This is a genomic window from Ramlibacter pallidus (assembly GCF_015070875.1).
GTDB classification, from domain to species: Bacteria; Pseudomonadota; Gammaproteobacteria; order Burkholderiales; family Burkholderiaceae_C; genus Ramlibacter; species Ramlibacter pallidus.
The window spans coordinates 674,176-786,081 of the sequence record NZ_JADDIV010000003.1; the positions used below are offsets into that span (position 1 = coordinate 674,176).

Sequence of the window (111,906 nt, forward strand, 5' to 3'; positions counted from 1 at the left end):
CGGCGTGCTGGCCGTCTCGATCTCCCAGGTGCACCGGCACGTCGTGCTCTGGTTCCGGCCCGAACTGGTGCAGACCATCCGGTGGGCGGGCGATCCGCGCAAGACGCTGCCGGCGCAGGGGCGCATCCACCCCCGCCAGAGCTTCGACAGCTGGCAGGAACGCGTCCGCGGCCGCAGCGCGCCCTGGCAACCGGCGCAGCAGGCCGCGGTCGGCGAACTGCGGCAGGCCCTGCTGTCGCTCGTGCTGCGCCGGGCGGAGGAACTTGCGGGCCACGCCATCGAACTCGGGCGCGTGAACAAGGAGCTCGAGGCCTTCAGCTACACCGTCTCGCACGACCTGCGTGCGCCCATGCGCCACATCGCCGGCTACGTCGACCTGGTGATGGAGGACAACCGCGACAAGCTGGACGACCGCGCGCGCCGCTACCTGCGTCACGTGAAGGACGCCGCCTCGTACGCGGGCCAGCTGGTCGACGCCTTGCTCGACTTCTCGCGGCTCGGGCGCTCCGGCCTCAAGCCGGGATGGATCGATGCCTCCGCGCTGGTGGAGGACCTGGTCGACGAGACGCGGCAGCAGGAACGGGGCCGGTCGATCGAATGGCACGTGGAACCGGGACTGCCACGGCTCTGGGCCGACCCGCTGCTGCTGCAGGTGGCCTTGCGCAACCTGCTCGGGAACGCCGCGAAGTACACGCGCGGCCGCGACCCCGCCCGCATCCGCGTCACGCCGGTGCAACTGCCGGAGGGCGTGGGCCTGGAGGTCACCGACAATGGCGTCGGTTTCCCGATGAAGTACGTCGGCAAGCTGTTCGGCGTGTTCCAGCGGCTGCACCGCACGGAAGACTTCGACGGCACGGGCATCGGCCTGGCCAACGTGAAACGGATCGTCGAACGCCATGGCGGCACCGTCTGGGCCCGCGGCGAGCCCGACAAGGGCGCGACCTTCGGCTTCGTGCTGCCGCCGCCCGCCCCCAAGAACAACGACGCCGTCACCGGCACACGCTCAGAGGAGTCTTCCTGATGCTCAAGCCCATCCTGCTGGTCGAAGACGACCCGCGCGACCTCGAACTCACCCTGGTCGCGCTGGAGCGCAGCCAGCTGGCCAACGAGGTCATCATCGTGCGGGACGGCGAAGCCGCCCTCGAATACCTGACGCGCACGGGCGAGTACGCCTCGCGCGCCGAGGGCAATCCCGCCGTGGTGCTGCTGGACCTGAAGCTGCCGAAGGTGAACGGCCTCGAGGTCCTGCAGACCGTCCGCGCCACCGAACCGCTGCGCAGCGTGCCGGTGGTGATGCTCACCTCCTCGCACGAGGAGACCGACGTGCTGCGCAGCTACCAGCTGGGCGTGAACGCCTACGTGGTCAAGCCCGTGGAGTTCAAGCAGTTCGTCGAGGCCATCGCCGACCTGGGCATCTTCTGGGCCGTGCTGAACGAACCGCCGCCGGGCTCCCTGCGCACGAGGCGCAGGCATGACTGAGCTGGCGGAGGCCGACGCGCGGCCCCTGCGCGCCCTGCTCGTCGAGGATTCGCGGCTGGACGAGGAGCTGCTGCGGGTGCAGCTGGAGCGCGCCTATCCCAACGTCGCACTGCACGTCGAGCGCGACGAAACGGGGTTCCTGGCCGCGCTGCGCGGAGGTCCCTGGGACCTGGTGCTGTCCGACTACGAGTTGCCGGGGTTCACGGGCGCCGACCTGCTGGAACACCGCAACCAGATCGCGCCCGGCGTTCCCTTCGTGTTCGTCTCCGGCGTGATCGGCGAGGACAATGCCGTGGAACTGCTCAAGCGCGGTGCCACCGACTACGTGAGCAAGTCGCGGCTGGCCCGCCTGGCCCCGGTCCTGCGCCGGGCGCTGCGCGAAGTGGACGACCGGCGCGGGCGCGAGCTGGCGGAGCGGCAGCTGCGGCAGGCGGACCTCACGTTCGCGCGGGTCGTCGACGCCCTGCACGACTATGCGGTGATCCTGCTCGACGAGGAAGGCCTGGTGCGCTCCTGGAACCGCGCCGCGCGGGACGTCTTCGGCTACGAGACCGCGGAGGTGGTGGGTCGCTCCGCCGCCGTGATCTTCCCGGCGGACGACCAGCCGGAGGCGGCGCTGCGCGAGGAGATGCGGCGGGCGCGGCTGCAGGGCAAGGCCAGCGACAACCGGTGGCTGGTCGCCCGCGGCGGACGCCGGCTCTGGGCGGAAGGCGTGCTGACGGCTCTCGAGTCGGAGGACGGACGTCCCGGCGGCTACTGCAAGGTGGTGCACGACGGGACCGAGGACCACCTGGCGGCCGAAGCGCTGCGCGCCGCGAAGGACGAGGCGGACCGCGCCAATCGCGCGAAAGACCGCTTCCTGGCCGTGCTCTCGCACGAACTCCGGACGCCGCTCGCCCCCATCACCACGGCGGTGCACGTGCTGGAGAAGACGGCCCGCCTGGACGACCGGCACCGCGACCTGTTGCCCATGATCCGCCGCAACGTGGCGCTGGAAGCGCGTCTGATCGACGATCTGCTGGACCTCACCGCGATCGGCGCCGGCAAGGTGAGCCTGCACCGCGAGCGCGTCGACATGCACCAGCTCACGGCGGCGGTCCTCTCGATGGTGGCCGAGAGCCTGGAACAGAAGCGGGTGACGCTGGAGCTGGACCTGGATGCGCGCCACCCCTACGTGGACGGTGACCAGGCGCGCCTGCAGCAGGTGCTGTGGAACATCCTCCGCAACGCCGTGAAGTTCACGCCCGAGGGCGGGCGCATCCTGATCCGCAGCACGGACGAAGGCGGCGAGTTCACCTGGAGCTGCAGCGACTCCGGCATCGGGATCTCGCAGGAAGCGCTGCCGCGCATCTTCAGCCCGTTCGAGCAGGCCGATGCCGACGTGGCGCGCAGCTACGGCGGCCTGGGCCTCGGCCTGGCCATCGCGCAGGGCCTGGTGCAGCAGCACGGTGGCCGCATCGCCGCGAACAGTGCGGGGCGCGACCAGGGTTGCACGTTCACGCTCGCCCTGCCGCTCGCGCAGGAAGGGCCCGCCGCCGAGCCGGCGCGCATCGAGGCTCCCGCCGCGGACGCCGCCCGCAAGCGCCTGCTGCTGGTGGAGGACAACGTCGATGCGGCCCAGGCGCTCGCGCTGTGCCTGGAGGAGTACGGCTACCTCGTGCACCACGCGGCCACGTGCGCCGACGCGCTGCAGGCCGCGCGGGAACAGGAGTTCGACGCCGTCCTCACCGATCTCGGGTTGCCCGACGGCAGCGGCATCGACATCGGGCACGCGCTGTCCAAGGACCTCCCGGTGCTGGCGCTCAGCGGCTACGGCGCGTTGCAGGACCGGGAGCGCTCGGCCGCGGCCGGCATCGTCGCGCACCTGGTCAAGCCGGCGGACCCTGCGGTGGTCCACGCGAAACTGACCGAGGTGCTGTCGGGCCAGGCCCTCGGCGCGTAGGCTGGGGCGAAGCCCGGCCGGGGGCGGACGGCGGACGGTGCTTGCAGCCCGGGTCTTACAGCCGGGCTTTGCGGCGGCTCCCACAATGCACGCATCAACAACCCAAAGGGAGTCTAGCCATGCGTCAAACCGCTTTCATCCTCGCCGGCATCACCGCCGCCTCCTTCGCCCTGGTGGGCTGCGACGTGCAGAAGACCGCCGACGGCAACGTCGACGTCCCGAAGTACGAAGTCTCCAAGAGCAAGGAAGGCGACGTGACCCTGCCGAAGTACGACGTGACCACGCCCGACGTGAACGTCACGACGGAAAAGAAGGAAGTGGACGTCCCGAAGGTCGGCGTGTACACCGAGAAGGAAACGCTGTCGGTGCCGAAGATCGACGTGACCACCGCCGACGAGAAGAAGGGCCAGAGCAACTAAGCTCCCCTCTTCGGGTGAAAGGGCCGGCTTGCCGGCCCTTTTTCATTGGCGCGCCTGCTCGCGACGCCGGCCGCGTAGGACGGCGCCCTGCGGCGGGCGGCACGCTTTCCGGCGCCGGCGTGGGACAGGTCCTCCACCTGATCCGCAGCAACCTCCGGCCGCTGGCGAAGCCTTAGACTCCGGCTGCCCCGCACCTTGTTCGGGGCCATTCCAGTCCGTGCCACATTCGCCCATCGTTGCCAGCGTCCTGCTCGTGGACGACAAGCCCGCCAACCTCCTCGCGCTCGAGGCGGCACTGGACACCCTCGGGGTGAACATGGTGCGCGCGGTTTCCGGCCCGCAGGCGCTGGCCGCCCTGGAGCGGCAGGACTTCGCCGCGGTGCTGCTGGACGTGCGCATGCCGGGCATGGACGGCTTCGAAGTGGCGCGCGAGATCCGCGCCCGCCCGCGCTCGCGCTTCACGCCCATCCTCTTCGTCACCGCCGGCGACGACCCCGACGAAGCCATGATGTCGGCTTACGCCCTCGGCGCCGTCGATTTCCTGGCCAAGCCGCTGCGCAGCGAAGTGCTGAAGGCCAAGGTCGGCGTGTTCGTCGAGCTGTATCGCAGCAAGGAAGAACTGCGCGCGCGCGACCGCCGCGACTTCGAGCAGCGGCTGGAAGCCAAGGACGCGCGCTACCGGGCCCTGTTCGAATCCATCGACGAAGGCTTCTGCGTGATCCAGCTGCTGCGGGACGCGAGCGGCAAGGTGCGCGACTACCGGATCGACGAAGCCAACGAGGCCTTCAGCATGCACACCGGCGTGCAGGACCCCGTGGGCCGCAACATCAGCGACCTCGTGCCGGAGAGCCAGGGGCGGTGGCTCGACATCTACGACCGGGTCGCGCGCACCGGCGAGGCCACCCGCTTCGTCGAAGAGGAAAAGGCGATGCACCGCTGGTTCGACGTCTATGCCTTGCGGCTGGGCCCGGACGGCAGCGACCTGCTGGCCCTGGTGTTCTCGGACATCACCCAGCGCCTCACCGCCGAGAACGACATGCGCCGGCTCAACGAGGAACTGGCGCAGGCCAACCGGCGCAAGACGGAGTTCCTGGCGACGCTCGCGCACGAACTGCGCAACCCGCTGGCGCCGCTTTCCAACGGGCTGCACCTGATGCGGCTCGCGGGCGGCAAGCCCGAGATGCTGGAGCGCACCCGCCAGATGATGGAGCGCCAGGTGCAGCACATGGTGCACCTGGTCGACGACCTGCTGGACGTGGCGCGCATCAGCACCGGCAAGGTCGAACTGCGGCGCCGGCGGATGGACCTCAAGGAAGCCGTCGCCACGGCCGTCGAGACCAGCGCCTCGCTGATCGACGCCGGCGGGCACAAGCTGCACGTGGAGCTGCCGGCGCAGCCGCTGCCCATGGATGCCGACCCGACCCGCATCACGCAGGTGGTGAGCAACCTGCTGAACAACGCGGCAAAGTACACGCCGGAAGCCGGCCGGATCGACCTGCGTGTCGCGGTGCACGACGGCGAAGCCGTCCTGACGGTGACCGACACGGGCATCGGCCTCGCCCCGGACGCGCTGTCGAAGGTGTTCGAAATGTTCGCGCAGGTTCCCAACAGCACCGGCAAGCCGCAGGGCGGGCTGGGCATCGGGTTGTCGCTGGTGCAGAGCCTGGTGGCGATGCACGGCGGCAGTGTGTCGGCCTCGAGTGCCGGGATCGGCCAGGGCAGCACGTTCACCGTGCGTTTGCCGCTGGCGAAGGGAGACGAGATGACGACGGAAACGAACGCCGCGCAAGCGGCAGGCAAGCCGGGCCAGCTGCAAGTGCTGGTGGTGGACGACAACACGGACGCAGCCGAGAGCCTGGGGGTGCTCCTCGACATCGAGGGCCACGCGGCGCACATCGCGCACACCGGCGCCGCCGCCTTGCAGGTGGCGCAGTCGCACCCGCTCGACGTGGTGTTCCTGGACATCGGGCTCCCGGACATGACCGGCTACGACGTGGCCAAGCGGCTGCGCATGCTGCCGGGCATGCAGAAGACGATGCTGGTGGCGCTGACCGGATGGGGCACCCAGGACGACCGGCAGCGCGCGCGCGATGCGGGGTTCGACCGCCACCTGACGAAACCGGCGGAACTGCCCGCGGTCGAAGAACTGCTGCGCCTGGCCGCGGAGGCGAAAGCCGCGGCCTAGAGCCGCGCGAGCAGTCCGCGCGCGACCGCCTCGAGCTCGCGCGCCACCGCCGCCACGGAGGCCGCGGGATCGGCCGCCTGCCGCGCCTGCTGCCAGGTGGCGGCGAGTTCGTTACGGCGCGCCGCCACCGACGCGACCACTTCGCTGCGCCACGCGGCGGGCCCCTGCGCATCGCCCTCGGGGACGCGGCGGTGCGCGACGGACAGGTAGGCCAGCAGCAGGTTCTCGGTCACCGTTTCCAGCAGCTCGTCACCGAGCTGCACCAGCGGCTGCCCGGACGGGGTGCTGCGGTTCTTCCAGGCGGCCGCGACATAGGCCGCCCCGCCGCCGATCATGGCGCCCAGCGCGGTGGCGGCGCCGAGGGTCAGCCCGCCGGTGATCAGGTCGATTCCCGCGCCCATGGCCGCGCCCGTCGCGGCGCCCGCCATGCCGGCTTGCGGCGTGTCCACCACCTGCTGCTCCTCGAAGCCGCCCTGCACGCGCGCCGCGGGCAGCGGCGCCACCGGCGTGCCGCTGCGGTGCAGCTGCACGAGCTCGGCCACCACCGCCGCCTCGCCGTCGCGCAGCCGCTGCAGCAAGGCGACGCGGGCGCCGTCCCGCGCGCGCTGCGCCGCGTCGCGCTCGGCGGCGTTCACCAGGTGGCGCAGTCCCACGGCGCTGCTCCCGACCTCCTCCACATCGCGCGCGGCGCGCACCAGCTCCGCCGCCAGCAGCCGCATGGCCTCGCCGAAGCGCACGGCATGGCGGTCGCTCCACGTGGCGGACAGCCGCTCGAAGCCCGCGCGCTTGCTGGGCGGCAGCCGCGCCGCCACCGCCTCGAGCAGGCGTGCGTCGCGCATCCAGTGCGCCGTGCAGTCCGCCAGCGGCAACACGTCCGCCGCCAGGGCGAGGCGCTGCGCGGCCGAACGGTGGTGCTCCTCGTCCCCCGGCGCCAGCACCAGGGTCGGCTGCGCCACCCAGTGGAGCAGCCGCGCCGACGCCTGGAGGTCGCCGATCGATGCGGGCAGCAGGAGCATCAGGTCGGTCTCGGCCAGCGTGGACTGCACCGCGTCGCGCTCCTGCGGCCGCGGCGCGGCGCGGAAGCGCCCGAGCAGGTCCTGCAGCCAGGCCTGGGCCGCCCCCGGTCCGCCCGCCTGCGCCGTGACGGCTGGTGCAGGGGGGTGGAATCCCGGCGGCACCTGGAACAGGCGCAGCACGTCCCCCTTGGCGGTCGCGAGAACGGTCCACGCGCTGCCGTCCCGCGGCCGCGGATGGTCCGCCACCTCGTGCAGCAGGCGCAGCAGCACATCCCTCGCGGGGCCCTCCCCCACCATGCCCAGCGTGATGCGCGCCGGGCTCACGCGCGCGAGCACCTGCACGTAGTACGCATCGCGCAGGTCGATGCGCACGGCACGCGCGAGCCGGCGCCTCCGCCATGCGGACCACGCCGCCAGCAGGACCCGCGGCAGGACGACCACCAGCGCCAGCAGCGCGACGTACATCCACACCCAGCGCGCCGCCTCGCCGGCGGCGACGGCCGCACCGGAGCGGAACGCCATGCGCTGCAGGTCGGCGGCCGAGAAGGCCTCGAACGGCAGCAGCAGGACCACGGGCGCGAACAGGACGGAGAGGAAGGCATGCACCTGCCCCAGGTCCAGCAGCGTGCTTTCCCAGCCGACGCGGTACTCGCGCACGACGCCCCCGAGCACGATGGAGAACGCCAGCCCCAGCGCCCAGCCCGCCGCGCTCAGGTGCAGCAGTTGCTTCCACCACAGGGCCTCCTGCGCACCGGCAACCTGCGTCCAGTGCCCATGGAAGCGGGCGAGGACGTCGGTGCGCAGGCGGCCGGTGCGGCGACCATGGCCCGGGATCCCGGCCATCCAGCGCTGGGCGGCGGCCAGTGGCGCGCGCGTCCCCCACCGGGTGGGCACCAGGGTGCCCACGAGCAGCAGGACGTAGACGGCGAGGTTCCAGGCGAGCACCCCCAGCAGGGGCGGCGACAGCATGTTGACTTGCTGCGGGTTGTCGATGCGGTCGATGGCGGCGCCGAGCAGGCACGCGGCGACGGGAAGAGCGGCCAGCACCCAGCCTCGCCAGGGATCGGGGTCTTGCAGGGCCGCGATGCGCGGGTTGCGGTTCTCGACCGCCGCGAGCATGCGGCGGGCGCGCTGCTGCAGGTACCGCGCGAAGTCGATGCCGCCGTTGGCGGTGGGGTGGCTGGAGGCCAGCGCCTCGCGTTCCAGCTGCTCGCGCTCCACGGCGCTCAGCAGCTTGCCTTGGGGATCGGCATCCTCGATGGCACGGACCAGGACCAGCTGCCGGGCACTGGCTTCGTCGAGGTGCAGGATGCCGTCTTCCACTTTCGCAGGAGTCTAGGGCGCGCCCGCCCGGCCCGCGGGCACCGTCACAAGCGGTAACCGTTGGCGGTCAGCGCGCCTGGCGCAGGAATCGGCGCACGTTGTCCGGGTCGTGGCCGACGTAGGTGACGGCGTGTTCCAGCTCGTCCTCGCTGCAGCCGAGCCAGTTGCACCAGTTGCGGCGCTCCCAGTCCGGCTCCAGGTGGATCAGCAGTTGATCGGATCCCATCTTGTTCAGGTCTTCGGACATGGTCAGTTCCTCCTAGCCGATGTCTCCAGACTAGGCGGGCGGCCCGGCTGCCGCGGCAGGAAAAGGCTGCGCCACGCCGTGCGCCCACGGTCCCGCCAGTTGTAGGACTGCCGATGGGCCGTCGTCCGCCGTCCTGCCCGCGCGCTGGCCGTGCGACTACAAGCCGCGGCCTGCCCATGCCCGAGCATGGCCCCATCACAAGGAGCAGGACATGCTGGTGCGCAAGCTGATCGCCTTCGCCATCACCTCCGGCCTCGCCAAGAAGGCCTGGGACCATTACCGCGACCCGAAGCGGCGCCTGCCGGGCGACCCGGTCGACATCACCGAGGTGGTGGCCCGCCCCGTTTCTTCCGCGGACCCGCTGGAGCGCCGCACCCCCCGCCGCGGCGCGCGCCGCCGCCGCGAAGGCCCGAGCTCGTAACCGAAGGGTTACTCGGGGCCGTTAAACTGCCCCGATGAAAAAGACACTGCTGATCCTCGCCCTCGCCGCTGCCGCCTCCGCTTCGGTGCAGGCCCAATCCACGCCCGCGAAGAAGGAACTCGTCGCCCGCATCCTGAAGATCCAGCAACCCGCCATCGACAACATGGCGCGCGGGCTGGTGACCGAGCCGCTCGGCCCGCTGATGGAAAGCGCGGAGTTCGCGCTGCAGCAGCGCGTGGCCGCCGACAAGCGCGAGACGGTCGCGAAGGAAATCCAGGCCGACGCCAAGAAGTACGCCGACGAGACCACCGCGATCGTCCGCGACCGCGCCAACAAGCTGGCGCCGACCACCATCGGCCCGATGCTGGAAGAGAAGTTCACCGAGGACGAACTGAAGCAGGTCGTCACGATGCTGGAATCGCCCGTGCTGGCCAAGTTCCAGGCCGCGGGCGGCGACATCCAGCGCGCCCTCGTCGAGAAGGTCGTCGCCGAAACGCGCAGCCAGGTGGAGCCGCGCCTGAAGGCACTCGAAGCGTCCATGGCCAAGCGCCTGGGCGTGCCGCCGCCCAATGCCGCCGGCAGCGCACCGGCCGCCGGCGCCAAGCCCGCGCCCAAGAAGTAAAAAAAAGGGCGCCCCCGCAGGGGCGCCCGTCCCACTCCTCGCAAATCCTGTCTACGCGGCCGCGTCCGGCGTGGCCTGCGCGTTCGGTGCGCCGTTGAGGCCCACCTTCGCGTCGAACGTGAAGCACGCCGCCTCGAAGGCGCGGATCTCGTGCAGCGCCTCCTTGAGGCTCATCTCGCCCGCATCCATCAGCTTGCCCGCGAGGTGCTCGGTCAGCGGCTTCAGGCGCGCCAGCGTCGCCTTCGTCTCGCCGTAGAGGCGCTCGCTCTGCATCTCCATGATCGTGCGCGTCTCTTCGTCGACCGTGCGGTTGTTGCCGTCGTTCAGCGCGCCGAAGTTCAGGCGCGTCTTGCGGTACATGCCCATCTCGGCCACCGCGTGGTGCAGCAGCTTGGTCACGCGCGTGATGTCGTTGTGCGCGCCGTTGGTGGTGCCCTCCTCGCCGAAGAACAGCTCCTCGTTGGCCATGCCGCCCAGCAGGACGCGCACGTCGTGCTCGATGTCGGCCTTGGTCTTGAGCAGGTTCGAGCCCTGCTTGTGGAACACGAAGCCCAGCGCGTTGTTGCGCGGGTTCGCCTTCAGCGAGATCTTGATGGTCTTCATCTCCGACTGGAGCTTCTCCCAGTCGCTGCCGGCGCGCTTGCGCTCCAGCTCGAAGTCCACCAGGAAGTGGCCCCATTCGTGGATCGCGATGATGCGGCGGTCGCGCTCGCGCTCCTTCGTCGTGTTGGTGTTGACGTTGCCCACCATCACGCGCTCGGCGGCGCGCATCAGCGTCTCGGCGTCGATCAGCTCGCCCGCCTGCACGGCGCTGATGCCGGCCTGGTTGACGATCGTCTCCAGGTCGGCCGGGCTGCGGCCCTCGGTGATCTCGACGAAGTGGCGCAGGTCCATGCTGTCGGCGACCTTGTCGGAACGCTGCGACAGGTAGTGCTGGATGATGGCCAGGCGCTCTTCCTTGTTCGGCAGGCGGAAGTCCACCTTCATCTGGAAGCGGCGCAGCATGGCCTCGTCCATCGGCATGGACTCGCTGTTGAAGTTGGAGGCGACGATCCAGATGATCTCGGCATCGTTCTTCGTGCGCACGCCGTCCAGGATGGCCAGCAGCGAGTTCTGCGTGTCGTCGTCGAACTTGCGGTGGCCGCCGCGCTTCATGAACAGGTCCTGCGCCTCGTCCAGGAAGACGATGCAGCGCTTGCGGCGCTTGGCGATCGACAGGATGCGCGCCAGCGTGTTCGAGCCGCCCGCCACGTAGCCGGTTTCCAGGTTCGCGGCGGAATGGAACAGGATCGGCAGGCCGAGTTCCTTGGCCAGGTAGCTCGCCAGCTTGGTCTTGCCGGTGCCGGCCGGGCCGCTGAACATCACGTTGAACGGCTTGTTGATGCCGTATTCGGCGTAGGCGGCGCGGCGCTCGTACTGGTCCTTGATCTGGCGGACTTCGGACTTGATGTCGTCCATGCCGACCAGGTCCTCGATGGAGCCGTGCACCTGGTTCGGCTCGATGAAGCGCAGCGACTTGAACTGCCCCTTCAGGTGGAAGGCCAGGAAGCCCAGCAGGCCGATCGTGAGGGCCGCCGACAGGGCGCCGCTGACGCCGGCCTTCCAGCCGTCCTTCTCGGACTGCGGCCGGGCCCCGGCGAAGCGCTCGTCCAGGCGCTCGAGCATCTGCATGCTGCTGGCGGTCAGCTCGGCGCGCGGGATGAACACCATCTTGCTGCCCCAGGCGGCGTGGACGGCCTTGTCCGCGAAGATCTTGGTCTCCATGTCGCTGGGGTAGTAGGCGTACTGCTTGCCCTGCGATTCGATCAGGATGATCCGCTCGGACACGTTCCACATCAGCGGCTTGTAGATGACCGTGATGCGCTCGACGGCGTTGGCTTCCAGGAAGCCCAGCACGGAGCCGGTGCCGAACACCACCGGCAGCTTCTCGTCGAGGGTCCAGAGCGCATCCGCGCCGGACTGGCCGGCCATGGCCTTGACCTGCTCCGCCACGGCGGCCTGGCGCTGCCAGACGACCAGGGAGTACGTGGCGGTCACCGGGATCAGGATCGCCACGGCGATGACCAGCAGCTTGACGGCGGTGGTCTGGATGGCGAACCAGTCGGAAAGCCGCCCTCCCCACTTGCGCACGCTGAGCCAGGGGCTCGGCGTGGGCGCATCGTCGGGCGCCTCCACGTTGTCTTTGTTGGCGGACAGATCGGACATGGTCTTCCTGCGAGGAAAAGGCCGCCGCGCACGCGCGCGTCAACCGTGGAAATGCTGGCGAAGGGGCCGGACTGGGGAGCCCTCTTCTGTCAGAGTCATCCTACAGAAAGGGTTCCGGAGAGGCGAGTTCAAAAAATGCCTAGTGGCGGAGCTGCCATGGGCCACGTGACAAATTCACGAAAGCCTGTGTTGGCATTTCGCTGCACGGGCAGCACGAATGCGGCATCCGGGAACCCGGCATGCGGTTTGCAAGTCGTAGTCAGGGAGCCGGGTTCTTTTTCAAGTTTCTTTCCCGGCTACTTATCCCTCGGAGCCCCAAGGCCCCGGGGGATTTTTTATTGTGCCCGCGCGGCCCGGCGCCGGCTGGCCGGCGACCGATCGCCCCTGCATGGTGCAGTGCCAAACTACGGCTCCATGGCCAAGCTCGAAAAACTCCGCAGCCAGCGCTGGCTGGACCGTGACGACTTCCGCTCGTTCAACCATCGATCGCGCGTCATGCAGATGGGGTACGACCCCCGGGACTGGGAGGGCAAGCCGGTCATCGCCATCCTGAACAACTGGTCCGACTACAACCCCTGCCACCAGCACTTCAAGCACCGCGTGGAGGAGGTCAAGCGCGGCGTGCTGCAGTCGGGCGGCTTTCCCCTCGAACTGCCGACCGTGTCGCTGGGCGAGAACCTGATCAAGCCGTCCGCCCTGCTCTATCGCAACATGCTGGCGATGGAGGTGGAGGAGATGATCCGCGCCTATCCGGTGGATGGCGTGGTCCTGATGGGCGGCTGCGACAAGACGACGCCCGCCATGCTGCTGGGCGCGACCAGCGCCGACCTGCCGGCGATCTTCCTGCCCGCCGGCCCCATGCTGCGCGGCATGTCGCGCGGCCAGACGCTCGGCTCGGGTTCCGACGCCTTCAAGTACTGGGACGAACGCCGCGCCGGCACCATCACCGAGCCGCAGTGGCAGTCCATCATCGGCGGCATCGCCCGCAGCGCCGGCACCTGCATGACGATGGGCACGGCAAGCACGATGACCTCCATCGCCGAAGCGATCGGCATGGCGCTGCCGGGCTCCGCCTCCATCCCGGCGGTCGACGCCGGCCACCAGCGCATGGCGGCGCAGTGCGGCCGCCGCATCGTGGAGATGGTGCGCGAGGACCTGCGGCCGTCGGCCGTGCAGACGCGCGAGGCCTTCCTGAACGGCATCACCGTCGCCATGGCGCTGGGCTGCTCCACCAACGCCATCATCCACGTGATCGCGCAGGCGCGCCGCGCCGGCCAGGACATCTCGCTGGCCGATTTCGACCGCATCAGCCGCGACGTCCCGGTGCTGGCCAACATCCGCCCGAACGGCACCAGCCAGTACCTGATGGAGGACTTCCACTACGCCGGCGGCCTGCCGGCGCTGATGCAGCGCCTGCGCCCGCACCTGCGCCTGGACCAGGTGACGGTGACGGGCCGGACCGTCGCCGAGAACATCGAAGGCGCCGAATGCTTCAACGACGACGTGATCCGCCCGCTGGCGAATCCCGTCTACCGGGAAGGCGCCCTGGCGGTGCTGCGGGGCAATTTGGCACCCGACGGCTGCGTGATCAAGCCTTCCGCCATGAGCGAGAAGTTCCTGCGGCACACCGGCACGGCGCTGGTCTTCGACGACTACCCGAGCATGAAGAAACTGATCGACGACGAGCAGGCCGACGTGACGGACGACCACGTGATCGTCTTGCGCAACGCCGGACCCAAGGGCGGCCCGGGCATGCCGGAATGGGGAATGATCCCGATGCCCGTGAAGCTGCTCAAGGAAGGCAAGCGCGACATGCTGCGCATCAGCGACGCGCGCATGAGCGGCACCAGCTACGGCGCGTGCGTGCTGCACGTGGCGCCCGAGGCCTTCATCGGCGGCAACCTGGCGCTGGTGAAAACCGGCGACCGCATCTCGGTCGACATCCCGGCGCGGCGCATCCACGTGGAAGTCTCCGACGAGGAACTCGCCCGGCGGCGCGCGGCCTGGGTTGCGCCGCCGCCGCGGTTCGCCCGCGGCTACGGGTGGATGTTCACCCAGCACATCCTGCAGGCCGACCAGGGCTGCGACATGGATTTCCTGCAGGCCTCGTTCGGCGAGAACGCCGGGGAGCCCGACATCTTCTAGCGCGCGGCGGCCCCCGCCGCCTGCCAGAACGCCTCGGCCCGCGGCCCCAACGGGGCGGGGTCGCGGTACAGGCGGATCTCGATGGGGATGCGCCAGTGGGCCGGCCCGGCCACCTGCAACCGGTCCTGCCCCAGTTCCTCGCGCACGAGCGATTCGGGCAGCCAGGCCAGGCCGCGCGCGTCGAGCGCCATGCTTTTCAGCACCGATGCGAGGTGGGCGGTGAAGACCGGCTGCAGTCCCGCGGCGGCGAGTTCCGCACCGAGCGCCCGGCGCACGATGCGCCCCAGGCCGGATTCGTCGCTGAAGCCGAGCAGCGCGCGGTCCGGCGCGCCGCGGGCCTGCACCGGCAGCAGCATGTCGTGCCCGATCGGGATGGAAGGGAAATCGCGTGCGACCGCCGCTGCGCCTTCACGCGCCGGAGCATGCGCGACGACGAACTGCACGTCGCCCTGCGCGAGCAGGTCCTCGCAGCGTTGCAGCACGTCGGACACCAGCCGGACCGGCCCGCCCCCCGCGTCACGCTCCAGCGACTGCAGCCAGCGCGGGACGAAGCTGAACGACAGGGCATGCGTCGCCGCCAGGCGCAGCGTCGCGGCACCGGCCTGCGCCACCGTGCGCGCCTCGCCCGGCAGGCGCGCCACCCGCGCCAGCACTTCCACGGCTTGCGGACGGAACCACTCGCCGGCGGCGGTCAGCCGGGCCGGCTGGCTGCTGCGGTCGAACAGTTCGGCGCCCAGCCACTCCTCCAGCGCCCGGATGCGGCGGCCGAACGCGGGCTGCGTCATGTGCCGCTCCTCGGCGGCGCGGGAAAAGTGGCCGCTGGCGGCCAGCGCCAGGAAATCCTCGAGCCAGGACAGGTTCATGGGCAGTGCCTTGGCGGCATCAAGCGGTAGAAAACGGGCATTGGCGCGCGGGCGCCGCCCTGGCGATGATGCGCGGCTGCCAAAGGAGTCCCCATGAAGATCGTCGACATCCGCGAGAAGACCGTCCCCATCAGTTCGCCCATCCGCAACGCCTACATCGACTTTAGCAAGATGACGCTGAGCCTCGTCGCCGTGATCACGGACGTGGTGCGCGACGGCCAGCCGGTGGTGGGCTACGGGTTCAATTCCAATGGCCGCTATGGCCAGGGCCAGCTGATGCGCGAGCGCTTCCTGCCGCGCATCCGGGAAGCCGAAGCCGACACGCTGCTGGACGCACGCGGTGTCCTCGACCCGCACAAGGTGTGGGCCACGATGTTCCGCAACGAGAAGCCGGGCGGCCACGGCGAACGCTCGGTCGCGATGGGCACCATCGACATGGCGCTGTGGGATGCGGTGGCGAAGATCGAGGAGAAGCCGCTGTTCCGGCTGCTGGCCGAGCGCTACGGCGACGGCACGGTCAACCGCAGGGTGTTTGTGTATGCCGCCGGCGGCTACTACTACCCCGGCAAGGACGACGCGCAGCTGAAGGACGAGATGCGCAGCTACCTGGACCGCGGCTACTCGGTGGTGAAGATGAAGATCGGCGGCGCCTCGCTGGACGAGGACCTGCGCCGGATCGACTCCGTGCTGTCCATCCTGCAGGACGGGCAGCGCCTGTGCGTGGACGCCAACGGCCGGTTCGACCTGGACACCGCGATCGCCTACGCCAAGGCGCTCTCCCACTACGACCTGTTCTGGTACGAGGAAGCCGGCGACCCGCTCGACTTCGAACTGCAGGCCACGCTGCGCAGCTACTACCGCAACCCGATGGCGACCGGCGAGAACCTGTTCTCCATGCAGGACGCCCGCAACCTGGTGCGCTACGGCGGCATGCGGCCGGACCGCGACTTCCTCCAGTTCGACTGCGCGCTGTCGTACGGCCTCGTCGAGTACCTGCGCACGCTGGAGATGCTGAAGGAACACGGCTGGTCGGCCAGCCGCTGCGTGCCGCACGGCGGCCACCAGATGTCGCTGAACATCGCTGCCGGACTGGGACTGGGTGGCAACGAGTCGTACCCCGACCTGTTCCAGCCCTACGGCGGCTTCCCCGACGGGGTCCAGGTCGAGGACAGCCACGTGGTGCTGCCGGAACTGGCGGGCATCGGCTTCGAGGGCAAGGCGGACCTGATCCGCGAGATGCGAGCACTGTCGCGCTGAACTTGCCGGCAGGCCGGCTCCCGCTGTAGGACCATGCCGCTTCCTTGTAAACCGTTGCCACAGCAGCGGACTTGCGTCGCACACTCCCGGCGCAGGGAAGCAGTACAGGGAGAGCGACATGGAAAGGATCTCGGGCCCCGTCAACGGGTTCTATCTCGCGGCCTACGCGGCACCGAACGCCGACGGCGACGCGTTCTGCAGCTACGCGAAGGTCTGCTGGACGAAGCCGGAGAGCTACTGGGACGCCGACTGCGCCTTCAAGATCTTCGGCGGCGAGCACCACCACGACGCGGAAAGCGCCCTGGCCGCCGTGGCCCATGACGCGCGCAACGAGATCACCTGCCTGCCGCGGCATGCGCGCTCCCTCGCCGAACAGCGCCAGCGCGACCAGATCCCGATCCCGCGGCTGTTCGTCACGTCCTTCTTCCGGCACCGGCTCACCTGAGCCGCCGCTGCTGATTTCGTAGCACCGAACCCACACCGGCCGCCCGCATGGACGCTTTTGCTGGACGCGACGCGGACGAAGCTATGAAAATCGTAGCGATGGCCGCGCCCATGCCCACCTACTACGACGTGCTGCAGGTCGCGCGCGACGCGAGCGCGGCCGAAGTCCGCACGGCCTACCGCAAGCTCGCGCAGAAGTATCACCCCGACAAGATGCCGGACAACGCGAACGCCGTGCGGGCGATGACCGCCATCAACGCCGCGTACGAGGTGCTCTCCGACCCGCACCGCCGCGCCGAACACGACCTCTGGATCCGCCGCGCCGAGCGCACGCGCCAGCCGCTGCCGCCCGTCCCGCAGGGACCGCAGAGCCTGTGGGCCATCCTCCATCCCGCCACCAGCTGGCCGTGGTACCTGCTGTCCGCCACGGTGCTCGGCGCTTTCGGCACGGTCGCCACGGCGGTGTACCTCACCGCCATGCCGGCGCGCGCTGCACCGCTGCCCGCCGCCACCACGCCCACCGCGGCGGCGTGCCAGGCGGCCCCCGCACCCAAGCACTGCGCCCCCCGCTCCTGATCCATGGCAGAGGCGCACGGCGCAGGCCGGACGCCACTGACGGGCAGATACGCAGCGCGCCGATGCCGCGCCGGCCCGCGAGGCCGCACCTTGTCTTCATCCCAAGGACAAGGAGCGACACATGCAACGCAAGACTCTGCTGGCCGCCGCCCTCGCCGGTGGCGCACTGATGGGCCTTTCCTCCGTGGCCAGCGCCGCGCCGGCCATCGTGGCGTCGGCTTCGGCACCCAGCCACATCATCGTGCAGGCGCCGCCGCCGCCGGTGTTCGAGAACGCACCCGCGCCGCGGGCAGGCTGGGTCTGGGCGCCCGGTCACTACGAGTGGCGCGACGGCCGCTACGTGTGGATGAGCGGCCGCTGGATCGAGGACCGCCCGGGCTGGGAGTGGCAGGAAGCGCGCTGGATGCAGCGCCCCGACGGCTCCTGGTCGCTGGTGGGCGGCCAGTGGATCCGCAGCGACAACGTGACCTACGACGACCGCGACCGGCGCGGGCCCAACGGCGACATGGACCGTGACGGCGTGCGCAACGCGGACGACCGGGACCGCGACGGGGACGGCGTCGCCAACCGCGACGACGACTTCCCCAACAACCCGAACCGCAGCTGACGCCCGGTGCGCCGCGTCAGGGGTTGATCTCCGGCCGGCGCATCCACGCGTCCAGTTTCTCGAAGGTCAGCGTCCAGCCATGGGCGTGGCCTTCGCGCGCGGCGCGGTCGAAGAAGCGCTCGTGCCGGAAGTCGAGGCGCGTGCCGCCGCCGTCGGGGTGCAGTTCCACCGTGACGAGCGACACGCGGTCCGGCGTGCTCTGCCAGGCCCAGGTGAACACGAGGCGCCCGTGGGGCACGACCTCCTGGTATTCGCCGGCGACCTCGTGCTCCTCGCCGTCGGGCGTGCGGAAGCGGATGCGGTAGCTTCCGCCGCGCCGCACGTCCATGTCCGCCCGCAGCACCGAGTCCGGTTCGCCCGGACCGAACCAGGCGCTCAGCGCTTGCGGGTCCGTCCAGGCGCGCCAGACCCGCTCCGGGGCGGCGGGGTAGCGGCGGGTGATGCGGAGTTCGGGCCTTTCCTCGAGCCGGCCGGTTTCCATGGCTGCACTTCCTCCTCGTGGTACAGGTAGCGCCCCAGCGCATCGAGCCGGGCATTCCAGAACTTCTCGTAGTGGGCCAGCCACATGGCGGCATCCTCCAGCGCACCCGGCGCGAGTTCGCAGCGCACGGTCCGGCCCTCCTTCGCACGCACCAGCAGCCCGGCATCCTCCAGCACGCGCAGGTGCTTCATGAAGCCGGGCAGCGACATGCCGTGCGGCTGCGCGAGCTCGGTGACGCTCGCCGGTCCCCGCGTCAGCGTGTCGATCACGCCGCGCCGCGTGGCGTCGGAGAGGGCCCAGAAGACCTGGTCCAGGACGGCGTCGTCGGCCATCGCAGCGGCCCGCTCAGGCCTGTGGCCGCGGCAGGGGCTGCAGCAGGCTCAGGCGGTTGCCCTCGGTGTCGATGAATGCGACGTACTGGCCGATGCCGGGGATCTCCATGGGCGTGCCCAGGACCTCCCCGCCCGCCTTGTCCACCGCCTGCATCGAACGGCGGATGTCCGCCACGCCGATGACCACCGACGGATGCTGCCCGGGCATGTCCGGGGAACGAGGGAAGAAGCCGCCGTTGATGGCGCCGCGCGGCGCATCCGGCACCGCGTCGGCCTCCGCGGTGGTGGCCAGCACGTAGCGGCCCATGTCCTCGCCGAGCCTCTGCAGCTTCCAGCCGAACACGGCCTCGTAGAAGCGCGCGATGCGCCCCGCGTCGTCGTACGGCATCTCGAAATGAACCACGGGATCCATGGGTGGCCTCCTCACTTGCCTTCGTGCGCCCGCTTCAGGGCGGCGATGTCCAGCTTCTTCATCTGCAGCATGGCGGCGAAGGAGCGCTCCACTTTCGCGGGGTCGGGGTCCACGAGGTACTGGAGCATTTCCTGCGGCACCACTTGCCAGGACACGCCGAACCTGTCCTTCAGCCAGCCGCATTGCTGCGCCCGCGGGTCGCCGCCTTCGCCGAGGCGGCTCCAGAAATGATCGATCTCCTGCTGGTCCTCGCACATCACCTGCAGCGAAAGCGCCTCGTTGAACGTGAAGACGGGCCCGCCGTTCAGCGCGGTGAAGCGCTGGCCGGCCAGCTCGAACTCCACGGTCAGCACCGAGCCCGCCTCGCGGCCGTGGATCTCGCGCCCGGCCTTCGGGTAGCGCGTCACGAGGTGGATGCGCCCGCCGGGAAACACCCCGGTGTAGAAGCGCGCGGCCTCCTCCGCCTGGTGGTCGAACCAGAGGCACGGGACGATCTTGGAAACGATCTGCATGGGATCTCCTGTCATGGCAGCCGCCTCGCGGCGGCCCCTTTAGTTAACCGACAGGTTTAGTTTAAGCGCACGCGTCCGGCTGTCAAGCGAGGGACGTAACGGACCGTGAGCCCGGCCGTCAGGGCGCGCCGAGGCCCGTCGCCTGCCTGGCGTGGAGCTTGGCGGCGATGTATTCGCCGTGGGTGACGTGCAGCAGGCCGGCCACCTTGGAGATCACGTGGTTCTCGTTCTCGCCGAGCGCGCCGTCGGCATAGGCCACCAGCCACATGAACTCGATGATGCGCACCTTCTGCGGCTGGCTGAAGCGCTCGTTGAGGGTGGAGGTGAAGGCGAAGAAGTCGTTGGCGGCGCGCGCCTTCTCCTCCGCGATCTCCATCAGCCGCGCCAGCTCGTCGGGACTGAGCGTGAACTTGCGCCGCAGCGCGGCCAGCACCGCTTCGCGTTCGGCGGGTGCGACATCGGGCTCGGCCCGCATCACCTCCACCAGCAGCACGGCGGTGGCGAGTTGCAGGGCGTGTTCCTCCTCGGCCGCGCTGGCGGGCGTGGCGGGAACGAGCGAATCGAAAAGGTCCTTCAGGGCGCGCAGCATCGCCCTATTTTGCGCCCAGCCCCATGGCCCGCGTGATCACTTCCTTCATGATCTCGTTGGTGCCCCCATAGATGCGCTGGACCCGGGCGTCGGCGTATGCGCGCGTGATGGGGTATTCCCACATGAAGCCGTAGCCGCCGTGCAGCTGGACGCATTCGTCCATCACCTTGCACTGCAGGTCGGTCGTCCAATACTTCGCCATGCTCGCGGTCGCGGTGTCCAGCCTGTCCTGCAGCACCAGTTCCAGGCACTTGTCGACGAACACGCGCGCGACCTGCACTTCGGTCTGCATCTCGGCCAGCTTGTAGCGGGTGTTCTGGAAGGCGGCCACCGGCTGGCCGAACACCCGCCGGTCCTTCACGTACTGCACGGTCCAGTCGATCGCCGCCTGGGCCGAGGCGACCGCCGTGACGGCGATCTGGATGCGCTCCCAGGGCAGCTGCTCCATCAGGCAGATGAAGCCGCGGTTGCGCATGGCCTCGCCCCCCAGCAGGTTCTCCGCGGGCACGCGCACGTTGTCGAAGAACAGCTCCGACGTGTCCTGCGCCTTCAGGCCCAGCTTCTTCAGCCGCTTGCCCTTGCTGAAACCCGGCATCCCCTGCTCCACCAGCAGCAGGCTGGTGCCCTTGGCGCCCGCGGCCGGGTCCGTCTTGGCGACCACGACCACCAGGTCGGCATGCCAGCCGTTGGTGATGAAGGTCTTGCTGCCGTTCAGGAGGTAGCTGCCGTCGGCCTGCAGGAGCGCCGTGGACCGAATGCCCTGCAGGTCGCTGCCCGCCGCGGGTTCGCTCATGGCGATGGCACCGACCATCTCGCCGCTGGCGAGTTTCGGCAGGTAGCGCTGCTTCTGCGCTTCCGTACCGTAGTGCAGGACGTACGGCGCCACGATCTCGCTGTGGAGGCCGAAGCCGACGCCGCTGAAACCGCCGCGTGCCAGTTCCTCCATCTGGAGCACGGAATAGAGCTTGTCGACACCGGCGCCGCCGTAGGCCTCCGGCATCGTGGGACAGAGGTAGCCGTTGGCCCCTGCCTTGCGCCAGAGCTCGCGATCCACGTAGCCGGCCTCCTCCCACGCCTCGTGGAAGGGCGCGACTTCCTTGTCGACGAACTTGCGGAAGGCGTCGCGGAACGCCTCGTGGTCGGGAGAGAAGAGCGTGCGGTCGATCATGGGAGGTCCGGATGCGTGGGAGCGGCCGCGACGGCGGCGCGTGCGCGACGGACTTTAGCGGATGTTCCCGCACGGTCGAGCTGCGGAGCTTCGCCCGCGTGCACGCCACCCGCGTGCGATCGGCGCAGGCCCGCAGCTACCGGGGCAAACCCTGAGTGGCGTTTGCCACCAAGGCGTCACTGCGACGAGAAATGAACTGCTACAACGTCGATCCGCATTACCCAAACAGGAGACAAGACAGATGAAGCTCGCGACCCGTCCGTTGGTTCCCTTTCTTCTGACCGCCTTCACGGCCGCCGTGCTGACCGCCTGCGGCGGCGGCGGCGACGACGGCGCCACCCCGATCGCGCAACCGGAGGCGACGCGCGCGCAGGACACCCGCACGAGCTTCGCGGTCGTCCCGTTCGACAACACCACGGCCTATCCGGACTACGAAGCCGGTGCCGGCGGCAAGGCGAGCTTCACGGCCCTGGCCGGGACCGACACCGACCGCTGGACGGGCACGCTGGGCGGCGCCGGCTACCGGGTCGAGGTGCCGCGCAACTGGAACGGCAAGCTGGTGATGTATGCCCACGGCTATCGCGGCACGGGCGACGCCCTCACGGTGTCCAACCCCAGCGTGCGCAAGTACCTCATCGACAACGGCTACGCCTGGGCGGCCTCCAGCTATTCGAAGAACTACTACGACGTGCGCGCCGGCGTGGAGGACACCAACGCGCTGGCGAACGCCTTCCAGCAGATCGCGCGGAACAACGGCCGCCTGCTGGCGACGCCGACGAAGGTCTACATCACCGGCCACTCGATGGGCGGGCATATCGCCGCCGCGGCGGTCGAGGCGGAGACCATCGCCACGGCCAACAACGTGGTGCGCTATGCCGGCGCGGTCCCGATGTGCGGCGTGACCGGCGACATGGCGCTGTTCGACACCTTCACCGCGATGCAGGTGGCGGCCCAGGCGGTCGCAGGCGTGCCGAACCATCCGCTGACGCGATGGAACGAGATCGCCGCGGACGTGAACGCGAAGCTGTGGCTGACGGCGCCCGGCGCGGGATCGCCGATCGTGCCGACCCCTGTGGAAGGCGAGCGCTTCGTCAGCATCGTCAAGAACCTTACCGGCGGCGAGCGGCCGCTGTTCCGCCTGGCGCTGCAGCGTGGCGGCTCCTTCCCGTCGGCCTACGGCACCTTCGGCGGCGACGGCACGGTGACGGGCATCCTGAACTCCTGGGGAACGGACACGAGGGCGTTCACCTACACGATCGACGGCGACACGGTCAACACCAGCGCCATCAATGCCGCGGCGCAGAAGGTCTCCGAGACGCCCGACGCGAACCGCCTGCGGCGCGACGGCCTGCGCTGGGTGCCGCAGGTCAACGGCGAGTTCAGCGTGCCGGTGGTGGCGATCCACACGCTGGGCGACCTGTTCGTGCCGTTCAGCATGATCCAGGCCTACCGCCAGCGCGCCGAGGCCGAGGGCAACGGGGGCCGCCTGGTCACGCGTGCGATCCGCGGCATCAGCCACTGCGACTTCACGGTCAGCGAACAGGTCGAGGCGGTGGACGCGATGCTCAAGTGGGAAGGCGGCGGCGCCAAGCCCACGGGTGACGACGTGACCACCGCTGCCACGGTCGCGGCCCCCACGTATGGCTGCACGCACACCCGCGCGGCCGTGGGCGGCACCGACACCGGCACGACGGTCGCCCTGCGCAACCTGATCGGCCTGGCCGGCGGCGCCTGCCCCGCCCCCTGAGCGCCAGCGAGAGGAGGCACGAGGGCCCGGCCGGACAGCTGTCCGGCCGGGCCCTTGTCCTTCCGGGGCCGGGCCGCGTGCACGCGCGCCCCCTGTCCCTATACTGGCCGTGACCCTCGAGGAGATGACATGGAAGCTTTCGTATACGACGCGATCCGCACGCCGCGCGGCAAGGGCAAGAAGGACGGCAGCCTGCACGAGGTGAAGCCCGTCAACCTGCTGGCCGGCGTGCTGGCCGAACTGCAGCGGCGCAACGACTTCGACACGGGCCAGGTGGACGACGTCGTGATGGGCGTGGTCTCGCCGATCGGCGAACAGGGCTCGGTGATCGCCAAGGTCGCGGCGCTCAAGGCCGGCTGGGACTGGCGCTGCTCCGGGGTGCAGCTCAATCGCTTCTGCGCTTCCGGCCTCGAGGCCGTCAACATGGCGGCGCAGAAGGTGCGCTCCGGCTGGGAGGACCTGGTCGTGGCCGGCGGCGTCGAGAGCATGAGCCGCGTGCCGATCGGCTCCGACGGCGGCGCCTGGGCGCAGGACCCCGAGACGAATTCGGCCACGGCGTTCGTGCCGCAGGGCATCGGCGCCGACCTGATCGCGACGCTGGAAGGCTTCCGCCGCGAGGACGTCGACGCATTCGCGCTGGAATCGCAGAAGCGCGCCGCTCGGGCGCGCGAAGGCGGCTTCTTCGCCGGGTCGGTGGTGCCCGTCAAGGACTTCCTGGACCAGACGATCCTGGCCGAGGACGAGTTCATCAAGCCGCACACGACGATGGAAGGGCTGGCCTCGCTCAAGCCGGCGTTCGAACAGCTGGGCGCCATGGGTTTCGACCAGGTGGCGATCGGCCGCTACCCCCAGGTGGAGCGCATCGCTCACGTCCACCATGCGGGCAATTCCTCCGGCATCGTCGACGGCGCCGCCGCCGTCCTCATCGGCAGCGAGTCCGCGGGCAAGACGCACGGTTTCACGCCGCGCGCGCGCATCGTGGCGGCGGCGCTGTCCGGCGCCGACCCGACGATCATGCTCACGGGCCCGATGCCCGCCGCCCGCAAGGCACTGGCCAAGGCCGGCCTGACCATCGACCAGATCGACCTGTTCGAGGTGAACGAGGCGTTCGCCGCGGTGCCGATGAAGTTCATGCGCGAGATGGGCGTGCCGCACGAGAAGGTCAACGTGAACGGCGGCGCGATCGCCATGGGCCACCCGCTGGGCGCCACGGGCGCCATGCTCCTGAACACGCTGATCGACGAACTGCACCGGCGGCAGCTGCGCTATGGCCTCGCCACGCTGTGCGTGGGCGGCGGCATGGGCATCGCGACCATCGTCGAACGCGTCTGAGGCCGCCATGAAGACCATCCGCTACGAACTCGCCGACGGCATCGCCACCCTCACCTTCGACGAGCCCGGCTCGCCGGTCAACACCATGTGCGCGCAGTGGCAGGAGGACCTGACCGCCGCCGTGCAGCAGGTGCTGGCGGACAGGGAGGCGATCCGCGGCATCGTGCTGGCCTCGGCCAAGTCCACCTTCTTCGCCGGCGCCGACCTCAAGGGCACGATGCGGCTGCAGCCGCAGGATGCGCAACAGGTGTTCCGCGAGATCGAGCAGACCAAGAAGAACTTCCGCACGCTGGAGACCCTGGGCAAGCCGGTGGTCGCCTGCCTGAACGGCGCGGCGCTGGGCGGCGGCTGGGAGGTCGCGCTGGTCGCGCACCACCGTGTGGCGGTCGACCACCCCAAGATCCAGTTCGGCTTGCCGGAGATCACGCTCGGCCTCATCCCCGGCGCCTCGGGCATCACCAAGATGACGCGGCTGCTGGGCCTGCTCGGCGCCCAGCCCTACATCCTGGAAAGCCAGCTGTTCTCGCCGCGCGAGGCGCTCGACCTGGGCCTGGTGCACGAACTCGTGCCCGACGCGGAAGCGCTGCGCCCTGCCGCGCTCGCGTGGATCGCGGGCCACCCGCAGGCGCAGCAGCCCTGGGACGCCAGGGACTACCGCATGCCGGGCGGCACGCCCAGCCATCCGAAGATCGCCGGCATGCTGGCGGTCGCGCCCGCGGCGCTGAAGCAGAAGACCCGCGGCCTCTACCCGGCGCCGGAATACGCGCTGGCCTGCATGGTGGAAGGGGCGCAGGTGGATTTCGACACCGCGCTGCGCATCGAGAGCCGGTATCTCGCCAAGCTGATCGTGTCGCCGGTGGCGAAGAACATGATCAACACCTTCTTCTTCCACATGAACGCGATCAAGTCCGGGCAGTCGCGTCCGAAGTGGGAAGGCCGGTACCAGCCGCAGAAGGTGGGCATCCTGGGCGCCGGGATGATGGGTGCGGGCATCGCCTATGCGCAGGCCAGCCGCGGCATCGCCACCGTGCTGAAGGACGTCTCGCTGGACAAGGCGGAAGCCGGCAAGGCCTACAGCGCCAGGCTCACGCAGGCGCGCGTCGACAAGGGCCGCCTGGGCCCGCACGACCAGCAGGCGCTGCTGGCGCGCATCACGCCGACCGAATCGGTGCGCGACCTGGAGGGCTGCGAACTGATCGTGGAGGCGGTGTTCGAGAACCGCGAACTGAAGGCGCGCGTGACGAAGGAGGCGGAGGCGCTGCTGGCCCCCGGCGGCTTCTTCGCCAGCAACACTTCCACCCTGCCGATCACCGGGCTGGCCAGGGCCAGCGCGCGGCCGGAGAAATTCGTCGGCATCCACTTCTTCAGCCCGGTCGACAAGATGAAGCTGGTGGAGATCATCCGCGGCCAGGCGACCGACGACGAGACGGTGGCCCGTGCCTACGATTACGTGCAGGCCCTCGGCAAGCTGCCGATCGTGGTGAACGACAGCCGCGGCTTCTTCACCAGCCGCGTGTTCGGCACCTTCGTGATGGAGGGCGCCGCGATGGTGGGCGAAGGCATCCCCGCGGCGGTCGTGGAGCAGGCGGGCGTGCAGGCCGGCATGCCGGTCGGGCCGCTGGCGGTGCTGGACGAGACCGCCCTCTCGCTGTCCGTCCACGTGCTGGACCAGACCCGGGCGGACATCCGCGCCGAAGGCGGGACGTACATCGCCACGCCCGGCGAGCTGCTGGTCGAGCGGATGGTCAAGGAGTTCGACCGCAACGGCCGCGCGGCGGGCGGCGGCTTCTACGAATACCCGCAGGAGAAAGGCGCCAGGAAGTTCCTGTGGCCGGAACTCAAGGCGCTGTTCGAGCGGCCCAGCGTCGCCTGGGACCTGCAGGAGCTGAAGGACAGGCTGCTGTACCGGCAGGCGATCGAGACGGCGCGCTGCCTGTCTGAAGGCGTGCTCACCAGCCTGCACGACGCCAACATCGGCTCGATCTTCGGCATCGGCTTCCCGGCCTGGACCGGCGGTGCGATGCAGTTCATCTACGGGACGGGCATCGATGCCTTCCTGCACCGCGCGGAGGTCCTCGCGGGCAAGTACGGCCCCGGCTTCGCCGTCTCGCCCCAGGTCAAGGACACCCTCCGGCGCCACGCGCCGCGGTACTGACCATGGACCGCGCTCCCGGACTCCCCGCCTTGTTCGCGGGACAGCGCGAGGCCTTCGCCCGCGAGCCCTACCCTTCGCTCGCCGTGCGGCTCGACCGGCTGGCCCGGCTGCGCACGCTGCTGGAAAGGCATGGCGATCACCTCGCCCAGGCCATCTCCGCGGATTTCGGCAACCGTTCCCTGCACGAGACGGCCATCGCGGAAACGTTCATCGTGCTGGCGGCCATCGCGCACACCCGCCGGCACCTGAAGCGCTGGATGAAGGCGCGGCGCGTGCCGACCTCGTTCCACTCCCTGCCGGGAACGAGCCGCATCCTGCCCCAGCCCGTCGGCGTGGTGGGCGTCGTGAGTCCCTGGAACTACCCGCTGCAGCTGGCATTGGCCCCGATGGTGGCGGCCCTGGCCGCGGGCAACCGCGTGCTGGTGAAGCCCAGCGAACTCACGCCCGGGTTCGCGGGCCTGCTGGCGGAACTCGTCTCCGGCGCCTTCGCCCCCGACGAGGCGGCGGTCGTCCTCGGTGACGCCGACGTCGGCAAGGCGTTCGTGGCCCAACCTTTCGACCACCTGTTCTTCACCGGCTCCACGGCGGTCGGGCGCCAGGTCGCCCTCGCGGCGGCGGCACACCTCACGCCGGTGACACTGGAGCTGGGGGGCAAGTCTCCGGCCCTCGTGGACACCGGGGCGGACCTGCAGGAAGCGGCGGCACGGATCGCCGCGGGCAAGCTTTTCAACGCGGGCCAGACCTGCATCGCGCCCGACTACGTGCTGTTGCCGCGCGGGCAGGAGGAGGCCTTCGCACGCGCCTACCGGCAGGCGGTCCTGCGCATGTATCCGCGGCTGGAGGAGAACCCGGACTACACCAGCATCGTCAATGCGCGCCACTACCAGCGGCTCGAAGGCCTGGTGCAGGACGCGCAGCAGCGCGGCGCCCGCGTGCTGCCGATCGCGCCCGAAGGAGAGTCCGCCGACCCCGCGCGGCGCAAGCTGCGTCCGGCCGTGCTGCTGGAGGTCGCCCCGGACATGGCGGTCATGCAGGAGGAAATCTTCGGCCCGCTGCTGCCCGTGCTGCCCTACGACAGGCTCGACGACGCGATCGCCTTCGTGAACGCCCGTCCGCGGCCGCTGGCGCTCTACTGGTTCGGCCACGACGCCGCCCGCCGGCAGGCCGTGCTGACCCGCACCGTCTCCGGCGGCGTCACGGTGAACGACGTTCTCCTGCACATCGCGCAGGAGAACCTGCCGTTCGGCGGCGCCGGCGAAAGCGGCATCGGCGCCTACCACGGCGAGCACGGATTCCGGCTCTTCTCCAAGGAGAAGCCAGTCTTCATCCAGTCCCGCCTGGCCGGCAACGCCTTGCTGCGCCCTCCGTACGGCCCGGCGACGGAACGGGTGCTCCGGCTGCTGCGCAAGCTGGTCTAGGGACGCACAGGCCGCAGCCGGCCGCGGAATCGTTGACTCCGGCAAGTATCTGGCCGACACTCGCCGCATGCCCGCCCAGACCGTCGCCCCGTCCGACGTGCGCGCCGTGCGCGCCTTCAACCGCTTCTACACGCAGCGCATCGGCATCCTCAAGCGCTACCTCGACACCGATTTCACGCTAACCGAAGTGCGGGTGCTCTACGAGCTGGCGCACCGCCCGCCGCTCACCGCGCGGGAACTGGTGCGCGACCTGGAACTCGACGCCGGCTACCTGAGCCGCATCCTGCGGCGCTTCGAGGACAAGGGCTGGCTCGCCCGCGAGCGCAACGCCGAGGACGCGCGGCAGCACCTCCTGCGGCTGACCGAAGCCGGCTACGCCACCTTCGCCCCGCTGCAGCAGAAGTCGCGCGACGAAGCGGCCGACCTGTTGCGCACGGTGGCGCCGCCTGCGCGTCCCCGCCTGATCCAGGCGCTGGACACCGTGCACCGGCTGCTGGAGCCGCCGGCGGCGGATGCCCGCCGCATCGTGCTGCGGGACCCGCGCCCCGGCGACATGGGCTGGGTGGTGCAGATGCACGCGGAGCTCTACGCGCGGGAATACGGGTGGAACTCGGAGTTCGAAGCGCTCGTGGCGGAGATCGCCGCCCGCTTCCTCCGCGACTTCGATCCCGCCTGCGAGAAAGGCTGGATCGCCGAAGTGGACGGCGAGCGCGCCGGATGCGTGTTCCTGGTGCGCAAGTCGGCCACCGTGGCACAACTGCGCCTGCTGGCGCTGCAGCCGGAGGCGCGGGGCCTCGGCCTCGGCGGGCGGCTCACGGACGCCTGCATCGCCTTCGCCCGCGACAAGGGCTACCGCAGGATGGTGCTGTGGACGCAGGCCAACCTGGCGGCCGCGCGTGCCATCTATGCCTCGCGCGGCTTCGTGCTGAAGGAAAGCGTGCCCAACGAGGCGTTCGGGAAGAAGCTGGTGAGCGAGACCTGGGAGCTGCGGCTCTGAACCTGGCCCTGCTCGCGGCCGCCGCCACCGGCGTGCAGGTCGGCGCCGCCATCGTCGCCTCTCGCTTCGTGGTGGCGGACGTGCCGCCGCTCACGCTGGCCATGCTGCGCTACGCGATCGGCTTGGCCTGCCTGCTGCCGTTCGCGCTGCCGGCGCTGCGCACGCTGCCCCGTGGGCTGCCACTGCGCGACCTCGCGGCGATGGCCGCCCTGGGCACCGGCCAGTTCGGGATCCTCATCGCGCTGCTGAACTGGGGCCTGCAGAGCGTGGCGGCCGCGCCCGCGGCGCTGGTCTTCAGCCTGTTCCCCCTGATCACGCTGCTGCTCGGGGCCGCCCTCGGCCGCGAACGGGTGACGGGCGCCCTGCTGGGCGGCGTGCTGCTGTCCATCGCGGGGGTCGGGCTGGCCCTCTCTTCCAGGCTGCAAGGCGCGGGCGGCGGCAGCTGGTGGGGCGAGCTGGCGGTGTTCGCCGCGGCCTGCGTCGGCGCGCTGTGCAGCGTGCTGTACCGGCCCTACCTGCGGCGCTACCCGACGCTGCCGGTCTCCGCGTTCGCCATGCTCGCCTCGGTGCTGTTCCTGTCCCTCGCCGCGGCGACCGAGAGCTGGCCGGCGCGCGTGGTGGCGATGGATGCGCGCGCATGGGGCGTGGTGGCGTTCATCGGCGTGTCCAGCGGCATCGGCTATTTCTGGTGGCTCTACGCACTGAAGCACGAGTCGCCCACCCGGGTCACCGTGTTCCTGGCGCTCAACCCGGTGACGGCCGCCCTGCTCGGCTGGCCGCTGCTGGGTGAGCGGCTGCCGCCCACGACCTTCGCCGCCCTCGGCTGCATCGCGGCGGGGCTTTGGCTCGCCACCCGGCGCACGGCGTCGGCGAACCGACAGCCTGCCCCGGGATAATCGCGCCATGCCTGCTTCGACCGATGCCGACGGGGCGCCGCTCGCGCGGCCCCGCTCCTGCCGCGACCTCTTCGTCTCCTTATCGGTGCTGGCGCTGCAGGGCTTCGGCGGCGTGCTGGCCGTGGTCCAGCGGGAGATGGTCGAACGCAAGCGCTGGATGACGCGCGAGGAGTTCGTCGAGGAATGGGCCGTGGCGCAGATCATGCCGGGCCCGAACGTCGTCAACCTCTCGATCATGCTGGGCGCGCGCTACTTCGGCTGGCGCGGTTCGCTTGCCGCCGTGGCGGGCATGCTCACGTTCCCGCTGCTGGTGGTGCTCGCGCTGGCGCTGGTGTACGCGGAGTTCTCCGCCAATCCCCAGGTGGCCGGCGCGCTGCGCGGCATGGGCGCCGTGGCCGCCGGGCTGATCACCGCGACCGGCCTGAAGCTGCTGCCCGCGCTGCGCAGGAACGCCCTCGGGGTGCCCCTGTCGGCGCTGTTCGGCGTGCTGGTGTTCGTCGCGGTGGCCTGGCTGAAGCTGCCGCTGCTGGCCGTGCTCCTGGTGCTGGGCGGCATCGCCTGCGTGCTGGCGTACCGGAGGCTCGCATGAACCCGATCGTGATGCAGGGCCCCGACTGGCTCGCGCTGCTGGCGCACTACCTCTCGCTGTCGATGCTGTGCGTGGGCGGCGCGATCGCCACGGCGCCGGACATGCACCGCTTCCTGGTGCAGGAGAAGGCCTGGTTGACGGACCCGCAGTTCAGCGCCTCGATCGCAATCGCGCAGGCGGCGCCGGGGCCGAACGTGCTCTTCACCGCGCTCATGGGCTGGAACGTCGGCCTCAATGCCGGCGGCCTCTGGCCCGCCTTGCTCGGGATGGTGCTGACCCTGGGCGGCATCATGCTCCCGAGCTCGCTGGTGGTGTACTTCACCTCGCAATGGAGCCATCGCAACCGCGACCTGCGCGCGGTGCGTGCGTTCAAGCAAGGCATGGCGCCGCTGGTGGTGGCACTGCTGATCGCCACCGGGTTCATCCTCGCCACCGCGCAGGGCTACGCGTGGAGCCACTGGCCCGCGTGGCTGCTGGCCGCCGTCACCACGGTCATCGTGTGGCGCACCCGCGTCCACCTCTTGTGGCTGCTGGGCGCGGGTGCGGTGCTCGGCTGGTTCGGCTTCGTCTGAACTCAGGACGCCACGTCGGGCAGCAGTTGCGGGAGCGCGCCCGCGGCCGTCTCGCGCAAGACCGCATCGGCAGCGTCGTCCAGTTCGCTGGGATGCGGATTGACGATGACGACCCGGCCGTGCGTGGCGCGCGCGAGGCCCGCGGCGGGATGGACGACGCCGGAGGTGCCCACCACCAGCATCAGGTCGCAACCGGCCGCGGCCTCCGCCGCCGCCGCCAGTTCGGCCCGGGGCAGCATCTCGCCGAACCAGACCACCGCCGGCCGGCGCAGGTTGCCGCAGGCTGCGCAGCGCGGCGGAGCACCCGCCACCGTGTTCGCGGGCGTGCAGCAGGCGCGGGGCGCGTCCAGCCAGCGGTCCTCGGCGATGTTGCCGTGCAGGGCCAGCACCTCCGGGGAGCCCGCCCGCTGGTGCAGCCCGTCCACATTCTGCGTGACGACCGTGAGCCGCCCGGGATGCCGCTGCTGGAAGGCGGCGATCGCAAGATGGCCCGCGTTCGGCTGCACCCGGGCGATCATGGCGCGACGGGATGCGTACCACTCCCACACCAGCTTCGGGTCGGCGCGGAACGCCTGCTCCGTCGCCAGGTCTTCCGGCCTGAACTTCGCCCACAGGCCCGTCTGCGCATCGCGGAAGGTGGGCACGCCGGACTCCGCGCTCATCCCGGCGCCGCTCAGCACGACGATGCGCCGGGCGGCGCGGACCCAGTCCGCGACCTGCTGCATCACAGGCGCTGGCGCACGGCCTCGTACAGGCAAATGCCGCTGGCCACCGACACGTTGAGGCTCTCCACGGCACCCAGCATCGGGATGGAGACGAGCGCGTCGCAGGTCTTCTTCGTCAGCTGGCGCAGGCCCGCGCCTTCGGCGCCGAGCACCAGGGCCGTCGGGCCCTTCAGGTCCGACTGGTACAGCGTCTGCGTGCCCTCCTCCGACAGCCCCAGGCACCAGATGTTGCGCTCCTTCAGCTCGCCCAGCGTGCGCGCCAGGTTGGTCACCATGAAGTAAGGCACCGTCTCGGCGGCGCCGCTCGCCACCTTGGCGACGGTGGCATTGAGGCCGACGGCGTGGTCCTTGGGCGCGATGACCGCATGCGCGCCGGCGCCGTCCGCCACCCGCAGGCACGCGCCCAAGTTGTGCGGGTCGGTCACGCCGTCCAGCACCAGCAGCAGGGGCGGCACCGCGATGCCGTCCAGCAGGTCGTCCAGGGAGTTCGTCACCGGCAGCGCCTCGACGCGCGCCACCACGCCCTGGTGGCCGGCGCTGCCCGCCAGCCGCGACAGGCGCAAGGCGTCGGCCTCGATCGTCTTGAGCCCGGCCTCCTGCACCTTCTGCAGGAACTGGCGCATGCGCGCGTCCCGGCGCGCCGTCTCGACGTAGATCTCCAGGATGGATTGCGGCGCGGTGCGCAGGCGCACGCCGACCGCGTGGAAGCCGAACAGGACTTTGGGGGAGGACATCGGCGGGATTATCCCGCCTGCCCCGTCCGCCTTAGGTGGCCTCGGCCACCCGTCCCGCTTCGATGGTGATGCGGCGGCGGCAGCGTTCGGCGATGCCGCGGTCGTGCGTGACCAGCACCAGCGTCGTGCCCAGTTCCTGGTTCAGGTCGAACATCAGCTGCATCACCGTCTCGCCGGTGGCGAAATCCAGGCTGCCGGTCGGCTCGTCGGCCAGCAACACGGCCGGCTGCACCACGAAGGCACGCGCCAGCGCCACGCGCTGCTGCTCGCCGCCCGAGAGGACCTTGGGGTAATGGCCCAGGCGCTCGCCCAGGCCGACGCGACCCAGCATCTCGGTGGCGGCCTTGCGGGCGTCCTTGCGGCCGGCCAGCTCGAGCGGGAGCATCACGTTCTCCAGCGCCGTCAGGTTCCCCATGAGCTGGAAGCTCTGGAAGACGAAGCCCACCTGCCGCGCCCGCAGCTCGGCCCGGGCGTCCTCGTCCAGCGCGAACAGGTCCTGTCCGGCCAGCCGCACCGTGCCGCGGGTGGGCGTGTCGAGGCCCGCGATGATCGACAGCAGCGTGCTCTTGCCGGAACCGGACGCGCCCACGATGGCGGCGGTCTCCCTCCGGGACAGCGAGAAATCGATATCGCGGAGAATGTCGAGGGTACCGGTCGAGTCGGTGACCGACTTGTGGACGTGTTCGACGGAGATGATGGGTTCTGACATGCGTGGTGGTTCGTGGAAGCGGCGTGACTTTATCGCCGCCGGCTTAGCTGTGCCTTATGGGGCCGTCCTGCCGGCGATGGCGGCGGGCACGCCGGTGATCCTCGTCGTCGGGGATTCGCTGAGCGCCGAGTATGGCCTGAAGCGCGGCACCGGGTGGGTCGCCCTGCTGGAGCAACGCCTCGCCCGCGAGAAGATCCCGGGGAAGGTGGTCAACGCCAGCATCAGCGGCGACACCACCTCGGGCGGCCGGTCGCGCCTGCCCGCCCTGCTTCAGCAGCACCGGCCGACCCACGTCGTGCTGGAACTCGGGGGCAACGACGCGCTGCGCGGCCTGCCGCTGGCGATGACGGAGGACAACCTCTCGCAGATGGCGCAGGCAGCGCGCAAGGCCGGCGCGCGCGTGCTGGTGGTCGGGATGCAGGTTCCACCCAACTACGGCAGCGACTACGCCAACCGTTTCTCCGGCCTCTTCGCCAAGGTGGCGAAGGAGCAGCAGGCCGGCCTCGTGCCCTTCCTGCTGGCGGGCGTGGCCGACGGGGCCGACCCGACCAGGCTGTTCCAGGCCGACCGCATCCATCCCCGCGAGGAAGCGCACCCGAAGATGCTGGACAACGTCTGGCCGGAACTGAAGAAGTTGCTGAAATGAGCGTGCGGCCGATCGCCGCGGCGGATGCGATCGCGCGGCTGGCGGAGTTCGACGCCGTCGTCGATGCCCGCAGCGAGGGCGAGTTCGCGGAGGACCACCTGCCGGCGGCGGTCAACTGGCCGTCGCTCAACGACGCCGAGCGGCACGAAGTCGGCACCACGTACAAGCAGGTCAACCCCTTCGAGGCGCGCAAGCGCGGCGCCGCGCTGGTCGCGGCCAACATCGCCCGCCACATTGAACGCGAAGTGATGGACAAGCCCAAGGGCTGGAAGCCGCTGGTCTACTGCTGGCGCGGCGGCCAGCGCAGCGGATCGCTGTCGCTGGTGCTGGGCCAGATCGGGTTCCAGGTGCACGTGATCGAGGGCGGCTACAAGGCCTTCCGCGGCGCCCTGCTGGAGCAACTGCCGGTCCTGGCGCGGTCGCTGCAGTACCGCGTGGTGTGCGGACCGACCGGCTCGGGCAAGACGCGCCTGCTGCAGGCGCTGGAAGCGGCGGGCGCCCAGGTTCTCGACCTGGAAGGACTCGCGAGCCACCGCAGCTCCGTGCTGGGGCTGATCCCCGGCCAGCCGCAACCGACGCAGAAGCGCTTCGACACGCTCGTCTGGGAGAAGCTGCGCGGCTTCGACCCGGCGCGGCCCGTGTACGTCGAAAGCGAAAGCAAGAAGGTCGGCAACGTGGCGGTGCCCGAGGCGCTGATGGCGGCCATGCGGGCCAGCCCCTGCCTGCGCCTGGACCTCGCCGACGACGAGCGCGTGCAGCTGCTGCTGGAGGACTACGCCTTCTTCAGCCGGGATACCGACCTGTTCTGCCGCCGCCTCGACGCGCTGGTGCAGTTGCGCGGGCGCGAGCAGGTCAAGGCGTGGCAGGACCAGGTGCGCGCCGGCGCGATCGAGCCGGTCGTGCGCGAGCTCCTGTTCAAGCACTACGACCCCGGCTATGCGAGCTCGACGCTGCGCAACTTCAAGGCCTTCGCCGACGCGCGTCCCCTGGCGCCGCGGGACCGCACGCCCGAAGCCATGCAGGCGCTGGCGCGCGAGATCGTCGCCGCCGGCTAGGCTGCTGCCGGCTCCGGCCAGGCCACGGCGTCCCGGTAGGCATGCCACGTGGCGTGCCCCAGCCACGGGCCGACGAACAACAGCCCGAGCGACCCGGGCCAGAGCGCCAGCAGCGTCAGGCCGGCCACGACCAGGCCCCAGGCCACCATCACCGGCAGGTTGTCGAGCACCACGCGGAAGCTCGTGAGGCCGGCGGTGACGGCGTCCGTGTCGCGGTCGAGGATCATCGGCACCGAGACCACCGTGGTGCAGAACACCAGGGCCGCGAAGATGCCGCCCACGGCCAGGTACACCGCGACGAACTTCCAGTTGCGCGGGTTGAACACGGCCTCCAGCACGCCCGCGGTCGACGGCATGCCGGTGTCGAAGAACACGGCGAACACGACGAGGGAGGCGCGGCCCCAGAGGAGCTCCAGCACCGTGAGCACCAGGACCAGCAGGCCCATGCTGCCCAGGCGGCGGTCCCAGCAGGTCAGCGATGCCCCCAGGCTGGCGGGCTCCCCCTGCTCCGCGCGCCGGCTCGCTTCGTACAGGCCCATCGCGAGGAAGGGGCCGACCAGCAGGCAGCCGGAGATGATGGTCATCGTGTACTCGGGCTTGTGCCGGAAGACCGCGGCCAGCGCGATGGCCATCGCCCAGAAACACACGCCGTAGAACAAGGCGATGCCGGGCGCGGCCCGCAGGTCCCGCGCGCCGCGCGCCAGCCAGCGCAGCGGCGCGGACGGATGCAGGCGGCGGACCACCGGCCGCGGCGGCGCGGCGGTCGGCGCGGCCGGTTCGGTGCTCGAGAGTGTCATGACGGTCAGGTCCCCCCGCCGCAGGGTAGCGGGCCGGCGGCCGCCGGCCCATCGGGGATCACCCGGGGCCGTGCAGCGCTCCCAGCGCCTGGGCGAGATCCGCCTGCAGGTCCTCGACGTCCTCCAGGCCGACGGAGAACCGCACGAGCACGCCCTTGTGCTTCCAGGTGCCCAGCGCGGCGCTGCGCATGGACGGAATGTCGTAGGGCACCGCCAGGCTGACCGGGCCGCCCCAGGAATAACCGAGCTTGAACAGCTTCAGTGCGTCGCAGAACGCTTCGACGCGCTCCGGCGCGTGGCGCTCGTCGAACACCACGGAGAACAGGCCGGCGGCAAGTCCGTCCGCGCCGCACATCGCCTTCCAGTGCGCGTGGCCGGGCGAGCCCTCCAGCGCCGGATGCAGCACCTGCACAATCTCTGCGCGGGCCTGCAGCCAACGGGCGAGTTGCCGGGCGGCGCGGTCGTGCGCCCGGTAGCGGACGTCCAGGCTGGGCAGCGAACGCAGCAGGAGTTCGGCGTCGTTGCCGGCCACGCCCCAGCCCAGGCGCATGTGCGCCAGCTTCATCTTCTGGTGCAGGGCCTCGTCGCGCGTGACGATGCTGCCCATGAGGACGTCGCCGCCGCCGCTGGGGTACTTGGTCAGGGCGTGCACGACGATGTCGGCGCCGCTGCCGGGCACCGAACGATCACCCTGGCCGAAATCGAAGCCATTGAAGGCGAGGCCGGCGCCCCAGGTGTTGTCCAGGGCGACGGTGACGCCGCGGCTGCGGCAGATGTGCGCGAAGTGCGCCACCGGCCCGAACTCCATCGTGACCGAGCCCGGCGCCTCGATCCACACGAGCTTCGTCTTCGGCCCGATGCGGCGCTCGAGGTCGGCGGGATCCATCGGGTCGTAGAGCTGGTGCGTGATGCCCCAGTTCTTCAGCTCCCCTTCGGCCAGCGCCTTGCTGGGCCCGTACACGTTGTCCGGCAGCAGGATCTCGTCGCCCGCGGACAGCAGCGCCAGGTTCACGTGCGCGATGGCGGCCAGGCCGCTGGGCACCAGGATGCAGTGCCGGCCGCCTTCGAGGGCGGCGATGCGCTCTTCCAGCACGAAGGTGGTGGGCGTGCCGTGCAGGCCGTAGGTGTAGCCCTTCTTCTGCCGCCAGTCGCGCGAACGGATCGCGGCCACGTTCGGGAAGATCACGGTGGACGCCTTGTGGACGCCCGGCTGCGGCGCGGCGAACCCGGCGGGCGGCTGGTAGGGATGGTGGATGAGGTCGGTGACCGGCTTCGGCATGCGTCCATCTTAGCGGCGGGTGCTACATTGGCCCGATGCTCGCTTCGCGGCCTCCCGTCCCGCAGCTGCGGTCGTTCGTGCGGCTGCTGTGGGCGACCGCGCCCGCCGGCGCCACGGGGAGCGGCGCCTTCCGGGAGCACGTCCTGCCCACGGGCTGCATGCACCTGGCGCTGCGATGGTCCGGCCCGCCGTTGCGCGTGTACGCCGGCGATGCGGGCCCCGAAGGCCGGGTGCTCGGGCATGCCGTGGTCGGCGGCGTCCGCACCAGCTTCTACGCCCGGGAAGCCGGGGTCGCCGCCGCGTCGGCCGGCGCCTTGCTGGAGCCCGGCGCGGCACGCGCGCTGTTCGGCGCGGGAGCGCAGGAGTTCACCGGCCGCCACGAAGCGCTGGACAACCTGTGGGGCCGGGACGCCGGGTTCTGCATGGAGCGGCTGCAGGCCGCGACCGATCCCGCGCACGCCCTGGCCCTGATGGAAGCCTTCCTGCTGGAGCGCCTCGCGCCCGGTACCGGACTCCACCCGGGCGTGGCGGCGGGCCTCGCCTCGCTGCGGCACGGCGGCCGCGTGGAGGACGCAGCGCGCGCCAGCGGCTTCAGCCACCGCCACTTCGTCGCGCGCTTCCGGGACGCGACGGGCCTCGCGCCCAAGGCCCATGCGCGGGTGCTGCGGATGCAGTCCGCCCTCGGCGGCCTCGCGCGTCCGGGCACGGCCCTCGCCGACGTGGCACTCGCGGCCGGATTCGCGGACCAGGCCCACTTCAGCCGGGAGTTCAGGGCGTTCGCCGGGGTGACGCCGACGCAATGGCTGCTGGCGCGGCCGCTGCACCCCAACCATGTGCCGGTGGCTGCCGCCGCCTGAGGTCAGTTTTGTTCAAGACGGCCCGCCCGGCGTTGCCTAGACTGGCGCGAACAAGGAGACCCACGATGGCCAAGCGCGAACTGTTCGCCTACCTGCACGTGCGCGATGCGGCGCGTGCGCTGCGCTTCTATGCCGAGGCATTCGGCGCCAAGGAGTTGTTCCGGCTGACGGAGCCGGGCGGGCGCATCGGCCATGCGGAACTCGATTTCGGCGGGCCGGTGCTGATGGTCAGCGACGAGTATCCGGAGATGGGAATCCAGGGTCCGGCACCCGGCGCACCGACCTCCGTCTCGCTCCACCTGCACGTCGAGGACGCCGATGCCACCATCGCCCGGGCCGTGGCCGCGGGCGCGACACTGGAGCGCCCCGCGCAGGACGAGTTCTACGGCGAAAGGTCCGGCGTGGTCCGCGACCCCTTCGGCCACCGCTGGAACGTTGGGCATGCCATCGAGGACGTCACCCCCGGGGAGATGCAGCGCCGCTATGACGCGTTGATGAAGGGCTGAGTGCCGCCGCGCGTCGGCGCGCGCGTTCCTCCTGTCCGGCGCGGAGCAGCGCGGGCGTTTGTCCTACGACAAGAAGATAAGGACTGTGTACGATGTAACCACATGTGCACAGATCTCCTTAGCCCCCGGACGGGCCTTCCCGCATGAGCGCCTGGAAATTGGGTGTCCACGGGCTTCCATCCGCCGAGGCCGGCCTGGTCCGTGCCCTCCTCAGCCTGGTCGGCAGCGGCGATCCGGGCTGGCGTTGGACCTTCGCCGCCGCCGGTCCGTGTGACGTCCTGCTGGCGGACGCCGCCGTCCCCTCGCCGGGCGAGGCGCAATCCGAACGACAGGCACGTGCCCTGTTGCTGCTGGGGCCCGCCGGGTCGCCGGCTTCCCAGGAGCACCTTCAGCGACCGCTCCGGCCGAACGAACTCGAATCGGCGCTTCGCCGCCTGGCGTCGGTCCTGGGAATGGAAACCGACGCGCCCGCAGCCCCGGCGGGCGCCAACGAGCCGCCCACGCTGGCCAACGCGCGCTTCAAGCTGCTTCGCTGGCCCCCGGCCGCCTTGCTGCGCGGCGAAGTGGCCCGCCTGCGCATGGCCACCCAGCTCTCGCGGCGCTTCCTGTCCGTCGCGGAGCTGGCGACGCTGACCAACCAGGAGCCAGGCCGGTGCCTGGTGTTCCTGCAACTGCTGCAAGGCTTCCAGCTCCTGCAGGCCGAGCCGGCCACCGCACTTCCCGCGTCCGGCACCGCCGCGACCGCGCCGCCCGGGGGCTGGGCGCTCGTGCGCAGCATCCGCCGGCGCCTGGGCCTCTGACATGCGGGAACACAAGATCCTTTTCACCGGCACGATGGGCGCCGGCAAGACCACCGCGATCGGCGCGGTGAGCGAAGTCCCGCCCGTGGTGACCGAAGTCGCGAACAACGATGCTTCCGTGGCGAAAGCGACCACCACCGTCGGCTTCGATTTCGGCCTGCTCACGCTCGACAACGGCGACCGCTTGCGCCTGTTCGGCACGCCGGGACAACTGCGGTTCGACTTCCTCTGGAAGATCCTCGCCACGAACGCGCTCGGCATCGTCGTCCTGGTGGACAACTCGCGGCCGGCGCCGCTCGAGGACCTGCAGGCCTACGTGGACGGTTTCGCCGAGCAGTTGCGGCGCCTTCCCTGCGTCGTCGGCGTCGGACGGCTCTCCACGCACCCCTCTCCCGGGCTGGACGCCTACGCGGAGCACCTGGGACGGCAGGGCCTGGCCGTGCCGCTGCTGGATGTGGACGTCCGCCGGCGCGACGACGTGGTGCTGCTGCTCGACACGCTGCTGGCCCAGGTCGAAGCCGACCTGATGGGGATGGACGAATGACCGGTGTTGCGAGCATGGGCGTGACGGAAGCCCTCCGGGCGCTGGCGCGCCAGGAAGCGGAGGCCATCGCCCAGGACATCTCGGGCGTGCGCGCCGTCGTGATCGCCACGGGCGACGGCTTCGACATCGCGTCGGCCGGACGCGGCGCGGTCGATCCGCAACGGATCGCGGCGCTGGCGAGTTCCATGTCCGCCATCGGCGCCGTGGTGTCCGCGGAGGCCGGCCTGGGCCGCAGCACCAGCGTCACGGTCGGCACCGACGACGGCTTCGCGGTCGTGCACGCGGCGACGCACCGCGGGATGGACCTCGTGATCAACGTGATCGCCGGCCCCGATGCACTGCTCGGGCAGGTGAACTACCGGACCGCCGCGGCCGCGCGGTCGCTTTCGAGCGCATGAGGCCCGAAGTCCGTGAATCGCTGCGGGCCATCGCCGCGCAGCCCGGCATCCGCGGTTGCGCGCTGGTCGACCTCGCCACCGGCATGGTCCTGCACGGCGAGGGTGCGCCGGAACTGGTGCCCATCGCCGAGGCGTCGTCGGACTACTGGCGGCTCTGCGCCCGTCAGGAGGGCGTTTTCGGCGTGCTCGGCGCGCCGCGCGCCCAGGTGGTGATCCATGCGCTCGGCCGCGTGACCATCGTGCGCTGCGGCGACGGGCTGCTGCTGGTGACCTTGTCGCGCGAGGCCGAAGCGGTCGACTGGAACCGCTGGAAGCGCGCGGCTCAGGAACTGGCCCCCCTGGCGGCGGGCCTGTGAATTCCCGGGCGCCGGCCGATTGCGTTGAGGCCGCGCCCATCCCTTCATACGCAGACGACACAAGGAAAACGAAATGGCGACGATCAAGCAAACCCTGGACGAACTGCTGACCCTCGATGGCGCGCTGTGCGCGGCGATCGTGGACTCCTCCAGCGGCATGATGCTGGGCTCCGCGGGCACCGGCGTGGACCTCGAAGTGGCCGCAGCGGGCAACACCGAAGTGGTGCGCGCAAAGCTGAAGACGATGCGCGCGCTCGGCCTGAACGACGTGATCGAGGACATCCTCATCACCCTCGGCAAGCAGTACCACATCATCCGCCTGTCCTCGCGCAAGGAAGGCGTGTTCCTCTACTACGTGCTGGACAAGCAGCGTGCCAACCTCGCCATGGCCCGGCGCAAGACGGCGGACGTCGACAAGGACCTGAACTTCTGAGCGGTTCGACGCGCGGCCGGCACACCGGGGGACGTGGCGAACGCCGTCGCGGGAAGCGTGACTTCCTGCCGCCCGCCGCCGTAGCGACAGGCCGCCGCACGCCCCCGCGCGCCGCCTGGCCGCTATCCTTGCGCCGGTTCCAACCACGGGTCGCGCATGCTGCTGGATTACTCCCCCGACGACATCGACGTGCGGATCGCCGACCTGCTGGTCGCGACCGCCGATGCCTCCGACGACGCCCTCGATGCCCGCGTGCAGGAGGTCCTGCGCCTGCTGCGGGACCGGCTCGCGATGGACGTGGTGTTCGTGTCGCGCTTCGAGAACGGCCGCCGCACGTTCACGCACGTCGAACAGGCCGCGAACGCGACGCCGATCGCGCCGGGCCAGTCCGATCCGCTGGAGGAGAGCTGGTGCCAGCGCGTGGTGGACGGCCGGCTGCCGGAACTCGTCGCCGACGCCCGTCCCTACGTGGAGCGGCGTGCCGTGCCGCCCGCGCCGTTCCCGATCGGATCGCACCTGAGCACCCCGGTGCCGGCCGGCGATGGCCAGCCGCTCGGGACGCTCTGCTGCTTCAGCTTCACGCCGCGCGAAGGCGTCGGCACCGCCGACATCAAGCGCCTGAAGTACGCCGCCGAACTGCTGTCGGCCAAGCTGGCGCCGAAGCGGCGCCTCACGGCCGACGACATGGAACTGCAGCCGATCGAACGCGCGGACGCACCCCGCCGGGCGTGAGCCGCCGCGGCCGCCGCCGTCAGACCTTCCACTTCTCCAGCAGCTTCTCCGGCCGCATGTTGTCGTAGCTCTCGAAGGGCTGGTGGATCCAGGGGTTCGTCGGCAGGAATTCCACCGAGTAGTCGGCGGTGAACTTCGACAGGCCCTTGGTCCACAGGACCGCCGTGCGCAGCTCGGTCACCTTGGTGTACTTGGTGCGGAGCATCTCGACGACGCGGTTCAGCGTGTGGCCCGAGTCCGCGAGGTCGTCGACCAGCAGCACGCGGCCGGCGATCTCGCCGCGCGGCGTGGTGATGTAGTGCGCGATGTCCAGGTGGCCCTGCACCGTGCCGGCCTCGGCGCGGTAGGAGCTCGTCGACATGATCGCCAGCGGCTTGTCGAAGATCCGCGAGAGGATGTCGCCGGGCCGCATGCCGCCGCGCGCCAGGCACAGGATGGTGTCGAACTCCCAGCCGGACTGGTGGATGCGGATCGCGAGCTTTTCGCAGAGGTTGTGGTACTCGTCGTAGCTCACGTACAGGTGCTTGCCGTCTTCCGTCAACATCGTCGGGTTCCTCTGCGTCTCAATCGGCCAGGTAGGGGTGGCGCATCATGATCGTGTGGTCGCGATCCGGGCTGGTCGAGATGATATCGACCGGCACGCCGGTCACCTGCTGGATCCGCTGCAGGTACAGGCGCGCGTTCAGCGGCAGCTTGTCGTACTGGGTCACGCCCACCGTCGACTCGCTCCAGCCTTCCATGGTTTCGTAGACCGGCTTGCAGCGCGAGATCTCGTCGGCGCCCAGCGGGAGGATGTCGGTGTGCTCGCCATCCAGCTCGTAGCCGGTGCACAGCTGCAGTTCCTTGATGCCGTCCAGCACGTCCAGCTTGGTGATGCACAGGCCGGACAGGCCGTTGACCTGCGCACTGCGCTTGAGCAGCGCGGCGTCGAACCAGCCGCAGCGGCGTGAACGGCCCGTGGTCACGCCCTTCTCGGCGCCCACCGTGGAGAGGTGGTGGCCCACGGTGCCGGGGGTTTGCCAGTCGAGTTCCGTGGGGAACGGGCCGCCGCCCACGCGGGTGCAGTAGGCCTTGGTGATGCCCAGGATGTAGTGCAGCATGCCCGGCCCGACGCCGGCGCCCGCCGCCGCATTGCCCGCCACGCAGTTGCTCGAGGTGACGTACGGATAGGTGCCGTGGTCCACGTCCAGCAGCGTCCCCTGCGCGCCCTCGAACAGCAGGTTGTCGCCGTGCAGGTGGGCCTCGTTCAGCTCGCGCGACACGTCGGCCATCATCGGGCGGATCTGCTCGCCCTGGCGCAGCGCCTCGTCCAGCACCTGCTGGAAGTCCAGCGCCTGGCTGCCCAGGTATTGGGTCAGCACGAAGTTGTGCAGGTCCAGCAGTTCCTTCAGCTTGACGGCGAAGCGGCCGGGGTCCTTCAGGTCCTGCACGCGCAGCGCGCGGCGGGCGATCTTGTCCTCGTACGCCGGCCCGATGCCGCGGCCGGTGGTGCCGATCTTCTCGGTGCCGCCCTGCTCCCGCCGCGACTCGCGCGCGATGTCCAGCGCGGCGTGGAAGGGCAGGATCAGCGGGCAGGCCTCGCTGATGCGCAGGCGCGAACGCACCTCCACGCCCGCCTTTTCCAGGCCCTCGATCTCCTCCAGCAGCTTGGCCGGCGACAGCACCACGCCGTTGCCGATGTAGCACTTGACGCCCGGGCGCATGATGCCGCTGGGGATCAGGTGCAGCGCCGTCTTCACGCCGTTGATCACCAGCGTGTGGCCGGCGTTGTGGCCGCCCTGGAAGCGCACCACGCCCTGCGCCATCTCGGTCAGCCAGTCGACCAGCTTGCCCTTGCCTTCGTCGCCCCACTGGGTGCCGACCACGACCACGTTGCGGCCCTTCGTCTTCGTCATGACTTCGCTCTTCTCGGGGAAATGGAATGGGATCAGAGGGCGCGCACGACCCAGCGGCCGGCGGCCTGCACCAGCTCGCGGTCGCAGTCGAACTCGTCGACCTCGCTCTCGTGGCCCGGCAGCACGCAGACCACCGTCTCGCCTTCGCGGCGCAGGCCGGCGATGGCCGTGCGCAGTTCGGCGGCGTCCGGCCCGGCATCGAGCCAGGGCGCGCGGATGGCGGCCTTCAGCGGCCGCTTCGCCACCACGCCCAGCAGCTCCTTCACGTCGAGGCTGAAGCCGACGGCCGGACGGTTGCGGCCGAACACGGCGCCGACCTCGTCGTAGCGGCCGCCGCGCGCGAGTGCGTCGCTGGCGCCGGGCGTGTAGATGCCGAAGCGCACGCCGCTGTAGTAGGCGTAGCCGCGCAGGTCCGCCAGGTCGAAGCGGATGCGCGCGCCCTCCACGTGCCGGGCCAGCCACTGGAGGTGTTCGACGGCCTGCCGCACCAGCGGCGAATCCGGCAGCACGCGCAGCGCTTCGTCCAGCACCCTCGCATCGCCATACAGGCCGATCAGGGCTTGCAGGCCGGCCCGCTGGGTCGCAGGGAAATCCTTCGTGAGCAGGGCGAGCTCGGTCGCGTCCTTGGTGGCCAGCGCGGCATGCACCGCGGCCAGCTGCTCCGGGGCCTGGTCGACGCCGGTGAGCAGCGCGCGGACGACGCGCGCATCGGCCATGTCCACCGTCAGCGGCCCGACCTGCGCGGCCCGCAGGCAGTCCAGCGCGAGCAGCAGCACCTCGAGGTCGGCTTCGAGCCCCGCGTGGCCGTAGATCTCGGCGCCGAACTGCAGCGGCTCGCGGGTGGCGTGCGGGCGGTCGGGCCGCGTGTGCAGCACCGGGCCGCAGTAGCAGAGGCGCGTCACGCCGCGGCGGTTCAGCAGGTGCGCGTCGATGCGGGCGACCTGCGGGGTCGTGTCGGCGCGCAGGCCGAGCGTGCGGCCGGAAAGCTGGTCGACCAGCTTGAAGGTCTGCAGCCCCAGCGCCTCGCCGGTCCCCGTGAGCAGCGATTCCAGGTGCTCCAGCAGCGGAGGCATGACCAGCTCGTAGCCGTAGCCTCGCGCGGTGTCCAGCAGCTCGCGGCGCAGTTCTTCGATGTGCCGGGCCTCGGAGGGCAACACATCGGCGATGTGATCCGGCAGGAGCCAGGCGGACATGGGAAAGCGTGGGCTGTTAAAACCGTGATTCTACCGGGCCGTTCCGGCCCGCCGCCCGGCCGCCCCGCCGCGGCCCGCCCGGTCAGTCGCCGGGCGCGGCGCGGCGCAGCACCACCAGCGGCCGCCGGCGGCGAAGGCGCAGCCAGGACACCAGCCCGCCGGCCACCGTGCCGAGCAGGTGGTTGCGGCGCACCGACCACGGTGCATCGCGCAGCGGCAGCGGCGCGAAGGCGAAATCCGCGAAGCGGGCCGCCAGCCGTGGCGAGGTGATGACGTGCACGGGATGCGGCGCGTCGTGGAGGACGGCCTCGACCAGCCTCCACGCGAGCCCCGCGCCGCGCGCCTGCGGCCCGACCACCAGCGAGCCGAGCTCCGCCGCGCCGTCACCGTGCAAGCGGACCTGCACGGCGCCCAGCAGCTGGCCGGCGCGCTCCGCGACGTGGAAGCGTGGCCAGTCCAGCCCGTGGGGGTTCATGTGTTCGGCGTGGACGAGGGCCCGGATGGCGGGCTGGTCGTCCTCGCGCGCGCGGCGCAGGCGGATAGCGGAATTGGCGTCCATGCCCGGCATGCTCCGGGCCGCGCCGCCGGCCGTCTTGCAATTCCGCGACCGCACGCAGGCGGGATCGCGAACTACAGCACGAAGTAGAGCGTGACGAGCCCGAGCAGGATGCTCGTGAGGCCGAAGAAGCGCAGCTGCCCGTCGCGCAGCTGCAGCAGCCGCAGGAAGGTCTGCCGCCAGCCGCCCGGCGAGAGGAAGGGGAACAGCCCTTCCAGCACCAGCATCAGGGCCAGCGCCGCCCAGAAGACGTCGCTGTCCACTGCATCAACGGCGCGGTGCGGCCGGCGCGGGCGCGGCGGCGGCACCGCCACCGGAGAGGCCGCCGCGGTAGGTGCGGAAGAACTCCACGCCCGCCGGGTCGAGCACCATCACGTCGCCCTTCTTGTTGAAGCTCTTCTTGTAGGCCTCGAGGCTGCGGTAGAACTGCGCGAACTGCGGATCGCGCCCGAAGGCCTCGCCGTAGATCGCCGCGGCCTGCGCGTCGCCCTGCCCCATCACGGTTTGCGCATCGCGGTACGCATTGGCCACGGTGACCTCGCGCTGGCGGTCGGCATCGGCGCGGATCTTCTCGCCCTCGGCGGCGCCGGTCGAACGCAGCTCGTTGGCGACGCGGCGGCGCTCGGCTTCCATGCGGCGATAGACCGATTCGGTGATCGCTTCGACGTAGTCGACGCGCGTCAGGCGGACGTCGACGATGTCGATGCCCCAGGGCTTGGCGCCCTTGACCACGTCGGTGACCTCGCGCTTGACGTCCGCCATCATCACTTCGCGGCCGGTGGAGAGCAGCTCGCGCACCGAGCGGCGGTTGATCTCCTCCTGGAAGGCGTTGCGCACCACGCGATTGAGCTGGTTGGCGCCGGCCGATTCGTCGAGGCCCACGTTGCGGATGTAGGCGAGCGGGTCGGTGATGCGCCAGCGCACGTACCAGTCGATCACCACGCGCTGCTTCTCCAGCGTGAGCATCGGCTCGGCATCCACCGAGTCGAGCATCAGCAGGCGCTTGTCGATGTAGCTCACGTTCTGGAACGGGGGCGGCAGCTTGAATTTGAGCCCCGGCTCGCTGATCACTTCCTTCACCTGGCCGAGCGCGTAGACGATGCCGAACTGGCGCTGGTCGACGACGAACAGCATGGAGCTGAGCAGCGCAAGCGCCACCAGCAGAGACGTGACGATCAATCCGATTCGGTTCATCAGCGCGTCTCCCGATCACGGCCACGGGCGTTGTTGGCGTCGCGGGCGCGCGCGTCCGAGGGCGCGGGGGCGGACGGCACGGCCGGCGGCGTGCCCTGCACGCCCGGGTCGGCCGGCGCCGGCGTCGCGGCGGCGCCGCCCTGCGCGACCTGCTGCAGGATGCGGTCGAGGGGCAGGAACACCATGTTGCCGCCCTGGCGCGACTCGACCAGGACCTTGGTCACGTTGCTGTAGATCTGTTGCATGCTGTCGAGGTAGAGGCGGTCGCGCGTGACCTGGGGCGCGCGCTGGTACTCGACCAGCAGCGACTTGAAGCGCTGCGAGTCACCGGTGGCCTGCGCGACGATGCGCGACTTGTAGCCCTCGGCTTCCTGCAACAGCCGCGAGGCGGTACCCGTCGCGCGCGGGATCACGTCGTTGGCATACGCCTGCGCTTCGTTCTTGGCGCGCTCGCGTTCCTGGCCGGCGCGCAGCACGTCGTCGAAGGCCGCCTGCACCTGCTCGGGCGGGCGCACGCCGCCCTGCTGCAGGTTGATGCCGACGACTTCGACGCCGATGCCGTACTGGTCCAGGATGCGCTGCATCAGCGTGCGCACGCGCGGGGCGATCTGGTCGCGCTCCTCGGCGAGGGCGGAGTCCATCCGCATCTTGCCGACCACGTCGCGCACGGCCGTCTCGGCGGCCTGGACCACCGACTCCTGGGGGTTCTTGCTGTTGAACAGCCAGGCGCGCGCGTCGTTCAGCCGGTACTGCACGGCGAACTTGATCTCGACGATGTTCTCGTCCTGCGTCAGCATCGCCGACTCCTTGAGGCCGGTGGCGCGCACGACGTTGTCGCGGCCCACGTCCACGGAGCGGATCTGCGTGACCTGCACCACCTCGTGGCGCTCGATCGGATACGGCAGGCGCCAGTTGAAGCCGGCGCCGACGGTGGAGTGGTAGCGGCCGAAGCGCGTCACGACGGCCTGCTGGCCTTCCTGCACGATGAAGAAGCCGGTGCCGAACCAGATGATCACGACGACGATCGCGATCAGGCCCGCGCCCACGCCGGCGCTCTTCATGTCCGGCTGGAAGTTGCCGCCGCCCCCGCCGAAGCCGCCATTGCCGCCGCCACCGCGCCGGCCTCCGAACAGGCCGCCCAGCTTGCGGTTGAAGTCGCGCCACAGCTCGTCGAGGTCGGGCGGCCCCTGGTTGGGGCCCTTGCCTTCGGGACGCTGGCCGTCGTTCTTGTCTTCGCCGCGGCCCCAGCGGGGATCGTTCAGGTTGAACATGCCCCGGATGCGGCCTCTCAGCCCGGCAAAGGTCAGGCTGCGGGAAAGAAGGTTCATTCGATGGGTACTCTTGTTGTCAGCAGCCGCATTGTGCCCAAACAGGATGAGGTCAGGATGAGGTAGGGGCGGCGGTGTCCGCCTCGGCCGCCGGCCGGGCCGCGGCCACGATGCGCACCAGCTCCCGGCGAAGTTCCGACAGGCCGTCGCCCGTCAGGCTGCTCGCGAAGACCCGCGGCACCTGCCTGCCCTCGACCTCGAACAGGTCCACCAGCCGGCGCGGGCGCCCGGCGGGGTCCAGCGCGTCGGTCTTGTTGAAGACGACCAGCTGCGGCACGTCGCCGGCGCCGATCTCGTGCAGCACCCGCTGGACTTCCGCCATCTGCTCGGGGTAGTGGGGGTTGGCGGCATCCACCACGTGCAGCAACAGGTCGGCATCCGCCGCCTCCTGCAGGGTGGCCTGGAAAGCGTCGATCAGCCCGTGCGGCAGGTCCCGGATGAAGCCGACCGTGTCCGACAGCGAAACCGACCGGCCGGTGCCGCCGCTGGCGCCCTCCTCGTCCTGCAGGTAGAGCTGGCGGGTGGTGGTGTCCAGCGTCGCGAACAGCTGGTTGGCCGCGTAAGCGCGCGCCTTCACCAGCGCGTTGAACAGTGTCGATTTGCCGGCGTTGGTGTAGCCGACCAGCGAGATGGTGAAGGTCTCGCGGCGCTCGCGCTGGCGGCGCTGGGTGGCGCGCTGCTTCTTCACCTTGGCCAGCCGCTCGCGCGTGCGCTTGATGGCGTCGTCGATCATGCGGCGGTCGAGTTCGATCTGCTTTTCGCCCGGGCCGCCGCGCACGCCCGCACCGCCCGTCTGCCGCTCCAGGTGGGACCAGCGCCGCACGAGCCGGGTGCTCAGGTACTGCAGGCGGGCGAGCTCGACCTGCAGCTTGCCGTCGTGGCTGCGGGCGCGCTGGGCGAAGATCTCCAGGATGAGGAGCGTCCGGTCGTTGACCGGCAGGCCCATGTGCCGCTCCAGGTTGCGCTGCTGGGCGGGACTGAGCGACTGGTCGAACAGGATCTCGCTGGCGCCGGTTTCCTCGGCCAGCTGCTTGATCTCGTCGGCCTTGCCCTTGCCGACGAACAGCGCAGCGTCGGGCGCCTTGCGCTTGGCGGTCACGCGCGCCACCGGCTCCATGCCGGCGGTCTGCGCGAGCTGCCCGAGCTCCTCGAGCTCGGCGTCGAAATGGGGCAGCCCCAGGTCCACCCCCACCAGGAGGGTGGCGGCGGCCGGGCGTTCGGGAGATGCGGTCAAACCGGGAACCAGGAGGAACGGGGGAAACGCCCGCCGCGGCGGGTGGGGGTGCGGTACGGCGTCAGGTGGCGGGGCTTTCCCCGCCTTCGGCCGGCGAGAAGTTCACCGCCCGGCCGGGCACGATGGTGGAGATGGCGTGCTTGTACACCATCTGCGTCACGGTGTTGCGCAGGAGGACAACGTACTGGTCGAAGGACTCGATCTGCCCCTGCAGCTTGATCCCGTTGACCAGGTAGATGGACACCGGCACGTGCTCGCGGCGCAGCGTGTTCAGGAAGGGGTCTTGTAGTAGCTGCCCTTTGTTGCTCACGATATTCTCCGTGTTCTGACGTTGTTGGAAGTTGCACATTACCACAGCGACCGCCTTCGGCGGGCGAACCCAGGCAACCCATCTGCAGCCGCCGGGGCGGAAATCAAGACCGCCGGGCGCCGGAAGGCGGCGCCGTGGCCCTACTCCTTGTCGGCGTAGGGATTCTTGGAGGTGCGCAGCTCGATGCGCAGCGGCGTCCCGACCAGGTTGAATTCCTTGCGGAACCGGCCTTCCAGGAAGCGCTTGTAGGCGTCCGTCACGTGTTCCAGCGAATTGCCGTGCACCACGATGACCGGCGGGTTCATGCCGCCCTGGTGGGCATAGCGCAGCTTGGGGCGGAACATCCCGGCGCGCTTGGGCGACTGGAACTGCACCGCCTCCAGCAGCAGCCGGGTGAGCACCGGCGTGGTCATCTTCGTCATCGCGGCCTTGTGCGCCTGCGCGATGGACGCCCACAGCGGGCCCAGGCCCTGGCGCTTCTTCGCCGAGATGTAGTGCAGCTCGGCGAACTTCAGGAACGCGAGGCGCTGCTCGATCTGCCGCCGCACGAGTTCGCGGTTGTAGTCGTCGACGGCATCCCATTTGTTGATCGCCAGCACCACGGCGCGACCGGACTCGAGGATGTAGCCCGCGATGTGCGCGTCCTGGTCCGTGACGCCCTGCGTCGCGTCCAGCAGCAGCAGCACGACGTTGGCCGACTCGATGGCCTGCAGCGTCTTGACCACCGAGAACTTCTCGATCGCCTCGAACACCTTGCCCTTGCGGCGCAGGCCGGCGGTGTCGATCAGCTCGAACTTCTGCCCGTTGCGCTCGAACGGCACGGAGATCGCGTCGCGCGTGGTGCCCGGCAGGTCGAACGCCACGAGGCGCTCCTCGCCCAGCCAGGCGTTGATCAGCGTCGACTTGCCGACGTTGGGGCGGCCGGCGACCGCCAGCTTGATGATGCCGCTCTGCTGTTCCTCGGCGGCGTCATCCTCCTCCGGCAGGTTCAGGGGCTCGAAGGCGGCGTCGACCAAGCTGCGGATGCCCTGCCCGTGGGCCGCGGACACGGCGTGGATCTCGCCCAGGCCCAGCTCGTAGAACTCGGCCAGCTGCACGCCTTCCAGCATGCCTTCGGCCTTGTTCGCGGCCAGCACCGTGGGCTTGCCGAGGCGGCGCAGGTAGTTGGCGATGTCGTGGTCCTGCGCGGACAGGCCGGCGCGCGCATCGACCACGAAGACGACGACGTCCGCCTCGGCGACGGCCTGCTGCGTCTGCTTGGCCATCTCCTTGTAGATGCCCGACTCGGCCGTCGGCTCGAAGCCGCCGGTGTCGATGACGATGAACTCGTAGCGGCCGTGGCGGGCGTTTCCGTAGTGCCGGTCGCGGGTGAGGCCCGCGTAGTCCGCCACGATCGCGTCGCGCGACTTGGTCAGCCGGTTGAACAGCGTCGATTTCCCGACGTTGGGGCGGCCCACGAGGGCCATCACCGGCTTCATTGCAGACTTTCTTTACTGGGGGACGAACCCGTACACGCCCCCGTTGCGGGTCACGACGATGAGGGTGTTGCCGGCCGCCACCGGGGCGGAGGCGATGGCCGAGCCGTCCGTGGACAGCCGGGTGAGCAGCGTGCCGTCCTCGCGGTTGAGCATGTGCACGAAGCCGAAGTCGTCGCCGACCACCACCGAGCGGCCGAGGGCGAGGGGCGTCCCGAGGCCGCGGTGCAGCAGGCGCTCGTTCACCCAGGCGCGCTGGCCGCTGTCACGCCGCCAGGACACCACGCGGCTGTCCGATTCGGTGCCGAACACGTTGGCGCCGTCGCCATGCACGCCTTCGGCGCCGTTGGCGCGCTGGGTCCAGGCGAGCTGGCCGCGGGCCGTGTCGACGCAGCCGACGGCGGCCTGGAAGGCACGGGCGCAGACCGAGTCGCCGACGCGGCTGACGCTGCCGACCAGGTCGACCAGCCGCTCGATGTCGTTGATGCCGCGCGCGGTGGCGATCGGCGCTTCCCAGCGGATGCTGCCGTTGAGGGGGTTCAGGCCGGCCAGCCGGCCGCCCTGCCCCACCACCAGCGTGTCGCCCACGGCGAGGATCACGCCGGCCTGGCGCAGCACCAGCGGCTCGCCCGGGCGGGCCTGGTTCCACAGGCGGCGCCCCGTCGCGCCGTCGAAGGCCGTGACGGAACGGTCGCCGCCGAGCACGAAGACGCGCGCGCCGGCCACCAGGGGCGGCGTGTACGAGAGCGCGCCCAGCTTCTGGCGCCACAGTTCACGGCCGCCGCTGAAGGTCACCAGGTCGTTGTCGCGGGTGACCACCGCGGCGGTGGTCCCGTCGAAGCCGACCCCGGCGGCCAGCGCCGACCGCGCGCTGGCGCGCCACTGCTCGCGGCCGGTGGCGGCGTCGAGCGTCACCACGGTGCCGTCGCTCGCGGCGAGCGCGGCGGTGTTGCCGCTGACGGCAACGACCATGGGGAAGTCCACCGTTCCCAGGCGCGCCGTCCATGCCTGGCGCACGCCGAGCAGATTCGGGTTGGCCTGCAGTTCGGCCGGCTTCGGTTTCTCCGCGGCGGTGTTGAAGAACGGCAGCGAGAAGGACGGCGGCAGCACGGAGCAGCCCGCCAGCAGGACCAGGGTGGCGACCGCCGAGGCGGCACGCAGGGAAGGAACCAGGTTCAGCACGTTCATGACTTGGCCGTCTCCGCGGGCGCCTTGAGGGTCTGGACGTCCACGCCCAGCGCGGTCAGCTTGACCTCGACGAGGCTGCGGTACTGGGCGTCGGCGCCCAGCCCCTGCCAGGCCTTGGTGTACTCGGCCTTCGCCTGGTCGTTCTTGCCTTGCAGCTTGAGGATGTCGCCGCGACGGTCCGCCGCGAGCGGCTCGAAGGCGGCCGGCATGTCCGTGAGCTGCTTCAGTGCCTCGTCGTAGGACTTGGCTTCGACCAGCAACGCGGCCAGGCGCAGCCGGGCCAGCGCCTGGTAGCCCTCGTCGCCGGCCTTCTCGGCCACGCCCTGCAGCGCGGCGCGCGCGGCATCCGCCTTGCCCTGCTGCACCAGGAACTTGGCGCCCAGCAGGGCGGCCTGCTGCGCGTACGCCGTGCGGCCGAACTTGTCCTGCACGTCCTTGACGGCCTGTTCCACGCGGGCGGCGTCACCCGAGCCGACGGCCCGCTCGACCTCGTCGTACAGCACGGCGGCCTGCACCGCCTGCTGCCGCTGCCAGTACTGCCAGCCGTTCCAGGCGGCGAAGGCGCCGAGCACGGCGATGAGGAACCACGTGATCAGGTTCCCCCACTGCTTCCAGAAGTGCTTGAGCTCGTCAAGCTGTTCCTGTTCTTCGAGGTCGAGATGTCTTGCCATGTATGCCCGGTGGGGTGCGTTGTGCTGCCCGGTTGTGACGGGCGATTGTAGTTACCTCAGCGAGGCGGCCCAGGAAGCCGCGTCGGCGAGCGGCCGCAGCGCCTGCGCGCCGGTGCCGTCGCGCAGGGACTTCACCGTGACCTGCCCTTGCGCGAGCTCGTCGGGGCCGAACACCAGCGCGTAGCGCGCGCCGCTGCCGTCCGCCTTCTTGAACTGCGACTTCATGCTGCCCGGCCCGTCCGGTCCGCCGGCATGCTGCACCACGCGCACGCCGGCGGCCCGCAGGGCTTCCAGCGTGGCGGCGACCTGCGGCAGCGGAACGCCGGCAGGGACGACCGCATAGGCGTCGGGCGCGTGGTCGGGAACGGCGACCTTCAGCTCCTGCAGCAGCAGGAGCAGGCGCTCGATGCCGAGGCCGAAGCCCACCGCAGGCGCCGGCTTGCCGCCCAGCTGCGCGATGAGGCCGTCGTAGCGGCCGCCGCCGCACACGGTGCCCTGCGAGCCGAGCTGGTCCGTGACCCACTCGAACACCGTCAGGTTGTAGTAGTCCATGCCGCGCACCAGCCGCGGGTTCACGCGGTATTCCAGGCCGACCGCGTCCAGCATCGCGCGCACCGCGTCGAAGTGGGCCCGCGAAGCCTCGCCGAGGAAGTCGATCAGCCTGGGCGCGCCTTCGATCACCGGCTGCATCGCCGGCACCTTGCTGTCCAGGATGCGCAGCGGGTTGCTGTGCAGGCGGCGCTGGGCCTCGGCATCCAGCACGGTCGCGTGCTGCTCCAGGTAGCGCACCAGCGCCTCGCGGTGCGCCTTGCGCTCCTCGGGCTGGCCGAGCGAGTTCAGTTCGAGCCGCACGTCGCGTCCTTCGACCAGGCCGAGCTCGCGCCAAAGGGCACGTGCGACCAGGATCATCTCGGCATCGACATCGGGGCCGGCGAAGCCCAGGGCCTCGACGTCGAGCTGGTGGAACTGGCGGTAGCGGCCCTTCTGCGGACGCTCGTGGCGGAACATGGGACCCACCGTCCACAGGCGCAACGGGCCGTTGTACAGCGCGTTGTGCTCGATCATCGCGCGCACGATGCCCGCGGTGGCCTCGGGGCGCAGCGTGAGCCGGTCGTCGTTCATGCTGTCGACGAAGGAGTACATCTCCTTCTCGACGATGTCCGTCACCTCGCCCAGCCCGCGCACGAACAGCGCCGTGGGCTCGACGATGGGCGTCAGCAGGTACTGGTAGCCGTAGCGGGCGAGCACGGTGCGCACGACCGATTCGAACCACTGCCACAGCGCGGAATCCGGCAGCCGCTCGGTGCGCGGCACCGACGGCGGCAGGATGTCGTTCATGCCCTTGACGGCAACGATCTTCTCCGCCTTCTTCGCGGCGGTGCTGGTTTCCATGGTCATGGCGCTCAGGCGGATTCGGCGACCGGGGTGCCGAAGCGCTTCTCGATGTAGTTCTCGACGATCTGGTGGAATTCGGCGGCGATGTTCTCGCCGCGCAGGGTCAGCGCCTTCTGGCCGTCGATGAAGACGGGCGCGGCGGGCGCCTCGCCCGTGCCGGGCAGGCTGATGCCGATGTCGGCATGCTTGCTCTCGCCCGGGCCGTTGACGATGCAGCCCATCACGGCCACCTTCATCTTCTCGACGCCGGGGTACTTGGCGCGCCAGACGGGCATCTGCGCGCGCAGGTAGTCGTCGATCTGCTTGGCGAGTTCCTGGAAGGTGGTGCTGGTGGTCCGGCCGCAGCCCGGGCAGGCCGTCACGCTCGGCACGAAGGTGCGCAGGCCCAGCGACTGCAGGATCTCGGAGGCGATGACCACCTCCTGCGTGCGCGGCTCGCCCGGCTGCGGCGTGAGCGACACGCGGATCGTGTCGCCGATGCCCTCCTGCAGCAGGATGCCCATGGCCACGGCGGAGGCGACGGTGCCCTTGGTGCCCATCCCGGCCTCGGTCAGGCCCAGGTGCAGCGGGTAGTCGCAGCGCTTCGCGAGTTCGCGGTAGACCGCGATGAGGTCCTGCACGCCGCTCACCTTGCAGGACAGCAGCACCTGCTCGTGGCGCATGCCCAGTTCCTCGGCGAGCTGCGCCGACTGGATGGCGGAAGTGATCAGCGCCTCGTACATCACCTGGCGCGCCTCCCAGGGCTGCGCGCGCGCCGCGTTCTCGTCCATCAGCTGCGCCAGCAGTTCCTGGTCGAGGCTGCCCCAGTTCACGCCGATGCGCACCGGCTTGTCCCAGCGCAGCGCGGCTTCGATCATCTGCGCGAACTGGCGGTCCTTCTTGTCGCCCTTGCCCACGTTGCCGGGGTTGATGCGGTACTTGGACAGCGCCTGGGCGCAGTCCGGGAATTCGGTCAGCAGCCGGTGGCCGTTGTAGTGGAAGTCGCCGATCAGCGGCACGTCGATGCCCATGCGATCGAGCTGCTCGCGGATGTACGGGACCTGCTGCGCGGCCTCCGGCGTGTTGACCGTGATGCGCACCAGCTCGGACCCGGCCAGCGCGAGCTCCTTGACCTGGATCGCCGTCCCGATCGCGTCCACGGTGTCCGTGTTCGTCATCGACTGCACCCGCACGGGCGCGTCGCCGCCGACCGTCACCACGCGCGAACCCCAGGTGACGCGCGCCTGGCGGGAGCGGCGCGCCAGGGGCGCGGCGGGAGCGACGGGAAGGCAGGGACCGGACATGGTGGGAATCACTTCACTTCGAAACGGGCGACGTTGTCGCGCGCGAGGGGCGCCAGGCTGAACGGCTTGCCACGCACCTGCACGTCCGTCTGCGCGGCGTCGCCAACGGTGACGGACAGTGGCAGCGTGCCACCGACCCCGGCGCTTTCGCCGGGGCCCATGAGACGCCGCAGCACCGCGATGCCCCGGGCATCCGTCACCTGGATCCACGACGGCCCGCGGGTACGGAACACCACGAGGGCGTCCGGCGCCACCGGCACGGCCACGGCGTCCGCGCTGCTCGCAGCCGCGGGCATCGCGGCGGTGCCCGCGGCCTGCGGTGCGGCGGCAGGGACCCCGCCCGCGGGCAGGGGGGTGGCCACCGTCCCCGCCGGCGCCGCGCTGGCGGGTGCCGGCAGCGGCTGGGCGCCGGGCGTGGCCGCCGGGAACGCCGCGACGGCGTTGTTCTCCGGCGCGGCCGAGGCCGGACGCGGCGGCACGCCGGACGCCGGCTCCGGACGGTTCGCCTGCGTGATCGTGTCCAGGCCCTGCTCGACGAGCGGCAGGAACAGGATCACCAGCGCGCCCGCCACCAGCGCGGCCACCGTGAAGAGGACCGGCCGGGAGACGTGGTGCAGCACGCCGGGAGGGGCCGCGTCTCCCGGGGCGCGGAACGGCGCGTTGATGCCTTCCGTGTCCGGCACCAGGCGCGGCTGCGACGTCTGCGGCAGGCGACCGAGCACCGCCTGCGGGTCGATCTTGAGGGTGCGCGCGACGCTCGAGGCCAGCGCCCGGACGAACACCGCGTCGCCCAGCAGGTCGTAGCGGTCTTCCTCCAGCGCCTCCAGCTTGCGCACCGGCACCTTCAGGTTGGCCGCGAGCGTGTCGACGTGCAAGCCCGCCGCCTCGCGGGCCTCGCGCAGCAGCGACCCGGCGGTCACCCCGTCGGCCACCGTCCCCTCACTCATCGAACGCCCTCCGGTCGAGCGCTCCACGTTCGCGGGACTGCGGGAAACGCTTGCGCAGCTGGTCGCTCAGCTGGCTCATGGCGGCGGTGTCGTTCAGGCGCTGTTCGACCTTGATGCCGAGCCACAGCGTTTCGGCGTTGGCGAGCTCGCTGTTGTTGAGCCGGCGGATGTAGAACTGCGCGCGCGGGAACTCGCCACGCTGGAACAGGATGCGGGCGAGGTTGTAGCCCGTGATCGGGTTGCCGGCGTCGAGTTCGTAGGAATGGATCAGGCTCTGCTCCGCCTCGGCGAGCCGGCCGGCGCGGGCCTGGCACAGGCCCATGGCCATGTACGACTTGGAGCGGCCGGCATAGACCGGGTTGGCCAGCGCGCGCTGGAACGAGAGCTGCGCCTCCGGGTAGCGGGCGAGCTGGCACTGCATCCAGCCGTAGTTGTGGTGCGTGTCGGGGTCGCGCGGGTTGAGCGCGAGCGCGCGGCGGAAGCTGTCCTCGGCCTGCGCGTTGTCGCCCAGCCGCTGGTAGATCAGGGCCCGCAGGTTGTAGGCGTCGGACAGCGTGGGATCGGTCGCGATGACCTGCTTGAGCTCCTCCAGCGCCACGTCGGTCTTGCCTTCGGCGTAGTAGTTGCTGGCGAGTTCCAGGCGGATGCGCGCGCGACGGCGGTTGTCGGGCTCCTCGCCGGCCGTCACCACGTCCTGTTGCTGCTGCTGCGTGGCGCAGCCCGCGAGCAGCGTGAGCGCGGCGGCGGCTGTCGCCAGCGCCAGCCAACCCGAAAAGCGGCGTTGCGCCGCCATGGCCTTCGTCATGATCCCCTATGCCTCCTTCGTGGCTGTGTCCGCGGGGACCGGCTTGAGCATCACCGTGCGCTGCTGCGCGATGCGCCGGTCGACCCGGGTGCGGTCCTTCACGTCTCCGGCCAGCTGGCCGCAGGCGGCATCGATGTCGTCGCCGCGCGTCTTCCGCACCGTCGTGACGATACCAGCATCACTCAGGATTTTCGCGAAAGCCTGCACGCTCTGTTGCGGCGAACGCACCAGGCCCGAGGCGGGGAAGGGGTTGAAGGGGATCAGATTCAGCTTGCACGAGACGCCGCGGCCGCGATGGCGCTGGACGAGGTCCGCGAGCTGGCGCGCGTGTTCCGGCTGGTCGTTGACGCCATCGAGCATGCAGTACTCGAAGGTGATGAAGTCGCGCGGCGCGTGTTCGAGGTAGCGGTTGCAGGCATCCAGCAGTTCCGCGATCGGGTACTTCCGGTTGAGCGGCACCAGCTTGTCGCGCAATTCGTCGTTCGGCGCATGCAGCGAAACCGCCAGCGCCACGGGGCAGTCCTCGCCCAGGCGGTCCATCATCGGCACCACGCCCGACGTCGACACCGTCACGCGCCGGCGCGACAGGCCGTAGCCGTGGTCGTCCAGCATGACGCGCAGCGCCGGAACCAGCGCGGCGTAGTTCTGGAGCGGCTCGCCCATGCCCATCATCACCACGTTGGAGATGACCCGCTCGCCGCCGGTCCGCAGGTGGGCGCGCAGGAAGTGCTCGGCAAACCAGAGCTGCGCGAGGATCTCGCCGGTCGTCAGGTTGCGCGAGAAGCCCTGGTGCCCGGTGGAGCAGAAGCGGCAGCCCACGGCGCAGCCCGCCTGCGAAGACACGCAAAGCGTGCCTCGGTCGAGAACTGACGGCCCCCGTCCGCCGACGGCGGACGCCCCCGGAGGGGGCGGTACGGCGCCTTGGGGCGGCCCGGCGTCGCCGTACTCGGGAATGAACACGGCCTCGACCGCGTCGCCGTTGCCGACGTCGAACAGCCACTTGATCGTGCCGTCGGCGGATTCGTGCTGGGAGAGGATTGCCAGCCCCTCGATGCGGGCGCTGCCTTCGAGCTTGTCCCGCAGCGACTTCGCCAGGTCGGTCATCTGGCCGAAGTCGCGGGCGCCCTTCTGGTGGATCCAGCGGAACAGCTGGGTGGCGCGGAAGCGCTTCTCACCCAGCGAGGCGCAGAACGCGGCCAGACCCTCGAGGTCGTAATCGAGCAGGTTGGCCGTCATCGCATGGGTCTTTTAGCGGGAGTAGATGTTCATCGCCGGGAAGAAGAAGGCGACTTCGTTCTTCGCGGTCTCGGCGGCGTCGGAGCCGTGCACCGCGTTGGCATCGATGCTGTCGGCGAAGTCGGCGCGGATGGTGCCCGGCGCGGCCTTCTTCGGGTCGGTGGCGCCCATGAGGTCGCGGTTCTTCAGGATGGCGCCCTCGCCTTCGAGCACCTGGATCATCACCGGGCCGGAGATCATGAACTCGACGAGGTCCTTGAAGAAGGGACGCTCCTTGTGCACGGCATAGAACTGCTCGGCTTCCTGGCGCGACAGGTGCGCCATGCGGGCGGCGATGACCTTCAGGCCGGCAGCTTCGAAGCGCGCGTAGATCTGGCCGATGACGTTCTTCGCCACGGCGTCGGGCTTGATGATGGAGAGGGTGCGTTCGATGGCCATGCTGTTTCCTGAGCTTGATGTTTTAGGGTTTTGCCGGAGGCGAAAAGTTCGGCAAAGCCCGCAATTCTAGCGGGCCTGCCCTCGCCTTCCGTGACGAAGGGGTGTCCGGCGCCTTCCGGGCGCCGGCCCCCGGAGTTATCGGCCGCCCCGGCCGCCGCCGCGGCGGGGTCCGCCCCGGCCCCCACCGCCGCCGGGCATGCCGCTGCCCGGGCCGCCGCGGCGCTGGCGGTTGAAGCTGTCCGCGCCGATGTAGCCCACCGAGGTCTTCATCGGATCCGGCTGGCCGCCGCCACCGCCCTGGCCACCGCCTCCGCCGGACTTGCGCCGGCCCTGGCCCTGCGCATTGCCCTGCTTGCCCGGCGCGCCGCCCTGCGGCCGCGGCCCCTCGCCGCGGGTCGGCCCGCCGCGGCGCTTGGCGTTGCGCCCGCCCTTGCCGCCGGCGTCCGCCTCGCGGGGATGCTGCGGCCGTGAAAGGCCGCCGGCCGCCTGCGTCAGCGAGCCGATGTCCCGCTCGTCCAGCTCCATGAAGGCGCCGCGCTTGAGGCCGCGCGGCAGCACCATGGCGCCGTAGCGGATGCGGATGAGGCGGCTGACGGCGTGGCCCACCGCCTCGAACAGGCGGCGCACCTCGCGATTGCGCCCTTCGCTGATCGTGACGCGGTACCAGACGTTGGAGCCCTCGCCGCCGCCTTCCTCGATGGAACCGAACTGCGCGCGGCCGTCGTCGAGGTCGACCCCGTCCAGCAGCCGCTGGCGCTCCTCGTTGCTGAGCGCGCCCAGCACCCGCACGGCGTATTCGCGCTCCAGGCCGAAGCGCGGGTGCATGAGCTTGTTGGCGAGCTCGCCCGAATTCGTGAACAGCAGCAGGCCCTCGGTGTTGAGGTCCAGCCGGCCGACCGACTGCCACTTGCCCTGCTGCAGCTTGGGCAGCTTGCGGAACACGGTGGGCCGGTTCTGCGGGTCGTCGTGGGTGACGACCTCGCCGACGGGCTTGTGGTACGCGATCACGCGCGGCGGCGGCGGCGCGATCCGCACGCGGATCGGCTTGCCGTTGACCTTGATCTGGTCGCCGAACTGGATGCGCTGGCCGATGTGGGCGGGCTCGTTGTTGACGGAGATCCGCCCCTCCATGATGAGCTGCTCCATCTCCAGCCGCGAGCCGAGGCCGGCCTGGGCGAGCACCTTGTGCAGCTTGGGGGTCTCGGGCTGCGGCGCCAGCACGCGCTTGGCGGCGCTCGTGTCGGGCGCCTCCTCTTCGGCGTCGAAGCGGCCGGTGATGACGTCCTCGAACCGCACGGGCACGGCGGCAGGCGCCGGCGCGCGCCGCGCCCGCTCCTGGCCCGGCTGGCGGTCCTCGCCGTCCTCGGCGTCGTCGTCGCCTTCCTCGTCCTCGCCGCGGCCCTCGTCCGCCCCTTCCTCCGCCGCCCGGGCCGCCGCCTCCCTCGCCTCCTCGCGGGCACGTCCTTCCTCGGAATCGTCATCGGGCGTGCGCGCCATCGCGTCGGTGGGATCGTTCATGCTTCAGGTCTCTACGGCTGGTGTGGCGTCGGGATCGCCCAGGTCGTCGCCGCCGGAGGCGGTGCGTGTCGCGTCATCGGCCGTGGACTCGCCGGCTTCCGCGGTTTCCATCGCCAGTTCCGGCTGCGGCGCCGCCGCCTCGGCCAGAGCCTCGAAGGCGCCGCCCGGCTGGGCCGGGTTCTGCAGTTCCGGCAGCTGGTCGAGCGAGGCGAGGCCGAGGTCGTCGAGGAACTGGCGCGTGGTGGCGTACAGCGCCGGCCGGCCCACCGCCTCGCGGTGGCCGATCACCTCGACCCAGCCGCGGTCTTCCAGCTGCTTGAGGATCTGGGTGTTGATGGTGACGCCGCGGATGTCTTCCATGTCGCCGCGCGTGACCGGCTGGCGGTACGCGATGATCGCCAGCGTCTCGAGCGCGGCGCGGCTGTAGCGCGGCGGCTTCTCCGGGTGCAGGCGGTCGAGGTACTCCCGCATCTCCGGCCGGCTCTGGAAGCGCCAGCCGCTGGCCACGCAGACGAGTTCGACCCCGCGCTGCGCCCAGTCGTTCTGCAGCTCCCCGAGCAGTTCCTTGATGGTGTCGGCCCCGAGCTCGTCGCCGAACAGCACGCGCAACTCGCGCACGGGCAGCGGCTGCTGCGTGCAGATCAGCGCGGTCTCGAGGACGCGCTTGGCATCCACCGTATTCATGGTCTCGTCCTGGAAGTGGCGCTCAAGAGAGCGCTGCTCGTCTGGGCCAAGGGCTGTGGTCGTGGTCGTCGCCGCGGTGTCCCCTCCAGGGCAGCTGCGGCGCGGGGCCGGTGCCGGTCACGCCCCGCGGGCGTCGGCGACTGGCTGGCTCGTGAGCCATTCGGATTCATTGTATCGCAGGCCCCACGCCGCCCACGCGGCCCGCAGGTCGGGCGGCAACGGGGCGTGGAAAGCCAGCGGCGCCCCCGTGACCGGATGCGCGAAGGCCAGGCGGAACGCGTGCAGCGCCTGCCGTGCCAGCGCGCCGGCGGCGGCCCCTCCGTAGAGAGGATCCGATGCGATGGGGTGGCCCACGTGCGCCAGGTGCACGCGGATCTGGTGCGTGCGCCCCGTCTCCAGCGTGCACAGCAGCCCGCAGCCTTGCGTGCCCTGCGCCAGCAGGCGCACCACCGTGGCGGCGGGCTTGCCGGGGTGCCGCTGCAGGTCGACCACCGCCATGCGCAGGCGGTTGCGCGGGTCACGCCCGATGGCGGCGTCGATCCGCCGCACGTCCGGCCCTTCCCAGCGGCGGTGGGCCAGCGCCAGGTACTGCCGCGAGACCTCGCGCGCCGCGATCATCGCGACCAGCCGGTCCATCGCGGCGCGCGTGCGCGCCACCACCATGAGGCCGCTGGTGTCCTTGTCCAGGCGGTGCACGATCCCCGCGCGCGGCAGCTGGCGCGCGCCGGCGTCCCGCGCGAGCAGCGCGTTGAGCAGCGTGCCGCTCCAGTTGCCGGGCGCGGGGTGCACCACCAGGCCGGCCGGCTTGTCGACGACGAGCAGGTGTTCGTCCTCGTGGACCACCGACAGCGGCAGCGCCTCGGGCAGGAAGGCCTGGCTTTGCGGCGTGGGCCGCAGTTCCACCTCCCCTGCTTCGCCGGCACGGACCTTCTGCGACGCCTTGGTGGCGGGACGGCCCTGCAGGCGCACCGCGCCGGATTCGATCAGCTGCTGCAGGTAGGAGCGCGAGAACTCGGGCACCAGGTGGGCGAGCGCGCGGTCGAGCCGCTCGCCGTGCAGGGACGCGCCCACCGTGAACGGACGGGTCTCCGCCTCGGCACCGGGTTCCTCCAGCAGGTCCTCGGTGGCGGGATGCGATGGGTCGGTCGATATAATGGCTCGCCCTTGGAAAGAGAGTTGCGCGTGCTTGTTCGAGCCAAATTATCGGTGGTCCCTGTCCTGCTGGCCGCGTCGCTGCTGGCCGCCTGCTCCTCGACGAAGGAGGACGACCGCACCGCGACCTGGAGTCCCAACCGCATCTACGCGGAAGCCAAGGACGAGATCAACTCGGGCGGCTTCGACAAGGCCGTCCCGCTGCTGGAGAAGCTGGAGGGCCGCGCGGCCGGCACGCCGCTGGCGCAGCAGGCCCAGCTCGATCGCGCCTACGCCCACTACAAGGCCGGCGACCAGGCGCAGGCGCTCGCCACGCTGGACCGCTTCATCAAGCTGCACCCGGCCAGCCCCGCGCTGGACTACGCCCTGTACCTCAAGGGCGTCGTGAACTTCAACGACAACCTGGGCATGTTCTCCTTCATCACGCGGCAGGACCTGTCCGAGCGTGACCAGAAGGCCGCCAAGGAGTCGTTCGAATCCTTCCGCGAACTCGTGACGCGCTTCCCGGATTCGCGCTACTCCCCCGACGCCCGCGCCCGCATGACGTACATCGTCAACTCGCTGGCGCAGTACGAAGTGCACGTGGCGCGCTACTACTACAACCGCGGCGCGTACGTGGCGGCGATCAACCGCGCGCAGTCCGCCCTGGCCGACTACCGCGACGTGCCCGCGCTGGAGGAAGCGCTCTTCATCCTGGTGCGCTCCTACGACGCGCTGGGCATGGCGCAGCTGCGCGACGACGCGCGCCGCGTGATGGAGAAGAACTATCCGCAGAGCGAGTACCTCTCGCGCGGCGGCAAGAAGGAAGACCGGCCCTGGTGGAAGGTGTGGTGACCTGAAGACCCGTCATCCCTGCGCAAGGCGGGGATCCAGGGCTTTCGAAGGAAGAAGCGGCCGCCGGCCGCTTTTTTCATGCCCTGGATTCCCGCCTTCGCGGGAAGGACGGTGGCCTTACCCGCCCAGCCGCCCCAGCGCCTCGTCGAACTCGGTCTCGTCGTTCAGCCTGCGCATCGGCGGCAGCGCCGCCATGAGGCGCCGGCCGTAGGACATCTGCACCAGCCGGGTGTCGCACACCACCAGCAGACCCTGGTCGCTCTCGCGGCGGATCAGCCGCCCCGCACCCTGCTTGAGCGCCACGGCCGCCTCGGGCACGAAGTAGTCGTTGAACGGGCTGCGGCCCTGCAGCTCCAGCCGCTGCCCGCGCGCCTCGACCAGCGGGTCGCCCGGCGGCGGGAAGGGCAGCTTGTCGATGACCACCAGCTGCAGCGCCTCGCCGGGCACATCCACGCCTTCCCAGAACGACGCCGAGGCCACGAGGATGCAGCCGGGCCGGCCCTCCGCCGCGCCTTCGCGGAAGCGCTCAATCAGCCGGCGCTTCGGCCATTGGCCCTGCACCAGCACCTCGATGGCCGCGGAGCCCTGGAAGCGCGCCTGCAGCTGCTCGCCGATGGCGCGCAGCGCGCGCAAGGTGGTGGTGAGCACCATGGTGCGGCCGCCGATGCGCTGCGCGGCGCGCTGCGCGAGCGCGGCCACCGCGCCGCTGTGGGCGGGATCGTTCGGGCGCGGCAGCTGGCGCGGGACGTAGACGGCGGCCTGCGACGGATAGTCGAAGGGGCTCGCCACCCGCAGCACTTCCGCGTCGCCCAGCCCGCAGGGCTCGGTGAACCAGGACAGCCGCGCGTCGTCGCCGAGCGTCGCGGAGGTGAAGACCCAGGCGCGGCGCGCCGCAGCTTCGGCCTCGCCGCCGGTGGCGCCGGACTTCAGCAGCTTCTGCTGCACCGCCTCGGCGATGTCCAGCGGCGACTCCACCAGCCGCAGGTGCGTGGAGACGTCGACCCAGCGCACGGCGCCCGGCTCGGGCTCGCGCGTGAACGCGGCCAGGCGCTGCGCGAGCAGCGCGGCGCGTTCGTGCAGGCGCACGAAGTCCGGCGCGATCTCGCTCACGGTGCCCAGTCCCTCGGCCGCCTGCGCCAGCGAGCGTTCCATCTGCTCCAGCGCGCCGCCCCACATGCGTTCATCCACGCCTTCGGGTGCGGCGCCGGTCCAGCGCAGCCGGCTGCCCGGCGTCGCGCGCCCCACCACCAGCCGCAGGTCGCGGGCCGCGCGCTCGGTCGCGGCGGCGAGCTGCTGCCAGTCGACCAGCCCCCGCGCGAACTGCAACCCCGCGCCCAGCATGTCGCGGGTGAAGTCCAGCACCTGCCCGGTGCCGGCCTGCTGGCCCAGGAACTGCACGCCGGTCTCGTTGAGCTGGTGCGCTTCGTCGAAGATCACCACGCGCACGGTCGGCAGCAGTTCGGCCATGCCCGACTCCCGCACCGCGAGGTCGGCGAAGAACAGGTGGTGGTTGATGACGACGACGTCGGCGGCCAGCGCCTCGCGGCGCGCGTTGTTCACGTGGCAGTTGCGGAACTTCGGGCACTGCGAGCCGAGGCAGTTCTCGCGGGTGGATGTGACGAAGGGCAGCACGGGCGAGCGCTCGTCCAGCCCGGGCATCTCGGCGAGATCGCCGGTGCGGGTGCCCTGCGCCCATTCCTCGATCTTCGCGAGCGTCCGCACCGCGGTCCGGTCCGGCAGGTTCGCATCCTGGCGGGCCATCTCCAGGCGATGCGTGCACAGGTAGCTGCCCCGACCCTTCAGCAGCGCCATCCGCACGGGCAGGCCCAGCGCGTCGGCGAGCCGCGGCAGGTCGCGGGCGAACAGCTGGTCCTGCAGGGTCTTGGTGGCGGTCGACAGCAGGACGCGCTCGCCGCTCAGGAGCGCAGGCACGAGGTAGGAGAAGGTCTTGCCGACGCCGGTGCCGGCCTCCACGACCAGCGCGCCGCCCTGCTCGATGGTGCGCGCGACCGCCGCGGCCATCTCGGTCTGGCCGGACCGCGGGCGGAACGCTTCCGCGGCCCGCGACAGCACGCCACCCGGCACGAAGGCCTCTCGGGCGAGGTCCTCCAGGCGCTGGGTTCCCGCACCCGGCCAGCCCGCCGCCGCGTCGCCCATGGGTCCCGAGTGGTGCGCGGACGACGGGACTGCCGAATCCGTCATCAGGCCGGTTCTTTGGGGTCGAGCACGAGTTCGAGCCGCGCGATCTCGTCGCGCAGCGCGAGGCGCCGCTTCTTCAGGCGGCGCATCATCAGTTCGTCCACGGGGGTCTGCTGCGCGGCGCGATCGATCATCGCGTTCAGGTCCGCGTGCTCCATGCGCAGCTCGATCAGGCGCCGTTCGGGGGAGTGCAGGTTCGTGTCCAAGATGAAAAAGCGGGGCGCCGCTGCGAGAGGCTTCGATAATACGCCGTTCACAGGCAATAATCGAGTGATCTCATCCTTGGGAAACACGCGCACTCCATGACCAGCAAGGGCTACCGCCTCACGGCGTCGACCGGCATCCACAAGGGTGACCGCGAATACCAGCAGGACCAGATCGCGCTGATCTCGCATCCGCGCACCAACGGCTGCGTGCTCGGCGTGGTGGCCGACGGCATGGGCGGCCGCAGCGGCGGGCGCAAGGCGTCCGACCAGGTGATGATGACGTGCAAGCAGCTCTTCGAGCGCTACTCGCCCACCGCCGACGACACGCCGGCGATCCTCAAGCAGATGGTGCAGGAGTCGCACCTCGTCATCAAGCTCACCGCGATCTCCTCCGAGCAGGAACCGCACAGCACCATCGCCGCCTTCATCATCAATCCCAACGGCGAATGCCACTGGGTGCATGCCGGCGACTCGCGCATCTACCACTTCCACAGCAACCGGCTGGTCAAGCGCACCATGGACCACTCGTACGTGCAGACGCTGGTGGACCGCGGCGAGCTGACGGAGGAGCAGGCCAACGTCCACCCGCAGTCCAACATCCTCATGGGCTGCCTCGGCGCGGAAGACGACCCGCCGGCCGAAGTGCACTTCATCGAGCAGCTGCGGCCGGGCGACACGCTCCTCGCCTGCAGCGACGGCGTGTGGCACTACTTCAGCCCGGAGGAACTCGGCTCCGTCCTGTCGTCGCTGTCGCCGCGCGAGGCCAGCGAGTTCCTGATCGAGAAGGCCCGTTCGCGCGCCCACGGCGGCGGCGACAACCTGTCGCTGCTGATCGTGAAGCTGGAGCCCCTGGGGACCTGAACCGGCCGCGGGCGCCCTCGCCCGCCCGGCATTTCACTGCGGGACGGGCAGGGGCGCGGCGGGCTTTTCGCGCCGGGCCAGCTTCTCGCGCACTTCCTTCTTGTGTTCCTCGGCCTCGCGCACGCGCTGCTCGTAGGCCGCCCGGTTCCGGACCGCCTCATCGGCGCTGACGGTGGGCGCCTTGGGCGCTTGCGGCGCCCGCGCGGAGCCCTGCGGGCCGGACGGACCGCCCGCTTCCCTGGGCGCACGGGGATCCTTCGCGCGCTCCGCCTGGTCCCCGGCGCGCTTGCGCGCCTTCTCGGCGGCACGTTCCTCGCGTTCCTTCTGGTCCGCGAGGGCGCGCGCGCGCCGCTGCTCCGCCGCTTCCGGCGCTTCGGCGGAGTTCTTCTCCTCCAGGGCCTGCAGGCGCTCGGCCGCGCGGGCGCGCCGGTCCGCCTCGTTCAGCGCGCGTTCCTGGCGGCGCAGGTCGGCCAGCGCGGCATCGTGGGCACGCTTGGCCTTGTCGACGCAGTCGGTCACGGCGAACCGCGCGTTGCAGTCGCGCTTGGCGGCCGCGAAGCGTTCGTCCTCGGCGCGGCGCTCGGCTTCGATGCGCACGCGTTCGGCCTGGGCGTCCAGGGCCTGGGCGGAAGCGGCGGCGCACAAGGCAAGGGCGAAAGCGGCAAGGTGTTTCATGTCAGGCGGGTGTCGACGGTGCGGTGCTCCAGCCCCAGGAACTCCGTGGATTGCATCTCGTTCAGCCGCGAGACGGTCCGGGGGAATTCATGGGCCAGGGCGCCCTCCGTGTAAAGCTCTTCCGGCGGCACTTCCGCCGAGAGGATCAATTTGACACGCCGATCGTAAAGGACGTCCACCAGCCAGGTAAACCTGCGTGCCTCGGAGGCATTCCGTGCGGACATCCTCGGCACGTCGCTCAGCAGCACGGTGTGGAACTGCGTCGCGATCTCCAGGTAGTCGTTCTGGGACCGCGGCCCGCCGCAGAGCGTGCGGAAGTCGAACCACACGGCCCCGCCGGCCTTGCGGCGCGCCCGGATCTCCCGGTGCTCGATCTGCAACACCGGGTCCTCGTCGTGCGACTCGGCCAGGCGGGTGAACGCGTCGTTCATCTCGGCATCGGCCTGGGCCCCGAGCGGCGTGTGGTAGAGCTTCACCTGCTCCATCGTCCTCCGCCGGTAGTCGACGCCGTTGTCGATGTTGATGACTTCCAGCTTCTCGTTCAGCAGCGCGATGGCCGGCAGGATGCGGTCGCGGTGCAGGCCGTTCGGGTACAGGTCGTCCGGCCGGAAGTTGGAGGTGGTGACGAAGCCCACCCCGTTGTCGAACAGCGCGTCCAGCAGCCGGTGCAGGATCATCGCGTCGGTGATGTCGGCGACGTGGAACTCGTCGAAGCAGATGAGCCGGTAGCGCTTCGCCATGCGGGCGCCGAGCGCGTCGAGCGGGTTGACGGTGCCCTGCAGCTCGGCGAGCTCGCGGTGCACCTCGCGCATGAACTCGTGGAAGTGCAGGCGCGTCTTCTTCACCACCGGCACGGCCTGGAAGAAGCAGTCCATGAGGAAGCTCTTGCCGCGCCCGACGCCGCCGTACATGTAGACGCCGCGCGGGATGTCGGGCCGGTGGATCAGCTTCTTGAAGACGTTGGAGCGCTGCTCCTTGTACTGCGTCCACTCGCTGGCGCAGCGCTCCAGGGCGTCGATCCCGCGCAGCTGCGCGGGATCGCTCCGGTAGCCCCTCGCCTGCAGTTCGGCTTCGTAGACGGAGCGGACGGAAGGCACCGGGGCTTCGGGCTCAGAAGTTCAGCGTGCGCTTGTCGACGGCCAGGGCGGCTTCCTTGGTCGCTTCGGACAGCGACGGGTGCGCATGGCAGATGCGGGCGATGTCCTCGCTGGACGCCTTGAACTCCATCGCGACCACCGCTTCGGAGATCAGCTCGCTGGCCATGGGGCCGACGATGTGCACGCCCAGGATCTCGTCCGTCTTCGCATCCGCCAGGAACTTCACCATGCCGGTCGTGTCGCCCAGCGCGCGGGCGCGGCCGTTGGCCATGAACGGGAAGGTGCCGGCCTTGTACTGCACGCCGTCGGCCTTGAGCTGCTGCTCCGTGCGGCCGACCCACGCGATCTCGGGGCTGGTGTAGATGACCCACGGGATGGTGTTGAAGTTGACGTGCCCGTGCTGGCCGGCGATGCGCTCGGCGACGGCCACGCCCTCTTCCTCCGCCTTGTGCGCCAGCATGGGGCCGCGCACCACGTCGCCGATCGCCCAGACGTTCGGCAGGTTGGTCTTGCAGTCGCCGTCGACGACGATGGCGCCGCGCTCGTCCAGCTTCAGCCCGACGGCTTCCGGCTGCAGGCCGACGGTGTTCGGCACCCGGCCGATCGACACGACCAGGTGGTCGGCCTGGAGGTCCTGCGCTTCGCCCTTGGCATTGGTGTACGAGACCGACACGCCGGCGCCCGTGGTCTTGACCTGGCCGACCTTCACGCCCAGCTCGATCTTGAGGCCCTGCTTGGTGAACGCCTTGTGCGCTTCCTTCGCGATCTGCTCGTCCACCGCGCCCAGGAAGGTCGGCAGCGCTTCCAGCACCGTGACCTCGGCACCGACGCGGCGCCACACGGAACCCATCTCCAGGCCGATCACGCCCGACCCGATCAGCACCAGCTTCTTCGGCACGGCGGGGATGCGCAGCGCGCCGTCGTTCGACAGGACCTTCTCCTCGTCGAAGGGCACGCCGGGCAGCGCGCGCGGGTTGGAGCCCGTGGCAACGATGACGTGCTTGCCGGTGATCGTCTCTTGCGAGGCGCCCGACACCTGGATCTCGTAGCCCTCGGCGCCGGCCTTCGCGAACGAACCGCGGCCGTGGAAGAAGCTGACCTTGTTCTTCTTGAACAGGAACAGGATGCCGTCGTTGTTCTGCTTCACGACCTGGTCCTTGCGGGCCAGCATCTTCTGGATGTCGATCGACAGGCCGTCGATCCGGATGCCGTGGTCGCCGAAATGCTTGGCGGCTTCCTCGTAGTTCTCGGACGACTGCAGCAGCGCCTTGGACGGGATGCAGCCCACATTGGTGCAGGTGCCGCCCGGCGCAGGCTTGCCGTCCTTGTTCTTCCACTCGTCGATGCAGGCGGTGTTGAAGCCCAGCTGCGCCGCGCGGATGGCGGCGATGTAGCCGCCGGGGCCGCCGCCGATGACGACCACGTCGAAATTCTTGGCCATTTTCTTCCCAGTCAGTCGGGGACCGAGCACCGCTTCGCTCGTGGTCCGTCCCCGAAATTCATCAAATGTCGAACAACAGGCGCGCCGGGTCTTCCAGCGCTTCCTTCATCGCGACCAGGCCCAGCACGGCTTCGCGGCCGTCGATAATGCGGTGGTCGTACGACATGGCGAGGTAGTTCATCGGGCGGATGACGATCTGGCCGTTCTCCACCACCGCGCGGTCCTTGGTCGCGTGCACGCCGAGGATGGCCGACTGCGGCGGGTTGATGATGGGCGTGGACAGCATGGAGCCGAACACGCCGCCGTTGGAGATCGAGAACGTGCCGCCGCTCATCTCCTCGATGCCCAGCTTGCCGTCACGCGCCTTCTGGCCGTACTCGGCGATCTTCTTCTCGATGTCGGCGAAGGACATCTGGTCCGCATTGCGCAGGATCGGCACCACCAGGCCGCGCGGCGAGCCCACCGCGATGCCGATGTCGAAATAGCCGTGGTAGACGATGTCGTTGCCGTCGACGGACGCGTTCAGCACCGGGTACTTCTTGAGCGCGTGCACGGCGGCCTTCACGAAGAAGGACATGAAGCCGATCTTGACGCCGTGCTCCTTCTCGAACTTCTCCTGGAAGCGCTTGCGCATCTCCATCACCGGCGCCATGTTCACCTCGTTGAAGGTGGTCAGGATCGCGTTGGTGGATTGCGACTGCAGCAGGCGTTCGGCGATGCGGGCCCGCAGGCGCGACATGGGCACGCGCTGCTCGGGGCGCTCGCCGAGGTCGGCGCCGGCGGACGGCGCGGAGACCTGCTGCAGCGCCGGGCGCGGAGCTGCGGCGGGCGCGGGAGCCGGAGCGGCCTTGGCGGCCGTCCCGGACGCCAGCGCGCCGATCACATCGCCCTTGGTCACGCGGCCGTCGCGGCCGGTGCCGGCGACGGAGCCGGCCGGCATGTTGTTGTCGGCCATCATCTTCTGGGCGGCCGGCATGGCCACGTCCGACTTCGAGCCGCCCGCGGGGGCTGCAGCCGGAGCGGAAGCCACGGCGCTGGGCGTCGCCTGCGCCGGCTTGGCGGCGGCGGGGGCGGCGGCGCCGGCCTTGCCTTCGCTGTCGATCTTCGCGATCACCTGGTCCGAGGTGACCGTGCCGCCGTCGGCGATCACGATCTCCGCCAGCACGCCCGCGCTGGGCGCCGGGACTTCCAGCACCACCTTGTCCGTCTCGATCTCGATCAGGATCTCGTCCTGGGCGACGGCCTCACCGGCCTTCTTCTTCCACTGCAGCAGGGTCGCTTCCGCGACCGATTCGGAGAGCTGCGGGACCTTCACGTCAACGATAGCCATTTGTTCTTCCTGTTCTGTTTTTCAGCGCGTGCGGTGACCGGCCGTCAGGTCCGCGTCGACCGCGCGCAGATATTTCCGCGCGCGAAGCGCGGCGGAAATATCGCTACTTGGTGAGGACGAAGCCCTTCAGCTTCGCGAAGGCCGCATCCACCAGCGCCTTCTGCTGCTCGGCGTGCAGGTGCGAGTAACCCACCGCCGGAGAGGCCGATGCGGCGCGGCCGGCATAACCCAGCTTCTGCCCCTCGGCCATGTTCTCGTGGATGTTGTGCTGGATGAAGAACCACGCCCCCTGGTTCTGCGGCTCGTCCTGGCACCACACGATGTCGCTGACGTTGGGGTACTTCTTCAGCTCCGCCGCGAACGCCTTGTGCGGGAAGGGGTACAGCTGCTCGACGCGGATGATCGCCACGTCGTCGGCGCCCTTCTCCTCGCGCTTCTTGGCGAGGTCGTAGTAGACCTTGCCCGAGCACACGACCAGGCGCTTGACCTTGTCGGCCTTGAGTTCCTTCGTCTCCGGGATCACCGTCTGGAAGGTGCCCTTCGTGAACTCCGACAGCGGGGAGGTCGCGTCCTTGTTCCGCAGCAGCGACTTGGGCGTCATGATCACCAGCGGCTTGCGCAGGTTGCGGATCATCTGCCGGCGCAGCAGGTGGAAGATCTGGCTGGCGGTGGTCGGCTGGCACACCTGGATGTTGGTGTCGGCCGACAGCTGCATGAAGCGCTCCAGGCGCGCGGAGCTGTGCTCCGGGCCCTGGCCTTCGTAGCCGTGCGGCAGCATCAGCGTGATGCCGTTGACGCGGCCCCACTTGACCTCGCCGGAGGCGATGAACTGGTCGATCACGACCTGCGCGCCGTTGGCGAAGTCGCCGAACTGGGCTTCCCAGATCACCAGCGTGTTGGGGTCGTTGGAGGCGTACCCGTACTCGAAGCCCAGCACCGCCTCTTCCGACAGGATGGAGTCGATGCACACGAACGGCGCCTGGTTGTCGGCGACGTGCTCCAGCGGCAGGTAGGTGCCGATGTCCCAGCGCTCGCGGTTCTGGTCGTGCAGCACGGCGTGGCGGTGCACGAAGGTGCCGCGGCCGACGTCCTCGCCGGACAGGCGCACCGGGTAGCCGGAGGCGACCAGCGAGGCGTACGCCATGTGCTCGCCCATGCCCCAGTCGACGTTGACGTCGCCCCGGCCCATGGCGGCGCGGTCTTCCAGCACCTTCTTCACCAGCGGGTGCACCGTGAAGTTCTCGGGCACGGTGGTGATGCGCTCCGCCAGGCGCTTCCATTCGGCCAGCGGGATGGCGGTGTCGGCCGCGTCGGTCCACTTCTTGCCCAGGTACGGCGCCCAGTCGACGGCGTACTTGCTCTTGAAGTTGGACAGCACCGGGTCGACCGTGTGCTTGCCCTGGTCCATGGCGGCGCGGTAGGCCTTGACCATGTCGTCGCCCAGCGACTCGCCCAGGCCCTGCGCCGCCAGCTTGTCGGCGTAGAGCTTGCGCGTGCCGGGGTGCGCCGCGATCTTCTTGTACATCAGCGGCTGCGTGAGCGAGGGCGTGTCCTGCTCGTTGTGGCCCAGCTTGCGGAAGCACACGATGTCGACCACCACGTCCTTGCCGAACTCCATGCGGTATTCGATCGCCAGCTGCGTGGCCAGCACCACGGCCTCCGGATCGTCGCCGTTCACGTGCAGCACGGGGCACTCGATCATCTTGACGACGTCGGTGCAGTACAGCGTGGAACGCGCGTCGCGGGGGTCGGAGGTGGTGAAGCCGATCTGGTTGTTGATGACGATGTGCACCGTGCCGCCCGTGAAGTAGCCACGGGTCTCGGCCAGGGCCAGCGTCTCCATCACCACGCCCTGGCCGGCGATGGCGGCGTCGCCGTGCACCAGCACGGGCAGCACCTGCTTGCCCTGCGCATCGGCGCGGCGGTCCATGCGCGCGCGCACGGAGCCCTCGACCACCGGGTTCACGATCTCCAGGTGCGAGGGGTTGAAGGCCAGCGACAGGTGCACCGGGCCGCCGGGGGTGCTGACGTCGGAGCTGAAGCCCTGGTGGTACTTCACGTCGCCGGCCGGCAGTTCCTCGGGCGCGGAATGGTCGAACTCGGCGAACAGGTCCTTGGGCATCTTGCCCAGCGTGTTCACCAGCACGTTCAGGCGGCCGCGGTGGGCCATGCCGATCACGATCTCCTGCACGCCCTTGGCGCCGGCCTGCTGGATCAGTTCGTCCATGGAGGCGATGAAGCTCTCGCCGCCTTCCAGCGAGAAGCGCTTCTGGCCGACGTACTTGGTGTGCAGGAAGCGCTCGAGGCCTTCCGCCGCGGTCAGGCGGTCGAGGATGTGCTTCTTCTTCTCGGTGCTGAACTGCGGCTTGCTGCGGATCGATTCCAGCTTCTGCTGCCACCAGCGCTTGTGGCCCTGGTCGCTGATGTACATGTACTCGGCGCCCAGCGTGCCGCAATACGTCTCGCGCAGCGCGTTGAGCAGCTCGCGCAGGGACATGTTGTCCTTGCCGAAGAAGGTGTTGCTGGTGTTGAACACCGCTTCCTGGTCGGCGTCGCTGAAGCCGTAGAAGGACGGGTCCAGCTCGGGGATGTTCTCGCGCTCGGTGCGCTTAAGCGGGTCGAGGTCGGCCCAGCGGCAGCCGACGTTGCGGTACGCGGCGATCAGCTGCTGGGCGGCGGTGCGCTTGCGGGCCAGTTCCAGGTCGCCGCCGGCGGCGACGACGACGCGCGTGCCGCCCTGCTTCGCGCGCTGGGCGAAGGCATTGACGACGGGCAGGTGCGGGACGTCCTTGGCATTGGTGCCGTCGACGGCGGGGACGTTCTGGAGCGCGTCGAAGTATTCGCGCCAGTGGTCGGGGACGCTGCCGGGATTGGCGAGGTAGTTCTCGTACATCTCCTCGACATAGGGCGCGTTGCCGCCGAAGAGATAGGAATTGCCTCGATAGGCCGTGTAGACGGAGCTCTGGTCGCTCATCGTTCGCTACTTTCCGCTCCCCTGCAGGGAGCATTGAGCTGGTTAGGAAACCTTCCGCGACACGGCTGAACCGGTTGGCGGATGCGACTGTGGCTGGAAGGGGCCTTGGTTGCGAACGCGATTGTGCCACCTATCGGGAGGCACTGCCAACGCCGGGGCGGCTCAGCGTTGCACCAGGTCCCGGATCTGCTGCAAGGCGGCCGGGTCCTCGATGGTGGTGAGGTCGCCGGCGTCGCGGCCCTCGCACACCGCCTGGATGGCGCGGCGCAGCAGCTTGCCGCTGCGCGTCTTGGGCAGGAGCGTGACGAACCGCACGCGTGCGGGCCGCGCCACCGAGCCCAGCTGCTGGTCGACGAGCTTCATCACCTCGCCCTCCAGCTTCAGGCGCGCGGCATCGTCGGTGAGCGCCGAGGCATCCTTCGGCACCGCGAAGGCCATGGCCACCTGGCCCTTGAGCGGATCGGCCACGCCCACCACGGCGACCTCCGCGACGTTGGGATGGCTGGAGATGCTCTCCTCGATCTCGCGCGTGCCCAGGCGGTGCCCGGCGACGTTGATCACGTCGTCGGTCCGCCCGAGGATGTAGAAGTAGCCGTCGGCGTCCCGGATGCCCCAGTCGAAGGTGCTGTAGACCTGCCGGCCCGGGATGCTCGACCAGTACGTCTGGACGTAGCGGGCGTCGTCACGCCACACCGTCTGCATGAAGCCGGGAGGCGTCGGCCCTTCGATGACCACGACCCCCTTCTGCCCCGGTTCGGTGAGCTCTTCCCCGGTGCCCTCGTGCACCAGGCGCACGTCGTAGCCGTACATGGGCACGCCGGGGCTCCCGAACTTGCTGGCCTTCTTCTCGACGCCGTTGGCGATGGTCAGGATCGGCCAGCCGCTTTCGGTCTGCCAGTAATTGTCGATGATGGGAACGCCCAGCCCGTCGCTGATCCAGCGCGCCGTGGGCTCGTCCAGCGGCTCGCCGGCCAAGAACAGGGCCTTCAGGCTGGAAAGGTCGTGCTTCTTCAGGAAAGCGGGGTCCTGCTTCTTCAGCACGCGCACGGCGGTCGGCGCGCTGAACATGCCGGTGACCTTGTATTTCTCGACGAGGCTCCACCAGATGCCGGCATCGGGGCGGATCGGCAGGCCTTCGTACATGATGGTGGCCATGCCGGCGATCAGCGGGCCATAGACGATGTAGCTGTGGCCCACCACCCATCCGATGTCGCTGGTGGAGAAGAAGGTCCCGCCCGCTTCGCCCATGAAGATGTGCTTCATGCTGGCGGCGAGCGCCACCGCGTAGCCACCCACGTCGCGCTGCACGCCCTTGGGCTTGCCCGTGGTGCCGCTGGTGTAGATGGTGTAGCTGACGTCGGTGGCATCGAGCCAGGCGCAGGGCACCTGCGCCTGCGCGTGCCGATCGGCCAGGGTGGCCCAGTCGTGGTCGCGCCCGGCGACCTTCTCCATCGACGCGAGGCCGCGGTCCACCAGCAGCACGGCCTGCGGCTTGTGCGCGGAGAGCCGGATCGCCTCGTCCAGCAGGGGCTTGTACGCCAGCACCTTGCCGCCGCGCGAGCCCGCATCGGCGCTCACCACCGCCTTCGGGGTGAAGTCCTCGATGCGGGAGGCGAGCGACACCGAAGCGAAGCCGCCGAACACGACCGAATGGATCGCACCGAGCCGCGCGCAGGCCAGCATGGCGAACGTCGCCTCCGCGGTCATGGGCATGTAGACCAGCACGCGGTCGCCGCGGCCGACGCCGAGCGACTGCAGCACGGCGGCCATGCGCTGCACTTCGTGGTGCAGCTCACGGAAGGTGTAGGTGCGCTCCTGTTGCGTCTCCGTCGAAACGTAGATCAGGGCGGGCTGGTCGGCGCGCTCCGCCAGGTGCCGGTCGACGGCGTTGTGGCACAGGTTGGTCTGGCCCCCCGCGAACCAGCGGACGAAGGGCGGCTGGTCCGCGTCGCAGATCCGCGCCGGCGGCACGTGCCAGTCGACCAGCCTCGCCTGCTCCGCCCAGAAGGCGTCGCGGTCCTCGAGCGAGCGGCGGTGGAAATCTGCGTAGGCCATGCGGTCTCCTGTGGGTGCCGATTGTGGGCACCCGCCTTGCCGTCGGCTGACGCGGAGCCCGCGCCTATTTGACGATGCTCAAGATTTCGCGGAAACGGGGATGTCCCGCATCGCGCAGCCACTCGAACGCCACCATCTCGGTGGTCACCAGTTCCGCGCCGGCGCCGGCCAGCCGGTCGAAGGCGGCGTCGCGGCTGCGTTCGCTGCGCGAGCCGCAGGCGTCCGTCACCACCCAGACCTCCAGCTCCTCCTCCAGCAGGCCCAGCGCCGTCTGCAGCAGGCACACGTGCGCCTCGCACCCCGCGAGAACGATGCTTTCGCGACCGGGAGCCGGTGCGGGCGCGGCCTTCTGCAGGTGCTTCGGCAGGCTGCGGGCATTGCCGCCCTGGGCCCTGGGCGCCGGCTTGAGCCGGGGCAGCAGCAGCTCCGTGGCGTCGAAGGCCATCTTGGACACCACGCGGCCCGCCACCAGCGGCTGCAAGGCGTCCGCGGTCGGGCCGAGGCCCTCCGGGTTTTCCTCGGTGGCCCAAAGCGGCACCTGCAGGAGCTGCGCGATGCGCGCGAGCCGCACCGCGTTCGCCAGCACGAGGTCGCCTTCGTGGAGGGCGGGGAGCAGGCGCGCCTGGTAGTCGACCAGCACGAGTTGCGATTCTTCGGCGTCCAAAAGCATGGGTGTTCCTTTGCCGCGATTATTCCAGCAGCGTTTAGGGAACATGCCTAAGCGGAGCGCCGCCAACGCGACGGTACACTCGTTCGGCCACGCCATGTCCAGCCGCGCTTCCCCCGATACGAAACCCATCCGGCTGCTGTGCGTCGAGGACAATCCCGACGACGTGGAGCTGATGGGCATCGCGCTGGAGCGCGCCGACCCCGGCCGGCGCTACGAACTGCACCGGGTCGACAACGCCGCGAGCTTCGTCGCCGCGCTCGAAGCCGAATGGGACGTGATCCTGTGCGACTTCAACCTCCCCCGCTTCTCCCCGTACGCGGCCCTCCAGATCCTGGTGACGCGGCGCGCCAACGTGCCCCTGATCGTGCTGACCCGCGCCATCGGCGAGGAGGCCGCGGTGCACGTGCTGCGCTGCGGCGCCAAGGACTACCTGACCAAGGACAAGCTGGGCACCCTGCCCCAGATCATCGGCCGCGTGCTCGAGGAGCGCCGGCGCGCGCAGGAAAAGGAACGGCTCGACCTGGAACTGCAGGGCGCCTATGCGCGCCTGAAGGAGCTTTCCGCGCGCTTCGTGCTGGCGCAGGAGCGGGAGCGCTCGCACATCTCGCGCGAGCTGCACGACCAGCTCGGGCAGACGCTGACCGCGGTGGTGATCCACCTGCACGCAGCCGACCGCGCGCCGGACCGCGAGGCCGCGCGCAAGCACAGTGAAACGGCGGCCGAACTGGCGAACGGCGCCTTGCAGCAGCTCAAGACGCTGTCTTTCTCGCTGCGGCCGGCGCAGCTGGACCTGCTGGGCCTGGTGCCCGCGGTGCAGTCGGCCATGCAGCGCATCGCCGAGCCCGCGGGCCTGGCCTGCGAACTCACGGCGCGGGGAAGCGAGCCGGCCCGGCTGGAAGAGAATGCCGCCGTCACCGTGCGCCTGGTGCAGGAGGCGCTGACGAATACGGTGCGTCACGCCCAGGCTTCCCGGGTGCGCGTGCGCCTGCGCTTCCTGCCGCGCGGCCGGATCAGCGTGCTGGTGCTGGACGACGGCAAGGGTTTCGACAAGAAGGCGGTGCTCAACGGTCATCAAAGCGAACGGAACATCGGGCTGTACGGCATGATCGAGCGGACCGAGCTGGCGGGAGGGAGGCTCCACATCCGGACGCGGCGCGGCCGCGGCGTGGCGGTGCGGGCCGTGCTATGAACGAGGACACCAAGGGACATCCATGATCCCCAACCTGAACAAACCGATGCCCATCCAGGTCGTCCTGGCCGACGACCACGACCTGGTGCGCTCCGGCATCAAGGCCCTGCTCTCCACGGTGGAAGGCGTGCAGGTGATCGCCGAGGCCCGCAACGGCAGCGAACTGCTGGCGCTGCTCGAATCCGTGAAGCCGGACGTCGTGATGACCGACATCTCCATGCCGGGCATGGACGGCATCACCGCGATCGCGGAGATCCACACACGCTTCCCGGACGTGCGGGTGATCGTGCTTTCCATGTACGACACCGTCGACTTCGTGAAGCGCGCAGTGGCCAACGGCGCCTGCGGCTATCTGATGAAGGACGCCCCGCCCTTCGAGCTGGAACAGGCCCTGCGCAGCGTGATGGCCACCGGCAGCTACTTCAGCGCCGCGGTGGCGCAGCGCCTGCTGCAGCCGTCCGAGCCCACCGTCGACGACGAGCTCACCACCCGCCAGGTCGAGATCCTGACGCTCATCGCGCAGGGCAAGTCGGCCAAGGAGATCGCCTTCGAGCTCGGGCTGAGCCCGAAGACGGTGGACGTGCACCGGGCGCGCATCATGGAGCGGCTGCGCCTGAACGACATCGCCAGCCTCACGCGCTATGCGGTGCGCAAGGGGCTGGTGAAGGCCTGACCCTTCACTGCGGCACGACGCGCACCAGCTTGCCGTTGCCTTCGTCCGTCAGCAGGTAGAGCAGCCCGTCCGGCCCCTGCCGGACGTCACGCACCCGGCCGACGTCCTGCAGCAGCTTGTGCTCGCGCACGACCTTTCCGTTCGCGATCTCCAGCCGCGAGAGGTAGCGGAACTTGAGGGCGCCCACGAACAGGTTGCCGCGCCAGCCCGCGCCGTAGCGTTCGCTGGTGAGGAAGGCCATGCCGCTGGGCGCCATCGAGGGGGTCCACTGGTGCAGCGGCTGCTCCATGCCCGCCCGCTCGCTGATGCCTTCGCCGATCCTGCCGCCGCCGTAGTTCTCGCCGAAGGTGATCACCGGCCAGCCGTAGTTGCGGCCCGCCTGCGGCACGTTGATCTCGTCGCCGCCCTGGGGACCGTGTTCGTTCATCCAGAACACGCCGTCGGGCGACAGGGTGGCCCCCTGCGCGTTGCGATGGCCGTAGCTCCAGATCTCGGGCAAGGCGCCGGCGCGGTCCAGGAAGGGGTTGTCGCGTGCCGGCGTGCCGTCCTTCTGGATGTGGATCACCTTGCCGTGGTGGTTGTCCAGGGTCTGGGCGTCTTCCTTGCGCGAGTTGCGCTCGCCGGTGGTGAGGAACAGCGTCCCGTCACGCGCCTCCACGATGCGGCAGCCGAAGTGCATGCTGCTGGCCACCTTCGGCTTGCCGCTGAAGATCACGCGCACGTCCTCCAGCCGCGTGTCGTCGGCGGCGAGCCGGGCGCGCGCAAGCGCCGTGCTGTTGCCGCCGCTGCCCGGTTCGGAGAAGCAGAAGTACAGCGTGCGGTTGGAGGCGAAGGCGGAGTCCAGCACCAGGTCCAGCAGGCCCCCCTGCCCGCCGGCGGCCACGCGCGGCACGCCCTGCAAGGGCTCGCCCAGGCGCCCCTGCGCGTTAACGATGCGCATGCGTCCGGGCCGTTCGGTGACCAGGAAGCGGTTCCCCGGAAGGAAGGCCACGGCCCAGGGATGTTCCAGGCCGCTGGCGACGGTTTCCGGCCGAACGGTCTGCGCAGCGGCCCCGGCGGAGAACGAAGCTGCGAAAATCAGCGCCGCGCAGGACGCGGCGAGCGGGCCCCAGAGCCGGCCGGCCCTCCTGGATCGAATGAGCATGTTCATGGTGGCAAACATTGTTTCCCACCTCTCCGCCACGCGGGGGAAACGACGCAAATTCGATACAAATCAAGAACTTGGAATGAACTCTTCACTTGACGTCCGGGCCGGCCGGAAGCTAACCTCCGCGCCCATGAAGCAATGGTTGAGCTTGTGCGCCGTGCTGGTCGCGACCGGGGCGCAAGCCTTGCCGCCCGCTTCCGCCGAAGACGACGTCGGCCGCTTCATGGCCGAGAAGCGCCTGATCGACCGCATCGAGGAAGTCCGCGAAAAGGTGGGCGACCGCGTGAGCGAAGGCGCGAGCCGCGTCGCCCACAAGGCATCCGACCTGGTCGTCACGGCCATGGGCTTCCTGGGCGTGCCCTATCGCCGCGGCGGCAACTCGGTGGAGACCGGTTTCGACTGCAGCGGCTTCGTCAAGGCGATGTACGAGCAGACCCTGGGCCTCATGCTGCCGCGCCGCGCCAACGAGCAGGCCGCGGCCACGCAGAAGATCGACAAGCAGGAACTGCAGCCGGGCGACCTGGTGTTCTTCAACACGCTGCGCCGCACCTTCAGCCACGTCGGCATCTACATCGGCGACAACAAGTTCATCCACTCGCCCAAGCCGGGTGCACAGGTGCGCGTGGAGGACATGCGGGTGCCCTACTGGTCCTCGCGCTTCGACGGTGCGCGCCGGGTCACGCCCACGGCCGCCGCCAACGCCGCGCAGCCCGAAGCGGCCGCGCAATGAGCGCCGCGGCGCAAGCCGCTTCCCACCGAAACGAGACCCCGGCGAACTGGCCCTGAGGCCTACTTGCGCTGCGGCGGCACGTCCGTGCAGGTGCCGTGGGCGATCTCGGCGGCCATGCCGATGCTCTCGCCGAGCGTGGGGTGCGGATGGATCGTCTTGCCGATGTCCACCTCGTCGGCCCCCATCTCGATGGCCAGCGCCACTTCGCCGATCATGTCGCCGGCATGCGTGCCGACGATGCCGCCGCCCAGGATGCGGTGCGTCCCGGCGTCGAACAACAGCTTGGTGAAGCCTTCGTCGCGCGTGTTGGCGATGGCTCGGCCCGAGGCCGTCCAGGGGAAGTGCCCCTTCTTGATCGCGATGCCCTGCGCCTTGGCCTGGTCCTCCGTGAGGCCCACCCAGGCGACCTCCGGGTCGGTGTAGGCCACGCTCGGGATCACCCGCGCGTCGAAGCTGGACTTCTCGCCGGCCGCCGCTTCGGCGGCGACGTGCCCCTCGTGCACGGCCTTGTGCGCCAGCATGGGCTGGCCGACGATGTCGCCGATGGCGAAGATGTGCGGCACGTTGGTGCGCATCTGGATGTCGACCGGGATGAAGCCGCGGTCGCTGACGTTCACGCCCGCCTTCTCGGCGCCGATCTTCTTCCCGTTCGGGCTGCGGCCCACCGCCTGCAGCACGAGGTCGTAGACCTGCGGCTCCTTCGGCGCCTGCTCGCCCTCGAAGCGCACCAGGATGCCGTCCTTCGTCGCCTCGGCACCCACCGTCTTCGTCTTGAGCATGATGTTGTCGAAGCGCGGTGCGTTCATCTTCTGCCACACCCGCACCAGGTCGCGGTCGGCGCCCTGCATCAGGCCGTCCAGCATCTCGACCACGTCCAGGCGGGCGCCCAGCGTGGAATACACCGTGCCCATCTCCAGGCCGATGATGCCGCCACCGAGGATCAGCATGCGCTTGGGCGCGGTGGCGAGTTCCAGCGCGCCGGTGGAGTCGACCACGCGCGGGTCCTTCGGCATGAAGGGCAGGTGGACGGCCTGCGAACCCGCCGCGATGATCGCGTTGCGGAAGCGGATCACCTGCTTCCTGCCCGTGCCCTCGGAGCCGGTGCCGGCGGTCTCTTCCACCTGCAGGTGGTGCGCATCCAGGAAGGTGCCGTTGCCGCGCACGGTGGTCACCTTGCGCATCTTCGCCATCGCGGTCAGGCCGCCGGTGAGCTTGCCGACGACCTTGTCCTTGTGCGCCTTGAGCTTGGCGCGGTCGATCGTGGGCTGGCCGAAGCTGATGCCCAGCGCGTCCATGTGGCGCGCCTCGTCGATGACGGCGGCCACGTGCAGCAGGGCCTTCGAAGGGATGCAGCCGACGTTCAGGCAGACGCCGCCCAGCGTGGCGTAGCGCTCGACCAGCACCGTCTTCATGCCGAGGTCGGCCGCGCGGAACGCGGCGGAGTAGCCGCCCGGTCCGGCGCCGAGCACCAGCATCTCGCATTCGAGATCGACGCCGCCGGAATAGGAACCTGCCGGGAGCGGCGCCGTCGGCGCCGGCGCCGTGGCCGGTGGCTTCGCTCCCTCTCCGCCCTGCGCAGAGGGCTGGGGCGAGGGGCTCGCGGCCGCCGCACCTTCCGCGGCCTCCACGGTCACCAGCACGCTGCCCTGCTTGACCGCGTCACCGACCTTGACCTTCACTTCCTTCACCACGCCGGCGTGCGTCGACGGGATCTCCATCGAGGCCTTGTCGCTCTCGACGGTGACCAGCGACTGCTCCAGCTTCACCGTGTCGCCGGGCTTCACCAGCACCTCGATCACGGACACGCTCTCGAAGTCCCCGATGTCGGGGACCCGCACTTCCGTCTGTGCCATCACTTGGCCTCTTTTGGTTCTTTGGCGTCTTTGGACTTGATCGTGAAGATGTCGCAGGGTAGCTCGGAGTTGCGGTCGAACTCGCAACCCGCGGCGATCCCTGCTTCCGCGACTTCACGCGCGGTCTTGGCCCGGCCGTAGGCCGCGTGCATCGCGCCCAGCGCGAAGCTGCGGCCCGAGCCGATGCCCCAGAACTCCTTGAACTCGAACACCTCGCGGTAGCTGTACAGGCCGTAGATGCCGCTCGCATTGGCGATCACCACGCTGAACTGGCTGGACTCGTACGGGTCGCTGTCCTCCTCCTTGGTCTGCAGGAAGAAGTTGTCCTTGAGGTACGGGTGCAGCTTGGTGAAGGTGTCGAACACGTCGTCCTTGCTGCCCAGGCGGAGGATCTCGCGGGGCATGGACCCCATGGCCTTGCGCAGCACCGGGAAGTGCGCGACGGTGCCGGCCATGCCGATGTAGCTGGGCCCGTCGTCCGTGTCGACCTTGAAGATCTTGGTGTTGTCCTCGTAACGGTGCGCCAGGCGGGTGTCGCCGAAGGTCACCAGGGTGTCGGCCGCGATCGCGATCTGCCCGGCTTTCTTCACCACCACTACAGTTGTCATCGATGTTCTGGTTCTTAGAGGAGCACGCGGCGGAAGTCCGCCAGGATCTGTCCAAGGTACGCATTGAAGCGGGCCGCGGAGGCGCCGTCGACGACCCGGTGGTCCCACGACAGCGACAGCGGCAGCATCAGCCGGGGCTGGAACTGCTTGCCGTCCCAGACGGGTTCCGTCTGGCTCCTGGACACCCCGAGGATAGCGACTTCCGGCGCGTTGATGATGGGCGAGAAGTACCTGCCGCCGATGCCGCCGAGTGAAGAAATCGTGAAAGTGGCGCCGCTCATGTCCGCAGGGCTGAGCTTGCCGTCGCGCGCCTTCTTCGCGAGCTCTGCCGTCTCCTGCGCGATCTGGACGATGCCCTTCCGGTCCGCGTCCTTGATGACCGGCACCATCAGGCCGTTCGGCGTGTCGGCGGCGAAGCCGATGTTCCAGTAGTTCTTGTAGACCAGGTCGTCGCCGTCGAGCGAGGAGTTGAAGTCGGGGTACTTCTTGAGCGCGGCAACGCAGGCCTTGACGAGGAACGCGAGCATGGTCAGCTTGATGCCGGCCTTCTCGTTCTCCTTGTTCAGCTGCACGCGGAAGGCCTCGAGCTCGGTGATGTCGGCGTCGTCATGGTTGGTGACGTGTGGGATCATCACCCAGTTGCGGTGCAGGTTGGCGGCGCTGATCTTCTTGATGCGCGGGATGGGCTTGCGCTCGATCGCGCCGAACTTCGCGAAGTCGACCTTGGGCCAGGGCAGGAGGCCGAGGGCCTCGCCGCCGCCGCCGGCCGGCGCCTTGCCGGCCGCCGCCTTCGTGCGCGCCTCGCCCGACATCACCGCCTTGGTGAACGCCTGCACGTCCTCCTGCGTGATCCGGCCCTTGGGCCCGGACCCCTTCACTTCCTCCAGCGGCACGCCGAGCTCGCGCGCGAACTTGCGCACGGACGGCGACGCGTGCGGGAGCGTGCCCGTGGGTGCGGTCGGGTCGTGCGGCGGCAATGCGGCGGTCGGCGGCGTGCGCTCGCCGGTGGCCGGTGCCTGACTTTCCCCCTCGCCCCTCTGGGGAGAGGGCTGGGGTGAGGGGCTCGCGGCGACTGCGCTGCCCTGCCCTTGCAGCACCGCCACCAGGTCGCCGATGTTCACGGTGTCGCCGACCTTGACCTTGAGTTCCCGCACCACGCCGGCCGCGGACGACGGGATCTCCATCGAAGCCTTGTCCGATTCGACGGTGATCAGCGACTGCTCCACCTTGACGGTGTCGCCGGGCTTGACCAGCACTTCGATGACCGACACGTCCTTGAAGTCGCCGATGTCGGGGACGCGGACCTCGATCGCCTGGCTCCCTCCCCCGTTGGGGGAGGGTTGGGGTGGGGGCGGTACGACGGCAGGAGCGGGTGCGGGCGAAGGGGGTGCCCCCACCCTGCCCTCCCCCGGCGGGGGAGGGGAAAGAGAGGCCGCCGCCGCCGCCTCGATCACCGCGATCACCGTGCCCTCGGCCACCTTGTCGCCGAGCTTGACCTTCAGTTCCTTCAGCACGCCGCCGTGGCTGGAAGGAATTTCCATCGAGGCCTTGTCGGACTCGACGGTGAGCAGCGACTGTTCCGCCTTGATGGTGTCGCCGGGCTTCGCCAGCAACTCGATGACGGCGACTTCCGCGAAGTCCCCGATATCGGGGACCTTGATCTCGACCAGGGCCATGTTTCTTGTTCTCCGTGGCCCGTGCGCGGGCCTTCTCGTTGTAGCGCGATTCTCAGGCGAACAGCGGGTTCACCTTGTCGGCCTTGATGCCGTACTTGTGGATGGCCTCGGCGGCTTTCGCCACCGGCAGCTCGCCCTGCTCGGCCAGCGCCTTCAGCGCGGCGACGACGATGTAGTGCCGGTTCACCTCGAAGTGCTCGCGCAGCTTGCTGCGGAAGTCGCTGCGGCCGAAGCCGTCGGTGCCCAGCACCTTGTAGGCGCGTCCACGCGGGATGAAGGCGCGGATCTGGTCGACGTACTGCTTGATGTAGTCCGTGGAGGCCACCACCGGCCCGCCGTGGCCTTCGAGCTGCTGCGCCACGAAAGGCACGCGCGGGTTGGCCGTGGGATGCAGCAGGTTGTGGCGCTCGCAGTCCAGCCCGTCGCGGGCCAGCTCGTTGAAGCTCGGGCAGCTCCACACGTCCGCATGCACGCCCCAGTCCTTCGCCAGCAGCGCCTGCGCGGCAATGGACTCGCGCAGGATCGTGCCGGAGCCGAGCAGCTGCACGCGCAGCTTGCCGGCATCGCCCGGCTTGCACAGGTACATGCCCTTGACGATCTGTTCCTCGGTGCCGGGCTGCAGGCCGGGCATCGCGTAGTTCTCGTTCAGCAGGGTGATGTAGTAGAAGACGTTCTCCTGCCGCTCCACCATGCGCTTCAAGCCGTCCTGCATGATCACGGCGACCTCGTGCGCGAAGGTCGGGTCGTAGCTCACGCAGTTCGGGATGGTCTGCGCGATGACGTGGCTGTGGCCGTCCTCGTGCTGCAGGCCTTCGCCGTTGAGCGTGGTCCGGCCCGAAGTGCCGCCCAGCAGGAAGCCCCGCGCCTGCATGTCGCCGGCGGCCCAGCAGAGGTCGCCCACGCGCTGCAGCCCGAACATCGAGTAGTAGATGTAGAACGGGATCATGATGCGGTTGCTGGTGCTGTAGCTGGTCGCCGCCGCGATCCAGCTGGCCATGCCGCCCGCCTCGTTGATGCCCTCCTGCAGGATTTGGCCCTTCTGGTCTTCCTTGTAGTAGGAGACCTGGTCGCGGTCCTGCGGGGTGTACTGCTGCCCCTGGTGGTTGTAGATGCCGATCTGCCGGAACAGGCCTTCCATGCCGAAGGTGCGGGCCTCGTCGACCAGGATCGGCACGACGCGCGGGCCGAGCTCCTGGTCGCGCAGCAGCGCGGTGAGGAAGCGGACGTATGCTTGCGTGGTGGAGATCTCGCGGCCTTCCGCGGTCGGGTCGGTGACGGCCTTGAAGGCCTCGAGGCCGGGCACCTTCAGCTGCTCGTCGGCCTTCGCACGGCGCTTCGGGAGGTAGCCGCCAAGCGCCTTGCGGCGCGCGTGCAGGTACTCCATCTCCGGCGTGTTCGCTTCCGGCTTGTAGAAGGGAATGTCGGCCAGCTTGTCGTCCGGGATCGGGATGTTGAACCGGTCGCGGAAGGTGCGGATGTCGTCGTCCGCCAGCTTCTTGGCCTGGTGGGCGATGTTCTTGCCCTCGCCCGCCTTGCCCATGCCGAAACCCTTGACGGTCTTGATCAGCAGCACGGTGGGCTGGCCCTTGTGGTTCACCGCGCGATGGAAGGCGGCGTACACCTTCTGCGGGTCGTGGCCGCCGCGGTTGAGGCGCCAGATGTCCTCGTCGCTCATCTTCGCGACCATCTCCAGCGCCTTGGGATGGCGGCCGAAGAAGTTCTTGCGCACGAAGGCACCGTCGTTGGCCTTCATGGCCTGGTAGTCGCCGTCGAGCGTCTCCATCATGATCTTGCGCAGGATGCCTTCCTTGTCGCGCGCCAGGAGCGGGTCCCAGTAGCTGCCCCAAATCAGCTTGATGACGTTCCAGCCGGCGCCGCGGAATTCGCCTTCCAGCTCCTGGATGATCTTGCCGTTGCCGCGCACCGGGCCGTCGAGGCGCTGCAGGTTGCAGTTGACGACGAAGATGAGGTTGTCGAGCCCCTCGCGGGCGGCGACGCCGATCGCGCCCAGCGACTCGACTTCGTCCATCTCGCCGTCGCCGAGGAAGGCCCAGACCTTGCGGTTCTCGGTGTTGGCGATGCCGCGGGCGTGCAGGTACTTCAGGAAGCGCGCCTGGTAGATCGCCATCAGCGGGCCCAGGCCCATCGACACCGTCGGGAACTGCCAGAACTCCGGCATCAGCTTCGGGTGCGGATAGCTGGACAGGCCCTTGCCGTCCACTTCCTGGCGGAAGTTGAGCAACTGCTCCTCGGTAATGCGGCCTTCGAGGAAGGCACGGGCATAGATGCCGGGGGCGCTGTGGCCCTGGATGAAGAGGCAGTCGCCGCCGCGCTCCTCGGTTTCGGCATGCCAGAAATGGTTGAAGCCGGCGCCCAGCATGGTCGCCAGCGACGCGAAGGAGCTGATGTGGCCGCCGAGGTCGCCGCCGTCTTCCGGGTGCAGGCGGTTCGCCTTCACCACCATCGCCATCGCGTTCCAGCGCATGTAGGCGCGCAGGCGTTCCTCGATCTCGAGGTTCCCGGGGCAGCGCTCCTCGTCCTCGGGCTCGATGGTGTTGACGTAGCCGGTGGTGGCCGAGAACGGCAGGTCGATGCCTTCCTGGCGCGCCTGCTCCAGCAGCTGTTCCAGCAGGAAATGACCGCGCTCCCGGCCCTCCGTGGCGATGACGGCGGACAGCGCCTCCAGCCATTCGCGGGTTTCCTGCGCGTCGGCATCGTTGGCGGCCGAGCCGAACAGGTGATCGGGCTGTGCGGACATTCTTGTCTCCTGTGATCCGGTGAATTTAGTACGGGTTCGCGCTGCGCGGGCGCGGCGGGAGTGTCGCACAAAGCCCGCGCTGTTTCAAATAGCGCAGCTACGTTTCATAATGCGGATTCATGTGAACGACGTGGCGGGCCCGGACGTTGGTCACGATGAGGGCGCGCCCTACACTCCAGCATCCATGCAAGACTCTCCCGCTTCGGAACTGCCTTCCGAAGGCCCCATCCCCGACTGGTGGCGCCACTGGTGGCGCCGCCAGACCCCGACCCGCCAGGACCGCTACGCCATGCTGGCGCCGCTGGCCGCCGTGCTGCTGTTCCTGGCCGCCATCGTTTCTGCCTTCTGGTACCTGCGGCTCGAGGAGATGGACCGCGAACAGGAGGCGGTGAAGCGCGACGTCGAATACGCGCAGCAGCGCATGCGACTGCGCCTGCTGGAACGGCAGGAACAGCTGATGCGCATCGCGCGCGACATCTCCAACAAGGAGGTCGACGCCGAGGAGTTCATCGTGCGGGCCGAGTCGATGATCGCGCAGTACCCCGAGCTGCTGATGCTCACGTGGATCGACGAGCGCCGGAAGATCACCGCCAGCTACGCCGCGCCCAGCCTGCACAGCAACCAGATCCGCGCCAGCGGCGAGGTGCTGCGGCCGGGTGAGACCGAGACGATGTACAGCCTGGCACGTGACCTGCAGCAGCCGGTCTACTCGCAGCCGGCGGCCGGCCCCGACAGCTCCGGCCTGCTGCAATTGCACGTCCCGCTGGCCGACCAGGGCAAGTTCGGCGGCGTGATCCTGGGCGAGTACTCCATCGACGGCCTGCTGCGCTACGGCGTGCCGGCGGAGATCTCGGCGAAGTACGCCGTGGCCCTGCTCGATGGCAAGAACCGCGTGCTGGCGGGCACCTCGGTGCCGCCGCGCAACCCGGCAGGACAGCTGCTGCCCTGGGCCTCGCAACCCAACGACTACGAGGTCCCGGTCTCGCCGGTCGGCAACGGCCTGATCGTTCGCGCGCAGGCCTACCGCACCGGCCTGGGCGTGATCGGCAGCGGGCTGTTCTGGCTGGTGGGGGCGCTCTCGGCGATGACGGCGTGGATGCTGATCGCCAACTGGCGCCACACGCGCCGGCGCATGCAGGCGCAGCAGGCGCTGATGGCCGAGACCAACTTCCGCCGCGCGATGGAGAACTCCATGCTCACCGGCATGCGGGCGCTCGACATGCATGGCCGCATCACTTACGTGAACGCCGCGTTCTGCCAGATGACGCAGTGGAGCGAAGCCGAACTCGTCGGCCGCACCCCGCCCTTCCCGTACTGGCCGGAAGAGGACCGCGACCTCCTGATGGCGCGGCTGGAGGATGAACTCAAGGGCCGCACCATCCAGGGCGGCTTCCAGGTGCGCGTGAAGCGCAAGGACGGCACGCTGTTCGACGCGCGCCTGTACGTGTCGCGGCTGGTGGACGCCAAGGGCAACCAGACCGGCTGGATGACGTCGATGACCGACATCACCGAGCCCACGCGCATCCGCGAGCAGTTGCAGGCCTCGCACGAACGCTTCACGACGGTGCTGGAGGCGCTCGATGCCTCCGTGTCCGTGGCGCCCCTGGGCAGCGAGGAGCTGTTGTTCGCCAACAAGCTCTATCGCCTGTGGTTCGGGGGACGGGCCGGCGGCCACCTGCAGATGGTCGCCACCGCCGGTATGAGCCAGCCGCGCCCCAACGACGAATCGCTGGACCATGTGGACCACTTCGTCGGCCTGCCCACCAACACCCTCACCAGCGCCGGCTCCGAGAACGCCGAAATCTTCGTCCCGGAACTGGGCAAGTGGCTGGAAGTGCGTTCGCGCTACCTGAACTGGGTGGACGGCCGCCTCGCGCAGATGGTGATCGCGACCGACATCACGGCGCGCCGCACGGCGGAGGAGCTCGCCGCCGCGCAGGCCGAACGCGCGCAGTCGGCGAGCCGGCTGATCACGATGGGCGAAATGGCCTCCAGCGTGGCGCACGAACTGAACCAGCCGCTGACCGCCATCACCAACTACTGCAACGGCCTCGTCTCGCGCATCAAGAGCAAGCAGATCAGCGAGGACGACGTGCTGGCCGCCCTGGACAAGACGGCGCGCCAGGCGCAGCGGGCCGGCCAGATCATCCAGCGCATCCGCACCTTCGTAAAGCGCAGCGAGCCGAACCGCACGCTCTCCGACATCAACGTGATGGTCACCGAGGCGCTGGAACTCGCCGAGATCGAGCTGCGCCGGCGCAACGTCCGCCTCTCGCACTACGTGGCCGCGCGCCTGCCGCACCTGATGGTCGACCCGATCCTGATCGAACAGGTGCTGGTGAACCTGCTGCGCAACGCCGCGGAGGCGATCGAGCAGGCCGGCCGGCCCGCGGGCCGCCGCAGCGTGGAGATGCGCGTGGTGCCCAAGCAGATCGACGAACAGGCGGTGGTGGAGTTCTCGGTGCTCGATTCCGGCCAGGGCCTCGCGCCCGAAGTCATGGAACGTTTGTACGAGGCCTTCTTCTCCACCAAGGCCGAAGGCATGGGCATCGGCCTCAACCTTTGCCGCACCATCGTGGAGTCGCACCAGGGCAGGATGCAGGCGGAGAACATCTACAATGGCAGCGAAGTCGCGGGTTGCCGGTTCTCCTTCTGGATTCCTGTCTCCGGCGCTACGAATCCGATAGTGGGCAAGGACGCGGGGGTGACCATCACATGAGCCTGATTCCGAAGAAGGGCACGGTCTACGTCGTCGACGACGACGAGGCGGTGCGCGACTCGCTGCAGTGGCTGCTGGAAGGCAAGGACTACCGGGTGCGCTGCTTCGACTCCGCCGAATCCTTCCTCGCCCGCTACGACCCGCGCGAGGTCGCCTGCCTGATCGTCGACATTCGCATGGGCGGCATGACCGGCCTCGAACTGCAGGACCGCCTGGTGGAGCGCAAGTCGCCGCTGCCCGTGGTCTTCATCACCGGCCACGGCGATGTCCCGATGGCCGTGAACACCATGAAGAAGGGCGCGATGGATTTCATCCAGAAGCCCTTCAAGGAAGACGAGCTGGTGAGCCTGGTCGAGCGCATGCTCGAACGCGCCAAGGACACCTTCGCCGAGTTCCAGAGCGCCGCCAGCCGCGACGCCCTGCTCTCCAAGCTGACCTCGCGCGAGGCGCAGGTGCTGGAACGCATCGTGGCCGGCCGCCTGAACAAGCAGATCGCCGACGACCTGGGCATCAGCATCAAGACGGTGGAGGCGCACCGCGCCAACATCATGGAAAAGCTCAACGCCAACACGGTGGCCGACCTGCTGAAGATCGCGCTCGGCCAGCAGCCGCCGAAGTCGTAAACCCTTTCGCCGCAACCTCCGTACGCCCGCACCCGCGGGCGTCGTTCCTCATGACCGCACAACTCATCGACGGCAACGCCCTTGCCAAGCAGATCCGCGAGGAAGTCGCCGGGCGCACGCAGGCCCTCAAGGCCCGCGGCGTCCAGCCGCGCCTGTCCATCCTCCTGGTCGGCGAAGACCCGGCCAGCCAGGTCTACACGAAGCACAAGGTCAACGACAGCACGCAAACCGGGCTGGAAGCCACGCTCGAGACCTACCCCGCCACGCTGCCCGAAGCGGACCTGCTGGCGCGCATCCGGGCCCTCAACGAAGACCCGTCCGTGCACGGCATCCTGGTGCAGTTGCCGCTGCCGAAGCACATGGACAGCCACAAGGTCATCGAGACGATCTCGCCGGCCAAGGACGTCGACGGCTTCCACGTCGCCAGCGCCGGCGCGCTGATGGTGGGGCAGCCGGGCTTCTGGCCCTGCACGCCCTACGGCTGCCTGAAGATGCTCGACGCGATCGGCTACGACCTCACGGGCAAGCATGCGGTCGTGATCGGCCGCAGCAACATCGTGGGCAAGCCGATGGCCCTGATGCTGCTCGGGCGCGACGCGACGGTGACCGTGTGCCACAGCCGCACGCGCGACCTGAAGTCGCTCACCCTGCAGGCCGACGTCGTGGTGGCCGCAGTCGGCAAGCGCAACGTGCTCACGGCGGACATGGTCAAGCCCGGCGCCGTGGTGATCGACGTGGGCATGAACCGCAACGACGAAGGCAAGCTCTGCGGCGACGTCGACTTCGCCGGCGTCCAGGACGTCGCCGGGTGGATCACGCCGGTGCCGGGGGGCGTCGGGCCCATGACGCGCGCCATGCTCCTGGTCAACACGATCCAGGCGGCGGAGCGCGCGGCGGCCTGAGCCGCGGCTAGTCGCCCCAGAAGGACCAGCCCTCCCCCTCGAACTCGTCGTCCAGGCCGAAGGGGTCGTCCGGCTCCTCCTCGAACAGCCAGCAGCCCTCCTCGGTGGCCTTGCCGGCGGCCGGACGTGCCGAGCAGCACGGTCCAGGCAACTTTACGGATCAGGTTCATCAGGGCCTCGCGGGTCTTCGTCCAGTGTTCGCCCCCACCTTAGGCCGCGCACCATGAACGGACCCTGAACGGCCCGGCCATATGGCGCCGATCGCGATTCCCAATCCCGCACGGCATTGAACGCGCGGCCGCTGCCGCAAAATGGTTGCCATGAGCAACCCCCTCCTCGACTTCAACGACCTCCCGCTGTTCGACCAGGTGCGCCCGGAACACGTCGGCCCCGCCATGGACGAGCTGCTGGCGCAGGCGGACCGTGCCCTCGCGGCCGTCACCGCACCCGAGTTCCCCGCCGACTGGACCGCCATCGCGCGCGTGCTGGATGTCGCCACCGAGCGGCTGGGACGCGCCTGGGGCATGGTGGGCCACCTGAACGCGGTGGCGGACACGCCGGAACTGCGCGCGGCCTACAACGAGGCCCTGCCGCGCGTGACGGAGTTCTGGACCCGCCTGGGCTCGGACGAGAAGCTCTATGCGAAGTACAAGGCCGTCGATCCCAGCCGGCTGAAGCCGGAGCAGCGCCAGGCGCACGAGAACGCGCTGCGCAACTTCAGGCTGTCCGGCGCGGAGCTCACGGGCGCGGCCAAGGAGCGGTTCGCGCAGATCCAGGAACGCCAGGCGGAGCTGAGCCAGAAGTTCAGCGAGAACGCGCTCGACGCCACGGACGCCTTCGCCTACTACGCCGCCGAACCCGAGCTGGAAGGCGTCCCGCCGGACGTCGTGCAGGCGGCGCGCGCCGCCGCGGCGGCAGAGGGACGCGAGGGCTACAAGCTCACGCTGAAGATGCCCAGCTATCTCCCCGTCATGCAGTTCGGCCACAACCGCACGCTGCGCGAGCGCCTGTACCGCGCCTACGTGACGCGCGCCAGCGACCAGGGCGACCCGAAGTTCGACAACAGCGCGCTGATCCGCGAGATCCTGGCCCTGCGCCAGGAGGAGGCGCGCCTGCTCGGCTACCAGAGCTTCGCCGAGGTCTCGGTGGTCACCAAGATGGCGGACTCGCCGCAGCAGGTCATCCAGTTCCTGCGCGACCTGGCGATCCGCGCCCGTCCGTACGCGATCAAGGACCTGGACGACATGCGTGCCTTCGCGCGCGAGCAACTGGGCATCGCCGATCCGCAGGCCTGGGACTGGCCCTACATCGGCGAGAAGCTCAAGGAGGCCCGGTATGCCTTCAGCGAGCAGGAGGTCAAGCAGTACTTCACCGCGCCGAAGGTGCTGGCGGGCCTGTTCAAGATCATCGAGACGCTGTTCGAGGTGGAGATCCGCCGCGACCACGCGCCCGCCTGGAACGCGGGCGTCGAGTTCTATCGCATCGAGCGCGGCGGCGAACTCGTCGGCCAGTTCTACCTCGACCCGTCCGCCCGCACCGGCAAGCGGGGCGGCGCCTGGATGGACGACGTGCGCGCGCGCTGGCTGCGCCCCGACGACGGCCGCCTGCAAACGCCGATCGCGCACCTGGTCTGCAACTTCGCCGACGGCGTGGACGGCAAGCCGCCGCTGCTCACGCACGACGACGTCATCACCCTCTTCCACGAGTCCGGCCACGGACTGCACCACATGCTCACGCGCGTGGACGAACGCGACGTGTCGGGCATCAGCGGCGTCGAGTGGGATGCGGTGGAACTCCCCAGCCAGTTCATGGAGAACTTCTGCTGGGAATGGGGCGTGCTGAAGCACATGACGGCGCACGTGGACACCGGCGAACCGCTGCCCCGCGCGCTGTTCGACAAGATGCTGGCGGCCAAGAACTTCCAGAGCGGACTGGCCACGCTGCGCCAGATCGAATTCGCGCTTTTCGACATGTTGTTGCATTCGCAACACGATCCCGCCGCCGACTTCATGCCTCTTTTGCAACAGGTGCGCGAGGAGGTATCCGTGCTGCACCCGCCCGCGTTCAACCGCATGGCCCACACCTTCAGCCACGTGTTCGCCGGCGGCTACGCCGCCGGGTACTACAGCTACAAGTGGGCGGAAGTCCTGAGCGCGGACGCCTACGCCGCCTTCGAGGAAACCGCCGGACAGGATGGCACGCCCAGCGTGCAGACCGGCCGGAAATACCGCCAGGCGATCCTGGAGGCGGGCGGCAGCCGGCCGGCGATGGAGTCCTTCAAGGCATTCCGCGGACGGGAGCCCACGCTGGATGCCTTGTTGCGCCACCAGGGGATGGCCTGAGAGAATCGGACGAGCAAAACCATATTGGGGGAACTGCCGATGTCTTCTGTCCGTCTGGCGGCGCTGGCCGCCGTCATGGGCTGCGCCACGCTCTGGGCCGCCGCCGCGAATGCACAGGTGTTTCGTGTCGTCGGGCCGGACGGGAAGGTGACGTTCACGGACAGGCCGCCGCCGGATGCGAATGCGAAGCCCGCCCCCACCGTGGCCCTCCCCGGGGGAGGCGGCTCCGCCACCGCGGCACTGCCGCTCGACCTGCGCACGGCCACCGGGCGCTTCCCGGTGACCCTCTACACGTCTTCCGACTGCGCCCCCTGCGGCAGCGCCCGCACGTTCCTGCAAGGCCGTGGCGTGCCTTTCACCGAACGCACGGTGACTTCCAACGAGGACATCCAGGCCCTGCAGCGGCTGGCCGGCCAGGCCACGGTGCCCTTCGCGACGATCGGCGGGCAGCACGTGCGCGGATTCTCGGATGCGGAATGGGGCCAGTACCTCGACGCCGCCGGGTACCCGAAGGTTTCGAAGCTGCCTGCCAACTGGCGCAACCCGGAGCCGCGCCCGCTGGTCGTGGTGCAGGCCCCTGCCGTGCCGGCGGAATCGCCGCAGGCCCAGCAGGGCACCCCGGCGCAGCCCGCGCAGAACACCGCGGCGCCGCGCGCGCCGAGCGACCGCTCGCCGGCCAACCCGGCCGGCATCCGCTTCTGAGGGCGGCCTAGAACTCCAGGGTCTGCACGCCGCCCTCGGTCGCGAGCAGGCAGACCGCGGCCTTCTGGTGGGCGAAGACGCCCACCGTCACCACCCCCGGCCACTGGTTCACGTCGCTCTCGAACGCGAGCGGATCGCGGATCTGCAGGCCGGTGACGTCCAGGATGTGCTGACCGTTGTCGGTCACCAGCGGCTGGTCGTCCTTCATCCGCACCTGCGCATGGCCGCCCAACGCCTGGAACTGCCGCACGATGCGCTGCGTGGCCATGGGGATCACTTCCACCGGCAGCGGGAAGCGGCCGAGGAATTCGACGCGCTTGGATGCGTCGGCGATGCAGACGAAGCGGCGGGACTGCGCGGCGACGATCTTCTCGCGCGTGAGGGCCGCGCCGCCGCCCTTGACCATGTGGCCGCGGCCGTCGATCTCGTCGGCGCCGTCGATGTACACCGCGAGTTCGCCCACCTCGTTGGCGTCGTAGACGCGGATGCCCAGCGCGCGCAGGCGCTCGGTCGAAGCATTGGAACTGGACACCGCCCCGGGGACGCGGTCCTTCATGGTGCCGAGCGCCTCGATGAACTTGTTGACCGTCGACCCCGTGCCGACGCCCACGATCTCACCCGGCACGACGTACTTCAGCGCCGCCTGCCCCACCAATGCCTTGAGTTCATCCTGCGTCACGCGACAATCCCCGGTTAGCCTTCGTTGAAGAAGCCAGGATTATCGGATGCCTCTGCTGCCCTACGCCCTCGCCCGCCCCTTCCTGTTCGGGCTGGATCCCGAAACCGCCCACGAGCTCACGCTCGGCTCGCTCGCGCGCGCCCAAGGCACGCCGCTGCGCTGGGCGTATTGCAACGGCTTCGTGCCCGACCCCGTGGAGCTCGCCGGCCTGCGCTTTCCCAACCGCGTGGGGCTGGCCGCCGGCCTGGACAAGAACGCGCGCTGCATCGACGCCCTGGGCGCCATGGGCTTCGGCTTCGTCGAGGTCGGGACGGTCACGCCCAAGGCCCAGCCGGGCAACCCGCGCCCGCGCATGTTCCGCCTGCCCGAGGCGCAGGCGCTGATCAACCGCCTCGGCTTCAACAACGACGGGCTCGATGCGTTCGTCGCCAACGTGCAGCGCTCGCGCTTCCGCCAGCAGGGACGGCTGCTCGGCCTGAACATCGGCAAGAACGCGGCGACGCCGATCGAACAGGCGACCTCCGACTACCTGGCGTGCCTGGCGGGCGTGTACCCGCACGCCGACTACGTGACGGTCAACATCTCCAGCCCCAACACCAAGAACCTGCGCGCGCTGCAAGGCGACGAGGCGCTCGACGCCCTGCTGTCGGCGATCGCCGTGCGCCGGGAAGAGCTCGCCCGCACGCATGGCCGCCGCGTGCCGGTGTTCGTCAAGATCGCGCCCGACCTCGACGAAGCGCAGGTGGAGGTGATCGCCGCCACGCTGCGGCGCCATGGCATGGACGGCGTGGTCGCCACCAACACCACCATCGCCCGCGACCGGGTGCGGGGCCTGCCGCACGCGGAGGAAACCGGCGGCTTGAGCGGCGCGCCGCTGCTCGAGGCCAGCAACCGCATCATCACGCAGCTGCGCGCCGCGCTGGGCAGCGGCTACCCCATCATCGGTGTCGGCGGCGTGCTGAGCGCGGACGATGCACTGTCCAAGCTGCGCGCCGGCGCCGACGTCGTGCAGATCTACACCGGGCTGATCTACAAGGGGCCCGCCCTCGTGGACGAGACCGCGCGCGCCTTCCGGCACGAAGCGGCGGCCCACGCCTCCGCCGCTGCGCGATCCTGACCTGATCGCAAGTGTCCGCGGTCACGTCGTGACAGCGCGCCACGGGCCGCCGTGCCATCGCTCACGCTGCGGCGGATCCTGTGCGCCGCCGCACTCCACGACGAGGTTTCGCGCCGAATAATCCGGCCCCTCCTGCGTCTCGATTGGAGAGTGGTTCGATGAAGATTCGTATGGGCGTCCTCGCGGCAGTGGCGCTGGTCCTTTCCGCATGTGGTGGTGGCGGTGGTGGCGCCAATGGCGGTTCAGGTGCCCCCCTTCCCGGCACGCAGGCTGCCGTGGGCATCGCCATCGTCCCCGGCGACGTGACGGTGACGCCCGGCGGTGCCCAGGGGTTCACCTGCGCGGTGAACGGCACGGACAACACGCAATGCACGTGGAAAGTGCAGGAAGGATCCGCCGGCGGCAACATCAGCGCGGGCGGCAACTACACCGCGCCCGCGGCCGACGGCACCTTCCATGTCATCGCGACGGCGGTCGCCGACCCGGCCCGGACGGCCACGGCCACCGTGCGCGTCAGCGCCACTGCCACGCGCCAGCCCTGGGTCACCGGCTACTACGCCGGCTGGTACTGGCCGAGCAGCTCGCCGGCCGACGTGGACATGTCCGCCATGACGCACTTCGTCTTCGGCCGCGTGGCACCCGGCTCCGGCACGCTGCACGGGAATCCCGGCGACGTGATGCCGGGCGCCGGCAGTGCCCACCGCGCCGGCGAGCAAGGCGCCCCCGATCCGGCGCGCAGCGTCGAGGACTATCTCGTCCGCCGCGCGCACGCCGCGGGCACCAGGGCGCTGCTGATGGTCGGTGGCGCCGGTGACGGCGCGGGCTTCCTGCGGTCCACCGCCGACGGCGTGCGTCCCACCTTCGTGCGCAACCTGGTCGACTACGCGATCGCGCACGACTACGACGGCATCGACATGGACTGGGAGGACGAGCTGGGCGCCAACTCGCTGGGCCTGCCCGCGGCCGAGACCTACCGGCGCCTGCTCGCGCTGATGCGCGACCTGCGCATCGAGGCGAACACGCGGGCGCGCTACCAGTCGCCGAACGCGCCTTTCATCCTCACCTTCCCGGGCTACGCCAAGAACCTCAACATCAACCAGGTCCAGCCCTGGGAGGTGGAGGTGGCGAGCCTGTCGGACCAGTTCAACCTCATGAGCTACGGCATCGGCACCGCGTCGGACGCGCAGGGCTGGCATTCCTGGTTCACCAGCCCGATCTCGGGCAAGTACGGCAACGCGCCGGTGGACCTGGCCAGCAGCATCGACGCCTTCGTCGCCAAGGGCGTGCCGCGCGGCAAGCTCGGGATCGGCATGGGCTTCTACGGCATCTACTACGGCAATCCCGCGGAGATGGATCCGACGGCGCCTCCGCTCGTGACGGGGCCGCGCCAGGAGCTGCGCGGTGCCCGCCTCGAGGCCGACGACAACGCGCTCGCCTACAACGTGCTGGTGGAACTGGGCTACCTGGACCACGGGACGTATGCGTACGACACGGAGGCCCAGGCGGCCTACCGCACCTACACGGGCCCCGCCTACCCGCGCGGGTTCCGCCCCGCCATCGCTCCGCACGACGGCCGGTCGGCGGCAGGCTTCCTGTCGTACGAGAACGGGCAGTCGATCGCGGCCAAAGGTGCCTGGGTGCGAAATCCGCAGACGGCCGTCGGCGGCGCCATCGTCTGGACGATCAACTACGGCTACCTGCAGGGCAACGGCCCGCACGGCAGCGGCGGCAGCAACCCCCTGCTGGCGGCCGTGAAGTGCAGCTTCCTGCAGCGGGGCTGCCCCGCCCCGGCCACGCCCTGAAAGTTCAGGGCAGCAGCAGCGCGCGCGACAGTTCCCCGATCGCCAGCGCGCTCGTGAGGCCGGGCGATTCGACACCGAACAGGTTCAGCAAGCCGGGCACGCCGTGGTCCGCGGGGCCGTCGATGCGGAAGTCCGGCGCCTTCTCGCTGGCCGTGTGGATCTTCGGCCGCACGCCGCTGTAGCTGGGGGTGAGCGCGCCGTCCGGCAGTTCCGGCCAATAGCGCCGCACCTCCGCATAGAAGCCGTCGGCCCGCGCCGGGTCGACGCGATAGTCGATCTGTTCCGGCGACTGCACGTCCAGCCATTCGATGTCGGGACCGAACTTGGCCTGCCCGCCCAGGTCCAGCGTCAGGTGCACGCCGAGCCAGGCGTCCGCCGGCGCGGGGTAGATCAGGTGCGTGAAGGGCGAGCGGCCGGCGAGCGCGTAGTAGTTGCCCTTGGCGAAGGACTCGCGCGGCACGAAGCGGGCATCCAGCCCTTCGAAGTTCCGCGCCAGGGCGCAGGCGTGCAGCGACGCGGCGTTCACGAGGAGGCGGCAAGCGAGTTCGCTGCCGTCGGCCAGGCGCAGCACGTGCGGCTCGCCGCTGCGCGAGGACAGCGTGGCGGCGGCCACCCTCGACCCGAAGGCCACCGTGCCGCCCGCCCGCTCGAGGTCGCCCTGCAGCGCCAGCATGAAGCCATGGCTGTCCACGATGCCGGTGGTGGGCGAATGCAGCGCGGCGATGCAGCGCAGCGCCGGTTCCATCGCATGCGCCGCCGCCGCATCCAGCCAAGCGGCCGGCACGCCATTGGCCGTCGCGCGCTCCTGCAGGCCGCGCAGCGCGGCGACCTCTTCTTCGCTGTTGGCCACCGTCAGCTTGCCGCAGCGGCGGTGGTCCACGCCGTGCGACGCGCAGAGCGCGTACAGCAGTTCCTTGCCGCGCACGCACAGGCGCGCCTTGAGCGTGCCCGGCGCGTAGTAGAGGCCGGCGTGGATCACCTCGCTGTTGCGCGAACTCACGCCCTGCCCGATGCCGTCCTGCGCTTCGGCCACCACCACTTCGCGGCCGGCCTGCGCCAGCGCGCGCGCGACGGCCAGGCCCACCGCGCCGGCGCCGATGACGACGGCGTCGACGGTGTCCATCACAGCTGCCGCGGATCGGTGGCGAGCAGCGCGCGCACCAGGTGCTCCAGGTCGGCGCGCAGCTTCGCGAAGCCGGCGTGCGGCTCCAGCGATGCCTCGTCCATGTACAGCTTGCGGTTCACCTCGACCTGGATGCTGTGGCGGTGCCGCTGCGTGTCGCCGTGGCGCCGCACCAGTTCGACGCCCTTGTACGGGTGGTTGTATTCCACCGTGTAGCCCCTGTCCCGCAGCAGGTCGCACACATGCCGCGACAGGGCCGGCGAGGAGGTCGTCCCGGTGCGGTCGCCGATCACGAAATCGGCATGCACCAGGCCCGGGAACTCGGTGGCGTGGCTGGAGGACACCGCCGGCATCGAGTGGCAATTCAGGTGGATGCTGTAGCCGTGCCGGGCGTGGGCGGCGGCAACGGCATCCGCCACGGCCGCGTGGTACGGCTGCCAGCAGCGCTCGATGCGCGCCCGCACCTCGCCGGCGGTGAGCTTGCGGTCGTAGATGTCGACGCCGTCATCGGTGCAGCGCCACACCAGGCCCTTGCCGAGCCGGACCTTGGACAGCAGCACCGGGTCGGTCTCCAGCGCCTCGTCCCAGGCATCCTCGAGCAGGCCGACGTCGAGTTCCGTTACGTTGCGGTTCACGTCGAGGTAGCTGCGGGGGAACAGGGCCTCGATCCAGGCCACCCCGAGCGCGGGCGCGAAGTCGTACAGCTTCTCGACGTGGGTGTCTTCGGCGCGGCGCAGCACCGCCATGTCGCAGGCGGGCCGGAAGTCCGCGGGATAGGCGACGCCGCTGTGCGGCGAATCGAGCACCAGCGGGGCGGTGCCCGGCAGGTAGCGAATGAATTCCATCTTGCGATTGTCGCGCAGCGGCGCCGCGCCCACCCCTCACGCGGAGCCGTGCTCCTTGCGCAGCAGCCTGGCCGCTTCGACCATCGCCACCAGCTTGCCCTGCGCCACTTCGCGCGGCAGGTACTTCATGCCGCAGTCCGGCGCCAGCACCACCTGCTCCGGCCGGATGTGCTCCAAGGCGCGGCGGATGCGGCCTGCCACCACCTCGGGCGTCTCGACCTGCATGTCCGACAGGTCCAGGCAGCCCACCAGCACCTGCTTGCCGCCCAGTTCGCGCAGGACCCGCGTGTCCAGGTTCGACTGCGCCGTTTCGATGGACACCTGGCCGCAAGTGCAGCCGGCGAGTTCCGGCAGGAAGGAATAGCCGCTGGGGCGGGCGTGGATCACCGCCGCATAGCCGAAGCAGATGTGGACGCAGGTGGTGCCCTGCACGCCCTCGAGCGCCCGGTTCAGCGCGGCCAGGCCGTACTGGCGCGCCTTCTCCGGCCGCGCCTGCATGTAGGGTTCGTCGATCTGCACGACGTCGGCGCCCGCGGCGAACAGGTCCCGGATCTCCGCATTGACGGCGACGGCATAGTCCATCGCCGCCTCCTCCTCGCTGCCGTAGAAATCGTTCTGCGCCTGCTGCAGCATGGTGAACGGCCCGGGCACCGTGATCTTCGTGCGGCGCGTGGTGTGCCGCTTCAGGAACATCAGGTCCTCCACCTCGACCGCGTGCCGGCGGCGGATCCTGCCGACGATGCGCGGCACCGGGTTCGGATGGCCCGACCGGTCGAGGGCGGTGCCGGGGTGGTCCAGGTCCACCCCGTCCAGTGCGGTGGCGAAGCGGTTGGAATAGCTCTCGCGCCGGATCTCGCCGTCGGACACGATGTCGAGCCCGGCTTCCTCCTGCGCCTGGATCGCCAGCAGCGTCGCATCGTCCTGGGCCTGAGCCAGCCAGGGCTCCTGCAGGCGCCAGAGCTCCCTGGCCCGCACGCGCGGCGGGAAGCGGCCTGCGAGCTTCTGCCGGTCGATCAGCCACTCCGGCTGGGGATAGCTGCCGACGATGGTGGTGGGAAAAAGCATGCCTTCTCCTGTGCGGGTCCGCGCAATCTGGCACAGCGTCCCGGGCGGTGCAAGGGGGCACGGTCGGGGTTGACGGTGCCGGTGCCGTGGCCTAGCGGCTTGCCGCCGCCGTCGCCCGGGGCCTACACCAGCTTCGTCCTCGCGGTGCCGTCCGCCCTGCGGCGGCTGGGTAGAGTGCCGGGAAGGAAACGCACATGCGCCCATCCACGAAGAAGACCCTTGTCCTGTCGACCTTGCTGCTCGCCCTGGTGGCGGGCGGCACGCTGATCCCGCTCGCCTGGAACCAGCGCGAGGCCGCACGCCAGCAGCCCTCCGCGGTGGCAGTGGCGCCCGCGCCGGCCGCAGCCGAAGCCGAGCCGGCCACCCCGGCGCCGCCTCCCGGTACGGAACAGGTCCCGCCCGAGGAGGCCGAGACCGACCGCAGCCCGAATGCCGCGTCCCCCGGCGGCCCGGTGCTCTCGTTCGGCCGCGCACAGGGCCTGCACCAGACGCCGGATCCGCTGCGCCTGAACTCCAGCGCCGCGCTGGTGGTCGACCAGGCGAGCGGCGAAGTGCTGGTGCAGAAGAATGCCCAGGCCGTGCTGCCGATCGCATCGCTGACCAAGCTGATGACCAGCGTGGTGGTGCTGGAGGCGAGGCAGCCGATGGACGAGGTGCTGACGATCACCGACGAAGACGTGGACCGCGAACGCCACAGCCGCTCGCGCCTGAAGGTCGGCAGCACCCTCACGCGCGAGGAGGCGTTGCACCTGGCCCTCATGTCCAGCGAGAACCGCGCCGCGCACGCGCTCGGCCGCACCTATCCCGGCGGGCTCGAGAAGATGGTCGCCGCCATGAATGCCAAGGCCCGCCAACTCGGGATGCAGAACTCCAGCTTCGTCGATCCGACCGGCCTGTCCAACGCCAACAGGTCGACCGCACGCGACGTTGCGCTGCTCGTGAAGGCGGCCGCGCAGAACCCGCTGATCGCGCAGTTTTCCACCACGCGCCAGCACGTGGCCGACCTCGGCAGCAGCAGGTCGCTGCAGTACATCAATTCCAACCGGCTCGTGCGCAACGCCAACCCGGGCTGGGACATCGAACTGCAGAAGACCGGCTACATCGTCGAAGCCGGCCGCTGCCTCACCATGGTGACGGAGGTCGCGGGCCGCAGCCTCATCCTCGTGCTGCTCGATGCGGAGAGCAACGGCACCCGCATCGCCGACGCGGAGCGCCTGCGCCGCTGGGCCGTGGCGCAATGGGGCGGCCCGGAGGCGGTCGCCGCGCTGAAGGCGGAGTCCGCCCGGCCCCGCAAGGCCGTGGTTGCGAAGAAGAAGGACAGCCCGGACGAGCGCAAGCGAGGGGTGAAGACGGCCTCTGCGAAGAAGAAGGACGGCAAGGCCGCGTCGCGCAAGGACGGCAAGGCCACGGCCGTGGCGAAGAAGGAACCGGCCGACCGCAAGAAGGTCGCGACCGCGAAGAAGGGCGGCGACGGCCGCGTGCGGCAGAGCTTCGCCGCCGCGAAATCCGATTCGAAGAGCTAGCCGGCAACGTCGAGCCAGGCGCACAGCGCTTTCGCCTCGGGGCGAAGGCGCTGTCGCACTTTGGTGTTCGTTTCCGATCCCCTGCTGAAAAAGAATCGCCTGGAGGGCGGATCCACCCCTCTTCCGCAGGAATATGCACGCGCTGAGCTTCGAACTCTCGCGGGTCCTACAGGTCCATCAGAAGCCTCCTACAGGAACGTGCTTCAAGGACTACAGGACACATGCAAATCAAGAAATCCTTCCCCGTCTGGGCCTTCGCCGGCATCGGTGCCGCCATCGCCCTCTCGAGCCAGGTTTCCACGGGTTCTGCATCCGCCCCCGTTGCCGCTGCAGCCGCGAAGGTGCAGGCCGCCGCCGCCAAGGCCGGCCCCGTGGCCCGCACCGTGACCGCTGCCGCCGCCGTGGCCGCCACGAGCCCGGCGGCGCCCGCCGCCATCCGCTTCGCGACGCCCGCCGCGAAGGCCGCCGTCCAGGTCGCCTCCGAAGACGCCCTGCGCAAGCAGATCAAGTTCGAATCGGTGAAGTACGCCGGCAAGAGCATCCAGACGCTGGACGAGGAATCGCGCCTGCTGCTCGTCCAGGCCGCGGCCGCGAAGGCGGGCCTGCACCAGGTCGGCCTGACCTACCACGACGTCTATGGCGTGATCGACGCCGAGACCTCGTGGATCCCGCGCACCGGCATGGGCAAGAACGGCGTCGAAAGCATCGGGCTGGCCCAGTTCGAGCCGCGCACGGCCAAGGGCCTCGGCCTGAAGGACCCCAACGACCCGGTGCAGGCCGTGTACTTCGCCGCGGTGAACATGAAGCACGGCGCCGAATGGGCCGCCGACAGGATCGCGCACCTGAAGCTCACGCCCGAAGAGCGCGCCGCCAAGCTGCGCGAGGGCGTCTCCGTCTACTACAACCTGTCGGTCAAGGGTCGCAACAAGTGGGACGGCCTGAACACGGCCAAGCTGCCCATCGAGACGCAGCGCCACATCCAGAACGTGCGGGAAGGCCGCGAGGAAGCCAGCGAGCTGGCGCAGAAGCTCAGCACCTGAGCGACGGCCGCGCCCCAATGGAAAACGCCACCCGGAGGTGGCGTTTTCGCTTGTCTGGTGGGTGATGCAGGGTTTGAACCTGCGACCCCTGCCGTGTGAAGGCAGTGCTCTACCGCTGAGCTAATCACCCGGTTTTCCCGGTGCGGGAAGCCCGCGATTATGCCATAGGCGAAAAGGGCACCTGACGCCACACTGTCTTGCCGCCCGAAGCCTTGTCCAGCTGCTTGAGGACTTCCTCGTGGGCCGCCGCCTCCTGGTCGTTGGCCAGCAGCACCGGCAGCGTGAACTGGCGCAGGTCGACGCGCGTCACGATGCCGGACACCGCATGGGCGTCGGCCTCGTCGATCAGCAGGGCGTCCTGGCCGCGCGTGAGGTTGATGTAGACGTCGGCCAGCAGTTCGGCGTCGAGCAGCGCGCCGTGCAGCGTGCGGCCGGAGTTGTCGACGCCGAGGCGGTCGCACAGCGCGTCCAGGCTGTTGCGCTTGCCGGGGTACATCTCCTTGGCCATCGCCAGCGTGTCGGTGACCTTGGCCACCCGCCCGGTGAAGGGGCTGCGCCCGATCAACTCCAGTTCCTTGTTCAGGAAGCCGATGTCGAAGGCGGCGTTGTGGATGATGATCTCGGCGCCCGCGACGTACTCCATCAGTTCGTCGGCGATCGCCGCGAACTTGGGCTTGTCGCGCAGGAACTCGTTGCTGATGCCGTGCACCTTGAGCGCGTCCTCGTGCGAGTCGCGTTCGGGGTTCAGGTACCAGTGCTTGTTGTGGCCCGTCAGCTTGCGCGCCACCAGTTCCACGCAGCCGATCTCGATGATCCGGTCGCCGGCTTCGGCGGAGAGGCCCGTGGTTTCCGTGTCGAGGACGATCTGGCGCATCGCCGGGATTATGCTTGAGGGCATGTTCGACCTCACCGGGAAAATCGCGCTCGTCACGGGCGGCAATGGCGGCATCGGCCTGGGCATGGCGCAGGGGTTGGGGCGCTGCGGTGCCTCGGTGATCGTGGTGGGCCGGAACGCGGAAAAATCCGCGGCGGCGTTGCGCGCACTGCAGGCCGAACGCGTGCAGGCGGCCGCGTTCGAGGCCGACGTCACGGACGAAGCCGGGGTGCAGCGCCTGTTCGACGCCGTGGAGCGGCAGCACGGGCGCCTCGACATCCTCGTCAACAACGCCGGCACCACGGTGCGCAAGCCGCCCGAGCAGCTCTCGCTGGACGAATGGCGCTCGGTGATGGACGTGAACCTGACCAGCGCCTTCCTGTGCTGCCGCGCGGCGCACCCGCTGATGCTGCGCGCCGGCGCCGGCAAGATCGTCAACATCGGCTCCATGCTGTCGATCTTCGGCGCGCCCTATGCCTCGGTGTACGGCGCCAGCAAGGGCGGCATCGTGCAGTTCACGCGGTCCATCGCCACCGCCTGGGCGAAGGACCGCATCCAGGCCAACGCGGTGCTCCCCGGCTGGATCGACACCGACCTGACGCAGGGCGCGCGCAGCCAGGTGCCCGGCCTGTACGAACGCGTGTTGGCCCGCACGCCTGCCGGGCGCTGGGGCCAGCCGGCGGACCTCGCCGGTGTCGCCGTGTTCCTGTGCAGCGCGGCGAGCGACTTCGTCACCGGCACGGCGATCCCGGTGGACGGGGGTTACTCGATCGCCTGAGGCCGCGCGGCCGCGGCGGGCAGCCGCACGCCGCCCTCCACCACCGCCAGCAGCGGTCGCTGCTCGCACGAGGCGGCGGCGGCTTCGCGCTTCGGCCCCGCCACGCAGGCGAGCGGAGGCGCTGCTTCGGGCTGCGGCAGCGGGATCGCGGCCTGCAGTGCCGCAGCGTCCGGAGCGCCCCCTGCGGGAGGCGGAGAAACCGGCGGCACTTGCGGGTCCGGCGGCAAGGGCGCCGCGGTGACCACCAGCGTCCCGGGCGTGAAGCCGATCGCGTAGTTGCCGCCGACCGCCGCCAGCGTGCCCTGCGTGATGGCATACGGCCCGGCCGCCTCGCCGGGAGCGCGCTGCAGCCCGCCGGTGAGCGCGCCGTCCAGCGTGTCGCCGGCCACCAGCCCCGCCACCCGGAAGGTCAGCGCAGGGTCCGGCGTGCCGGCCACCTTGGCCTGGTCGTCCGCGGCGACCGCGAGCGGCGCCGGCGTGATGTCGGCGGTGAGCGGTGCGGGCGCGGCGAGCACGTAGTTGCCGGCATCCGCGCCCTCGAGCGCCGCGCCGGTGACGGTGACCGCCTTGCCGGCGCCGGCGTTCCGGTCCGAGAAGCGGCCCTCCACGCCTGCGGTCGACACCGTGACGGCGTCGCCGGCGACGACACCGGCCAGGCCCGCGGCCGTCGTGTCCAGCACGGCTGCGGTCGTGCCGTCGTACACCTTGTCCCGCGCGGCCATCCCCGTCAGCGACAGGGACGCCGGCGTGATGCTGGCCGTCGTGGTTCCGGTGGCCGGCGCCAGCACGTAGTTGCCGGCGCTGCCGCCGGTGAGCGCACCGCCGGAGAGCGTGACCGTCTTGCCCGTGCCCACGTTCCGGTCCGAGAACGTGCCGGACAGGCCCGCGGCCGCGAAGCCGACGGCATCCCCGCCGACGATGCCGTCGACGACCGCCGCCGAGGCGTCCAGGGCGGCCGCGGTGCCGCCGTCGTACACCTTGTCGGCCGCGGTGACCCCGCTGACGGTGACGGTCTTCGGGGCGATCGTGAGGGTGCCGGGGGCGTAGGTGATCAGGTACCCCTGCTGGTTGGAGTACAGGCCGCCCACCGTCAGTCCGTAGGTGCCCGCGTTGCGCGCGCCTTGCGCGGCGCCGCCGAAGGTCGCGGTGCCCAGCAGGTTGGCATCCGGGCTCACCGAATAGGAAACGCCATTGCCCCCGGACCACGAAGTGCCGTCATAGGTGCGCGCCGCATCGTTGGCGGTCACCGTCAGCGGCGTGAGGAAGGCGCGCAGCAGCGGCCGCGTGTGGCCCTCGTACTGGACCCAGGTGCCGGCGAAGTCCAGGCTCCCGAACTGCGACTGCGAAAGCATCTGCGCGGAGGTGCGCCGCGTGACGCCGCCGTTGTAGTTGGAACCCACCGCATTGGGCAGGCCCGAGGCGGGGCCGTCGTAGAAGTTGCCCGAGAGCGTGCCGAAGGCCCCGGCGCCGCCGAAGCCGCCGCGGCGCACCGAGTCGTTGTCCACCGCGCCGGTGGCGTACGAACGCGAGATGCTGGCGCCGAACTCCTGGATGCCGAAGAAGCCGCCGGCGCCTTCCGCCCCGATGCCGTCGAAGACCGGCAGGCGCGCGCGCACGGCACCGGTCGCATAGGCGTCGCTGATGGTGCCGGCGTTGATGCCGACGAACCCGCCCGCGCCCCCGTGCGTGGCGTTCACCGAGCCGGTGGCGTAGGCCACGGTGATGGTGCCGCGGTTCTGCCCGGCGAAGCCGCCGGCGCCTCCTTCGCTGGTGATGTTGCCGCTGGCCCAGGCGCGGGTGATGGTGCCTTCGTTCAGGCCCACGAACCCGCCGTTGGTGCTGCCGTTCACGTCCCCCGTGGCGTACGCATCGCTGACCGTGCCGAGGTTCCATCCCACCAGGCCGCCGGCGGTGTAGCCGTCCACGACGGAGTCCGACCACACGTTCGAGAGCGTTCCGGCGTTCTCCCCCGCGATCGGCCCGGCCGAGAAGCCCTTGAACGATCCTCCCAGCACGCCCACGTTGGCCACGCTGCCCGTCACGCCGACGGCGCCGAAGAGTCCCACGCCCGGCCACCAGGGCTCGTCGATGTGGAGGTTGCGCACCACGTGCCCGGCGCCGTCGAAGCGGCCCGCGAAAGGGTCGAAGGAATTCCCGATCGGCCGGAAGCCGGCGCCCATGTTCCACGTCCGCGCCACCGCCGCGTCGATGTCGCCGGCCAGGCGGTAGTGCTGCGCCAGCGTGCCGGTGTTGCTGCCGATGCCCTGCAATCCGTAGACGTCCGCGATGCGGTACGGGTCCGCCGCGCTGCCGTCGCCGCCGGTGGCACGCAGGAACGACCCGCCGGCGACCTGGAAGTCGGCGACGTTCAGCGCCGGCAGCGAGGCCGCGAGCTGCCGCCACGATCCCTGCCACAGGTAGAGGCCGCCCACGGAGACGGGGGCGGATACGGTGATCTCGTTGCCGACCTCGAACAGCAGCCCGCCGTTCGGCCCGTCGATGGCGGCCTGGATCGCGACGTTGCGGTTGGCACGCAGCGTCAGCCAGCCGGTCCCGGTCCACTGGATGGAACTCAGCACCGTGATGTCGCCGGCGTCCCCGCCGCCGCCGTTCGTGTCCTGCTCGACGCCGGTGCCGGCATCGAGGGCCGCCGAGATCGTGGCCGCTGCGGCCGCGTCGATGGTGATGTCGGTGGGGTCGACGAGCCAGCGCCCGCCCGGCCCGGCCAGCACCCGCGCGCCGGGCTGGATGCGCACGCGCGCGCCGGACGTCTCCACGAAGCCCGCGGCGCCGCCCTGCGGCGCCGACACGTCCAGCGTGCCGCCCACCTGCACCGTGCCGCCTTCGAACCCGCCGAGCAGTTGGATGGTGCCGCCACGATCCTCCAGCCGGCGCGCCTGCACCAGGCCCGTGTTGTTGACGACGGTGCCAGCCAGCGCATCCGCCGCCCGCGCCGTCAGCAGCGCCGCGCCGCCATCGGCCTGCACGATGCCCCCGTTGTCGACCAGTGCGCCCAGCACGCCCTCGTCCACCGCCAGCCGCAGCAGTCCGTCCCCCGCGAAGTCGAGCGTGACCTTGCGCCCCGCCGCCAGTGCGACGCTGCCCCGGGGCGCGGCCACCGTTCCCGTGTTGCGCACCTCGCCCCCGACGAGGGCCACGTAGCCGCCGTCGGCGGCGCGCAGCATGCCCTCGTTGCGCACCGCGCCGCCCGTGCCACGCAACACCGTGCGTCCCGCCAGGAAGTCGGCGTCGGAAAGCGACAGGGTGGAGGCCAGCAGCCCGCCCACGCTCACCTGCGCGGTGCGCCCGAACAGCACGCCGTTGGGATTGAGCAGGAAGACCTGCCCGTTGGCATTCAGCGCGCCATGGATCTGGCTGGCCTCCGTGCCCGTCACGCGGTTCAGCGCGATGGCCCCGGCGCCGGGCTGCACGAAGTTCACGGTCTCGCCGGCCGCGATGCCGAAGGCCTGCCAGTCGATCGCCAGCCGCGACGATCCCTGCGTGATCGTGGTCACCGTTCCGTTGCGGGTGACGGCGCCCTGCCCCGCGGAGATCCGTTCGCCGACGGGTCCGGGCCAGGCGGGGAAAGCCGCGGCGACGGCCGCGGCCAGGAACAGGCGGCGATGGGGGAAAGCTCGGTTCATGCGTTCTCCATGCGGGATCAGAAGGTCCAGGCCGCCTGCAGCCACAGGCGGCCATCGCGGTCGGGTTCCGCCGTGGCGGCGGCGTGGCCCAGCTTGTGGGCGTAATACAGGCGCGCGTTCAGGCCGCGGCCGCCGGCCCAGGCCAGCCCCACGCCGGCGCCGGAGAGGCTGCGGCGGGCACCGCTGGCGCCGGGCCAGGGCTCGGCATTCGCCCGCCCGGTCGCCGCGTCGACGAACGCGATCCACTGCCAGGCGGACGTGACGTTGTGGCGCAGTTCGGCGGTGAGCAGGTGCGCGTGGTCCGACGGCGCTTCGCCTTGCGGGTAGGCGCGCACGCCGGCCACGCCGCCGAGCGGCAGCTTCTCGGACGAGTCCAGGTTGCCGCCGGCCCATTGGCCCGTGTAGGCGACGAAGAGGGTCGTCGACGGTCCCAGGGCCTGCTGGCGCGAAACGCCCAGGGCCAGCTTGTCGAAGCTGCCGGCGGTGCCTGCCGTGGCGTCGTCGACGGCACGTGCCGCCGGCGTGGGGAGGTCCAGCTCGCCGCGCGTGTAGGCCAGCGAGAACGTCCAGGCACCGGCGCCGCCGAAGCTGTCGCTGCGGTCGCCCGACCACCCCAGCGTGAGCGAGCGCAGCTTGCGCTCGGTGCTCGTGGCGACGCTGTCGATGTGGTCGCGCAGCTGCTTGTCCTCGAAGGCGATCTGCAGGTTCGCGTTGGCATGACGTGTGCGCAGCACCGGGTGGGCGACGAACACCGTGGCGACGCGGGCGGTGCCGTGCGCGTCCAGGCTGGCGAACTCCTCCCCCAGGCGGTAGCGCATCGTCGAAGCGGCCACGCCGACGCGGGTGCCGTCGCGGCCCACGCGCAGCTGGTAGGCCAGCCGGCCGTGGGCCAGGCCACCGTCGCTGGCGATCGCCCGCAGCGTCACCAGGTCGCCCGCACCGGAGGGATTGTTCACGAGCAGCGTGGCCCCCAGGCGGCCGCGCCCGGTGCTGCGGCTGCCGAAGTTGTCCGCCTCCACGCTGCCGGCGAAGCGCTCGCCGGGCGCCACGTCCACCACCAGCTCGCTGGTCCCGACGGAGGCGCCGGGCTGCAGCGTCGAGCGCACCGCGATGCCGGGAACGTCGGCGGCCAGCAGCAGCGCGCGCTCCAGCGCCGCGTCGGTCACCACGGTGCCCGGTTCCAGCGCGGCGAGCGGCAGCGAGCGCGGCGCATCCCCGCGCACGGTGACGGCGCCGAACCGTCCTTCCACCACCGCCAGCTCGAGGATGCCGTCGCGCACCTGCTGCGGCGGCAGGTAGGCCCGCGCCACGGTGTAGCCGCGCCGGCGGTATTCGCGGCTGACGCGGGCCGCCAGCGCCTCCAGCCCCGCCAGGTCCAGCTCCCTTCCGAGTGCGTCCTGCACCAGCGCCTGCAGCTCGGCATCGGGGATGCGGCTGTTGCCGGTGAACCGCACGCCGGCGATCCGCACCGTGCCATCGGGTGAGGCTCCGGCCGGCGCCGGCAAGGGCGGCGGTGCGGGCAGCGCGGCACCATTGCGGGGCGTGAGGGGTGCGGCGGGCGGCCGCAACTGCTGCAGCACGCTGCCGGCGTCGGGCGCGACCTGCGCGTGCGCCGTCGCCAGCAACGCGCCGGGAAGCAGGAGGAGCTTGAACGCTTTCATGGGCCGCGATGGTGCTCAGGCGCCCATGCGCACGCTTCCCCGATTTCGGGGAGCGGCGACCGGCGGCGTGCGCCCTCCCCGGATCCGGGGAGCGCAGGCCGCGTGTTTTCGGTTCCAATGCGGGCCAGCCATGTCGATCCTGACCGTGACCCTCGTCGACGACGACGCCCCCATGCGCGAGGAGTTCGCGCGCATGGTGCAGGCGGACGCCGGCCTGCGCCTCGTCGAGGCCGTCGGCTCCTGCGCCGAGGCGCGCCGCAGCTTCGCCTTCGCGCAGCCGGACGTGGCCCTCATCGACCTGGGGCTGCCGGACGGCGACGGCACCGAGCTGATCGCGGAGCTCGCGCGCCGCGCGCGCCACACCAGCATCCTGGTGGTGACCGTGTTCGGCGACGAGGCGCACGTGGTGCGCGCACTGCAGGCGGGCGCGCACGGCTACCTCCTCAAGGACACGCCGACCGCGGAGTTCGGGCGGGCGATCCGCTCGGTCGCGGAGGGCGCCTCGCCGCTGTCGCCGCAGGTCGCGCGCTACCTGCTGCGGCGTTTCGCGCGTCCCACGGCGCAGGAAACGCCGGAGCTCTCCGAGCCGCTCACGCCGCGCGAGCAGGACGTGCTCAAGGCCATCTCGCAGGGCTTCTCGGTGCCCGAGGCGGCGCGGCGCCTCCAGGTGGCGCCGTCCACCGTGGCCGCGCACATCAAGAGCATCTACAGCAAGCTCTCGGTGCACTCGCGCGTGCAGGCGGTCAACCTGGCGCGGGCGAAGGGGCTGATCTAGTGCGCTGGCGGGCCGCCGGTGCGGCGCTGGCCGCCGTGCTCCTCCTCGCCGCTCCCGTGGCGCGCGCCGCGGAGGCCGTCAAGATCGACACCGCGCGCGCGATCGCCGCCTCCGCCGCCCGGCCTGCCGACGTCGACTTCGCGGCAGCGGACGCCGTGCGCCTGCCGGACAACTGGCGCCGCACGCGCGCGGGCTTCGCGGGCGTCGTGTGGTACGAGGTCGCGCTCGACCCCGCGCTCGCCGCGCTCGGGACGCGCGAGGGACTGGCGCTCACCGTGCCGCGGATGGCGGACGGCGGCGACCTCTGGCTGAACGGCGAACGGCTGGACGTCCGCGCCGCCGGCGAATTCACGCGCAACCGCACGCCATGGATCGACATCCCCCCGCAGCTGCTGAAGGAAGCCGGCAACCGGCTGCTCGTGCGGGTGCGCGGATCGGCCGACGCGCGCGGCGGGCTCTCCGAGCTCGCGCTGGGCGGGGCCTCAGCCCTGCGCCCGGGCTACGAGTTGCGCCGCCTGTTCCAGAACGGCATCCCGCAGACGCTGACGTTCTCGGTCGTGATCTGCGTGTTCGGTGCGATCCCCCTCTGGCTGAAGACGCGACGGCGCATGGACTTCCTGTTCGCGCTGCTCTGCATCGCCTGGCTTCCGCGCGCCTTGCTGATCCTCGCGCCATCCGCCGGCACGCCCAGC

The 111,906-nt window shown here is 70.2% G+C and carries 105 protein-coding genes and 1 tRNA gene (2 of these 106 cut by a window edge); 47 read left to right on the plus strand and 59 right to left on the minus strand.

Annotation, left to right across the window (positions count from 1 at the left end):
- The 5 genes from IM787_RS12420 to IM787_RS12440 form a co-directional block, all read left to right on the plus strand.
- Positions 1-1,021, plus strand: the 3' end of a protein-coding gene (locus IM787_RS12420; protein WP_193676950.1) for an ATP-binding protein. 1,199 nt of this gene lie to the left of the window's left edge; only the last 1,021 of its 2,220 coding nucleotides appear in the window; the start codon falls outside the window, past its left edge; it ends in the stop codon at positions 1,019-1,021.
- Positions 1,021-1,479, plus strand: a complete 459-nt coding sequence (locus IM787_RS12425) for a response regulator (protein WP_193676951.1) — start codon at positions 1,021-1,023, stop codon at positions 1,477-1,479. Before IM787_RS12420 ends, IM787_RS12425 begins: the two co-directional genes overlap by 1 nt.
- Positions 1,472-3,421, plus strand: coding sequence for a hybrid sensor histidine kinase/response regulator (locus IM787_RS12430; protein ID WP_193676952.1), 1,950 nt, complete (start codon positions 1,472-1,474; stop codon positions 3,419-3,421). The genes IM787_RS12425 and IM787_RS12430 overlap by 8 nt, the downstream gene beginning before the upstream one ends.
- Positions 3,422-3,540: 119 nt before the next feature.
- The gene (locus IM787_RS12435; protein ID WP_193676953.1) at positions 3,541-3,840 is read left to right on the plus strand and encodes a hypothetical protein; all 300 of its coding nucleotides are present in this window, start codon (positions 3,541-3,543) and stop codon (positions 3,838-3,840) included.
- Between the two features lie 217 nt (positions 3,841-4,057).
- Positions 4,058-6,025: a response regulator gene (locus tag IM787_RS12440; RefSeq protein ID WP_193676954.1), complete on the plus strand. Its 1,968-nt coding sequence runs from the start codon at positions 4,058-4,060 to the stop codon at positions 6,023-6,025.
- On the opposite strand, the gene IM787_RS12445 is transcribed toward IM787_RS12440, so the two are convergent.
- On the minus strand, positions 6,022-8,364 hold the full coding sequence (locus IM787_RS12445) for a DUF3482 domain-containing protein (RefSeq protein WP_193676955.1): 2,343 nt from the start codon (positions 8,362-8,364) through the stop codon (positions 6,022-6,024). The genes IM787_RS12440 and IM787_RS12445 overlap by 4 nt on opposite strands.
- Positions 8,365-8,431: 67 nt before the next feature.
- Complete coding sequence (locus IM787_RS12450; protein WP_193676956.1) at positions 8,432-8,611, minus strand: DUF3606 domain-containing protein; 180 nt, start codon at positions 8,609-8,611, stop codon at positions 8,432-8,434.
- 211 nt (positions 8,612-8,822) lie between these two features.
- Here IM787_RS12450 and IM787_RS12455 point away from each other — a divergent pair, with 211 nt between their 5' ends.
- Positions 8,823-9,032, plus strand: coding sequence for a hypothetical protein (locus IM787_RS12455; protein ID WP_193676957.1), 210 nt, complete (start codon positions 8,823-8,825; stop codon positions 9,030-9,032).
- Positions 9,033-9,066: 34 nt separating this feature from the next.
- A complete protein-coding gene (locus tag IM787_RS12460) occupies positions 9,067-9,654 on the plus strand; it encodes a hypothetical protein (RefSeq protein WP_193676958.1) in 588 nt (195 codons plus the stop codon).
- Positions 9,655-9,705: 51 nt separating this feature from the next.
- On the opposite strand, the gene IM787_RS12465 is transcribed toward IM787_RS12460, so the two are convergent.
- Complete coding sequence (locus IM787_RS12465; RefSeq protein ID WP_193676959.1) at positions 9,706-11,859, minus strand: AAA family ATPase; 2,154 nt, start codon at positions 11,857-11,859, stop codon at positions 9,706-9,708.
- A gap of 414 nt (positions 11,860-12,273) precedes the next feature.
- Between IM787_RS12465 and araD the strand changes: the two genes are divergently transcribed.
- Complete coding sequence (gene araD / locus IM787_RS12470; RefSeq protein WP_193676960.1) at positions 12,274-14,004, plus strand: L-arabinonate dehydratase; 1,731 nt, start codon at positions 12,274-12,276, stop codon at positions 14,002-14,004.
- Here araD and IM787_RS12475 read toward each other — a convergent pair.
- Positions 14,001-14,867 carry a LysR family transcriptional regulator gene (locus IM787_RS12475; RefSeq protein WP_193676961.1) on the minus strand — a complete coding sequence of 289 codons (867 nt, stop codon included), beginning with the start codon at positions 14,865-14,867 and terminating at the stop codon, positions 14,001-14,003. The genes araD and IM787_RS12475 overlap by 4 nt on opposite strands.
- Positions 14,868-14,960: 93 nt before the next feature.
- Here IM787_RS12475 and IM787_RS12480 point away from each other — a divergent pair, with 93 nt between their 5' ends.
- The 4 genes from IM787_RS12480 (at position 14,961) to IM787_RS12495 (ending at position 17,751) form a co-directional block, all read left to right on the plus strand.
- Positions 14,961-16,124 carry a mandelate racemase/muconate lactonizing enzyme family protein gene (locus tag IM787_RS12480; protein ID WP_193676962.1) on the plus strand — a complete coding sequence of 388 codons (1,164 nt, stop codon included), beginning with the start codon at positions 14,961-14,963 and terminating at the stop codon, positions 16,122-16,124.
- Positions 16,125-16,242: 118 nt separating this feature from the next.
- Positions 16,243-16,569: a hypothetical protein gene (locus IM787_RS12485; RefSeq protein WP_193676963.1), complete on the plus strand. Its 327-nt coding sequence runs from the start codon at positions 16,243-16,245 to the stop codon at positions 16,567-16,569.
- A gap of 83 nt (positions 16,570-16,652) precedes the next feature.
- On the plus strand, positions 16,653-17,144 hold the full coding sequence (locus tag IM787_RS12490) for a J domain-containing protein (RefSeq protein WP_193676964.1): 492 nt from the start codon (positions 16,653-16,655) through the stop codon (positions 17,142-17,144).
- A gap of 121 nt (positions 17,145-17,265) precedes the next feature.
- A complete protein-coding gene (locus IM787_RS12495; protein WP_193676965.1) occupies positions 17,266-17,751 on the plus strand; it encodes a YXWGXW repeat-containing protein in 486 nt (161 codons plus the stop codon).
- Between the two features lie 16 nt (positions 17,752-17,767).
- Here IM787_RS12495 and IM787_RS12500 read toward each other — a convergent pair whose 3' ends face one another.
- The 6 genes from IM787_RS12500 to IM787_RS12525 form a co-directional block, all read right to left on the minus strand.
- A complete protein-coding gene (locus tag IM787_RS12500; protein ID WP_193676966.1) occupies positions 17,768-18,232 on the minus strand; it encodes an SRPBCC family protein in 465 nt (154 codons plus the stop codon).
- A complete protein-coding gene (locus IM787_RS12505; protein WP_193676967.1) occupies positions 18,127-18,564 on the minus strand; it encodes an ArsR/SmtB family transcription factor in 438 nt (145 codons plus the stop codon). Before IM787_RS12505 ends, IM787_RS12500 begins: the two co-directional genes overlap by 106 nt.
- A 13-nt stretch (positions 18,565-18,577) precedes the next feature.
- Positions 18,578-18,976: a VOC family protein gene (locus IM787_RS12510; protein ID WP_193676968.1), complete on the minus strand. Its 399-nt coding sequence runs from the start codon at positions 18,974-18,976 to the stop codon at positions 18,578-18,580.
- A gap of 11 nt (positions 18,977-18,987) precedes the next feature.
- Positions 18,988-19,488, minus strand: coding sequence for a VOC family protein (locus IM787_RS12515; RefSeq protein WP_193676969.1), 501 nt, complete (start codon positions 19,486-19,488; stop codon positions 18,988-18,990).
- 118 nt (positions 19,489-19,606) lie between these two features.
- Positions 19,607-20,077, minus strand: a complete 471-nt coding sequence (locus IM787_RS12520) for a tellurite resistance TerB family protein (RefSeq protein ID WP_193676970.1) — start codon at positions 20,075-20,077, stop codon at positions 19,607-19,609.
- 4 nt (positions 20,078-20,081) lie between these two features.
- Complete coding sequence (locus tag IM787_RS12525) at positions 20,082-21,245, minus strand: acyl-CoA dehydrogenase family protein (RefSeq protein ID WP_193676971.1); 1,164 nt, start codon at positions 21,243-21,245, stop codon at positions 20,082-20,084.
- Positions 21,246-21,486: 241 nt separating this feature from the next.
- Between IM787_RS12525 and IM787_RS12530 the strand changes: the two genes are divergently transcribed.
- The 8 genes from IM787_RS12530 (at position 21,487) to IM787_RS12565 (ending at position 30,951) form a co-directional block, all read left to right on the plus strand.
- Positions 21,487-22,992 carry an alpha/beta hydrolase family protein gene (locus tag IM787_RS12530; protein ID WP_193676972.1) on the plus strand — a complete coding sequence of 502 codons (1,506 nt, stop codon included), beginning with the start codon at positions 21,487-21,489 and terminating at the stop codon, positions 22,990-22,992.
- Between the two features lie 129 nt (positions 22,993-23,121).
- Complete coding sequence (locus IM787_RS12535; protein ID WP_193676973.1) at positions 23,122-24,324, plus strand: acetyl-CoA C-acetyltransferase; 1,203 nt, start codon at positions 23,122-23,124, stop codon at positions 24,322-24,324.
- Between the two features lie 7 nt (positions 24,325-24,331).
- Complete coding sequence (locus IM787_RS12540; protein WP_193676974.1) at positions 24,332-26,479, plus strand: 3-hydroxyacyl-CoA dehydrogenase NAD-binding domain-containing protein; 2,148 nt, start codon at positions 24,332-24,334, stop codon at positions 26,477-26,479.
- Entirely contained in the window at positions 26,476-27,897 is a 1,422-nt protein-coding gene (locus IM787_RS12545; RefSeq protein ID WP_435531157.1) for a coniferyl aldehyde dehydrogenase, read from the plus strand. The genes IM787_RS12540 and IM787_RS12545 overlap by 4 nt, the downstream gene beginning before the upstream one ends.
- Before the next feature lie 67 nt (positions 27,898-27,964).
- On the plus strand, positions 27,965-28,894 hold the full coding sequence (locus IM787_RS12550) for a bifunctional helix-turn-helix transcriptional regulator/GNAT family N-acetyltransferase (protein WP_193676976.1): 930 nt from the start codon (positions 27,965-27,967) through the stop codon (positions 28,892-28,894).
- A gap of 8 nt (positions 28,895-28,902) precedes the next feature.
- Positions 28,903-29,790, plus strand: coding sequence for a DMT family transporter (locus IM787_RS12555; protein ID WP_227494357.1), 888 nt, complete (start codon positions 28,903-28,905; stop codon positions 29,788-29,790).
- Positions 29,791-29,797: 7 nt separating this feature from the next.
- Entirely contained in the window at positions 29,798-30,379 is a 582-nt protein-coding gene (locus IM787_RS12560; RefSeq protein WP_193676977.1) for a chromate transporter, read from the plus strand.
- Entirely contained in the window at positions 30,376-30,951 is a 576-nt protein-coding gene (locus tag IM787_RS12565) for a chromate transporter (protein WP_193676978.1), read from the plus strand. Before IM787_RS12560 ends, IM787_RS12565 begins: the two co-directional genes overlap by 4 nt.
- Positions 30,952-30,953: 2 nt before the next feature.
- On the opposite strand, the gene IM787_RS12570 is transcribed toward IM787_RS12565, so the two are convergent.
- The 3 genes from IM787_RS12570 to IM787_RS12580 are packed head-to-tail and all read right to left on the minus strand — an operon-like array spanning position 30,954 to position 33,119.
- Complete coding sequence (locus IM787_RS12570; protein ID WP_193676979.1) at positions 30,954-31,676, minus strand: SIR2 family NAD-dependent protein deacylase; 723 nt, start codon at positions 31,674-31,676, stop codon at positions 30,954-30,956.
- Positions 31,676-32,410 carry a 23S rRNA (guanosine(2251)-2'-O)-methyltransferase RlmB gene (gene rlmB / locus IM787_RS12575; RefSeq protein ID WP_193676980.1) on the minus strand — a complete coding sequence of 245 codons (735 nt, stop codon included), beginning with the start codon at positions 32,408-32,410 and terminating at the stop codon, positions 31,676-31,678. The genes IM787_RS12570 and rlmB overlap by 1 nt, the downstream gene beginning before the upstream one ends.
- A 31-nt stretch (positions 32,411-32,441) precedes the next feature.
- Complete coding sequence (locus tag IM787_RS12580) at positions 32,442-33,119, minus strand: ABC transporter ATP-binding protein (RefSeq protein WP_193676981.1); 678 nt, start codon at positions 33,117-33,119, stop codon at positions 32,442-32,444.
- A gap of 76 nt (positions 33,120-33,195) precedes the next feature.
- Here IM787_RS12580 and IM787_RS12585 point away from each other — a divergent pair, with 76 nt between their 5' ends.
- Positions 33,196-33,765: an arylesterase gene (locus tag IM787_RS12585; protein ID WP_435531158.1), complete on the plus strand. Its 570-nt coding sequence runs from the start codon at positions 33,196-33,198 to the stop codon at positions 33,763-33,765.
- A complete protein-coding gene (gene mnmH / locus IM787_RS12590; RefSeq protein WP_193676983.1) occupies positions 33,762-34,820 on the plus strand; it encodes a tRNA 2-selenouridine(34) synthase MnmH in 1,059 nt (352 codons plus the stop codon). The genes IM787_RS12585 and mnmH overlap by 4 nt, the downstream gene beginning before the upstream one ends.
- On the opposite strand, the gene IM787_RS12595 is transcribed toward mnmH, so the two are convergent.
- On the minus strand, positions 34,817-35,617 hold the full coding sequence (locus IM787_RS12595; RefSeq protein WP_193676984.1) for a DUF2189 domain-containing protein: 801 nt from the start codon (positions 35,615-35,617) through the stop codon (positions 34,817-34,819). The genes mnmH and IM787_RS12595 overlap by 4 nt on opposite strands.
- A 58-nt stretch (positions 35,618-35,675) precedes the next feature.
- The gene (locus IM787_RS12600) at positions 35,676-36,896 is read right to left on the minus strand and encodes a PLP-dependent transferase (protein ID WP_193676985.1); all 1,221 of its coding nucleotides are present in this window, start codon (positions 36,894-36,896) and stop codon (positions 35,676-35,678) included.
- Between the two features lie 35 nt (positions 36,897-36,931).
- Here IM787_RS12600 and IM787_RS12605 point away from each other — a divergent pair, with 35 nt between their 5' ends.
- From IM787_RS12605 to IM787_RS12640, 8 genes are all read left to right on the plus strand, one after another.
- Positions 36,932-37,753, plus strand: coding sequence for a helix-turn-helix transcriptional regulator (locus IM787_RS12605; RefSeq protein ID WP_193676986.1), 822 nt, complete (start codon positions 36,932-36,934; stop codon positions 37,751-37,753).
- A gap of 65 nt (positions 37,754-37,818) precedes the next feature.
- Positions 37,819-38,259, plus strand: a complete 441-nt coding sequence (locus IM787_RS12610; protein WP_193676987.1) for a VOC family protein — start codon at positions 37,819-37,821, stop codon at positions 38,257-38,259.
- A 143-nt stretch (positions 38,260-38,402) separates the two neighbouring features.
- Positions 38,403-39,059, plus strand: a complete 657-nt coding sequence (locus IM787_RS12615) for a hypothetical protein (RefSeq protein ID WP_193676988.1) — start codon at positions 38,403-38,405, stop codon at positions 39,057-39,059.
- Position 39,060: 1 nt separating this feature from the next.
- Complete coding sequence (locus IM787_RS12620) at positions 39,061-39,603, plus strand: GTP-binding protein (protein WP_193676989.1); 543 nt, start codon at positions 39,061-39,063, stop codon at positions 39,601-39,603.
- 14 nt (positions 39,604-39,617) lie between these two features.
- Positions 39,618-40,001 carry a roadblock/LC7 domain-containing protein gene (locus tag IM787_RS12625; protein WP_227494358.1) on the plus strand — a complete coding sequence of 128 codons (384 nt, stop codon included), beginning with the start codon at positions 39,618-39,620 and terminating at the stop codon, positions 39,999-40,001.
- Entirely contained in the window at positions 39,998-40,357 is a 360-nt protein-coding gene (locus tag IM787_RS12630) for a hypothetical protein (protein WP_193676991.1), read from the plus strand. The genes IM787_RS12625 and IM787_RS12630 overlap by 4 nt, the downstream gene beginning before the upstream one ends.
- Positions 40,358-40,430: 73 nt before the next feature.
- Positions 40,431-40,790, plus strand: coding sequence for a hypothetical protein (locus IM787_RS12635; RefSeq protein WP_193676992.1), 360 nt, complete (start codon positions 40,431-40,433; stop codon positions 40,788-40,790).
- Between the two features lie 156 nt (positions 40,791-40,946).
- Positions 40,947-41,522, plus strand: a complete 576-nt coding sequence (locus IM787_RS12640) for a GAF domain-containing protein (RefSeq protein WP_193676993.1) — start codon at positions 40,947-40,949, stop codon at positions 41,520-41,522.
- 19 nt (positions 41,523-41,541) lie between these two features.
- Here IM787_RS12640 and IM787_RS12645 read toward each other — a convergent pair whose 3' ends face one another.
- The 21 genes from IM787_RS12645 to IM787_RS12745 form a co-directional block, all read right to left on the minus strand.
- Positions 41,542-42,066 carry a phosphoribosyltransferase gene (locus IM787_RS12645; protein ID WP_193676994.1) on the minus strand — a complete coding sequence of 175 codons (525 nt, stop codon included), beginning with the start codon at positions 42,064-42,066 and terminating at the stop codon, positions 41,542-41,544.
- 19 nt (positions 42,067-42,085) lie between these two features.
- Positions 42,086-43,417 (minus strand): adenylosuccinate synthase, encoded by a 1,332-nt coding sequence (locus IM787_RS12650; RefSeq protein WP_193676995.1) that lies wholly within the window; start codon positions 43,415-43,417, stop codon positions 42,086-42,088.
- 32 nt (positions 43,418-43,449) lie between these two features.
- Positions 43,450-44,610 carry an ATP phosphoribosyltransferase regulatory subunit gene (locus tag IM787_RS12655; RefSeq protein ID WP_193676996.1) on the minus strand — a complete coding sequence of 387 codons (1,161 nt, stop codon included), beginning with the start codon at positions 44,608-44,610 and terminating at the stop codon, positions 43,450-43,452.
- An 82-nt stretch (positions 44,611-44,692) separates the two neighbouring features.
- Positions 44,693-45,169, minus strand: a complete 477-nt coding sequence (locus tag IM787_RS12660) for a GNAT family N-acetyltransferase (RefSeq protein WP_193676997.1) — start codon at positions 45,167-45,169, stop codon at positions 44,693-44,695.
- Between the two features lie 71 nt (positions 45,170-45,240).
- Positions 45,241-45,429 carry a DUF2065 domain-containing protein gene (locus IM787_RS12665; protein ID WP_193676998.1) on the minus strand — a complete coding sequence of 63 codons (189 nt, stop codon included), beginning with the start codon at positions 45,427-45,429 and terminating at the stop codon, positions 45,241-45,243.
- A gap of 4 nt (positions 45,430-45,433) precedes the next feature.
- Positions 45,434-46,360, minus strand: coding sequence for a protease modulator HflC (gene hflC / locus IM787_RS12670; protein ID WP_193676999.1), 927 nt, complete (start codon positions 46,358-46,360; stop codon positions 45,434-45,436).
- A complete protein-coding gene (gene hflK, locus IM787_RS12675) occupies positions 46,360-47,688 on the minus strand; it encodes an FtsH protease activity modulator HflK (protein WP_193677000.1) in 1,329 nt (442 codons plus the stop codon). The genes hflC and hflK overlap by 1 nt, the downstream gene beginning before the upstream one ends.
- 52 nt (positions 47,689-47,740) lie before the next feature.
- A complete protein-coding gene (hflX, locus tag IM787_RS12680) occupies positions 47,741-48,922 on the minus strand; it encodes a GTPase HflX (protein ID WP_227494289.1) in 1,182 nt (393 codons plus the stop codon).
- 61 nt (positions 48,923-48,983) lie between these two features.
- Positions 48,984-49,232 (minus strand): RNA chaperone Hfq, encoded by a 249-nt coding sequence (gene hfq / locus IM787_RS12685; protein WP_435531154.1) that lies wholly within the window; start codon positions 49,230-49,232, stop codon positions 48,984-48,986.
- Positions 49,233-49,372: 140 nt separating this feature from the next.
- Positions 49,373-50,710, minus strand: a complete 1,338-nt coding sequence (der, locus tag IM787_RS12690) for a ribosome biogenesis GTPase Der (RefSeq protein ID WP_193677002.1) — start codon at positions 50,708-50,710, stop codon at positions 49,373-49,375.
- A 12-nt stretch (positions 50,711-50,722) separates the two neighbouring features.
- Positions 50,723-51,895: an outer membrane protein assembly factor BamB gene (bamB, locus tag IM787_RS12695; RefSeq protein ID WP_193677003.1), complete on the minus strand. Its 1,173-nt coding sequence runs from the start codon at positions 51,893-51,895 to the stop codon at positions 50,723-50,725.
- Positions 51,892-52,566, minus strand: a complete 675-nt coding sequence (locus tag IM787_RS12700; protein ID WP_193677004.1) for a YfgM family protein — start codon at positions 52,564-52,566, stop codon at positions 51,892-51,894. The genes bamB and IM787_RS12700 overlap by 4 nt, the downstream gene beginning before the upstream one ends.
- Positions 52,567-52,617: 51 nt before the next feature.
- Entirely contained in the window at positions 52,618-53,964 is a 1,347-nt protein-coding gene (gene hisS, locus IM787_RS12705) for a histidine--tRNA ligase (RefSeq protein WP_193677005.1), read from the minus strand.
- A 5-nt stretch (positions 53,965-53,969) separates the two neighbouring features.
- A complete protein-coding gene (gene ispG, locus IM787_RS12710; RefSeq protein ID WP_193677006.1) occupies positions 53,970-55,244 on the minus strand; it encodes a flavodoxin-dependent (E)-4-hydroxy-3-methylbut-2-enyl-diphosphate synthase in 1,275 nt (424 codons plus the stop codon).
- A gap of 8 nt (positions 55,245-55,252) precedes the next feature.
- On the minus strand, positions 55,253-56,191 hold the full coding sequence (locus IM787_RS12715; RefSeq protein WP_193677007.1) for a helix-turn-helix domain-containing protein: 939 nt from the start codon (positions 56,189-56,191) through the stop codon (positions 55,253-55,255).
- Positions 56,184-56,996, minus strand: a complete 813-nt coding sequence (pilW, locus tag IM787_RS12720) for a type IV pilus biogenesis/stability protein PilW (RefSeq protein ID WP_227494290.1) — start codon at positions 56,994-56,996, stop codon at positions 56,184-56,186. Before pilW ends, IM787_RS12715 begins: the two co-directional genes overlap by 8 nt.
- Positions 56,997-57,002: 6 nt before the next feature.
- Positions 57,003-58,232 carry a dual-specificity RNA methyltransferase RlmN gene (gene rlmN, locus IM787_RS12725; RefSeq protein ID WP_193677008.1) on the minus strand — a complete coding sequence of 410 codons (1,230 nt, stop codon included), beginning with the start codon at positions 58,230-58,232 and terminating at the stop codon, positions 57,003-57,005.
- 12 nt (positions 58,233-58,244) lie between these two features.
- Complete coding sequence (gene ndk, locus IM787_RS12730; RefSeq protein ID WP_193677009.1) at positions 58,245-58,670, minus strand: nucleoside-diphosphate kinase; 426 nt, start codon at positions 58,668-58,670, stop codon at positions 58,245-58,247.
- 135 nt (positions 58,671-58,805) lie between these two features.
- Positions 58,806-60,188 (minus strand): pseudouridine synthase, encoded by a 1,383-nt coding sequence (locus IM787_RS12735; protein ID WP_227494291.1) that lies wholly within the window; start codon positions 60,186-60,188, stop codon positions 58,806-58,808.
- 3 nt (positions 60,189-60,191) lie between these two features.
- On the minus strand, positions 60,192-60,872 hold the full coding sequence (gene scpB / locus IM787_RS12740) for an SMC-Scp complex subunit ScpB (protein ID WP_193677010.1): 681 nt from the start codon (positions 60,870-60,872) through the stop codon (positions 60,192-60,194).
- Between the two features lie 117 nt (positions 60,873-60,989).
- On the minus strand, positions 60,990-62,027 hold the full coding sequence (locus IM787_RS12745; protein ID WP_193677130.1) for an RluA family pseudouridine synthase: 1,038 nt from the start codon (positions 62,025-62,027) through the stop codon (positions 60,990-60,992).
- Between IM787_RS12745 and IM787_RS12750 the strand changes: the two genes are divergently transcribed.
- Positions 62,004-62,858 (plus strand): outer membrane protein assembly factor BamD, encoded by an 855-nt coding sequence (locus IM787_RS12750; protein WP_193677011.1) that lies wholly within the window; start codon positions 62,004-62,006, stop codon positions 62,856-62,858. The two genes, IM787_RS12745 and IM787_RS12750, sit on opposite strands and share 24 nt — an antisense overlap.
- 117 nt (positions 62,859-62,975) lie before the next feature.
- Here the strand turns inward: IM787_RS12750 and yoaA are convergent, their stop codons facing one another.
- Together yoaA and IM787_RS12760 are read right to left on the minus strand one after the other, a co-directional pair.
- A complete protein-coding gene (gene yoaA / locus IM787_RS12755) occupies positions 62,976-65,015 on the minus strand; it encodes a DNA repair helicase YoaA (RefSeq protein WP_193677131.1) in 2,040 nt (679 codons plus the stop codon).
- Positions 65,016-65,059: 44 nt separating this feature from the next.
- Entirely contained in the window at positions 65,060-65,263 is a 204-nt protein-coding gene (locus IM787_RS12760) for a YdcH family protein (RefSeq protein WP_193677012.1), read from the minus strand.
- Between the two features lie 96 nt (positions 65,264-65,359).
- Here IM787_RS12760 and IM787_RS12765 point away from each other — a divergent pair, with 96 nt between their 5' ends.
- Positions 65,360-66,124: a PP2C family protein-serine/threonine phosphatase gene (locus IM787_RS12765; RefSeq protein WP_193677013.1), complete on the plus strand. Its 765-nt coding sequence runs from the start codon at positions 65,360-65,362 to the stop codon at positions 66,122-66,124.
- A gap of 33 nt (positions 66,125-66,157) precedes the next feature.
- Here the strand turns inward: IM787_RS12765 and IM787_RS12770 are convergent, their stop codons facing one another.
- The 7 genes from IM787_RS12770 to IM787_RS12800 form a co-directional block, all read right to left on the minus strand.
- Complete coding sequence (locus IM787_RS12770; RefSeq protein ID WP_193677014.1) at positions 66,158-66,799, minus strand: hypothetical protein; 642 nt, start codon at positions 66,797-66,799, stop codon at positions 66,158-66,160.
- Positions 66,796-67,896 (minus strand): cell division protein ZapE, encoded by a 1,101-nt coding sequence (gene zapE / locus IM787_RS12775; protein ID WP_193677015.1) that lies wholly within the window; start codon positions 67,894-67,896, stop codon positions 66,796-66,798. The genes IM787_RS12770 and zapE overlap by 4 nt, the downstream gene beginning before the upstream one ends.
- A gap of 13 nt (positions 67,897-67,909) precedes the next feature.
- A complete protein-coding gene (gene lpdA / locus IM787_RS12780; RefSeq protein WP_193677016.1) occupies positions 67,910-69,337 on the minus strand; it encodes a dihydrolipoyl dehydrogenase in 1,428 nt (475 codons plus the stop codon).
- Between the two features lie 61 nt (positions 69,338-69,398).
- Positions 69,399-70,667: a 2-oxoglutarate dehydrogenase complex dihydrolipoyllysine-residue succinyltransferase gene (odhB, locus tag IM787_RS12785; protein ID WP_193677017.1), complete on the minus strand. Its 1,269-nt coding sequence runs from the start codon at positions 70,665-70,667 to the stop codon at positions 69,399-69,401.
- A gap of 103 nt (positions 70,668-70,770) precedes the next feature.
- The gene (locus IM787_RS12790) at positions 70,771-73,641 is read right to left on the minus strand and encodes a 2-oxoglutarate dehydrogenase E1 component (RefSeq protein ID WP_193677018.1); all 2,871 of its coding nucleotides are present in this window, start codon (positions 73,639-73,641) and stop codon (positions 70,771-70,773) included.
- Between the two features lie 162 nt (positions 73,642-73,803).
- Positions 73,804-75,696 carry a propionate--CoA ligase gene (locus tag IM787_RS12795; RefSeq protein WP_193677019.1) on the minus strand — a complete coding sequence of 631 codons (1,893 nt, stop codon included), beginning with the start codon at positions 75,694-75,696 and terminating at the stop codon, positions 73,804-73,806.
- A gap of 64 nt (positions 75,697-75,760) precedes the next feature.
- Positions 75,761-76,366, minus strand: a complete 606-nt coding sequence (locus tag IM787_RS12800; RefSeq protein WP_193677020.1) for an isochorismatase family protein — start codon at positions 76,364-76,366, stop codon at positions 75,761-75,763.
- A gap of 43 nt (positions 76,367-76,409) precedes the next feature.
- On the opposite strand from IM787_RS12800, the gene IM787_RS12805 reads away from it, so the two are divergent.
- Positions 76,410-77,555, plus strand: coding sequence for a hybrid sensor histidine kinase/response regulator (locus IM787_RS12805; protein WP_193677021.1), 1,146 nt, complete (start codon positions 76,410-76,412; stop codon positions 77,553-77,555).
- Positions 77,556-77,577: 22 nt separating this feature from the next.
- Complete coding sequence (locus tag IM787_RS12810; protein WP_193677022.1) at positions 77,578-78,228, plus strand: response regulator transcription factor; 651 nt, start codon at positions 77,578-77,580, stop codon at positions 78,226-78,228.
- A 4-nt stretch (positions 78,229-78,232) separates the two neighbouring features.
- Here IM787_RS12810 and IM787_RS12815 read toward each other — a convergent pair whose 3' ends face one another.
- Positions 78,233-79,372 carry a PQQ-dependent sugar dehydrogenase gene (locus IM787_RS12815; protein ID WP_227494362.1) on the minus strand — a complete coding sequence of 380 codons (1,140 nt, stop codon included), beginning with the start codon at positions 79,370-79,372 and terminating at the stop codon, positions 78,233-78,235.
- A gap of 133 nt (positions 79,373-79,505) precedes the next feature.
- Here IM787_RS12815 and IM787_RS12820 point away from each other — a divergent pair, with 133 nt between their 5' ends.
- The gene (locus tag IM787_RS12820; protein WP_193677024.1) at positions 79,506-80,105 is read left to right on the plus strand and encodes a C40 family peptidase; all 600 of its coding nucleotides are present in this window, start codon (positions 79,506-79,508) and stop codon (positions 80,103-80,105) included.
- A gap of 59 nt (positions 80,106-80,164) precedes the next feature.
- On the opposite strand, the gene lpdA (IM787_RS12825) is transcribed toward IM787_RS12820, so the two are convergent.
- From lpdA (IM787_RS12825) to aceE, 4 genes are read right to left on the minus strand one after another with little or no spacing between them, the layout of a single operon-like run.
- Positions 80,165-81,958: a dihydrolipoyl dehydrogenase gene (lpdA, locus tag IM787_RS12825; RefSeq protein WP_193677025.1), complete on the minus strand. Its 1,794-nt coding sequence runs from the start codon at positions 81,956-81,958 to the stop codon at positions 80,165-80,167.
- Entirely contained in the window at positions 81,958-82,566 is a 609-nt protein-coding gene (locus IM787_RS12830) for an Ntn hydrolase family protein (protein ID WP_193677026.1), read from the minus strand. The genes lpdA (IM787_RS12825) and IM787_RS12830 overlap by 1 nt, the downstream gene beginning before the upstream one ends.
- A 14-nt stretch (positions 82,567-82,580) precedes the next feature.
- Entirely contained in the window at positions 82,581-84,242 is a 1,662-nt protein-coding gene (gene aceF / locus IM787_RS12835) for a dihydrolipoyllysine-residue acetyltransferase (RefSeq protein WP_193677027.1), read from the minus strand.
- 52 nt (positions 84,243-84,294) lie between these two features.
- Positions 84,295-87,000: a pyruvate dehydrogenase (acetyl-transferring), homodimeric type gene (aceE, locus tag IM787_RS12840; protein WP_193677028.1), complete on the minus strand. Its 2,706-nt coding sequence runs from the start codon at positions 86,998-87,000 to the stop codon at positions 84,295-84,297.
- Positions 87,001-87,184: 184 nt separating this feature from the next.
- Here aceE and IM787_RS12845 point away from each other — a divergent pair, with 184 nt between their 5' ends.
- From IM787_RS12845 to IM787_RS12855, 3 genes are read left to right on the plus strand one after another with little or no spacing between them, the layout of a single operon-like run.
- On the plus strand, positions 87,185-89,719 hold the full coding sequence (locus IM787_RS12845; RefSeq protein WP_193677029.1) for a PAS domain-containing sensor histidine kinase: 2,535 nt from the start codon (positions 87,185-87,187) through the stop codon (positions 89,717-89,719).
- On the plus strand, positions 89,716-90,342 hold the full coding sequence (locus IM787_RS12850; protein ID WP_193677030.1) for a response regulator transcription factor: 627 nt from the start codon (positions 89,716-89,718) through the stop codon (positions 90,340-90,342). The genes IM787_RS12845 and IM787_RS12850 overlap by 4 nt, the downstream gene beginning before the upstream one ends.
- 50 nt (positions 90,343-90,392) lie before the next feature.
- Positions 90,393-91,244: a bifunctional methylenetetrahydrofolate dehydrogenase/methenyltetrahydrofolate cyclohydrolase gene (locus IM787_RS12855; protein WP_193677031.1), complete on the plus strand. Its 852-nt coding sequence runs from the start codon at positions 90,393-90,395 to the stop codon at positions 91,242-91,244.
- A gap of 7 nt (positions 91,245-91,251) precedes the next feature.
- Here IM787_RS12855 and IM787_RS12860 read toward each other — a convergent pair whose 3' ends face one another.
- A complete protein-coding gene (locus tag IM787_RS12860) occupies positions 91,252-91,395 on the minus strand; it encodes a hypothetical protein (RefSeq protein ID WP_193677032.1) in 144 nt (47 codons plus the stop codon).
- A gap of 169 nt (positions 91,396-91,564) precedes the next feature.
- Between IM787_RS12860 and IM787_RS12865 the strand changes: the two genes are divergently transcribed.
- On the plus strand, positions 91,565-93,586 hold the full coding sequence (locus tag IM787_RS12865) for a M3 family metallopeptidase (protein WP_193677033.1): 2,022 nt from the start codon (positions 91,565-91,567) through the stop codon (positions 93,584-93,586).
- 39 nt (positions 93,587-93,625) lie between these two features.
- Positions 93,626-94,288 carry a glutaredoxin family protein gene (locus IM787_RS12870; protein WP_193677034.1) on the plus strand — a complete coding sequence of 221 codons (663 nt, stop codon included), beginning with the start codon at positions 93,626-93,628 and terminating at the stop codon, positions 94,286-94,288.
- Positions 94,289-94,295: 7 nt separating this feature from the next.
- Here IM787_RS12870 and rpiA read toward each other — a convergent pair whose 3' ends face one another.
- Complete coding sequence (gene rpiA / locus IM787_RS12875) at positions 94,296-94,967, minus strand: ribose-5-phosphate isomerase RpiA (protein ID WP_193677035.1); 672 nt, start codon at positions 94,965-94,967, stop codon at positions 94,296-94,298.
- 46 nt (positions 94,968-95,013) lie between these two features.
- Here rpiA and IM787_RS12880 point away from each other — a divergent pair, with 46 nt between their 5' ends.
- Both IM787_RS12880 and IM787_RS12885 read left to right on the plus strand, forming a co-directional pair.
- The gene (locus tag IM787_RS12880; RefSeq protein ID WP_193677036.1) at positions 95,014-96,084 is read left to right on the plus strand and encodes a quinone-dependent dihydroorotate dehydrogenase; all 1,071 of its coding nucleotides are present in this window, start codon (positions 95,014-95,016) and stop codon (positions 96,082-96,084) included.
- Between the two features lie 158 nt (positions 96,085-96,242).
- Positions 96,243-97,886 carry a glycosyl hydrolase family 18 protein gene (locus IM787_RS12885; protein ID WP_193677037.1) on the plus strand — a complete coding sequence of 548 codons (1,644 nt, stop codon included), beginning with the start codon at positions 96,243-96,245 and terminating at the stop codon, positions 97,884-97,886.
- 4 nt (positions 97,887-97,890) lie between these two features.
- Here IM787_RS12885 and IM787_RS12890 read toward each other — a convergent pair whose 3' ends face one another.
- From IM787_RS12890 to IM787_RS12900, 3 genes are read right to left on the minus strand one after another with little or no spacing between them, the layout of a single operon-like run.
- Complete coding sequence (locus IM787_RS12890) at positions 97,891-99,009, minus strand: NAD(P)/FAD-dependent oxidoreductase (RefSeq protein ID WP_193677038.1); 1,119 nt, start codon at positions 99,007-99,009, stop codon at positions 97,891-97,893.
- Positions 99,009-99,854 (minus strand): N-formylglutamate amidohydrolase, encoded by an 846-nt coding sequence (locus IM787_RS12895; RefSeq protein WP_193677039.1) that lies wholly within the window; start codon positions 99,852-99,854, stop codon positions 99,009-99,011. The genes IM787_RS12890 and IM787_RS12895 overlap by 1 nt, the downstream gene beginning before the upstream one ends.
- A gap of 36 nt (positions 99,855-99,890) precedes the next feature.
- Complete coding sequence (locus tag IM787_RS12900) at positions 99,891-100,919, minus strand: uroporphyrinogen decarboxylase family protein (RefSeq protein ID WP_193677040.1); 1,029 nt, start codon at positions 100,917-100,919, stop codon at positions 99,891-99,893.
- 194 nt (positions 100,920-101,113) lie between these two features.
- Between IM787_RS12900 and IM787_RS12905 the strand changes: the two genes are divergently transcribed.
- On the plus strand, positions 101,114-102,442 hold the full coding sequence (locus IM787_RS12905) for a serine hydrolase (RefSeq protein WP_193677041.1): 1,329 nt from the start codon (positions 101,114-101,116) through the stop codon (positions 102,440-102,442).
- Positions 102,443-102,663: 221 nt separating this feature from the next.
- Positions 102,664-103,482, plus strand: a complete 819-nt coding sequence (locus IM787_RS12910) for a lysozyme family protein (protein WP_193677042.1) — start codon at positions 102,664-102,666, stop codon at positions 103,480-103,482.
- Between the two features lie 55 nt (positions 103,483-103,537).
- Here the strand turns inward: IM787_RS12910 and IM787_RS12915 are convergent.
- Both IM787_RS12915 and dnaQ read right to left on the minus strand, forming a co-directional pair.
- A tRNA-Val gene (locus IM787_RS12915) sits at positions 103,538-103,612 on the minus strand.
- 27 nt (positions 103,613-103,639) lie between these two features.
- The gene (dnaQ, locus tag IM787_RS12920; RefSeq protein ID WP_193677043.1) at positions 103,640-104,356 is read right to left on the minus strand and encodes a DNA polymerase III subunit epsilon; all 717 of its coding nucleotides are present in this window, start codon (positions 104,354-104,356) and stop codon (positions 103,640-103,642) included.
- Positions 104,357-104,378: 22 nt separating this feature from the next.
- Between dnaQ and IM787_RS12925 the strand changes: the two genes are divergently transcribed.
- A complete protein-coding gene (locus tag IM787_RS12925) occupies positions 104,379-105,134 on the plus strand; it encodes an SDR family NAD(P)-dependent oxidoreductase (RefSeq protein WP_193677044.1) in 756 nt (251 codons plus the stop codon).
- On the opposite strand, the gene IM787_RS12930 is transcribed toward IM787_RS12925, so the two are convergent.
- Together IM787_RS12930 and IM787_RS12935 are read right to left on the minus strand one after the other, a co-directional pair.
- Positions 105,119-108,778 carry a two-partner secretion domain-containing protein gene (locus IM787_RS12930; protein WP_193677045.1) on the minus strand — a complete coding sequence of 1,220 codons (3,660 nt, stop codon included), beginning with the start codon at positions 108,776-108,778 and terminating at the stop codon, positions 105,119-105,121. The two genes, IM787_RS12925 and IM787_RS12930, sit on opposite strands and share 16 nt — an antisense overlap.
- A 17-nt stretch (positions 108,779-108,795) precedes the next feature.
- Positions 108,796-110,439: a ShlB/FhaC/HecB family hemolysin secretion/activation protein gene (locus IM787_RS12935; RefSeq protein WP_193677046.1), complete on the minus strand. Its 1,644-nt coding sequence runs from the start codon at positions 110,437-110,439 to the stop codon at positions 108,796-108,798.
- Positions 110,440-110,569: 130 nt separating this feature from the next.
- On the opposite strand from IM787_RS12935, the gene IM787_RS12940 reads away from it, so the two are divergent.
- Positions 110,570-111,214 carry a response regulator gene (locus IM787_RS12940; protein WP_193677047.1) on the plus strand — a complete coding sequence of 215 codons (645 nt, stop codon included), beginning with the start codon at positions 110,570-110,572 and terminating at the stop codon, positions 111,212-111,214.
- Positions 111,214-111,906 carry the 5' portion of a sensor histidine kinase gene (locus IM787_RS21775; protein ID WP_193677048.1) on the plus strand. It continues 1,095 nt past the right edge of the window, so 693 of the gene's 1,788 nt are visible here — the first part of the coding sequence; the start codon lies at positions 111,214-111,216; the stop codon falls past the right edge of the window. The genes IM787_RS12940 and IM787_RS21775 overlap by 1 nt, the downstream gene beginning before the upstream one ends.

Coding starts and splice junctions, on each gene's coding strand:
- IM787_RS12635 (WP_193676992.1), top strand. CDS start 40,431: ATGGCGACGATCAAGCAAACCCTGGACGAACTGCTGACCCTCGATGGC.
- rlmB (WP_193676980.1), bottom strand. CDS start 32,410: ATGTCCTCCCCCAAAGTCCTGTTCGGCTTCCACGCGGTCGGCGTGCGC.
- lpdA (WP_193677025.1), bottom strand. CDS start 81,958: ATGGCACAGACGGAAGTGCGGGTCCCCGACATCGGGGACTTCGAGAGC.
- IM787_RS12905 (WP_193677041.1), top strand. CDS start 101,114: ATGCGCCCATCCACGAAGAAGACCCTTGTCCTGTCGACCTTGCTGCTC.
- IM787_RS12540 (WP_193676974.1), top strand. CDS start 24,332: ATGAAGACCATCCGCTACGAACTCGCCGACGGCATCGCCACCCTCACC.
- IM787_RS12650 (WP_193676995.1), bottom strand. CDS start 43,417: ATGACGAAGACGAAGGGCCGCAACGTGGTCGTGGTCGGCACCCAGTGG.
- IM787_RS12495 (WP_193676965.1), top strand. CDS start 17,266: ATGCAACGCAAGACTCTGCTGGCCGCCGCCCTCGCCGGTGGCGCACTG.
- IM787_RS12925 (WP_193677044.1), top strand. CDS start 104,379: ATGTTCGACCTCACCGGGAAAATCGCGCTCGTCACGGGCGGCAATGGC.
- IM787_RS12855 (WP_193677031.1), top strand. CDS start 90,393: ATGACCGCACAACTCATCGACGGCAACGCCCTTGCCAAGCAGATCCGC.
- IM787_RS12800 (WP_193677020.1), bottom strand. CDS start 76,366: ATGCTTTTGGACGCCGAAGAATCGCAACTCGTGCTGGTCGACTACCAG.
- IM787_RS12585 (WP_435531158.1), top strand. CDS start 33,196: ATGGCGGCGGGCACGCCGGTGATCCTCGTCGTCGGGGATTCGCTGAGC.
- IM787_RS12450 (WP_193676956.1), bottom strand. CDS start 8,611: ATGTCCGAAGACCTGAACAAGATGGGATCCGATCAACTGCTGATCCAC.
- IM787_RS12570 (WP_193676979.1), bottom strand. CDS start 31,676: ATGCAGCAGGTCGCGGACTGGGTCCGCGCCGCCCGGCGCATCGTCGTG.
- IM787_RS12645 (WP_193676994.1), bottom strand. CDS start 42,066: ATGTTGACGGAAGACGGCAAGCACCTGTACGTGAGCTACGACGAGTAC.
- IM787_RS12500 (WP_193676966.1), bottom strand. CDS start 18,232: ATGGAAACCGGCCGGCTCGAGGAAAGGCCCGAACTCCGCATCACCCGC.
- scpB (WP_193677010.1), bottom strand. CDS start 60,872: ATGAATACGGTGGATGCCAAGCGCGTCCTCGAGACCGCGCTGATCTGC.
- IM787_RS12535 (WP_193676973.1), top strand. CDS start 23,122: ATGGAAGCTTTCGTATACGACGCGATCCGCACGCCGCGCGGCAAGGGC.
- IM787_RS12935 (WP_193677046.1), bottom strand. CDS start 110,439: ATGAAAGCGTTCAAGCTCCTCCTGCTTCCCGGCGCGTTGCTGGCGACG.
- IM787_RS12750 (WP_193677011.1), top strand. CDS start 62,004: ATGCGATGGGTCGGTCGATATAATGGCTCGCCCTTGGAAAGAGAGTTG.
- IM787_RS12600 (WP_193676985.1), bottom strand. CDS start 36,896: ATGCCGAAGCCGGTCACCGACCTCATCCACCATCCCTACCAGCCGCCC.
- odhB (WP_193677017.1), bottom strand. CDS start 70,667: ATGGCTATCGTTGACGTGAAGGTCCCGCAGCTCTCCGAATCGGTCGCG.
- hflC (WP_193676999.1), bottom strand. CDS start 46,360: ATGAACCGAATCGGATTGATCGTCACGTCTCTGCTGGTGGCGCTTGCG.
- IM787_RS12475 (WP_193676961.1), bottom strand. CDS start 14,867: ATGAACCTGTCCTGGCTCGAGGATTTCCTGGCGCTGGCCGCCAGCGGC.
- IM787_RS12900 (WP_193677040.1), bottom strand. CDS start 100,919: ATGCTTTTTCCCACCACCATCGTCGGCAGCTATCCCCAGCCGGAGTGG.
- IM787_RS12605 (WP_193676986.1), top strand. CDS start 36,932: ATGCTCGCTTCGCGGCCTCCCGTCCCGCAGCTGCGGTCGTTCGTGCGG.
- IM787_RS12820 (WP_193677024.1), top strand. CDS start 79,506: ATGAAGCAATGGTTGAGCTTGTGCGCCGTGCTGGTCGCGACCGGGGCG.
- IM787_RS12525 (WP_193676971.1), bottom strand. CDS start 21,245: ATGATCGACCGCACGCTCTTCTCTCCCGACCACGAGGCGTTCCGCGAC.
- IM787_RS12515 (WP_193676969.1), bottom strand. CDS start 19,488: ATGCAGATCGTTTCCAAGATCGTCCCGTGCCTCTGGTTCGACCACCAG.
- yoaA (WP_193677131.1), bottom strand. CDS start 65,015: ATGGGCGACGCGGCGGCGGGCTGGCCGGGTGCGGGAACCCAGCGCCTG.
- IM787_RS12715 (WP_193677007.1), bottom strand. CDS start 56,191: ATGAGTGAGGGGACGGTGGCCGACGGGGTGACCGCCGGGTCGCTGCTG.
- IM787_RS12930 (WP_193677045.1), bottom strand. CDS start 108,778: ATGAACCGAGCTTTCCCCCATCGCCGCCTGTTCCTGGCCGCGGCCGTC.
- aceE (WP_193677028.1), bottom strand. CDS start 87,000: ATGTCCGCACAGCCCGATCACCTGTTCGGCTCGGCCGCCAACGATGCC.
- IM787_RS12660 (WP_193676997.1), bottom strand. CDS start 45,169: ATGGACGCCAATTCCGCTATCCGCCTGCGCCGCGCGCGCGAGGACGAC.
- pilW (WP_227494290.1), bottom strand. CDS start 56,996: ATGACGAAGGCCATGGCGGCGCAACGCCGCTTTTCGGGTTGGCTGGCG.
- IM787_RS12870 (WP_193677034.1), top strand. CDS start 93,626: ATGTCTTCTGTCCGTCTGGCGGCGCTGGCCGCCGTCATGGGCTGCGCC.
- IM787_RS12890 (WP_193677038.1), bottom strand. CDS start 99,009: ATGGACACCGTCGACGCCGTCGTCATCGGCGCCGGCGCGGTGGGCCTG.
- IM787_RS12595 (WP_193676984.1), bottom strand. CDS start 35,617: ATGACACTCTCGAGCACCGAACCGGCCGCGCCGACCGCCGCGCCGCCG.
- IM787_RS12655 (WP_193676996.1), bottom strand. CDS start 44,610: ATGTCCGCCTGGCTCCTGCCGGATCACATCGCCGATGTGTTGCCCTCC.
- IM787_RS12640 (WP_193676993.1), top strand. CDS start 40,947: ATGCTGCTGGATTACTCCCCCGACGACATCGACGTGCGGATCGCCGAC.
- IM787_RS12895 (WP_193677039.1), bottom strand. CDS start 99,854: ATGGAATTCATTCGCTACCTGCCGGGCACCGCCCCGCTGGTGCTCGAT.
- IM787_RS12630 (WP_193676991.1), top strand. CDS start 39,998: ATGAGGCCCGAAGTCCGTGAATCGCTGCGGGCCATCGCCGCGCAGCCC.
- IM787_RS12850 (WP_193677030.1), top strand. CDS start 89,716: ATGAGCCTGATTCCGAAGAAGGGCACGGTCTACGTCGTCGACGACGAC.
- IM787_RS12880 (WP_193677036.1), top strand. CDS start 95,014: ATGCCTCTGCTGCCCTACGCCCTCGCCCGCCCCTTCCTGTTCGGGCTG.
- IM787_RS12910 (WP_193677042.1), top strand. CDS start 102,664: ATGCAAATCAAGAAATCCTTCCCCGTCTGGGCCTTCGCCGGCATCGGT.
- IM787_RS12810 (WP_193677022.1), top strand. CDS start 77,578: ATGATCCCCAACCTGAACAAACCGATGCCCATCCAGGTCGTCCTGGCC.
- IM787_RS12885 (WP_193677037.1), top strand. CDS start 96,243: ATGAAGATTCGTATGGGCGTCCTCGCGGCAGTGGCGCTGGTCCTTTCC.
- IM787_RS12580 (WP_193676981.1), bottom strand. CDS start 33,119: ATGTCAGAACCCATCATCTCCGTCGAACACGTCCACAAGTCGGTCACC.
- IM787_RS12430 (WP_193676952.1), top strand. CDS start 1,472: ATGACTGAGCTGGCGGAGGCCGACGCGCGGCCCCTGCGCGCCCTGCTC.
- IM787_RS12805 (WP_193677021.1), top strand. CDS start 76,410: ATGCCTAAGCGGAGCGCCGCCAACGCGACGGTACACTCGTTCGGCCAC.
- rlmN (WP_193677008.1), bottom strand. CDS start 58,232: ATGACGGCCAACCTGCTCGATTACGACCTCGAGGGTCTGGCCGCGTTC.
- mnmH (WP_193676983.1), top strand. CDS start 33,762: ATGAGCGTGCGGCCGATCGCCGCGGCGGATGCGATCGCGCGGCTGGCG.
- IM787_RS12845 (WP_193677029.1), top strand. CDS start 87,185: ATGCAAGACTCTCCCGCTTCGGAACTGCCTTCCGAAGGCCCCATCCCC.
- IM787_RS12765 (WP_193677013.1), top strand. CDS start 65,360: ATGACCAGCAAGGGCTACCGCCTCACGGCGTCGACCGGCATCCACAAG.
- IM787_RS12700 (WP_193677004.1), bottom strand. CDS start 52,566: ATGGCAAGACATCTCGACCTCGAAGAACAGGAACAGCTTGACGAGCTC.
- IM787_RS12610 (WP_193676987.1), top strand. CDS start 37,819: ATGGCCAAGCGCGAACTGTTCGCCTACCTGCACGTGCGCGATGCGGCG.
- IM787_RS12830 (WP_193677026.1), bottom strand. CDS start 82,566: ATGACAACTGTAGTGGTGGTGAAGAAAGCCGGGCAGATCGCGATCGCG.
- araD (WP_193676960.1), top strand. CDS start 12,274: ATGGCCAAGCTCGAAAAACTCCGCAGCCAGCGCTGGCTGGACCGTGAC.
- IM787_RS12550 (WP_193676976.1), top strand. CDS start 27,965: ATGCCCGCCCAGACCGTCGCCCCGTCCGACGTGCGCGCCGTGCGCGCC.
- IM787_RS12510 (WP_193676968.1), bottom strand. CDS start 18,976: ATGGATCCCGTGGTTCATTTCGAGATGCCGTACGACGACGCGGGGCGC.
- ndk (WP_193677009.1), bottom strand. CDS start 58,670: ATGGCCATCGAACGCACCCTCTCCATCATCAAGCCCGACGCCGTGGCG.
- IM787_RS12735 (WP_227494291.1), bottom strand. CDS start 60,188: ATGAACGATCCCACCGACGCGATGGCGCGCACGCCCGATGACGATTCC.
- IM787_RS12615 (WP_193676988.1), top strand. CDS start 38,403: ATGAGCGCCTGGAAATTGGGTGTCCACGGGCTTCCATCCGCCGAGGCC.
- IM787_RS12625 (WP_227494358.1), top strand. CDS start 39,618: ATGGGCGTGACGGAAGCCCTCCGGGCGCTGGCGCGCCAGGAAGCGGAG.
- IM787_RS12770 (WP_193677014.1), bottom strand. CDS start 66,799: ATGAAACACCTTGCCGCTTTCGCCCTTGCCTTGTGCGCCGCCGCTTCC.
- IM787_RS12530 (WP_193676972.1), top strand. CDS start 21,487: ATGAAGCTCGCGACCCGTCCGTTGGTTCCCTTTCTTCTGACCGCCTTC.
- IM787_RS12815 (WP_227494362.1), bottom strand. CDS start 79,372: ATGCTCATTCGATCCAGGAGGGCCGGCCGGCTCTGGGGCCCGCTCGCC.
- IM787_RS12465 (WP_193676959.1), bottom strand. CDS start 11,859: ATGTCCGATCTGTCCGCCAACAAAGACAACGTGGAGGCGCCCGACGAT.
- hisS (WP_193677005.1), bottom strand. CDS start 53,964: ATGACCATGGAAACCAGCACCGCCGCGAAGAAGGCGGAGAAGATCGTT.
- IM787_RS12460 (WP_193676958.1), top strand. CDS start 9,067: ATGAAAAAGACACTGCTGATCCTCGCCCTCGCCGCTGCCGCCTCCGCT.
- ispG (WP_193677006.1), bottom strand. CDS start 55,244: ATGTCCGGTCCCTGCCTTCCCGTCGCTCCCGCCGCGCCCCTGGCGCGC.
- IM787_RS12455 (WP_193676957.1), top strand. CDS start 8,823: ATGCTGGTGCGCAAGCTGATCGCCTTCGCCATCACCTCCGGCCTCGCC.
- IM787_RS12490 (WP_193676964.1), top strand. CDS start 16,653: ATGAAAATCGTAGCGATGGCCGCGCCCATGCCCACCTACTACGACGTG.
- IM787_RS12520 (WP_193676970.1), bottom strand. CDS start 20,077: ATGCTGCGCGCCCTGAAGGACCTTTTCGATTCGCTCGTTCCCGCCACG.
- IM787_RS12505 (WP_193676967.1), bottom strand. CDS start 18,564: ATGGCCGACGACGCCGTCCTGGACCAGGTCTTCTGGGCCCTCTCCGAC.
- IM787_RS12865 (WP_193677033.1), top strand. CDS start 91,565: ATGAGCAACCCCCTCCTCGACTTCAACGACCTCCCGCTGTTCGACCAG.
- IM787_RS12485 (WP_193676963.1), top strand. CDS start 16,243: ATGGAAAGGATCTCGGGCCCCGTCAACGGGTTCTATCTCGCGGCCTAC.
- der (WP_193677002.1), bottom strand. CDS start 50,710: ATGAAGCCGGTGATGGCCCTCGTGGGCCGCCCCAACGTCGGGAAATCG.
- dnaQ (WP_193677043.1), bottom strand. CDS start 104,356: ATGCGCCAGATCGTCCTCGACACGGAAACCACGGGCCTCTCCGCCGAA.
- IM787_RS12425 (WP_193676951.1), top strand. CDS start 1,021: ATGCTCAAGCCCATCCTGCTGGTCGAAGACGACCCGCGCGACCTCGAA.
- IM787_RS12790 (WP_193677018.1), bottom strand. CDS start 73,641: ATGAGCGACCAGAGCTCCGTCTACACGGCCTATCGAGGCAATTCCTAT.
- IM787_RS12620 (WP_193676989.1), top strand. CDS start 39,061: ATGCGGGAACACAAGATCCTTTTCACCGGCACGATGGGCGCCGGCAAG.
- lpdA (WP_193677016.1), bottom strand. CDS start 69,337: ATGGCCAAGAATTTCGACGTGGTCGTCATCGGCGGCGGCCCCGGCGGC.
- IM787_RS12795 (WP_193677019.1), bottom strand. CDS start 75,696: ATGGCCTACGCAGATTTCCACCGCCGCTCGCTCGAGGACCGCGACGCC.
- bamB (WP_193677003.1), bottom strand. CDS start 51,895: ATGAACGTGCTGAACCTGGTTCCTTCCCTGCGTGCCGCCTCGGCGGTC.
- IM787_RS12480 (WP_193676962.1), top strand. CDS start 14,961: ATGAAGATCGTCGACATCCGCGAGAAGACCGTCCCCATCAGTTCGCCC.
- IM787_RS12560 (WP_193676977.1), top strand. CDS start 29,798: ATGCCTGCTTCGACCGATGCCGACGGGGCGCCGCTCGCGCGGCCCCGC.
- IM787_RS12940 (WP_193677047.1), top strand. CDS start 110,570: ATGTCGATCCTGACCGTGACCCTCGTCGACGACGACGCCCCCATGCGC.
- IM787_RS12435 (WP_193676953.1), top strand. CDS start 3,541: ATGCGTCAAACCGCTTTCATCCTCGCCGGCATCACCGCCGCCTCCTTC.
- aceF (WP_193677027.1), bottom strand. CDS start 84,242: ATGGCCCTGGTCGAGATCAAGGTCCCCGATATCGGGGACTTCGCGGAA.
- IM787_RS12565 (WP_193676978.1), top strand. CDS start 30,376: ATGAACCCGATCGTGATGCAGGGCCCCGACTGGCTCGCGCTGCTGGCG.
- hflK (WP_193677000.1), bottom strand. CDS start 47,688: ATGAACCTTCTTTCCCGCAGCCTGACCTTTGCCGGGCTGAGAGGCCGC.